Genomic DNA, 115343 nt, shown 5'->3' on the forward strand with positions numbered 1-115343 from the left:
GAGTACATTACTTCGGGGGCAGGTGGGTACCAGTTTCAAACTGAAGATACAACGCCCCGGTGTGAAAGAGCCGTTGGAATTTACAATTGTACGCCGTTCTATTCAGATGCCTACCATTCCTTATTATGGAATAATGGAGGGCCAGGTTGGTTATATAAACCTTAGTAGCTTTTCGGGAAGTCCTTCCAAAGATTTTAAAAAGGCTTTCCTGGATTTGAAAAAACAAGGTGCTACGTCGCTGGTAATAGACTTGCGCAATAATGGTGGTGGACTACTTGACCAAGCTGTGGAAATAGTGAACTTCTTTGTGCCACGGGGCAAGACGATTGTAACAACGAAAGGTAAGATAAAGCAGGCCAGTAATACTTACAAAACCCTGCGTGAACCATTGGATACGGATATTCCGATTGCTGTGTTGGTAAATAGTGGTACGGCTTCTTCGTCGGAGATTCTTTCCGGGTCATTGCAAGATCTTGATCGGGCTGTGATTGTAGGTAACCGTACTTATGGAAAAGGCTTGGTGCAAGTACCCCGTTCTTTACCTTATGGAGGTAATTTGAAGATTACTACCTCTAAATACTACATTCCAAGTGGACGTTGTGTACAGGCTATTGATTATGCGCATCGTAATGAAGATGGTAGTGTGGCACGTATTCCTGATAGTTTGACAACTGTTTTCCATACCGCCGCCGGACGTGAAGTTCGTGATGGGGGTGGTGTTTCTCCCGATATCGAAGTAAAGCAGGAACGGTTGCCCAATATTCTATACTATTTGGTTCGTGATAATTTGATATTTGATTATGCAACAGACTACTGTTTGAAACACCCTGTTGTTGCTTCGGCAGAAAAGTTTGAATTGACAGATGCTGACTATACAGATTTCAAGAATAAAGTGAAGGGTGCAGATTTCAAGTATGACCAACAGAGTGAGAAGATATTAAAGACTCTGAAAGAGGCTGCCGAGTTTGAAGGATACATGAAAGAGGCTTCCGATGAATTTAAAGCATTGGAAAATAAGTTGACTCATAACCTGGATCGTGATCTTGATTATTTCTCTAAAGACATTAAGGCAATGATTGCTGAGGAAATTATTAAGCGTTATTATTATCAGCGTGGTGCGATTATCCAGCAGTTGAAAGGCGATAATGAATTGGATGAGGCTGTGAAGATTTTAACGAATCCGGAGCGTTATCAACAGATATTGAGTGTGACAACGACTGAGAATAAGTAGATTTATATTTTATCATATTGAGAGGGGAACGCAGGTCATGTGTTCCCTTTTTTGTAGAGAGTGGTGCTTATAAATGAGATTGTTTGATAAATAGAATGTATCTTTATATTTTAAAGAATAATGGTGTAAATAGGATATGAAAAAGATTATTAGTTTTTGTTTATTGTTTCTATTGACTATTTCTGTTTCTGCGCAGGAGGTTTATCAGAAAGAAGTGTTTATCTCTTCCCGGGGTGATTCATTAAAATACCGTTTACTTCGTCCGGAAAAAGAGAAAACAGGAAAGAAGTATCCACTTGTTCTTTTTTTACATGGTGCAGGAGAACGGGGCGGTGATAATGAAAAGCAATTGGTTCATGGAGGCCAGATGTTTCTTAATCCGGTAAATCGTGAGAAGTATCCGGCTTTTGTGTTAATCCCTCAGTGTCCGATAGATGCTTACTGGGCATATACTTCTCGTCCTGTCTCGTTCGTTCCGTCGGATATGCCTGTCGGACAAGAGATATCTCCTGTTTTTAGCTCGTTAAAGGAACTGTTGGATGTCTATCTTGGTATGCCGCAGATAGATACGAATCGTGTTTATATTATTGGCCTTTCAATGGGGGGAATGGGTACCTATGATATGATTATCCGTTTTCCGGAACTTTTTGCAGCAGCAATTCCTATTTGTGGAACAGTGAATCCATCCCGGTTAGCAGATGTTAAGGGAGTAAAGTTTCGTATTTTTCATGGAGATGCGGATAATGTAGTGACGGTAGAAGGATCACGTGTGGCCTATAGGGCATTGAAAGCGGCAGGGGTTGATGTAGAATACATTGAGTTTCCCGGCTGTGATCACGGTAGTTGGAATCCGGCATTCAATTATCCGGAATTTATGGACTGGTTATTTAGGCAGAAGAAAAAAAGATAATATATCGATGGAATGAATAATGAATCTATTTACGATTAGACGATTTACGATTGAAGTTACTCTTTAAAAGCCTGTTTCAGCAATGTTAGAGACAGAGTGGTCCCAATCATACATCGTAAATCGTCTAATCGTAAATAGATTTATTTTTGCTCAGTATAATCTCCGTTCGCCTTAATTAGTTCAATCAACTTCTCTACAGCTTCTTCTTCCGGAATATTTTTTTCTATACATTCCTTCTGTTTGTAGAGGCTGACTTTGCCACGTCCGGCACCTACATATCCATAGTCAGCATCTGCCATTTCTCCGGGGCCATTCACAATGCATCCCATAATACCTATTTTCAATCCTTTCAAGTGAGAAGTCGCTTCTTTGATACGGGCAATAGTGCTTTGTAGGTTGAACAACGTTCGTCCACAACCCGGACAAGAAATATATTCGGTTTTGGAGGTACGGATACGTCCGGCTTGCAGAATGCCGAAAGCGGTAGCATCTACGATGGCATGAGAAAGTAATCCCTGATTGAACAGAAAGATACCATCACACAAGCCATCAAATATCAATGCCCCCATATCAGCAGCAGCTTTGATTTGCAAATCTTCCGCATCCTCTTCCTGGTAATGCTGAAAGAAGATAACCGGGTTCTTCAATCCTTCAGACATCAACTGGTGTACCAAAGCACGGTGCTCTCCAATACGATTCGGATGATTGCTTTGAGAAATAATAACCACTTCCGGGTGTGTTTTGAGACAGGCAATCACCTCATCTGTCTGTGCTATATACGGCATGAATAAGAATTTTAGTTCTGCCTGGCACATGCCCATCAGTGGAAGCTGAGAGTAATTGAATGCCGGCCATGTGCCTTTTTCTCCTGCCCATACATCGGCATCAAGGATATATTCAACATTGGCTTCCCGTATGGCGGGAAGTTCTCTTCCTGCATAAATATAATCGGGTATAAATTGCGGATTGACCTCTGTCTTTCCGTCCATGCGGTCGGCAAGGACAACAGGAAGATTGTTTCCACCAATATTTCGGATGGCATTCGTTTTCCGGCGGGTAGGAGAGAGGTAATTGAATTCAGGTGTTTCTATTCCGGGGATATAAGGATGGTCTTGGCGGGTAAGGATGTAATCTACTAACTTACGTGCTACAGGAATTTCTGCTTCTGGTTCTTCACTTAAAGAGACACGGATGGTATCTCCCAATCCATCTGCCAGCAATGCTCCTATTCCCAATGCCGATTTGATACGTCCGTCTTCTCCGTCTCCGGCTTCCGTAACTCCCAGATGCAGAGGAAATTCCATCCCTTCCTTTTCCATTACGGCTACCAACAGACGAACTGTTTTTACCATTACAACCGTGTTGGAGGCTTTGATTGAAATTACTACATCCTTAAATTTTTCGTCTATGCAGATACGCAGGAACTCCATACATGATTCCACCATCCCTTCGGGAGTGTCACCGTAGCGAGACATGATACGGTCGGATAATGAACCGTGATTTACTCCGATACGGATTGCAGTGTGGTTCTCTTTGCAGATATTCAGAAAAGGAATGAAGCGGTCACGAATTTTTTGTAATTCTTGCGCGTATTCCTCATCCGTATATTCCAATTGCTTGAAGGTACGTCCCGGATCTACATAGTTTCCCGGATTAATACGTACTTTTTCGGCATATTGTGCTGCCACATCAGCCACTTTGGGATTGAAGTGTACATCGGCAACAAGTGGTACCATATATCCCTGGCTACGTAGGCCGATGTTGATATTCATCAGGTTCTCAGCCTCCTTGATACCCTGTGTTGTAAGGCGTACATACTCGCCACCTGCATCTACAATACGTTTCGCCTGTTCTACACAAGCTTCTGTATCCTGAGTTGATGTATTAGTCATCGACTGGATACGGATAGGGTTAAGGCCGCCCAATGGAACAGCCCCAATATTTACTTCTGATGTTTCTCTCCGGGAGTAATTGAATAAATCCACGATTTTATTTACGATTAGACGATTTACGATTAGACGATTTACAATTTACGATTGAAGATACTTCTGCTGATTAGACGAAGCGTTAATCATCTTGTTAGCATCTTCAATCGTAAATCGTCCAATCGTAAATCTAATTGGTTTTATATTCAAACTTAACCTCTTTAAGCTCCTCGTTAGCTTTTACAATTTTTTTCTTCAAACCTTCTTTGTAAGCTGCAAATGTATCAGCCAGTTCAGTATTGCTCAATGCCAGCATTTGTATTGCCAGGATAGCGGCATTCATTGCTCCGTTGATAGCTACTGTAGCTACAGGTATCCCGGGAGGCATCTGGATGATAGAATACAAGGCATCAACACCGTCCAGAACAGAACCTTTAATGGGTACTCCGATTACAGGTAGGGTAGTGTTGGCAGCGATTACACCTGGTAGGGCAGCAGCCATACCGGCAGCAGCAATAATAACTTTAATACCGCGTGAACGGGCATTTTTAGCAAACTCCTCTACTGCTTCCGGAGTGCGGTGAGCAGAAAGAGCGTTTATTTCGAATGGTACGTGCAAATCATTGAGTAACTGTGCTGCCTTTTCCATTACAGGAAGGTCAGAAGTGCTACCCATGATGATACTTACAATTGGGGTCATGATTTTATTTACAATTTACTATTTACTATTTAGTGGTACGATGATCACTAATCACTATTCACTAATCGTTAATCACTGCTTTATATGCTTCAGCATCGAGCAGGTTTTCAATATCTTTTAGATTGGCAGGTTTCATCTTGATAAGCCATCCTTCACCATATGGATCTTTATTGACCAGTTCAGGATTTTCTTCAAGGCTCTCATTCTGTTCTATTACTTCACCTGCTACCGGCAGAAAGAGGTCAGAGATGGTTTTCACCACTTCAATCGTTCCGAAAGTTTCATTTGCTTCCAGTGATTCACCTACTGTGGGGATATCGACAAATACAATATCACCCAATTGTTCCTGAGCATAATCAGTGATACCTACATAAGCCATATCTCCTTCTACACGAATCCATTCGTGCTCATTGGTGTACTTCAAATTTTGTGGGAAGTTCATAATAATTAGTTTTTAGGGGTTTATATTCATGTTAAAATAAAAATATACGGAATAATACATTACTTAATGGATGTAGTACCAATAGTGCACAGATGAAACCTACACCAAAACCGGAAAGCACTTCACCCAGAGAATGATGTCTCAGAATAATTCGTGCCGAACCTAATACACCGGCTACCAGAATAAACAGGCATAGCCACCAGACAGGATTATAGCCAAACAATTCACTGAATGAAATCAATCCGCCGATAATACCTCCTATGCCAGCCATGTGTTCACTGAGTTTCCATTTCAGATTTACAATGATACAGATGATCTGAACCACCAGTGCAGACAGTATAATACCGGTCATATACCAGGGAATATTCAGCTTGTGCATCATGAGCAGACAAAATACATAAGAGATAATGGTAAGTGTAAAAGGAATATATCGTTTTTTTCGTTCACTCAATTCCTGTAGGGCAAAACCATTGATTTTGCGAAACAGGAAAATGGTGATGGTTGGCATCAGTATAGTGAAACAATATACGATTCCCAATACAATGAGTTTGTACTGCAAGGGCATGATACGAAGGTAAGAGAATAAGAACAATACCAGAAAAGCCAGAAAAGGGATAGAAAACGGAGTTAGTATCCACGATGTAATCTGTGCCGTTCTGATAAGCGTTTTATCTGCAATGATATGTTGCTCTACGTTTGCTTCTCCCATAATGGAGCCCTTTTGTTATTTATTATTAATCACTTTAATTACTTTCTTAATCTGGCCACTGGTATATTCAGTTGCTGACGATATTTGGCTACGGTGCGCCGTGCAATAGGATATCCTTTTTCTTTTAGGATCTCAGCCAGTTCATCGTCAGTCAGTGGTTTCTTTTTATCTTCGTTGTCAATACATTCTTTTAGTATTTTACGTATTTCACGTACTGACATTTCTTCACCGTCTTCGGTGGTATATCCGTCACTGAAGAAGAACTTCAGCGGATAGATTCCAAAGTTTGTTTGCACATACTTACTATTGCTAACACGTGATATGGTCGAAATATCCAGGCCCGTACGTTCGGCTACGTCTTTCAGGATCATAGGGCGAAGCAATGATTCGTCTCCTTCAAGAAAGAAAGGACGTTGCAGATCGATAATAGCCTGCATGGTAGTCATTAATGTATTCTGACGCTGCTTTACTGCATCGATAAATCCCTGAGCTGCATCCATTTTCTGTTTCAGGAACATCATTGCTTCTTTGGATTCTTTGGATTGATTGGCTCTGTTCTTCGTATGTTCTTCTACCATTTCGGTGAAGTCGCGACTCATACGAAGTTCCGGTATATTCCGGTTGTTAAGGTTGACACTGATAGAGCCATCATCATAGGTGTCTACAATGAAGTCGGGAACAATTTGCTGCATGTTACGCCCGATGGCTTCTCCTAATGAAGCTCCCGGACGAGGATTTAACTTTGTGATTTCAGAAATAGCAGTGTTGAAAAGCTCTTCTTCGCAGCCCAATTTCTTTATTATCTTATCCCAGTGTTTACGTGTAAACTCTTCGTAACATTCGTTGATAATTCTCTGTTCCAGCATAAGGGCCTTATCCGGCTTACCTTTTTCCAGCTTTCGTTGGAGTTGTATAAGCAGGCATTCCTGGAGGTTACGTGCACCAAGTCCGGCCGGGTCGAAGTCCTGTATGATGCATAAAGCCTCTTCCAATTCCTCTTCGGTGGCGTTAATGCCTGCATAGATAGCCAGCTCATCGCTGATACTTTCAAGTGATTTACGGAGCAGGCCGTCATCATCCAGTGACCCGATAAGGTATTCTGCCAATTCACGCTGATGTTCTGTGAGGTTACGCTCACTCAACTGTTCTCTCAATATTTCATAGAAGGAAGTAGCGTCAGAAAAAGGAATTTCCTCTACCTGTTCGCTTTTGGAACGGTTGTTTTCCTGTAATTTATAATCAGGGATGTCATCTTCGTTTAGATAGTCGCCCAGGGAGTCATATTCATTGGCATCACTTTCTGCTTCCGGATCGTTACTATTGCTTTCATCCGGATCATCAGTAGCCGCTTCTTCTCTACCTTCTTCAAGAGCTGGGTTTTCCAATAATTCGGCATGTACTCGGTCTTCCAGTTCTACGGCGGGAAGCTCCAATAGCTTTACTACCAGAATCTGCTGCGGAGAGAGCGTTTGTATCTGCTGCTGCGCCTGGGATTGTATTTGACGGGAACCTTGTGCCATAAATATTTTATTTTCTACATTCGGTTATATCTCGCTACAAAAGTAACTTTTTCACCACAGATTACACAGATTAGAGGGATTATTTTTCTTTCTATAACGCTAAATTCTCTATCTTTGTTGCACTAACTTAAAAAATAGAACATTATGTTTGGTAAAGAAACGTATGTGCAGCGCCGGGCCCTGCTGAAAAAGAAATTAGGCTCCGGAGTGTTGTTGTTTTTGGGGAACGACGAGTGTGGACTGAATTATGAGAGTAATACCTTCCGTTATCGTCAGGATTCTACTTTTCTTTATTATTTCGGTCTTCCGTTTGCAGGACTTTCTGCCATTATTGATATTGACGATGAAAAAGAAATTATATTCGGTGATGAACTGACGATTGATGATATTGTATGGATGGGGATCCAGCCTACCTTGAAAGAAAAAAGCGAACGTGTAGGGGTGACACGTACTTTACCATCCGCTGAAATTGTAAACTATCTGCATCAGTGTGTACAGAAGGGAAAATCAATTCATTATCTTCCCCCTTATCGTGCCGAACATAAACTGAAACTGATGGATTGGCTGGGTATCCCTCCTGTGCGTCAGGAAGGTTCGGTGCCTTTTATTCGTGCGGTAGTTGAACAACGTAACCATAAATCAGCTGAAGAAATTGTAGAAATAGAGAAGGCTTGCGATGTGACCGCAGATATGCATATTACTGCAATGAAGGTACTTCGGCCGGGTATGAAAGAGTTTGAAGTAGTAGCTGCTATGGAGGCAGTTGCTGCCGCTGCAGGCTGTGAACTTTCTTTTGCAACCATTGCCACCATCAATGGGCAGACTTTACACAACCATTATCATGGTAATACCGTAAAGTCCGGAGACTTGTTTCTGATTGATGCAGGAGCTGAAACAGAAATGGGATATGCCGGAGATATGTCGTCTACTATACCTGCTGATAAGAAATTTACTACCCGCCAGCGCGAAGTCTATGAGATTCAAAATGCAATGCATCTGGAATCAGTAAAAGCGCTTCGTCCGGGTATTCCTTATATGGATGTGTACGACTTGTCAGCCCGTGTGATGGTAGAGGGGCTGAAAGGACTTGGTTTGATGAAAGGTAATGCCGAAGATGCTGTACGTGAGGGAGCACATGCTTTGTTTTATCCACATGGGTTAGGACATATGATGGGACTGGATGTACACGATATGGAGAATCTGGGTGAACTTTGGGTAGGATATAATGGTGAACCGAAGAGTACTCAGTTCGGTCGTAAATCGCAACGTTTGGCTATTCCTTTGGAACCGGGCTTTGTACATACTGTAGAGCCGGGTATTTACTTTATCCCCGAGCTTATCGATATGTGGAAAGCCGATAAAAAGTTTACTGATTTTATCAATTATGATAAAGTAGAGACTTATAAGAACTTTGGAGGGATTCGTAATGAAGAGGATTATCTGATAACTGAGACCGGTGCCCGTCGTTTAGGTAAGAAAATTCCGTTGACTCCTGAAGAGGTGGAAGAGATTAGATAGAATGGAGAGGGGAGAATGGAGAAGGGAGAAGTACTATGCAGCATGATAGCGCAGCTTACTTCTCCCTTCTCCATTCTCCCCTCTCCATTCTATTAAGCGTGTAGCTCTAATATAAACCGGCTCCCCTTCGTATAGCTTGTATCCAAAGTCAGGCTCCCATTCATTTTTGTGGCAATAAGTGAACATATAGGCAATCCCAGGCCATCTCCTTGTGTGAGGTCTTTCACTTCGGTAAAAGGTTTAAAGATCGTTTCCTGTTGTTCAGTGGGAATACCAGTACCGGTATCAGTTACAATAAACTGATGAGTATGCGCTCCACGTTTTTTGAAGTCAAGGCTGATGCGTCCTTCTTGTGTGTAATAAGCAGCATTTTGCAGTAAATGAAGAAGTATACGCTCCAATTGTTCTTTATTGGTTTTCACTTGTAGTTTGGGAGCATTTACAGAAGTAGTAACTTCGGCTTTTATATTACTTTTCACTTTCTCCATTACTTCTTCGCAAAAAATACTGGCGTTGATATCGCTCATTTCGTAGGGAGTGGTCAACGAATTTTCCAGCGAAGAGAGTTCCTGTATATCATCGCTAAACTTTTTCAATGCACCTACTTGCGTCTGCATCTGTTGTGATTGTTGCGGCGCTTTGTCTGAGAGTTCACTTGCTGAGGCCGCCAATGTGTCCAGAGTCGGTTCCATCTGTGAAGATATATTTTGAATGAATTTGGTTTTCAATTCATTGTGTTCGTTGGCTATTTGTATGCTTTTCTTGAGCTTACGGTTTCCTGCCATAAAACGTAATAATACGACTGCAAGAAGCACCAATGCTGCAATAAGAATAACAACCAGTGTGCAAAGTCCGATGATAATATACTGTTTGGCGGAAAGTGTGTCGTCTTTTTCTTGTATCGTCAACTGACTTTCGTCATATTTCCTTTTCAATACATTCAATTCATCCTGTGCGGTGAGTGCTTTTACAGAGTCGGTCCATACGATATAATTTTCATAAGTACGTCCCATCAGTGCGGCATTATTCGCTTTGCGGGCAATGGATATCAGATTTTTGTAGCACTCTTCTACTTTCTCGTAATTCTTTTTTTCTTTGTATTGATTGATGAGTTTGCGGAAGCAAGCATCTCCTTGTGCATTGAGGCCGAAGGTGTAATAATAATTGGCCTTGGTATAGAGTAAATTCTCACTTATTGAGTCGTTTTTAGCAAGATTAGCTGTTTCTTCCAGTTTGTCCAATTGTAATTTAGCTTGTGCTGCATTTTTTAGTGCAATATACATTTGCAGGCGTTCTTTGGTAATTAGAAACCGTAGATCGTGAAGAGTTTTCTTGGTTTTCTGTTCACCTGCCCACACCAGTTGATCCATGTCACGGCAAAGTTCGAAACCTTCTTTATAAAAGTTTTCACGTACATAAAGCCCATTGGCCTGAATGCCGCATTCAACAGCCTGCGGATAGTCTTCGCGGGTAGCGAATGCTTCGTACGCTTTCTTAAAAAGATAACGTGCCTTGATATAATCTTTTTGGCTCAGACTGTTTTGAGCTTGTTCCTTTAATTCCTGTGCTCTGTTTTTTGTATTCTGTGCATGACTTAATGTACTAAAACAGAGCATGATCACAATGATAGCTACGGGTGTTTTCATCTTTATTGCTTGTTTAATTGACACAAATTTAAAATAAATTCGGGACTTAAAACAAAAAATAGGTATAAAAAGGCAGGATTATCTGCAATGGCAGATAATCCTGTGATATGGTTAATACTTAAAACTACTTCCTCCCAGAAACTCTCTTAACAGTGAGGTCGGTGGAATTTCTTTGTCCTGAACAGGGATAAAGTATTTGATAAACTTCAACAGGCGGTATGCTTCACAATATTCCGGGCAATTGCGGGGCACTCCCGTTAGAATCGGTTCGGCGTGAAGGCGCAATACTGCAAATTCAAAGAGCAGGGCGGAGTTAAACATCACATCTGCATTTTCCTGATAAGGGAATATCCATTTATCCTCTCCGGCACGTACGCTGGGCCATCTTGAAATGGTTTCTTGTGCCGAATATCCGCGGTAGTTAAAGTCACGAATAATGCGGCGAAGCAAACGGTTGTCTGTGGTAGGAATCCAGTTATGATCGTCCAGTGAGATGGTAGTTAGTGCCGAAACGTAGATTTTGAACTTGTTCTCTTCCGGGATATGTGGAGTCAACTCAGGATTCAGAGCATGAATACCTTCCAATATTAAGATGGTGTGTTTATCTATTTTTAGTTTGTCTCCTTTATATTCTTTCTTACCGATACTAAAATTAAAGCGGGGAAGTTCTACTTCCTCTCCGCGAAGCAAGGCTTGAAGCTGTTGATTAAACAAGTCCAGATCCAAAGCATATAATGATTCATAATCATAGTTACCATTCTCATCAAGAGGAGTTTCTTCACGGTCCACGAAGTAGTTATCCAATGAGATGGGATAGGGCTTTAATCCGTTTGTCATCAACTGAATAGAAAGGCGTTTACTGAAGGTCGTTTTTCCCGATGAAGACGGACCGGATATTAATACCAGTTTTACGCGGTTTCCATTTTCTCCGCGATGAAAGATCGTGTCGGCTATCTGGGCTATTTTCTTTTCCTGCAATGCTTCGGCTACATTAATCAGATCGGTGGCATGTCCCTCTTCACAGGCCAGGTTAAAATCGCCTGCATTAGTTATTCCCATGATATTGCTCCAGTTCAGGTATTCTTTGAATACATCGAGCATTTTCTCTTGTTTCACCACTTCTTCAAGTACATCCGGATTTTCTTTATTGGGGATACGCAACAATAATCCGTCGTAGTACTTCACCAGATCAAATAGTTTGATGAATCCGGTGCTGGGTAACAGATTACCATAATAATAGTCAATGGTATCTCCCAGCGTATAATAATAGGTATAAAGTGAGCCGGAGGTTTCCAGTAGCTTTACTTTATCGTTCATTCCGTGTTCATTGAAAATACGTACAGCTTCCGTTGTATGACATTCAATTCTGTGATAAGGAACGTTTTCAGCTATAATCTCCTGCATTCTTTTTTTGATGAGTGATACATCTTCTAATGTAATAGGACGTCCGATGCGCAGATTACAGAAATAACCTTTTGATACGGGGTGTTCTACGAAAAGTTTTCCTTCCGGGAATAATTCGCTGACAGCTTTATATAGCACAAAGCAAAGTGAACGCACATACGTACGCATTCCGGAGGAATCTCTTACGTCCAGAAATTCTACATCTTTATTATTATATACTCTGAAATTAAGACCTTCGGAACGATTATTTACCTTGGCGCTAACTACTTGATAGGGAAAATTAAGATTAAAACCGTAATAAATATCCAAAAGTGAACTACCAATAGGGAATTCTTTATAAATATTATTATTTTTGCAACATATTTGTAACATCTGTTTCATTTTGGCTTTTAAAGAAGTAAATAGAATCGGATAAATATATGATATAATCAATTAGAGAACAAACAACTATTAAAATAATTATAGATGGAATATTCTTTTTATGATTTTTTAAAGCTCATCGGTTCATTAGGACTTTTCCTGTATGGGATGAAGATAATGAGCGAGGGCTTACAAAAAGTCGCAGGTGACAGATTGCGAAGCATTCTGACAGCAATGACCACCAATCGGGTAACAGGGGTTTTAACAGGAGTGTTGATAACTGCCCTTATTCAGTCCTCTTCGGCAACAACAGTGATGGTGGTTAGTTTCGTTAATGCCGGATTGCTGACATTGACAGAATCTATTAGTGTTATCATGGGGGCTAATATTGGTACAACGGTCACTGCATGGATTATATCTATTTTCGGGTTTAAGGTCGATATGTCAGCGTATGCTCTTCCTTTGCTGGCCGTCGCTTTACCGTTTATCTTCTCTGGTAAAAGCAACCGTAAGTCTGTCGGTGAATTTATTTTTGGCTTTTCTTTTTTATTTATGGGGTTGGCTTTTCTGCAACAAAACGCGCCCGACCTGGGTAGGAACCCCGATATGCTGGCTTTTGTACAGAACTATACGGATATGGGATTCTTTTCCGTCCTGTTGTTTCTCTTGATTGGTACTATTCTGACTATGATTGTGCAGGCTTCCGCTGCTACAATGGCCATTACACTTATTATGTGTGCTAATGGCTGGATTGGTTTTGAGTTGGGAGCAGCATTGGTGTTAGGTGAAAATATCGGAACTACTATTACCGCCAACCTGGCTGCACTTACGGCCAATACACAGGCAAAGCGGGCGGCATTGGCACACTTTGTATTCAATGTGTTTGGCGTTATCTGGGTATTAATTATTTTCCATCCGTTTACTACATTTGTATCCTGGATTGTGGATAACTATTTCCATCCGGGAGATGCCGCAGTTGCTGTTTCTTATAAATTATCCGCTTTCCACTCTATCTTTAATATATGTAATGTGTGTTTATTGATATGGGGTGTGAAACTGATAGAGCGTACTGTTTGTGCAATCATTCATCCGAAAGAAGAAGACGAAGAGCCTCGTTTGAGATTTATTACTGGCGGTATGTTGTCTACGGCAGAACTTTCTATTCTTCAGGCTCGTAAAGAAATCCATTTGTTTGCTGAGCGTACGCACCGTATGTTTGGTATGGTGCAAGACTTATTGCATACAGACAAAGACGATGATTTTAATAAAGTATTCAGCCGCGTAGAAAAATATGAGAACATTAGTGATAACATGGAACTGGAAATCGCTAACTATCTGAATCAGGTTTCCGAAGGTCGTTTAAGTTCGGAAAGTAAGTTACAGATACGTGCTATGCTACGCGAAGTGACAGAGATTGAGAGTATCGGAGATAGCTGTTATAATCTGGCACGGACCATTAACCGTAAACGTCAGACCAATCAGGACTTCACGGAGAAACAGTATGAGCACATCCACTTTATGATGAAGCTCACCAATGATGCTTTGGAGCAAATGATTGTAGTGGTGGAGAAACCCGAACATCATAGTATTGATGTAAACAAGTCATTTAATATTGAGAACGAGATTAATAACTACCGTAACCAACTGAAAAATCAGAATATTCTGGACGTGAACAATAAAGAATATGATTATCAGATGGGAGTTTACTATATGGATATTATTGCCGAATGTGAGAAGTTGGGCGATTATGTAGTCAATGTAGTGGAAGCGAGTAGTGATGTAAAAGAGAAGAAACTGACATAGGAGTGATAAGCGGATTAGTGATTAGTGATGAACGGGTTAGTGATTAGTGATTAGTTCACTGCGTTGTAACCGCATGGCACTAATCACTAATCACTAACCCGTTCATCACTATTCATTGTACTCTTCAAAGTCTTCTTTCCCCACTCCGCAAAGAGGACATACCCAATCATCCGGGATGTCTTCAAAAGCTGTACCTGGTTCAATACCACTCTCCGGGTCACCCATTTCCGGGTCGTAAATGTAATCACATACTGTGCAAATATACTTCTTCATATTCCTTTTTTAAAGTTTACTACAAATATAACATAAAAAATATACGGATTGTTCATTGTTCTTTCTTTTTTTACCATAGAAAAGAGGTATCTTTGTGGTATCTATTTGGATAATAAGTAACCGGTTAATAAAAGAAATATGAGAATGGAAATAGGTCTAATTATTTTATGTTCAGTTCTTTTAGTTACCTTTCTTTGGGAAAGAAGAAAAGTAATACAGGTGCGCCGGGCATTAAAAAAAGAGGCGGATGAACTGAGAAAGACAAGTTATATTGCAGGGGCGATATTACAGAGTGTACATGCTTTTGTTTTACTGATAGATTCAGGTTTCATTGTGTTGAAAACGAATTATTACAGACGTACAGGCATTAAAAAGGGAGCAGCAGAAAAGAAAGTCGGAGATCTGTTGCAGTGCCGTAATGCTATGTCTGCATCGGGTGGGTGTGGCACACACGAGCTTTGTGGCTCTTGTCCGGTACGTCGTGCTATACAGGAGGCTTTTGATGAAAAGAAGAGTTTTACGGATTTGGAAGCTACTCTGAATGTGTGTACCTCTGGTTATGAGTCCGTAGAATGCGATGCTGTTATTTCCGGAACCTATCTTTTATTAAACGGTGAAGACCGGATGGTGATCACAGTTCATGATATCACTCGACAAAAGCAAGCAGAGCGTGCATTAGCAGAGACTAAAATGCACGGAAATGTTACTCCTTAAAAAAAATTAATAAACATTCTATGCCGATTTAATGTTGTATTTTTGCAACCTAAATTTAACGCATGTATCTGAATGACTGCAAAAAACAATGACTATTATCATTTAGGCCTTACAGATAGTGAGGTCTTGGAAAGTCGGGAAAAAAATGGTGTAAATCTATTAACACCTCCTAAACGTCCTTCTCTTTGGAAACTTTATCTGGAAAAGTTTGAAGACCCTGTTGTACGCGTACTGCTCGTTGCTGCTGTTTTCTCTCTGATTATTTCGATTATAGAGAATGAGTATGCTGAGACTATCGGTATCATAGTTGCTATTTTGCTGGCTACTGGTATCGGTTTCTTTTTTGAGTATGATGCAAGCAAAAAATTTGATTTGCTAAATGCTGTCAACGAAGAAACACTTGTAAAAGTGATTCGTAACGGACGAATTCAGGAAATCCCCCGAAAAGACATTGTAGTAGGAGATATTGTAGTGCTTGAGACCGGTGAGGAGATTCCTGCCGATGGTGAGTTGGTCGAAGCTATCTCTCTTCAGGTCAATGAATCCAATCTGACGGGTGAGCCGGTTATCAATAAGACGATTGTCGAAGCTGACTTTGACGACGAAGCGACTTATGCCTCCAATATGGTGATGCGGGGTACGACGGTAGTTGATGGTCACGGTATGATGAAGGTGCTTCGTGTTGGTGATGCTACGGAAATCGGAAAGGTAGCCCGCCAAAGTACGGAACAGAGTGGTGAACCTACTCCGCTGAACATACAACTTACCAAACTGGCCAAACTGATAGGTAAGATTGGCTTTACTGTAGCAGGAGCTACTTTTATCATCTTTGTTTCAAAAGACTTATATCACTATATTTCGGCCAATGAAATCGTAGGCTGGCATAACTATATGGCCATTGCCCAGATAGTGCTGAAGTACTTCATGATGGCTGTTACATTGATTGTAGTTGCGGTACCCGAAGGCTTGCCGATGAGTGTGACGCTCAGTCTGGCTCTGAATATGCGTCGCATGCTTTCTACCAACAACCTTGTGCGTAAAATGCATGCTTGTGAAACGATGGGAGCTATTACCGTTATCTGTACGGATAAGACTGGTACGCTGACTCAGAACCTGATGCAGGTACACGAACCGAATTTCTATGGATTAAAAGATGGAGGTGTACTTGCCGGTGATGATATCAGCAAATTGGTGATAGAAGGTATCAGTGCTAATTCTACCGCTTTTCTTGAAGAAACCGGTGAAGGTGAAAAACCAAAAGGTGTGGGAAATCCTACGGAAGTAGCATTGCTTTTGTGGCTCAACGCTCAACATCAGAACTATCTGGAGTTTCGTGAACAGGCTAATGTACTGGATCAGCTGACTTTTTCTACCGAGCGTAAGTTTATGGCTACTTTGGTACAGTCTCCCCTTATCGGTAAAAAAGTGCTATATATAAAAGGTGCTCCCGAAATTGTACTTGGAAAATGTAAGGAGGTAATCCTCGACGGCAAGCGGGTGGATACGGTTGAATATCGTTCTACGGTAGAAGAGCAGTTGTTAGGTTATCAGAATATGGCAATGCGTACGTTAGGATTTGCCTTTAAAATAGTAGATGATAATGCACCTGATGATTGTGTAGAGTTGGTTGCTGCCAATGATCTTAACTTCTTAGGCGTTGTTGCTATCTCCGATCCGATTCGTCCTGATGTTCCGGCTGCTGTGGAAAAATGCCAGTCAGCAGGTATTGGCATTAAAATTGTAACGGGCGATACTCCGGGTACGGCTACTGAAATAGCCCGTCAGATAGGACTTTGGAATTCCGAAGATACGGAACGTAACCGGATTACTGGTACTGCCTTTGCCGAGTTGACCGATGAGGAGGCTTTGGACAGGGTAATGGATTTGAAGATAATGTCTCGCGCCCGTCCTACTGATAAACAACGTCTGGTGCAGTTGTTGCAACAGAAAGGGGCTGTAGTTGCTGTAACCGGTGACGGAACCAATGATGCTCCCGCATTGAACCATGCACAAGTAGGACTTTCAATGGGTACGGGAACTTCCGTAGCCAAGGAAGCCAGTGATATTACTTTGCTTGACGATTCGTTCAACAGTATCGGTACGGCTGTGATGTGGGGACGTTCGCTTTATAAAAATATCCAGCGATTTATCGTATTCCAGCTTACAATCAACTTTGTAGCACTGCTTATCGTATTGCTTGGTTCATTTATGGGCACAGATTTGCCTCTGACCGTGACTCAGATGTTGTGGGTAAACTTGATTATGGATACATTTGCTGCCTTAGCATTGGCCTCTATTCCGCCAAGTGAAACTGTGATGAATGAAAAGCCCCGTCGCAGCACTGATTTTATTATCAGTAAAGCAATGCAATACAATATATTCGGTGTCGGTGCCGTTTTCCTGATAGTGTTGCTGGGTATGATTTACTATTATACGAATGCTGAAGGTGGAATGACCGTGCACCGTCTTACAATCTTCTTCACTTTCTTTGTTATGCTACAATTCTGGAACCTGTTCAATGCCCGTGTGTTTGGAACAAACGATTCGGCATTTAAGGGGCTTTCCAAATCTTATGGCATGGAGTTGATTGTGATTGCTATTCTTGGCGGACAGATTCTGATTGTACAGTTCGGTGGGGCTGTATTTCGTACTGAACCGCTTGACTGGCAGACGTGGCTGATACTAATAGGTACCTCATCGCTCGTTCTGTGGGTGGGAGAACTAATCCGCTTCGTTCAGCGTTTAATACATAAATAAAAGATGAAAAGAAAAGGAATAAAAAACCTTCTTATTGATTTTGGGGGCGTTCTGATAAACCTCGACCGCCCGCGTTGTATTGAGAATTTTAAAAAGTTAGGATTGCAAAATGTAGATGAACTGTTGAATGTTTATCATCAGCAAGGTATCTTTATGCAGCAGGAGAAGGGGTTGATAACTCCTGCTGAATTCCGTGATGGTATCCGTGAAATGGTAGGGAAGCCATTAACGGATCAGCAGATAGATGATGCCTGGAATTCTTTCCTGGTGGATATCCCTACTTACAAACTTGATTTATTGCTGAAACTTCGCGAAAAGTATGTGGTTTATCTGTTGAGTAATACCAACGATATTCATTGGAAGTGGTCCTGTGAGAATGTTTTTCCTTATCGTGGTTTCCAGGTGGAAGATTATTTTGAAAAGATATATCTTTCGTTTGAGATGAAGATGGTGAAGCCCGATGCCGAGATATTTGAAACAGTACTTGCAGATGCCAATATCGACCCGAAAGAGACTTTTTTTATTGATGATTCGGAGGCGAACTGTCTGGCAGCGCAGGTATTGGGTATTTCTACTTATACACCGCAGGCAAAGGAAGACTGGAGTCATATTTTTAACTAAACCGATTTTACTGACTGATGCAGATTATTCGTAATATACCGGGTACATTACTCGAGCCATGTGTGGCTACCATTGGTTTTTTCGATGGGGTACATACTGGTCACCGTTTCCTCATTGAACAAGTGAAGGAGGTAGCTGCTACCCGTGGGTTACGTTCGGCTTTGATTACTTTTCCTGTTCATCCCCGTAAGGTGATGAAAGCCGATTATCATCCGGAGTTACTCACTACGCAGGACGAAAAGATTGCATTACTGGCTGAAACCGGAGTAGATTATTGCATTATGCTCGATTTTACTCCGGAGATATCCTGGTTTACTGCCCGGGATTTTATGACTACCATTTTGCAGGAACGTTACCAGGTACAATCGCTTGTAATTGGTTACGATCACCGCTTTGGTCATAATCGTAGTGAGAGCTTTGAAGATTATTGCCGTTATGGTGAAGAAATCGGTATGCAGATAGTTCTTGCGCGCGCGTATATATATAAGGAGATCCATATCAGTTCTTCCGTGATTCGTGACTATCTTCATCAGGGAGATGTTAAGATGGCTGCACATTGCCTTGGGTATGATTATTTTCTGGATGGGACGGTAGTTAGTGGTTATCAGGTTGGACGCAAAATAGGCTTTCCAACAGCTAATCTCAGTGTAGACGATCCTGATAAGCTTGTCCCTGCGGATGGAGTATATGCTGTGCTAGTCAGTTTTGATGGATGTACCTATGCCGGTATGTTGAATATAGGTCATCGCCCTACACTTAATAATGGGGTGAATCGAAGTATTGAAGTGCATATCCTTCATTTCCATTCAGATATCTATGATAAATTTATTCGTATCTCTTTTGTGCAATACATCCGTCCTGAGATGAAGTTTGACGGGATAGAGGGACTTATTGCACAACTTCATAAAGATGCAGTAGCAGTAGAAACTCTGTTGCTGTAAACTTATTGATAATCAGTGCTTAAAAGAATGTACACTTTTGCATTGTAAGAGTGTACATTTTTGATACATAAGAATGTACATTCTTGTTATAGAGAAGTGTACCTCTTGCAATTCTTTATTATCGTATTCATTTTCTTGAATAAATATTCTCTTAAAGGAAACGTTTCACTACTCTTTCTCTGCATCGATATAGGCGGATCAGTTCTGTAACGGTACATATATAATGCTCTTGTTCGATAGAAAATAGAATACTGTCGAGTAGACACAGGCAGCATAGTAATTCTTGTTTGGGCAGCGCTTCAATGTATCCGGGAGATTCAATACCGGGGTAATACTCTTTAAGAAAGGAGATCTTATCAACCGATTGCTCCAGATCGGTTTTCATAAGACAAGGGCAGGAATAATCGTTCATATATTTGTGTGTTTTAACCGATTGAAAGGCTTCCGTGCATGTATAAAAAGGCGTGGAAGCTATATACTATAATTATCCTATTGAGGCTCTGGTAAGGCCGTTCCCGAATAATAAGCAATAGCTCCACGCCCAGATGATATATAACAAAGTTATATGTACCTTGGACGTGGAGAACCTCACCTATTATCTGCGAGAATAAAATTTACCAGATTTCAATAGCAGATAACAATAAGATTTCTCCGTCGTTTAACAAAAAAACGGTGCACCCATTTCTTGGTTGCATTGCAAAGATAGGAATAATTTGACAATCCGGTAGTTTTCCTTGATAAAAATAATTGTCTGCTTAATTATTCAGGGCTGAATACTAATGAGTTAAAAACTAAATTATTCAATATCTCTATCTTTACGCTTTTGTGTTTCTTGTTTCTTAATTCGTTTCCTGAATTAAAATATATCATATCGGGAATTATAATCAAAATACGGAACTGTACATAAGAAGATAAAATAACACCTTTATTAATAATTCCAAACTCTACTTATTGGGTAAATTTAGGCACTTTTTAATTATAAGGTATTGGATCTTCAATCTCATTTTTTAATCTTAAGATACAAATCTGCTGCATTCCTTCTGAATTATAGTACTGTGATTTTCGGCCATCCCAAATAGGAGCTTCCTTTAATGCATAGTCTACCTCTCTATTTCCATTAGGGATTATCCCATACTCTTCTTCATTACCGCTCAAATGTTCGATCAACTGTGAATCGGAAAAGTTGGTATAGGACTTCAGGACCATCAAAGCTATTTTACCTTCGGGAGAAAAATAACTTTTACGACCCAAGGGAGAGGACTTCAAATGCATTTGTCGGGCCAGTTCCGAGAAAGGGAATAGAGACGACCTAATTCACTCGTTGCAAAACTTTGACGATATTTTTTTAAGTATATCGAACTCAGTAAAACCTAAACAAGGTTCGATTTCGGAGATTTTTTGTATCTTTACCATGCGTTTTTATTTTTAATTACCCCCGTTTTGGCCGTCAAACCGTTTTTGGGGGGTATGCTTAAAGATACAAAAAAACAACTAGCTCGCAATGAGTTAGTTGCCTTAAATTTTGTTGTTTTAGGAATATCCCTATTTAAGGTACTAATATTTGATATATTTTATAAAAGTACGAAAAAACCAAGGGTGTTATTATTTATTTTGTAACTTTTTTAAACTGGTTAAATCAGCAAAACAATTTATACAAGTTTTTCCTGTTAGAATTATATTTCATACTGCTTCAGAATTAATTCTATATTTTTTTCATTTGACAAATCTGAATACCACCATTTACTATATTGATTTTTCTCTTTTTCAAGTCTCCTTTGGTAGGCGACTTTAAATAGATTTAGGAAAAGAACTAATGATTTTGATCGTTCAGAATAAGGCAAATCTGCGATTTTTTTTAAGTTATTATATTTAAGACCATTACGTAGTAATAATACACATGGAGTATATTTTGAACGTAATAGGCTATATTTTATAGCAATTTCAATATCACTCTCCTCTGGTTTGGACTGTAATATTAGTTCGATGAGATTTGATAAGTATTCTTTTTGTTGAATATCTGTCAAATTTCCAAAATAAATAGAAATTACGTTTTCATCCACCAAAGATTGCCCATATTGATTTATTAATATTTCTTCTTTGATCTGCATGAGTTATAACTTTTGAGGTACAGCGTAGGTTTGGATCTCTATTTTGGATAGATTCCTGTAGTTAATGTCCTCTAAGTTTAAATTCTCCGCGCTCAAAATGTTCAATCACAGTAGGCGTTGTATAACTGATACCAAAATTATCCGGTCCAAAGTCATATTTTACTAAGAAATGTTTTTTGAAATCCCGATAGATTTTCATAGCCCACTTTACATACTCTTCATCTTTCTTGATAAAATTCCAAGCAGGTCTATCAAAATATTGTTTGGTAAAATAAAAGCGAGATGGAGGGAGTAATTGGTCTTTTGTGATTTTCCTAAAATCAAATTGAATTATAAGTTCTTTATCACAGTTTGCATAGTATGTAAGTTCACCTGCAGAATCTAAATGGCCATTATATTCAAATAGTCCAACCCATTTAGGTAAGGTTAAAAAGACTTGGCCATGGTTTGATATATATTCAGCATTAAGCTTCACTATGATATGATCTAAATCAGAACTATATGCTTTTACACATACAATATCACGTTCTTCTAACCATTGCTGTATACCAGATAATTCTTCTGGTAATACATAAAAATTAATTTGTGATGATAACATGTTATATTTTTTATTATGAATATTATTTTAATTATAAGGAATAAATATAGGCCGTTGCTCCGTTGCCTTTTCAATATCATCAAGGGCTCTCTTTTCTCGCGCAACCGGAGTACCGTTTTTGTTCTGGCGCCCTACTTGTATATCTTTAACCTCACCAGTAGTAGGATTTATACCTCTTACATCCACAGCACGTCTACTTTTCTCTCCACCCGGAGTTTTAATAGTCTGTTCGGTTAAAATCTCTTTAAAACCATCACTACTCAATTGTTTTATTGCTTCTGCAACTTTATCTTGATGTGCCTGACCTCCTTTTCTTCCAAATGGATTCGGAACAAATTTACCGACTTTTTCTCTGACTTCTGAGGTAACGGTTTTACGAACAATCTTTTCTACTGGCTCTTGTATAAAAACACGGGTAGAAACTGCTTCTATTTTTGCTCCGGGGATAAAATTAGAAAGCACACCTTCATTATAACTATTCCAGGCTGCCTCCATATTACGGGCATTACTTACCCTATTTAAGGTGGGAGCATTCACTGGTTGCGATTCAAATAGCAAGCTAAGAAAAATAGGAATGGCTGGCCAAGGGAACTTACCATCTGGATCGATATGTCCCAACGGATTATTCAAACAATATGCGTATGGACTGATTGAATAATATTTCTCACATAACGGGTCTACAGACATGAAGCGATCCAAAGCCGGGTCATAAAAGCGGGCATGAGAATCATACAGATTCAATCTCATCAATGTCTCAAATTCTTTCCCTCCAAATCTGTATCTCTGCGGGGTTTCCTCCCATTTGCTATCTTTTATGGGCATTCCAAAAGGAAAATAGTCGTCCATCGCTTTCACCTGACCGGTTGAATTAGTAGTAGCGCGGTTATTTCCTATATGGTCTTTGATATAAAAATAGTAATTCCCATCTTTGATATATCCATTGTCAATGAGTATTCTATCAAGACATATTGCTCCATCAATAATCTTATATATGATGTTCCCGCAATAATATGTCGATTCTAATCTATCCGTAGACTCATCCGTTGATGTGCCTCCGGCTATTTCGGATGGATTCAGTGAATGTCTTAAAGATACAGAACTTGTGGATGCTAATTTCTTCCCTGTTGCTAAATATAGGTATTCGATTGACCCGGATACCAAAGGGTTGTCAACCACTATTCGCTGAGGCAGATTGAGGTAATTATTTTCAATGGTCGCGCATCTATAAGGGTCTTTGGTAACTGCCCCATTTAGATCATATTCATAAGATTGAAGTTTACCGACTCCTGCCATATCTCTGAAATCATATGAATTGTATTTATTTGATTCATATGAGTTATTATCTATCACTGTCTGTACTTGATTACCCAAATGGGCTATCGACAGCATATCATAAGTTTCAGTTGGGCTTTTTCTGAGTAAGGTTTTAATATTTCCATGCTTATCATACATAAATCGAGTATCCGGTGCTCCAGATTCCCCACCCTTATTTGCATACTCGGTTATTCGTGAAAGGGCATCATACCGTATCGATGCATCCCACTTACTTGAACCACTCCTTGAGGTATTATAATCACTAATGGATGTAATATTTCCAATCTTGTCATATCCAAGCTGTTCTTTGTATATGCTATTACTTATATCCGTTTTCCAAGACCGGATGTTGTATGAATAATTGGTATTTAAAGCACCCTGATTATTTACTTGTGTTGATATTAATTGTCCCAACTCATTATATGTATTTTGGACTATAACAATTTCACTTCCTCCATTCAGCTTATGTTTTGTTGCTATTAAACGCCCCGCATGGTCGTAGTCATGGCTGTATATTTCATTAGTTTGATTTAAGGTAAGTATAGAATGCTCGTGCAGTTTTTTTATGGGTTTTCCTTGAAAATTATAAGCAATGTATTCATTATCAAACCCAAGCTCCTGTAACCAACACTTCTTTGTTTGGATAAGACGACCACGGTCATCGTAATATAAAGCGGAATATTCGTCGAATATATCTTCATAACCTGAGATTGACGTGTTTACATAGGTACCTGTCAATAGTCCTTTCGCGGAATAACTATCAATATTATATTGTTTACCATATCCTTGGCGTTCCTCGTATTCAAGCATAGTACGCCTTTCCTGCTTCATGTCCAGAAGAAAGTCATAATTATCGTAATAATTTATGGTAAGTACTCTTGCATCTTCAGGGCTAAAGTTTGAAAAGGAGTAACCGGAGTTACCTTCATAAGTTCCGACAACCAGCTTGTCCTTATAATTATCATTTGATATGTTTGTGTTATGGCAGATACCGGTTTGTACAATACGTCCGAATTCATCAGGAACAGAGTATAGCCATTCACTGTTTTTACGTTGTTCTCCATTCTGGGTGAAGATTAATCGGTCGGCTTTATCATACACATAGTAAATCCATTCACATCCGGGTAGACGTTTTTTTACACATCGGTTTCGCTCGTCATACTTATAAATATATGCGTATTGTCTTATTTCCAGGCTGTTGTCTGTTGTTGACTTATTTTCTTTAAGAATTTTATCCGCCAATATGGGAGGAATGACATAGGATAAATTGCCAAAGTCATCATATACATAATAAGTATCGTATGCTTCGTTGAAATCCATTTGCCGGGTAAGAATTACTTGCCCTTGTTGGTTCTTGAATTCATAAGAAATACTGCCTGCTTCATTTTGTGTTTGAGTCACGTATAATACCCCTGGTTTAAATACTTCTGATTTTGCAAGCGAGGTATTCAAACCACTACCGTTAATTTTAAAATACATGCAAGCCAAATTACCAGTACTTTCATTGGTTAGATAACCTGTTTTAATTGAAGAGTTGCTGTTGTGCCAATTGGCTCCCGGACCATATTGTTCCAAAATTCTGTTTAATGGAGAAGCTTCGTAGATTGTTTTTGAATAGGGTTTGGAGTCATTTATGTTAGAAGCGATTGCTGCTGATTTCACTTCAGGACTTCCTATGAAAGCACCATCTTTTCCTGAAATTACCGCAGGAAGCCAAGTCGCAACATTTCTTCCGCACGCATCATATTCTTGTAGGGTCACCAAACTATTGTGCTCGGGGGTGATACCGACTTGGACTGTTTGTACAGGACGTCCCAATCCATCGAAATATTGTATACTTTCTATAAATTTAGTTGGATCTGTCTCATCTGTCATCGTTTTGGTTCTTATATAATTTTGATCCTGACTTTGAGACATTACACAGACGCAGTATACTATATAAGCTATAAATAATATAGAGTGTTTCATGGGAGTTATTTTTTCAAGACAATATTAGACACGGATTCATTTCTGACATCGAACTTAATAATGTATGCACCGGGGAAGAGAACGGAACAGTCTATTGCTTCCTTATACAACCCTTTCTCTCTATGTTTTGGAGCGATTACTTTCACAACTCCATATACAGAACTATATAAGGTAATGGCTACTATGGCTTCATCTTCCAATTTGTATTCTATGTTAAGTGTGGTAGATACAGGATTGGGCCAATGGTTATAAGAAAAGTTTCTGCTAATCCAACTTGTATTTGTATCTGTTTTATTGTTATTTAAACTATCCAAAACTGCCAGATTTTCAGGATCATCGTTAAGGTAATAATGGTCTATCGGTGGATAAAAATAGGCGGTTGTAAAAGTTTCGTTTTTGAGGCTATCTACCACTTCGAATGCTTGAACAGTTTCAAAGATAGGGTAACGATAACCTTTGGCATACCAACTATATGTGTTTGCTTCTATCTGCTTGTGGCATTTGACTGGATTTTGCTTTTGTTGCCTGCTAAGTAATATTTTAGCTATGTCACCAGGGCTGGGTTTGTTTTTTTTGATGTTAGAAGTATCATTTATAATTTGTACAGTTTTAATTCGGAGAATATTATTTAGTGTATCACCCGAAGGTAATATCATTTTCCCATAAGCGTCTGATTCAACGCTTATATTTCCATAAGTATTGGTTCTTTTTAATGAAGTATGCAATCCTTCTGATTCAAATTTTTGTTCTATTTTTCGTTTGTAATTAAAGGGAAAAACCATCAATGGAAGTGGAATCTTATGATGCATAAGCGTTACAGGATTTTCATGCCCCAAACAAAACATCGTGTCTCCTTTTATCTGATAATAATACATCGTGGAGTGTTCCTCACCAATGATCAAATGATTTATATCGGAGTCTTTTTTGAGTAGTGTATCTCGTCCCATGATATAAATGCTGTCATTGATAAGTTCCGGAGCACGAAAAGTCAATTTGTATTTGGGGTTGACAGCTTTCAGCATACTGAAATCCCATATTACATTTTCACCGGCTCTTCCCGGATCTTTATATTGCATCTGTTGTTTTATGATTTCGTCTCCATTACGGACGGAATTATTTTCACGGGTTATCTGTCCGGAGATTGATAAACAAAAAGAACCTGATAATAATAGCAGTAGTGTTTTTTTCATAGTGATTGTATTTGACTATAAGTTGATATGTTTAGTTGACTGTGTTTTTAGGTGTATCAGCAAATTTATATATTATTTAGTACTATTCCAAAGATAATGGTTCAATATTTCTTTTTTGTGAAAAATACTTTCTTAAAAAGTGTTTTAGAATCATTCAATCTGTATAATTTACCTATTTATACATTTAATATGTTTTTATATAAGCTTTAAATGTTTGAGATATCTATGAAAATATCAATGAATTTTTTGGTCCTCTAATAAAAATGATTGTTTTTTCTCGATCATATTGTAATGATAGACATGATTTTATTTGAAGTTTCCTTCTGATAAAACAGCTATTGATTTTTTATTTACACTTGAACAGAAAAGAATAAAATTCATCGCAACATAACACAGAGTATTGCGTTTTTTATTCTTGACAATAAACTCTGTGTTGTTGTGAGACCTATCTGTAACTACGTATAAATAAACCTTTTACGGCAACAGATATATTAAGCATATCTGTTACTGTAATTGTATAAAACAATTGATGTTCATTTATAACTCTAATTTCAATGTAACCTGCCCATAAGGTTTCATAACCAGATCTCCGCTAACCTCTTCACTGGCTATCTCTTCCAGATCGCAAAGAGAAACTCGTTTAGGACTTTTCTGAGGGAATGATAATTTCACACTCTCTTCTTTATCCGATAAAGAACGAAGGCGGACAACCATCATCTGATCTTTATCCAAAGACTTGAGGATTGTCGGATAGATTTTTGGATTGTCAATTGCAATCAGTGGTTTCACTTCCGGATCTTTATCTGCCGTTACATAAACCAATGGCTGAGACTGTTCCAATCCAAATCGGTTTGCTTCGACTACATCATATTTGCCGTGGGGCAGAATGCGGTACCGGAATGTAACAGATCCATCCTGTGTTAATGGGAAATTTGTATGCCAATGATTATTCATCACCCACGAATAGATTGTAGAACTGGGTTCCAGCTTAGCGACCCAATTGCCTCTTCCTCCCCATCCCATTGAAATGTTGGCATATCTGTCACCATATTCAAACAGAGGAGCATCCAAAGAACACCAGGTGATACCATGTGTCTCGTTGGAAACATCCAGCCATCTTTGCAATGCAAGCCAATTCCGGTTTCCCTGTGGCCATTGGTCTTTTTCTACTTCCATAATCCCCCAAGGAATATCGACACGGGTTTTAGAATCGGGGATATTGAAATCGAAACCAAAATGTATACCGTCTTTCTCCGTTAATGGTAATTTATCGACCACATTCGTTATTTCTGCCCAGGGCTGGTCGGCCAATAAACGGATGGAGCGGGATATGCTGCGGCATCCTTTTGCTTGGGATGTTATGCATATCTCGACAGCCAATGGTCCTTTTTCTGTGACAGTAATAGAAGTCACCGTATCTGCCAAAGGGCGATTTTCATTTGCAGGAAGCCAGGCGAAAGTATTGGCTCCCTCATTTTTTACATAATCATAGCCGGATTTCTTATTGATAAAACGGACTATATTACCGGTTGCAGAATCTATCCGAAGCTTTAAAAAGTCATTCTCCAGGTTTGTTCCGTCCGTCTTGCATCCTCCGTCCAAGGTGCAATTACCTTCAACCACCCGATAGTGGCAGGAACTTAGAGCCGGAACCTCTGCCGCAACAAATAATAACTCACCGGTAGATAGCCGTTGGGAAAGAACCTCTTTTCCATCGGGACCTATAACTTTATTTCCTTTCAGGCTTTCTGCTTCTGACAAAGTGATGATGCCGGTATGGGGCCATGTGTGTGTATTAATAACAGCAATGCCACCATTAGAGGGACCTTCTTTGGGGCCTAACGCTCCATTGGATTTATCTGTAATCGGAGCCAGAGACTCAGCCAACATGTCTATTGACCGGTTCTCGGCTTCATGAAAATAAGATTGTTTGACTTTCCATATGGCATCTTGAAAATAAGGCTCAGTAGGATTCTCAAAGCACCAGGTGTGTTCCGAGCCTAAAAGAATATATCTCCATCCTTCGTCGAAATCTGCCCGGGGAGCTTTCTTTCCTTCTCCTAACAGTGACCAGATGGTTTCCGCCTGCACTAATCTCTCTTTGGCATTTCGGTTTTTCGATGTTAATCCTGCTGCTGTTCCTATACCATCTGTCCAGTATTCCGTATAATCTCCGGTTACTACAGGCAGTTGTTTACCGTATTTCTCTTCAATCATTGACATGATCTCATGTCCTCCGCTGATAATGATTTTAGGATAAGCATACTTCTCATTCCAGGCTTTCACAGCGAAGGGTATGTCGGCATCTAACGGGCTATTATCCCACAAAGTCCAGGAAAGAACGGTAAAGTCATAGGGATAATTATTGTTTTCCAGTTCAATCAGTTTATTTGTAAAATCTACATTTGCACTTCCGGTTCTGATTTCCAAAGGAACTTTTTTCGGATCACGTTGTCCAAACCAGGGACGTCCCGTAGTGGCTCCCTTCTGCATACTCCCACTATTGGCATATTTTCCTGGCTGCAGGAATAATACTTTGGACTTTCCATCCGGACCAATCCACCAGAAAGGTTTACCGTCCATACCATGTGTATGTGCGTTTCCGGCACGGTCTGTATTGGGCCATGACATTACATACTTAATGCCTTCTTGTGCCATGACTGGAATAAGCCCCCAGGAAATGCCCGGTATATCGAATTGCTGAAAAACATCAGACGGTTGTCCGCTCAGTTTTTGTATGTTTCGTGTGAATTTGAACACATGAAATAATTCTTCATCAGAACAAATACTTGTATTCAGATTCAGGTAACTGGCGTCTACACTTAGCTGTCCTTTTTTTATGGCATTGATAAGGTCTTCTCTTTTTTCCGGATTAGATTGCCACAGGCGTTCCAATGGCCAGCTAACCTCCGGGTTCCATACATATTGTGCTCCTTGCCGGAAATCTTTTGTCTCTTCCGCCAACTTGATACCCTCTATTATGTTGTTCTTATGAAGCTGCTCTACGTTTTTATGGGTATTCGTATAACCTACATCTACATGGGAGTGGTTGTATAAATAAACATTCCAGTGTCGCATGGGGCTTATACTTAGCTTTTTCTTATACTTTTCTCCTGCATAAGTAAGAGTTACAGTTACTTCTGATTTTTTCCCGACAGGAAGTGTTGAAGGTAACAGAAGTTCTATATGCGTGGAGTCTTTCGCGTTCAGTGCAAAACTGTTTTTTTCTTTGCAGCCTTTTGCTACTACGTCAATCAGGCAGTCACCTTGCAACTTCTCGCCTTTCAATTTGATTTCTACAATACGTCCGGGCGTTCCATCTGCCCTGTATCCGTAAACAGGCTGGATGTTATAATCAACAGTGATCAGGCCATCTGCCTGGGCATAGGATGAAAACACCAAAAAACAAGAATATAAAACTACTTTTTTCCACATAATGTAATAGATTAAGCTTATTCCACTAACAAATAAAGAACTGCCGGATACAAATCATAGGTAAACAACTATTTTATTATTCATCGGGATTATAGCGGGAGAATAGATCATTTTGTCTGTCTTATCAGTTTGACTGGTAAACGGTCGCAATTTATAGAAAATATTCCGGATAGCAAAGGTTGTAAATGGAAATATTTATTTACGGTATGTATATTGTATTTCTGCCAGTAAAATTAATATTTTCCGGTACGGTTATCAATTAAATGATCATATGATTGATGATGATTATTTTATTACAATATGGAAACTGATTATTTCTTCTTCTTTTATTTTTTGTAATGTCTTATAAATTTTCTGCTTGTTGGTCATAGAGAATCGAAGCGTTCTTCGTATACTTTATTAAAACCAACTATTTATAAAGAATACATCTTTAATAAAAGTTAATCAATAAAAATTCCATCTCTTTACTCTATTTTCTGTTTTCATGACAATTGATAATTATTTTCGTTTTCATGTTTATGCAAGTTGTTGTATCTTATGAATATTCAGTTTGTTCCTCGGTGAGAAACGACCCGTTTCTCGTAGAGTTTCGACCCGATCCTCGTAGAGAAATAAGGCGATTCTCGTAGAGGAAAAAATAGCTTATATAATATCTTGATTTACAGTGAATTGTAAATTCTTGAAATGTTGTGTATTTTTAATAGCCAAATGATCTCTTTATCTGTTTATTTAGCATTTGTATGTATCTGAAATCACAACACGTATCGGGTCTTTTTGTATATAATCCCTGTCATAAGTATGCGATAAACAAAGTGGGGAGATGACACGGCATCTTTTTCTTTTAGACTCAACAGTGGATGTGGGAAGTAGCAATGTACAGGTAATTGGGAATACGAATAAGATAGTTGTTGCCTGGCCGGTTGCTCGTTTAAAAAATATGATAGATGTATCTTTAGAGCATTCCTCCCAAAATAAGCTCAAAATGGAATTTATAAATAAATTGAATGCCATGGATGATGAAAATAATCCTATTCTGTTTATCTATGAGCTTTAGTTCGTGTTTCTAAAAATGATAGTGTGTAGTTTTTTGTGTTGATACTATTGGGAGCATTAAATGTTGATTGGAATTATATAGAGGTAGAAAAGAAGAAATAGATCATGCTCAGTAATTGAGCAAATAAGCCGTAAAAAAACTTTTTTATTGTTTATCGATAAATTTTTATCGTTTTTCTTTGGTGGATGAAAAATAATGTTTTCCTTTGCATATCGAAAAACGATAAATAATCATTGAATAACAATTAAAAATACATAGTCTTATGAAAAAGTCATTTATGAGTATCTCGATGCTGGTTGTATCTATCTCAATGTTAGCCTTATTTTTGTGTAGTTCTGCAGTTAGTGCACAGACTTCTTCTAAATTCGTTTATAATAAGAGCGAGAATGCTGAAACGGTATACTCTCTTGATAAAAGCGGAAAGTATCTTACTCCGAAACTGAAATATGAATATAGCAAAGACGCTCAGGGGAAGGGCGGAGTAAAGAAAGCCTATCGTTGGAGCGAGGGAGAACAGAAATGGGTACCTTATTATTTGATCAGCATGTCCGAATCCGGAAATAATTCAATAGTAGAGTATGCTGCATGGGATAGCAAAACGCAAGACTTCTCACTGAATCCGCAAAAGGCTGTTTATAGCAAAGGACTTGAAAATGAAATTCTGTCATACGTGCTTTATAAATGGAATCAGAACGAAGAAAGTTGGGAAGCAAACCAGTATTTACTGTGCGGGGATTATCTCGCAATGGAGGCCGATAGTCTGAATTAAAACAATTATCTTTGCATCCCTTTAATATAAAAATGAAATGAAAACTGCGATAAAACTGGTTCTTATTTACTTTGCAATTTTACAGATTCTGTCACCTATTCTGATAACAGTTCCCTGTGCTATTTATTTGTTTGCCACTACCGGTGGGATAGACAAAGAGGCGCTGATGCAGATGATAATGATTCCGGCACAGATGACCGGTATCCTGTTAATGCTTTTCTACCTTTGGAAAGCAGGTTATATCAGTAATGAAAAAGTAACCTGGTCTACACTATCCCCTTCTTATCTGGTGCTGAGTGTGGTTAGTCTTCTCTCTTGTTCGTGGCTGGCTTCTACATTGATATCTCACATGAAGTGGTTACCCAATATAATGGAACAGGCTTTCGATATTTTGCAATCCGGTTGGGGAGGAATTGTTGCCATAGCTGTTGTGGGGCCTATCCTTGAAGAGTTGTTATTCCGTGGCGCTATCACCAAGGCTTTGTTGAAACAATATAATCCTGCAAAAGCTATTTTTATTTCGGCTTTGATATTTGGGATATTCCATATTAATCCGGTGCAGGTGGTGCCCGCATTTCTTATCGGCCTTCTTTTAGCATGGGTTTATTACAAAACAGCGAGTCTGATACCTTGTATTCTGATGCACATATTAAATAATAGCATATCGGTTTATATTAATATAAAATATCCTGGTGTGGAGGATATGGATGCTCTTGTTGGTGGTACGGCCAATCTGATAATCACTTGTGTGGCAGCTGTATTGCTGGTAGGGTGTTATTGGTTGATGAAACGAACGACAGTAGCTTATCCCTGGAAAAAAGATAATAACATAGAAATATTGACTGAAAACAATTGATTGTCATGAAAAGGAGATTGAATATACTTTGTTTATTGGTAATGCTGGTATTTTGTTACTCGGTGTTTGAGTCTGCTTACTATTTTAGTAATGCATTTATGGCCGGTTTCCGGGTGGGAATGAATGCAGAGCATGATAAAGAACAATTGAAGCGAACACACGATATGAAATCCATCTCTTTGTTTCCGGATGATTTTGTTGATCTGAAAGATTCAGTGTATAATGAGAAATCGGGAAAATTTGTTCCGGCTATTTATGGCAAATTGATAGTGAGTGTGAATACACCGATTAATCTGTGGTTTAAGTTTACCTCAATGTTGTGCAATTTTATTGGCATTTTCACCATGATCTTCTCTGTGGTCTTCTTCTTTAAATTGATAGTAGCTATTAATAAATCGAATATTTTCAGTTGGAAGAATGTCCGCCGCCTTCGCTGGTTGGGAGCTATTCTCATTCTTAATTTTATTTGCGATGCTCTTCCTGCTTATATTTCGGCTTATGAACTATCGGATGCATTCTCAATACCGGGATATTCTTTGAATTTATCTGGTCTTGTATCCAAGTTGACTTTAACCTTAGGGTTGGTAGCCTTGATTGTAGGTGAGATTTTTGCCATCGGATTAAGAATGAAAGAAGAGCAGGATTTAACTATTTAAGAAAGGAAACAAGTATGAAAAGTTTGTTTAGCAAAGATCCGAAACAAGAGTTGGAAGTGGTGATGACATGCTTGATGTTTATCTGTTTCTGCTGCTTGCTGATTAGCTTTATTCAAAATGCGATGTTGTGTTTTGATTTAGGGAAAGATGACACCGACGATTTCTTGTGGATTATGCTTCCTCAAAGTGTTACTCTATTGGCAATGGCTGTATGTAGTATTCTTATCTTCTGCCTGCTTCGTAATGTGAAACGTAAAGAGGTATTTACGAAGGAGAACTCTACTCTGATTGTGGCTATTGGAGGAATTGTCGAACTGAATGGGTTACTGCAAGGCTTTTTCGGAACTTTTGTCTCTGTGAGCAATCTCCGGCAGACTTATCTGATTTATATTTTGCTTGGAGTATTTATTTTATTTATCGGATGTGTATTCAAGATTGGTGTCCGTATGAAAGAGGAGCAGGAACTCACTATTTAATAATTTGTGTCTGAAAGGATATTTATGGGAAAGATGAAAGCTGTAAAAATATTGGGGATATTGGTTTTTGTTATGTTTATGGTAACTGCATTGAAAGATGCTGTGCCAGGTTTTATAGATGGCTGGAATGAAGCAGGTGATTCGAGAGAGTATATTGGTGAGAAAGGTACATATATTACCGATTTCTCTGTGAAGGCAAAGCCGGTTGCTGAAGACTCGTTGTTGAACAAAACTTTTGATAAAAAGGTGCCTTACTCCGTTGCTCGTATACGCACCGTTGTGAAAACTCCTTCCTGGTATACGATGTATCAGTGTTGTACTGTACCATTTATTATTTTATGTATATACGGTATTTATTGTCTGGTCCGGGTTGTCTTTTCTGCTATTCGTGGTGATGTATTTACACGGAAAAATGTGAAGCGTATGCGTTACTTTATTTACTCTGTCATTCTGTTGGGAGTTTGTATGGAGGGCGGAAATTACTTCTTGTATAGTGACTGGACTTCGCAAATACTTCTGGAAGGGTATGAAGTGGAAAGTTACTCTATAAAATATCCATGGATGATGTTCTCTATTCTTGCTTTGTTTATTGAGATTTTTGCAGTAGGAGTGAAATTAAAAGAAGAACAGGAACTTACCATTTGACCTAAACTGAAAAAAGAGAAATTATGGCTATAATAGTAAACCTTGATATAATGATGGCCCGGAGGAAAATATCTTTGGGAGAATTGGCAGAAAAAATAGATATTACGCCGGCCAATCTGTCTATATTGAAAACCGGAAAGGCAAAAGCAATCCGGTTCTCAACACTTGAAGCGATTTGTAAAGAGCTGGATTGTCAGCCGGGAGATATTCTGGAATATAGAGAAGGAGAGGAGTAGTTGCTATGAGATTGTTATGGGAGCTTTATCCTTTCTTTTTAGGTATATTTTTGCAGTCTTCTCAATGATTTTGCATGCCTCGTCTATACCCAAAATGCTGGTGTTGAGACACAAATCGTAATTTTTAGAGTCATTCCACGTACGGCCGGTGTAGGCTTTGTAGTGGTTGGCTCTTGCTTTGTTTATGCGTCTCAGTTTACTTTCTGCCTTGTCTGCAGGCTCTCCGTATTCATTAATAATTCTTTTGAGTTTGCTGTCCCAATCTGCATGTAGAAATATATTAAAGCATCGTTCATAATCCTGTAAGACGTAATTAGCGCATCGGCCTACTATTACACAAGAATGCTGGCTTGCTACCTTGCGGATTACTTTGCTTTGGGCAACAAACAGAGCATCGTCAGAAGAGAGACTTTTCTCAATGGGTACAGTGAAATCCTGCATGATGAATTCGTAGAGTAGTTGGCTTGAAATATTCTGCTCATGTTGTTCTACATATCCTGGTGCGAGATTATTTTCGGTTGCTACCATATTAATCAGTTCCTCATCATAAAATGCAATACCTAAGTCACTGGCTATTTTTCGTCCTATTTCTCGTCCACCACTACCAAACTCACGTGCTATGGTGATGACGAATTGTGTTCTACGAGGAACTTCGACAGTGACAGGAACTGTCCGGTCACTGAGCATTGTATTCAGGAAAATCAACCGATGATTGAAAAAGCGTGCGAATACCCCGACAAGTAATGCCGCAATAATAGTTCCTTCGCGTACGCCTGCAATCTCTCCGAATAGTATCAGAGATAAGGTACAGGCCAAAATCATCAATGTACAATCAAAGCCTATTTTCACCCAGCCAAACTCTTTTTTCTTCTTTTGTGAGATGGCATGTACGAATGCTTCTCCCGATAGCATAACTACATTGGCTATTACTTCCAGGCTGACTCCCAGCCCGAGAATCATGCAACCCAGGAGTAAAGTAACAATTTTCCAGGGGTAGAATTCCGGCATTACCCAAGCCAGCATCAACATGGAGAGGTCTATGAAAAAACCGAAAAGGATGGAGACGGGGAGTTGTAACCATTGGATCTTCTTAAAATCCTTTTTTAGTAACACAATCTGTCCTGCTATGAGAAGAAGGTTCAAAATAAAAGTCAGTGTCCCCAAAGTGACAGGAAATCCGAGACTGATAGTGTAAGGAAGGCTGGATATAGGGGATGAACCAAGTCCTGCCTTGATAATCAGACTGATTCCTATTGCGTTGATAAATAAACCGGTGATAAATAAAATGTATCTTCTTGTCGTTTCTTTTTTTGACATACTTCTTTGTTTTATTTCAGGTTGCAAAATTAAGCGGTTTAATCTTATCGGACTTGTCGCTAAGTTGCAAAATTAGTTGTCTGTAAGAGTCATGTTGATTATCTTTGCCGCTATGAATCATCAACGTGAGTTTCGGAAATCCGAAGAGCCTTTTTATTTTGTGTGCTATGATAAACCGGCACAGAAGGAATTGTATGAGCGTAATTATAAACTGATAAAAGTGGCGGAGGGAATGATTGCGTTGTCTAGTTCCGGAGAACATATTACAGCGAGATCAGGTGATTACTTCTTTGTCAACCGTGGTGGGTTCTCGAAGATAAAGATAACACCTGGTAAGAATGGATATTGCCGTTTACTTTGTCTGAACCTTACGGAGAAGTTTTTAAAGTCTTATGCACAGAATAATCTGGTACCGGTGTGTACGAGCTATACTTCATTCTATTTTAAGAAGATAAACGAGAATACATTTTTGAAAGCTTTGTTTGCTTCGCTTGCTGTTTATTCGGATGAGGGAGCTTATCCGGATAGAAGATTGATTGAACTTAAATTGGAAGAATGCCTTCATTTGCTGACTTTAACAGATAAGGAAATTGTTGCTTCTTTGTTTAGTAACCCATTGGTTCAGAAGGATCTGGTTGAGTTTATGAATGCCAACTATATGTTTAATGCCCCTTTGGAGCATTTTGCAGAGTTTTCGGGCAGGAGCCTTTCTACGTTTCGCCGGGAGTTTATCCGACTATTTGGCACGACGCCTAATAAGTGGTTGATTGACAAACGTCTGGAGGTTGCTTATCATAAGATAGCAGAAGAGCGTCAGAGGCCTTCGGATATTTACTGGGAGTTGGGGTTTGAAACTCTGGCACACTTCTCCCGGAAGTTTAAGGAGAAGTATCATATGGCACCGTCACAGTTAAAGGGGGATGACTTAGATGCAGATGTCCCGGCTTTATAAAAAAAGGGGGGTAAAAGTAAAATCAGCCATTATTAAAACGCAGATTAACGCAAATTAGCGCAAATATTAAATTGTATTTGCGCTAATTTGCGTTAATCTGCGTTTCTAAAGTTACATATTGATAGCTTTATCTGCTTTTGACACACCCTCTCTTTTCATATGGTATGAATCTTATTTGATTTCCAGCAAATCCTGAGCTTTCATTTCAACAGTGATTAATCCCTTGCTATCGGTTTTGGCCGAGACTTCTTTTCCGTTCAAGGTTACCGTATACTTCTTTTCGGTAGGAAGTTTTACAGTAAATGTGTTGTCGGCCGTAGCTTTTAGCGATGCATGTTGGATCACAGCATTTTCCCATTGTGCCGAAACCTCAGCTCCTCCACGAATACATAAACCTTTGAATTGACCATCCTTCCATGCTGCTGGTAAGCAAGGCAAGAATTCAACATACCCTTCGTGGTTTTGTATTAACATCTCCGCCATTCCGGCAGCTCCTGCGGGATTTCCGTCGAATGAATAAATGTCATTCGGGGCTCCGGCTATGCCGCCTGGTGAAACGGTTAACAGGTTTTCGCGTGATAACATTCCCTGGAGGGTCTTTACGCTTTTATAAGCTTCTTCCGCATCCTTCAGGCGGGCATAAAAGCAGATCATGTTGGCACGACTCCATTCGGTATCTTCCCAGTTTTCTGCAGCAAGACGTGCTTCTATCGTTTTACGGGCTGCTGCTGCGAGTTCGGGTGTTTTCTCTAAAGTGATTTGTGAGAAAGGATATAAAGCCAATAAGTGCGAGGTATGACGATGGTTCGGGTGTGCTTCTTCATAATCTTCAAACCACTCGCGGATGGCTCCGTTCACACGCAGTTGTATAGGAGGAAGTTTGCTTAAAGCCGTTTGCAGATTATCACTGAATGCTTTGTCAATGCCTAAAATATCAGCAGCCTGGATACAAGAAGTAAAGATCTCGCAAACCAGTTCACGGTCGCAGGTAGGCATCATAGAAGCTACCATTTCCTGTCCGTCTGCTGTTTTGAACCAGTTTTCCGGTGAGATACTTGGACCTGTCATCAAATAACCATTAGCAGGATTTTCTGCCATGTAGTCAAGTATGAATTCGGCATTACCTTTCAGCAAAGGATAAGCTACTTCTGCCAGATACTTTTTATCCTGTGTATATTCATACTGCGTCCATAAATGCGTAGCTATCCATGAACCGGCAAGGGGAAATAGTCCCCAGATGACACTTCCGGATGCCGGGGTATACCCCCAGATATTGGCAGTTGTATTGGCTGTCCAACCTTTGCAGCCATATACAACTTCAGCAGTTTTGGCTCCATGTACGGATAAATCTTTGATGTAATTGAAGAGCGGAGTATTACACTCTGCCAAATTTCCGACATTGGATACCCAGTAGTTTTGTTGCGTGTTTATATCAAGATGATAGTCGTTTGTCCATCCCATGTTACAAGCCTGATTATCATTAAAGAAACCTTGTAAAGCAATTGGCAACGGGGAATTCTCACGTGAGCTGGCAATTGTCAGGTAGCGTCCGTACTGAAAGTACAAAGCATCGAAACTTGTATCTGTTTTTCCTGATCGTATTTGTTTCCAGCGGATATCTGTAGGTATGGTGTCGTTGGAATCTTTACCTAAGCTCAGTTCTACCCGGTTGAATAAATCTGAATAATCTTTTATATGCGTCAGTTTCAGTGCTTCGTAGGGTTTCATACCGGCCTCCTCAACTGTTGTTGCGCACAAAGCTTTATAATCCGGATTTTTATAATCGGTACGTACGTCTACGATCATTGTCACCGCATCAGCATTGCTTACACTGATACCCGCTTTATCCATTTTTACTTCGCCATTATCGGCCAATACGGCTATTCTTCCTTCAAAATTCACACCACCCGGACCGTGTAACGGAAAGTCTACTTTACCAGTAAAGATCAACTGATTATCTTCGACGGTAAATTCTGACTGACGCATTAGATCCAGAGCCATATCCATGGTAACAGACTTTGGCTTATCTGCTGATAAGCGAAGGACAAGTACATTATCGGGATTCGTAGCAAAATATTCACGTTTATAATTTACCCCACCTGCACTAAAAGAAACACTGCTGATCGCTTCGTTTAAACTTAGTGAACGGCGATAATTTGTAATATCTCCTTCGGGATAAGTAAACTTCATTTTCAGATCGCCTATAGGAAGATGGGTGCCAAAAGACGTTTGCACACCATTCAGGTTATCACCGGCTATATGATTTCCTTCCCACAATTTTCCTTCGAAAAATAACTTTCTTAAATTATCGAGCTTAGCACGACCAAAAGGCTTATTCTGATTCTCATTGAACTGCCCCGACCACATGGAAGATTCATTCAAGGCCAGTGTTTCTTCTTCGATTCCACCATAAGTCATGGCACCCAACCGCCCATTACCGATAGGTAGGGATTCCATCCATTCTTTTGCTGGTTGGGCATACCACAACTCTGCGGTTTCACCAGCATTATTTGCACTTTGACATCCTGTAAGCGCCAAGGTTACTACTGCTAAATAAGTTTTTAAATGTGTCATATTTTTCATGATTAATAGTACTACTTAATTAAAATCCTGAGGAACGTTGGTAAAATTGATTATCCCGAACGTTTACCTTTTCGCATTGCTCAATGATAACAACAGATTTCTTCTTGTTTTCGTCCGGCAGTCCAATCAGGTTGCCGGCAATTGTTACCCCATCAGTACAACGTGCTTTGACGGCTGTTTCTCCTTTTAATTGGAAATGATTCTCGGTAACAGATATATTGTGATGTACTGCACCTGCATATACATTGTTCTCGGGTGCTACATTGATTACGGGTTCTCCGCATTCTATAAATTTGTTTCTACGGATAGTTACATCAGTCACCGGACCGGATTCGAACCAGCTGCGGGCATCATCAGCTATCAGTATTGCACTCATTTGCATACGGTAGAAGGTATTGTCTTCGATGACGACCTTTTTTCGCGTAGTGACTAATATTCCTCGTGTTGGTATTCTGGAGAAATAATTATTACGAATAACGACTTCAGGGGTCCAGGTTAAATTTTCTACTGCTACCAGTTCTGTACTTCTGACTGTTTCAGGGAGTTGACGGTCAATTTCTATAATAACATGGCGGTCATCTACGCGTGTCACCTTTTTTACTTTTGCTTCAACAACCGGTAAAAGTGTATTTGAATTAATAAAAGCTACTTCATCACCGGGAAAGAAAGCGTGGAAACCGAAAGTCTGAGGATGCATAAAGCCCAGTTTGACTTTTCTGTCAGAAAGATACTCTATGACTTGCAGGTGAGTACCGTGCACGTTGATCGGATCATCATGTGCACCGGTAAAACGGCAATTCTGAATCTGTACTTTTCCTTTACATCCCGAAACTTGTAGAAAATCGGCAAAGCCGGTATTGGTTCTACCGCTACCCGGTTCGGGTTCAAAATACAATTGTTCAAATGCCAGGTTTTCACTATACTGGCTTACAATACCAAAGTTACCGGCATAATAAATACGAATATTCTCCAAACGAATATCGCGGCTATATTGTATTAGTCCGCATACCTCATCACGGATGGCATCCCTCATTTGAAATACCATTCCCGGAGGTGTATCCGGCTTTTCCTGATAATTCATCCAAAGCAAACCGGGTTGTAACTCTACAGTACTCTTTAATCCGTCCAGTGGACACCAGCTTCTCCAGGTGACATCCTCTTTACGGTCATAAGTCTGTGCTATTCCCTCAGAAAAGGACCATCCATTACCTTGCCATATCAGCTTTTCATTTTCTATTTTGTAATGAGAGGTCGGATGTACTTTTGCCAGAAGATGATTCTTCCCTTGTTCTATTATTTCAATTTCAGTCTGGGTAGGAGCTACAAAATCGAGATGGAAATTTTTTAACGTAATATTACGACAGGAGTCTATAATGAAAGAGGTCATTTCTCCATCCATCAGTAGAGTTGATCCATCACCATCTATGGTAATATTTTTCAAGCCTTTCAGTTGCAAGGCGATATGTTTTACCTGATCCGGATCTTCGTTTTCAGAAGCGGTATTGGAGATTAAGTATCTTTGGTGAATGGATTCGTCACGTCCGAAAACATAGCGCCCCAATTGTAGTTGAATCGTAGTAGGGTGTCCTTTCGCTTTGGCTGCCTCTTCAAATGCCTTGAGAATAACAGCATTACAATATCCTTTGTCCGGTGGGGTTACAAGAATAACCTTTCCCTGTTTATGCCCGGATTTACCGGTCTTATCAATTGTTACTGCTTTCTGAGCCAAAGTGTTTATAACATTTGGACTCAGAAATAGCAGAAATATGAATAACAGTCTTTTCATGAACATCCGGATTATTTCTTTTGTGGTGTAGTACTCATCACAAATTCCAGGGTACCACCATTTAATATATCCTGATGTGTGATATAATTTTTTGTATGCTTCTTACTATTTAGCTTTATGGAGCGGATATAAATCTCATTTCCTTTTTTGCGGGGAGCTTTTATTGCAAAAGTCTTTCCGTCGGGCAGATGTATAGTAGCTTCTTCCAGCATCGGAGTACCGATTATATATTCACCACTCGCCGGGTTGACCGGGTAGAAACCAAGTGCTCCGAAAATGTACCAGGCAGACATCTCACCACAATCATCGTTTCCGGCATATCCCGAAGAAGTATCATTGTACAGGTTATTCATGATGTGCGCTACATACTTCTGTGTTTTCCAGGGTTCTCCTGCACAGGTATACAGGTAAGCTACGTGATGGCTGGGTTCATTTCCATGGGCATATTGGCCAACAAAGCCGGAGGCATTATCGTTTAGTTCACCGCTTTGATGATTGACGGTGAAGAAAGTATCCAGTTTTGCTGTGAAAGCTTTATTTCCTCCTGTCAATGTAATGAGGTCGGGTATGTTTTGCGGTACATACCAAAAGTATTGCCAGGCATTTCCTTCTGTGAAAGGATAACCACCATTGGCTCCGTATTTATAAGGATCAAATGGTTCTATCCATTCGCCCTTATCATTTTTCGATTGAAAGAATCCGGTCTCCGGATTGAATAAATTACGATAGAAAGCCGAGCGTTTCATAAAACGTTCGTAGTCATCGTTCTTTCCTAATTTTTTTGCTAACTGTGCTACACACCAGTCATCAAAAGCTTGCTCCAGAGTAATGGAAACTGATTGAGTCTGTATATTTTCGGGCATATATCCATATTTTTCCCATACCTCAAAAGGTGAGTTGGGATGAGAAATTACCGAACTGTTGTATACGGCTTCATAAGCTTTTTCTATATCGATTCCGGGTATTCCTTTCAGGATAGCATCTACAATGACGGGAATAGAGTGGTTACCTATCATACAGTAATTGTCTTGTCCCCATAATTGCCAGACAGGCAGATAGCCATAATACTCATATTGCCGTATCATGCTTTTTACGAAATCTGTGACACGATCCGCGTTGAGTAATGTATAAAGCGGATGAGCACCTCTGAATGTATCCCAAAGAGAGAACGTAGTGTAGTGTGTTTCGTTTGCAGACAGCTGCCGGGTGGTGTAATCGGCTGCCATATATTCTCCGTTTACATCACTTATTGTATTGGGTTGTATCAGGGTGTGGTATAAGGCCGTATAGAATATTGTTTTTTGCAAATCGGTACCTTGGATATTGATTTTTTCCAGTTCTTTCTCCCATAATCGGTCGGCATCAGTGGTGTACTGGTTAAAGTCCCAGTGTGAGGCTTCCTGCTTTAGATTTAACCGGGCATTATCCGTAGATACCGGAGATAAAGCTACTTTGCAAATCAACGGTTTTTCATTAAGTTTTCCAAAACGCAACATGGCATGCAGATTACTGCCATTGATGACGGGTGTGTTTTCATATCGGCGGTCACCGTCTCTCAACGACGAGGAGAGAATAGGGTTGGAAAACTCTATGTAGAAATATACTTTTCGTAGTTTGGCCCAACCTGTAATGATGCGGTATCCTTCGATAGCATGATCATTAACGATACGGATCTGAGAATTTATAATACGGCGGTTCCAGCTTCCTTTATTGGCTGAATGATCTAAGTCAATGATGAGTTGTGCTTCTTTTCCGTTAGGGTAGCTATACCGGTGGATTCCTGTTCGTGTGGTTGCCGTCAATTCAGCATTGATTCCTTCGTCTGCCAACATCACCTGGTAGTATCCGGGCTGAGCCTTTTCTGCTGTGTGGGAGAAATTCGAAGAAGTACGCCCCTCGCTTGTCGGTAAAAGTAAGAGGTCTATCAAGTCTGACGCTCCTGTTCCGCTGAGGCGGGTGTGACTGAATCCATAGATGGTCTGGTCATTGTAATCATATCCCGATGCTTGTGCCCAGTCGGGAGCTTCGCGGGTATCGGGGCTTAACTGTATCATTCCGAAAGGAACGGTGGCACCCGGGTAGTTGTTACCGGACAAGCTGCCGTGCACGGCTCCTGTTCCGATAAAAGGGTTTACGTATTGTGTGTGTTCACCGGCTTTTATAGTACCGGTAATCAGCATAAATGTAAAGATGCTGCTTAATAGTATTCGATTCATTGTGTTATGGTATAAAGAGGAGATGGAATCTCTTTCCATCTCCTCGTGATTCTGTTCTTACTGTGCTATGATTTCAATAATGCGGCTGTTTAATTTATAACCAGTGAAGAGGTCAAGGCCTACATTCATCAGATATTCACCCGAGAAAGTCTGTCCGTTTCCGTTTACTGAAGAAGAAGCACCTGGCATCAGATTAATTTCTTTCACCTGATACATTTTGTTGGCTTCCAATCCTTGTAAACGTACAGGCAGGATATGTTCGCCGTAGCGTGGGTAAACATCAAATGCGAATACGATGGCTTGATTCTTATCCTTGTTCACATACATACTTGAAGTATGGTTACTTCCGTAAGGCGAAACAAGACGATAGAGATCACCTTCCAGTATAACCGGTTTCAAGCGGTTGTATTCTGTTACAGCCTGACGACAATACACTTGTTCGTTTGGGGTAAGATCACTCATCTTGATATCAAATCCCAGTTTGCACATCATTGCTACATCCGTACGGAACTTGATGCTGGCATCTTTGTTCCAGGTAGTAACGTGGGCACACAAAGTCTTACTGGGGAATACTTGTGAGAATCCCCATTGGATAAACAGACGTTCGATAGGATCTGTGTTATCGCTGGGCCAGAATTCAGTGAAGTATTTCAATGCTTCATAATCAGAGCGTCCGCTGCCACCGGCGCATAACATCATAGGCAGATTCGGGTATTTGGCTTTTATGCGGTCGAGCACTTTGTATAAGCCTTTTACGTAGTCAATATATAGATGTGTTTGTTTTCCTTTCAAGTATGGCGAATAGATATTAGTGATAGGGCTGTTACAATCCCATTTGAAGAAAGCAAGATCCGGGTATTTAGTCATTAACTGATCCACAACACCGAATACATGATCCTGTACGGCCGGATTACTAAGATCTAATACCATTTGGTTACGGAAATAATATTCTTCACGGTTAGGCAGATGAATTACCCAATCTTTGTGTTTCTCGTAAAGTTCACTTTTGGGATTTACCATTTCAGGTTCGATCCAGATACCAAACTTAATACCGTGTTTTTTTGCTTCTGCTGTCAGACGTCCTATGCCATTAGGCAATTTATCAGCTGTTTCTATCCAGTCACCCAGTCCTTGATGGTCACTGCTGCGGGGGTACTTGTTAGCAAACCAGCCGTCGTCCAGCAGGAACATGTCCACACCTAATTTCTTGGCTTCATCCATCAAACCGATCAGTTTCTCTTCGTCGAAATCAAAATAAGTAGCTTCCCAGTTGTTTAGTAGGGTCATGCGGGTTTGGTCACCGTCTTTTACCTGATAGCGACGTGCCCAATCATGGAAATTGCGGCTGGCTTGTCCTTTTCCGTTCATACTATATGTGAAGTAGAAATCCGGTGTACGGAATATCTCGCCGGAAGGAAGGCTATACTCTGATGCGTAAGGATTGATACCGCTGATGATGCGCAACTGGTTCTTGTTGTCTACTTCAAAGGTGAAGTTGAAATTGCCTGTCCATCCCAATGTACCTACTAATACTTCGCCTGCATTCTCTTCGGAGGGTTGGTCTATGGCCAACTGGAAGAAAGGAGAAACAAACATATTGGCACGTGCTCCCAATTTGGTATCAATGACTTTTTTTCCGAAAGCCAGTTCTCGTTCCATGACGTTAGCTTCGTGTGACCAATCTCCGGCAAACTCTGTGAGGAAGTATTTGTCATGATTGAGGTGCAACAGTGAAGAAGCATACTTATGAAGCATTACCGGCTTCTTTTCACGGTGACTGATTTCGGTAAATGTTTTGATAATGTCTTCATTAGCATAAGCCACGTAGTGTAACTTCACAGTTACCGGATATTGGTCGTCAGCTAATGTAATGACAGTTTCGTTTACACCATCTGAGAGGTTCCGACTGTCGTGTGATACATATTTTAATAAGGTAGAAGGATTGCCGTCATTGTGTACAATGTGTAGTGCTGGTTCAAAGTAGTCTTCCATACCGTGGGTGAGATAGGCTTCGGTTCCTTGCGGCAGATGGTTAATGTCTGCTTCATGGTTGAGCCGTTTACCCAAATATGACTGGTAAAGACGTCCATTGTCACCTACACGGTAGATGAGGCTGGTGTTTCCGGTCTCAATTTTTATTACCGGTTTTTCGATGGCGTGGGCTATGCCTGCAAGACATAATAAACCTGCCAATAGGGTCGTTTTTAAATTCATGGTACTAAGTAGTCTTTAAATTTATGAATGAATTACGAATTAGTCTCGTCTGCAAAGTAACCCGGATTTATCCTGTTAAGGAATAGATAAAATTACTTAGAATATGGATAATCTTACTTTTGTGCCTTTTCGCATGTTCCTTTGTCCGTTCGGAAGGGTGGAACCGGGAGGTTGGAGTTGGCACTGTAAAGATTACCATCCGGACAATCGGCCCAGTTATAGCGGGCAGCTATAGGGATTGCCACATCCGGAGATTCAAGTACGATGTTTGTTTTTCCTGTTAAGGTTGCCGTTGCCGGATGGAACACTCCATCCGGTCCGGCCAGGATAAATCCTTTTATTATTTTTTCTTGTGCTTGTATTTCTGTGTTGAATGTTAGTGTTAATTTCTTTCCGGAGATGTTATAAGACTGGCAGGCTGGCATTTTGTATTCTCCCTGATGGTAAGTATTTGCCAGTGCTAAAGTAGCAAAGCGTTTAGCCACTTCTTGTTTGTTTTTAGGGTGAATGTCGTAGGATACTCCCAGATCTATGGCTACTACCATTCCCGTATTATCTACATGCAGGGCTTCTGCCTGTGCTTCCCGGAGAGCGGCCCATTGAGAGTCTGGCTGAACTTCTTGTGGTTTCAGAAAGTTTGCCAGTTGAACAAAATAGAATGGAAAGTCCGTATTCCATTGTTTTCTCCAATCGGCAATCAGTGACTGGAATAGGGGAGTATATTGTTTATCTCTTCCTACATTAGCTTCTCCCTGATACCAGATAACTCCTTTGATTGGGAATATAGTAAACGGGTGTACCATAGCATTGTACAAGACAGAAGGATAACTTGAACTTTCTAATGACATCGGTGCCGGAGGGAGATCTCCCAGAGCTATACCTATCCGGTAATTCCATATTCCTTCCAGCTTGATTTTCTGCCCGTTGGCTTCTGCAAACATATCTTTTCCTTCTCCGTGTATACCGCCTTCTCCGCCAGAGTCGGACACTCGTATAGTGATGACTCCTTTTCCTGCTTTAACCAGTTCTGCCGGGACGGTATAGTGGCGAGGAGTTGAGTATCCATATCCTTTGGCTATTTCTTTTCCATTATAATAAGTGACGTCTTCGTCGTCTATCATGCCGAGATTTAATGTTATTTCCTTGCCTTCCCAGCTTGAAGGAATCTCTATTTCCCGTTGGAACCATACTATGCCGTCTACTCCGTCTAGTCCTTTCTGTTCCCAATATCCCGGAAGTTCCATAGTCTTCCATGCCGGATCGGTCTGAAGAGAGGAGATCCACATTGGAATTCCTTTATTGAGGCCGGCATCCTTGGTTACTAATAGCTTCTGCCACTCTTTTATCTCTTGCTGATAAGCTGCGATGGCCTCTGAGTTTTCTATTTTACTTGCTTGTATCTCGAAACCTGGCACTTGTTTTAGGGAACCGATACTTGTCCATGCTTCGGCGGGAGTTCCCCCCCAGGTACAATCAATCACACCAATGGGTACATTCAGTTCTTTCCATAGTTCGCGTGCATAGAAATATGCTATGGCCGAGAATTCCGGAATGGTAGAAGAATTGCATTCCTGCCAACCTCCCATGTTCATCTCTACATTTTCTGCAGGAGTCACTGAAGTTGTTTTTTTAACTTGCAGTAAACGGATAGAAGGGTATTTTGCTTCTGCTACTTCCTGTTCATAGTTCATCACCTTTCCCCATCCGGCTACAGGCATTTCCATGTTAGATTGTCCTGAACAGAACCACACTTCTCCCGCCAGTACATTTTTTAATGTCAGGGTTTCTCCGTCAGAGATTGTTATGGTATAAGGTCCTCCTGCAGCAGGAGTGGGTATTTCTATTCTGAAAGAACCGTCAGTAGTTGCTTTTGTCGTGAACTTATTGTCATTCCAGCTGGCTTTTACTGTAACATTCTTGCCCGCTTTGGCTTTACCTGGAAGCGTTAATGTGCTGTTTTGCTGTACCACCATATTGTCGGTGAAGAATGCTGGTAATGTAACTTTTGCTTGTGCAAAACCAGTCATGCTCAAGGCCAATAAAATCAGTTTATATTTGTTCATCTCTACTTTGAGTTTTAATCGTTTGCTCAAAAGTAGGCAAAGGCAGACTATTAATAGTAGACAAACAAACCAAAAAATGAAACATTTACGGCATAGAGTACTTTTTGAGTGGTTTCGTATACATTTCTACTGTTTTTGGCTTCATTTGTGATAGTTTTAGAGGCCTTTGGGGATTATCCGGATGTTTGTTCTATCTCTTTTTACCGAAATATTTAAGGGAAAAAACAGATGTTCCTGTTTCTACAATGTTTTCAATAATTCAATTTCTTCCTCTTTTCCATAGCGTTTCAAAAGAGAGATAAACTTCTCGTCATTCTTGAATTTTGAATAAACACGAGGTACAGTCGATATTGCATTCTTTATATCAGCCCCTTTACTTAATGCCATATCTATATTCATATAAAATAGAGGAATATCGTTCTGATTTGCTTTTATTTCAGCTAAAGTAGTATAAAACACAGGCCTGTTTTTGTCTTGTTCGATGGCACTGTATATTGCTTTTTCAGCTTCTTTATAATTTCCAATTTCGTTTTGATAACAAGCAATCAGGTTATCCACTTCCGGAGATAAATAGTTCATCTCTTTCAATTCATTCAAATCCTGTAAAACTTCATTTTCTGAAAAACCGCCTATAGTAACTTTCGCTAAACAATATTGATAAAAAGCTTGAGGTGAAATATGTCTTATTGGCAATATTACTTTATAAGCCTCTTCTTGCTCTCCTTTATTGTAGAGTAACCCTGCTTTTAGTATCAGATAATAGGGTAAAGGAAGTAGTTTGATAGCTTGATTTATAGCTCTAATCCCTTTCTCTTCCATCTCGGCTTTCAAGCATTTAAGAGCAAGTAAATAATAAAACTGATCTGCTTTCGGATATTTTTTTATTGCTTCTTCTGCCAGTTGTACGCCTTCTATGGCATTTTCTGTCTGACTTATTTTATTATAAAGTCGGGCTATTTCTTTCTCATTATCAAACTTCTCTATTTCCTCTTTTGTTAAATCACCTGCTGTAATTCGGGCAAATAAATCCAGATATTCGTTTGCAATGATTTCTGATGGGCCTTTTGTTTCTTTTTCAAAACCAATTTTAAAAGTTTCGCTACACTCCAGATCTCTGTCTGAATGAATCACTACCGGAGTACTGTTCAGTTCCTTGCCGGAAGCGTAAGTCAATCCCTCAAAGTGTTTTTTAAAGTTGGCGATTAAACTCTCTTCCCGCAGGCATTCTGTAGGAGTAGAAGGATAAGGTATTCTCGTAAGAGTCAAAATAATCTCTTTTTCCTTTTTCAACATATTATTTTTTTGATTCAATACGCTGCGTACAATTCGTTGGCAACCTTCGAGATTTTCTTGATTATTGGCAGATAGAATAACTAACCGGTCAGCAAGTAAAGAGATCGTGAGGCTGGATATATCAGTTATTCCTGTACGTGTATCAATCAAAAAGTAGTCTGGCCTATATTTTTTCTCTATTTTTACCTTTAGATCCAGGAAGAAAGCGATACCTGTTGCATGCTCGCCATAAAGCAATTCATACCAGTTAATGGCAGATAGTTTTCGCCAGTACTCCGAAGATTTGGGATTGCCAGCCGGAATTAAATCTAACGAGGAAGACAAATCTTCCAAGTGATATGCATACGGTGTTATTTTTGCCGGAATTTTGTGATTAACTGCATATTCGTAGATATAATCTACAATGCCACTCTCAACCTTTCTGTCCCATTGAAAATTAGAGAACTTGGTATGTAGCCCCGGAGCTTCAAGATCGAGGTCAAGCATGATCACTTTTTTTCCAAAATCGGCGAGCCTCCTTGCTATATTCGAAAGAGCTAATGTTCTGCCAACCCCTCCTTTATACGAGTAAAACGCGATTGTTTTCATAATTATTCTTCTCCTGCTATTTGCAATATACTTCCTCTTTTCCGTATCTCATCACTTAGTTCCCACACATTCGCAGGAGTTGTCTTAAAAGCGTCCTTTTTAAAATCTTTTCGCAGTATCATACGTATCTCCAGTGCTTCCAGCAGCTGTAGAATACGCTCAAAACTGGCGCTTAAGTAGTCTGATTGTTCATAACGCTGTATTTGCTGCTCCTGGATAAACATTTCTGACGCTAACTTTTTCTGACTGATATCTGAGGCGATACGAAAACTTATGATAGCTTTGTTCATGTCATCCTTAAAAGAGTCAAATTCCAGCCATGACAAAGATTTAGAAGTTAGCTTTTCATACTCCTCCAGTTCTTTTTGTAATTTAACTAATCCTCTTTCAAAAGTGCCTAATTGCAGACGAAGTGGTATGTTATTCTCTTTTTGCAATATCTCTTTTATGTCCCATATGTTTGTGAGCAACTCTTCCAGTTGCTTCTTCATCATTGTGTATTGCTTCTTGTTTTTAATCATAATGCTTACAATTTAATCATTACAATACCCTTATCTTCATATTGCTTTGTTTTCTGGAAGTATTCTAGAATAGTTAATTCGGGCAATAAAATAGCTTTTGAGAAAGCTGAATATATTTCTCCGCCGAAATACTCTTTCTGTACCTCCGAATTACTTTCTAACAAAGACTCCAAGACATTGTTCAGAACCTGTTCCCGGTTCTCTGCTGTTGTATCCCAGCAGGCATCGTAATCGCTTGGATTTAACTTTTTAGTAACAAAACTTCCATCTAAATACAGAATATCACAATGTAGTATTCTACATTGCTCCAGTAAGAAAGACATTCCCTGCAACAATTTCTGTCGCTTCCTACTAAATCCAAACCTGTTCTTTACCTCCTCAAAAGAGGCCTCATATATACCTGGTGGCAAATAACCGTCTTCATTAAACTCTGGAATCATTCTTTTTCAGTTGAGTTACTGCAAATATACAACAAATTTGTTTGGTATCATGCATTTGAATATTTATTTTTCATAAACTATACCTGTTAATAAAACCATGACTCTCAATAAAATTACTCAGAAAATAGGCGTGGTAGGGAGTCGCTTTGGAATGAGGTAATGTATAACTACTTTAATTGTTGAATTATTTTTGATCTGATTTTCATTTCAAATGGGCAGAGATTATATGAATCCGAATAAAAGATTCTTTTTAAAACTGATTTATTAAAAGAGTGTAAGCGTTATATTATCTACTTTTTAGGAACTATGGACATTAGAACTAGTAAATGGTTTATTTACGACTGGTCTTTTCTTAGAGGTATGCTATATTTGCCGGAAACTTTGATAACTTAAAATGTTTTTATTATGATTCGATTAATGACAAAGTATGGTATGCTGGCGATAATCCTTCTGTCGGCTAGTGCTTTCCGGCAGCCTCAGAAACAAGAACTCTCTTTTATGACTTCTGACTCCCGTTTACAACAGACATTTGACTGGGCAAAAAAGATGGCTCTTGGTTATGTGGGAGCGTCGACCGACCCTGTGGGCCCCTGGTATGAAGCATCATTACCTCAGCGTGAGGCATTTTGTATGCGTGATGTATCACATCAGTGTGGTGGAGCTGAGGTGTTAGGATTAACCAAAGAAAACTTCAATATGCTGGCCAAATTTGCGCAAAACATATCAGAATCAAAAGATTGGTGTACCTATTGGGAAATTAATCGTTATGACAAACCGGCCCCGATAGATTATCGTAATGATGAAGAATTCTGGTATAACCTGAATGCTAATTTTGATGTACTGGACGCTTGTTATCGTACCTATTTATGGACGGGTGATTCGCGCTATATTAATGATAAGGCATTCCTGACATTTTATGAGAAAACTATGACTGCTTACATGGAAAGATGGCAGTTACAGGCAGATAAAATTATGGACCGTCCCCGGTTCATGAATTCTCCGGTGCCGTTTAATGCCGAAGATAACTATCATAAATGTAGAGGATTGGCATCTTATGTGGAGAATTTTGAGGGGTTGACTGTGAGTGCTGATTTACTGGCTGCAATTTATCGCGGATGTGTTTCGTATTCGAAGTTATTAAAACTGAAAGGCGATGTGAAAGCCAGTAAACGATATGCTATAATGGCTGAGGATTATGTTACATTGCTTGAAAATAAGTGGTGGGACGATTCCTGCAATTTATACAATACCTTCTTTACCGGGCTGAAAGAATTTCATAAAGGTGAAGGTGAGACGTTTATTTTATGGTTTGATATTGCTAAAGATGCAGCACGTATTCGGGCTACATTGACACATTTATTGTCGAAAGAGTGGAATGTTGAGAATTTATCTTATTTTTCTAAAATACTCTATTCTTATGCTTATAACAAGGAAGCATACAGCCAGATTACTGCGTTACCGACTATGGAACGAAGTGATTATCCGGAAGTATCTTATGGTGTAATGGAGGGTATCGTTTCCGGTATGGCAGGAATACAGGCTGATGCAAGTAAACAGCAGATACGTACATTGCCCCGGTTGACAACTGAAACAGAATGGATGCATCTGCAATATTTACCTGTTTTGGGAGGAAGCATCTCGGTACGGCATGATCATACGAATAAAACGACATTTAAGAGCCATATTGCTCAACCTGTCACTTGGAAGGCGGTTTTCCCAGGATCTTATACCAGCATTTCCTGTAATGGAAAAAGGCGGCCGGCAACTATGGAAACAGATGTATTAGGAAATGTATACTCATACGTTACGTTAGAGGTAAAACCGGAAACACAAGTTGTAGCTATCTGTGAAAAATAGAAATATCTTTTATTTCTTCTTTTTCTCAAGGCAATATACCCTTACGTCACCGGCGGGAATCTCACATTTCAATTCATTTCCTGTGGGGCTTACAGAAGTGTTGGTCCATAATTCCTTGATGCGTTTTACGTTGGCCACATTGACTCCCAGTCTGGTTAGGCTGATTGTCTCTGTGGCTTCTTTCGATGCATTATAATTGAATACAGCAAGGTAAAGCGCATTTTCTGTGTCAAGCATAAAGAACTTCTCTACACCATAAGTGCCGCTTCCCGTACTAAAGTTAACAGGCATATTACCTTCTACCGGACGAAATGAACGTCCTAATTGTGCTAATGCATTGATGCCGGCATTAAGCACTACCTTTTCCGCCTGGTCACGAACCGTCTGATTGCCTGGATAGGAGCCTTTCAAACTAAAATTGTCACCTAATAACATGGTTCCTGTCATAGCTCCTGTAGTGACGCGAATACGGCTGGCTCCTTCAGAATTACCATTCAGTACCAAATGATCGGGGTCATTGTATGGATATACACGATCCAGCCACCAACCAAACGAAAGGCTATTGAGCATATACTGGCTGTTGTCTATACTTCCCCAGGCATCGCATGAAATGCGGCGGGCGTGACCATATTGCGACGGAAATACGGGAGCAATAGAGAGATCAATAAAGAGATCATTACCACAAGCTTTGGCGAAGTAATTCATGCCATAGTTGTAGGCTTGTATGCCGGTGGTAATGTCCGGATTATAAAACTTATCGGCTTCCAATGCTGCGTTGTTGATAAAGTCTATTTTTACGTACTTGTAGCCCCAGTCTTTGAAACGTTTTATTTGCCAGTCTATACGGGCCAGCGTACCGGGATGCGTGGGGTCAAGTGCATAAGATTCTATTTTGCGACGTTTGCCGCTGGCAGTAATGATGATATCGCCATATTTGTATTTACCGTTTGTGCCTTCCACATCCCAGTTGTCTTTCTCACCTCCCCAAAAGGAGAAGGGTGTCCAGTAAATACCCGGAATCTGCCCGTTGGCTTTGCAATGAGATACGAAGTCTTTGAGCTGTTGTTCATTAAAGTTATCCCAAAAGGAGTCGAGTATCATATATACCTCTCCGTTTTCATTATGAAATCCGGCAGGTTGCAATTTATTTCTGAAATAATCTGAGATATCAATAGCACCGGTATAATTCACTTTATCGGCCATGCCTCCCCAACTTTGCCAGGCAAAAATTGTCCCTTCCTGCCAGGGTAGTGGTGGAGTGATAAGAGCTGTAGCTTCACCGATGCTCTCCATACCGGTACGCCAGTCTTTGAAAAAGCCAATGAGGATTTTGGGTGATTTGATGCGTGTACCATACAATTTTCCATGTTTATGGATAGCAGGCCCTTTTTCCGGGCGAATGTCATTAGTGCGGGCATCTGCCAGTCCGCCAAATACGGAGAGACTTTGCAGGCGGTTATTGTCCGAACTACTGTAGGTTATGCCGGTTTTCCAGTTGTCATGCTCTATCGAACCCAGGCAGAGTCCCTGGCGGCTGGTGGCATCATAGAGGGCTGTTACTTCACAAGAAACAGAACTGGTGTTCCAGGGATTGGCGGAGTAACCACGGAAACTATCATTGTCGAAGGGGACATCCAACAGCCGATTGTCACCATCGGCAGGCAGGAATGTGCTACTGGTATTACTCATAATCGGAGCTATCCAGTTACAGCTTGTTCGTTGATCTGATGTGAGATAGGCTTCTGTCAACAGATAATTGCGTGTGGGATAAAAGTAGAACACTTGTTCCAGGTTTTCTTTACCAGGCCGGCCGGAATAGACATATGTATATTTTTTGCCTTTACCGAATGTGTCCGAGATATTCTCCCGTTTCAAAGTAGCAATGGGATAATCGGAACTTTTCAAGACCTCTCCACTGGCATTGATTGCCTGTACGAAGGCCTCCTTTAGCAGTGTTGTTTCCTGGTAGAGATAATCTACTGTTTGTGTGTGTTTATTGAATGTAATTCTCCACTTTCCGTTCTTGATATCAAGATTTCCTGCAAGCAAAGTTTGTGCCATAAGGCACAAGCTGCTTGCAAGTAGAAAGCATTTAAATCCGCAGATTTTCATTTTGATTCTTATTTTTTACTCTCGTCTTTGGCTTTAAATGCCAATGCATAAAGCCGCATTTGCTTTACCATTGAGAGTAAACCGTTGCTACGAGTGGGCGATAGATGTTCTTTTAAGCCTATTTTATCGATAAAATAAAGGTCTGCATTTAAAATTTCATCCGGTGTATGTCCCGAAAGAACTTTTATAAGCAGAGCAATGATACCTTTTACAATCAGCGCGTCACTTTCCGCTTTGAATATCATTTTACCATTTACTTCATCAGCTTGTAGCCATACGCGGCTTTGGCAACCTTCAATCAGATTCTGTTCCGTTTTGTATTTCTCTTCAAGCGGTTCTTGTTCATTTCCTAAATCGATAAGCAACTGGTAACGATCCATCCAGTCATCGAAGTCGCTGAATTCAGCTATCACTTCGTCTTGTAATTCATTAATTGACATGAGTATATCTATTTACATGGCACGTTGTGCACATATTATTTTTCGTTATAAATTACTTCCATCACTGTTTGCCCTACGGCTTTGAGAGTGTTACGGTTGATGTTGTCCATGTCATCTTTCAATGTGTGCCACGTCGGGTCAAAAGAGTATTCTCCTTCCGGGTCACAGGGAACGATGTCAATTGTTTTGATTCCTGCTATTTTATTGATAAACAGATGATCGTCCGTTGCTCCACCGTTAACTTCATTGATAAAAAACTTTCCATATCCCAGTGCATTGGCTTTTTTCCATACTTTCTGATTAATGTCTTTGGCGTATTTTTCAGAATAAGCTTCGCGGTAGAAAGTGGGTTGTTGTCCGCCTACCATGTCAAGTAGAATTCCGAAACGGGCGTTGTAACCCTGTACGTGAGGATTGTGTGCCCAATATTGTGCACCCAGGCACCAGGCATCTTCTTTGTGGGCGCCCGTATAAGATTGATGTGTACCGTAGTCTTCAGCATCAAGGAAGATAATGTCGACTCCCAGTTCCGGCTGTTGTTTCTGCATCTGACGGGCTATTTCGAGTAATACTCCTACACCGCTGGCACCATCGTTTGCTCCCAGAATGGGGGTGTGATGATTCTTGGGGTCCGGGTCATTGTCAGCCCAGGGACGGCTGTCCCAATGTGCAAAGAGAGCTATACGTTTTTTACTTTCCGGTTTGTAGGCCCCAATGATATTACGGGCTTTTAGCAATGTACCGTCATAGGCGATAAGATCGGCATATTGGCTGGTTACTTTGGCTCCGAATTTTTCCAGTTGTGATGCAAGGTAGTTACCGCAGGCAACGTGTTCTTTACTGTTGGGCACACGTGGTCCGAAGTCAACCTGTGATTTTACGTATTGATAGGCGCTGTCTGCATCAAACTGAGGCGTCTGGACTGCTGCAACTTCCTCAACCGTTTCACTTGCCTTATTCTTGTTTCCGCAAGAAGAAAGAGAAAGAGTGGAAAAGAGTAATAGACCGGCCAGTAACATGGTATAATTCCTTTTCATTTTAGATAACTGTTTTTATTGTACAGGCAAAAGTAATGATTTTCACTATAGCTTGCTCCGGAAGCCATGGTTTATTAACAAATGAACTTCAATTCAACTGATTTTTTACCTACTGTAAACTCTACTTCTGCCCCATTGATCAGTGGCAGGTTATTGGTAACATGCCCCACCGGGAAATTGAAACAGACCGGGTAGTCATATTCCTGTACGAGATCGGCCAGCGCGGCATATAGTACTTTTCCCAGTGAACGGTCTTCTTCATATTCGGTGAATTGTCCGATAATAAGTCCGGAAAGTTTTTCGAGCACTCCGCCCAACTTCAGATTGTACATCATACGCTCTATGGCATGAGGACGTTCGCTGACATCTTCAATAAAAAGAATTGTTCCTTCTGCCGGTATATCATAAGGTGTACCCCGTAAACCATGAAAAACAGCCATATTGCCCCCACGGAGAACACCGCGTGCTGTTCCTAACTTATTCAGTATATGCCTTCTGTTGCAATATTCAGGTAGTTTGCCGCTAAGAATATTTTTCAGATGTAATGTGCAGGGATCATCCTCCGGTTCTACAGTAAGATGACGTGCCATCGGCGCGTGCAAAGAAGCAAAACCATTGAATTGTATAAGATTGTGGAGTGCAGTAATGTCACTGAACCCTATTACCCATTTGGGATGTTCACGAAAAAGAGTAAAGTCGAGTTTCTCAATGAGATGTATAGCCCCGTATCCACCCCGACTGCAAAAAATAGCTTTTATTTCCGGATTGTCTATCGATTCCTGAAAATCTTTTAATCGTTGTTTGATGGTTCCTGCGTATCTACCCGACGAAGCCCCTGCATATTTACCTGTTACAACTTTTAATCCCCAGGATTCCAACCGTTTTTTGGCTCCTTTAAGGAACGACTTATCTATTTTACTTGATGGAGATACGATGGCGACTTTGTCACCTTCACTTAAATAAGGAGGTAGAATCAGGCTATTCATACGCATTTGTTGTTTTTTGCAAATGTACATATTCAACACATTGTAGCATAAAGTTTAACGAATTTTATTCCCTGCGTGACAAAATGTTACGCGTATACGTTATTTTTATACTTTACTATGCTGTATTTTTCAATCATTTTTCTGATATTTGCTAAAAATCTAACGTTATGGAACCTATTAGAAATTTCGATCAGCTGACATCTCATTTGAAAACGTTGAATAGACGGAAGAGGATTGCAGTAGTTTGTGCCAATGATGCCAATACAGAATATGCTATAGCCCGTGCTCTTGAAGAAGGAATTGCTGAATTTCTGATGATCGGAGATTCGGCGATACTTGAGAAGTATCCTACTTTAAAGAAATATCCCGAATTGGTAAAAACCATCCATGTTGAAAATTCGGATGAGGCTGCCCGTGAGGCTGTACGTATTGTTCGTGAAGGTGGAGCAGATATTCTGATGAAAGGGATTATTAATACGGATAACCTACTTCATGCCATTCTCGACAAGGAAAAAGGACTGTTGCCTAAAGGGAAAGTATTGACTCATCTTGCTGTGATGCAGATTCCGACCTATAATAAATTACTGTTTTTTTCTGATGCGGCCGTTATTCCCCGTCCTACTTTGCAACAACGTATTGAAATGATCTGGTATGCCATTCATACTTGTCATTCTTTTGGGATTGAACAGCCACGTATCTCTCTTATCCATTGTACGGAGAAAGTCAGTGCCAAGTTTCCCCATTCGTTAGATTATGTGAATATTGTGGAGTTGGCAGAGGCCGGTGAGTTCGGTAATGTTATTATTGATGGTCCGTTGGATGTCCGTACTTCCTGTGAACAGGCAAGTGGTAATATAAAGGGGATTGTTTCACCTATCAACGGGCAGGCAGATGTTTTGATATTCCCTAATATTGAGTCTGGTAATACTTTTTATAAGTCAGTGTCTCTTTTTGCCAATGCAGATATGGCAGGTTTGCTGCAAGGTCCTGTTTGTCCGGTGGTATTGCCTTCACGCAGTGATTCCGGTTTGTCAAAATATTATAGCATGGCTATGGCATGCCTTACTTGTAAATAAGATGTATTATGAAGATACTCGCCATTAATCCCGGTTCTACTTCGACGAAAATTGCCGTTTTTGAGGATGAAACTCCGTTGTTGGTTCGTAACATTCGTCATACGGTAGACGAGTTGGCTACCTTTCCACAGGTGACCGATCAGTTTGATTTTCGTAAATCTCTTGTACTTACGGAACTGGAGAAGGAAGGAATTCCTTTCCAGTTTGATGCCATTATCGGCCGTGGAGGACTGGTAAAACCAATTCCCGGAGGTGTATACGAAGTTAATGAGGCTATGCGGCTTGATACTCTTCATGCTATGCGTACGCATGCCTGCAACCTGGGATGTCTTATTGCGGCAGAGTTGGCTTCTATGCTTCCCGGTTGTCGTGCTTTCATTGCTGATCCCGGTGTGGTGGACGAAATGGATGAAATACCTCATATCACAGGATCGCCTCTTATGCCTCGTGTTACGATCTGGCATGCATTGAACCAGCGTGCTATTGCCCGTCGCTATGCCCGCGAACACGATACGAGATACGAAAATCTGAATCTTGTTATTTGTCATCTGGGCGGAGGTATTTCTATTGGTGCCCACGATCATGGGCGTGCTATAGACGTAAATAATGCGCTTGATGGTGAAGGACCGTTTTCGCCTGAGCGTGCAGGAACTCTTCCGGCCGGGCAATTGATAGACTTATGTTATAGTGGACGTTTTACGAAAGATGAATTAAAAAAACGTATCTCCGGTCGTGCCGGTCTGACAGCACATTTGGGTACGACGGATGTTCCTGCTATTGTAGCTTCTATAGAGAATGGAGATAAGAAGGCGGAGTTGATATTGAATGCAATGATTTATCAGGTGGCCAAGAGTATTGGTGCGGCTGCCGTAGCTCTTTATGGTAAAGTAGATGCAATACTATTGACGGGAGGGATTGCCCATTCCGATTATGTCGTTTCCCGTTTGAAAGAACGTATCTCTTTTCTTGCTCCAGTGTATGTCTATCCGGGTGAAGATGAACTGGAAGCTCTGGCGCAGAATGCATTAGGAGCTTTGCGAGGAGAATTGCCTATTGCTGAATATAAATGATACAGGTTGGGCGTATAGAGAACAGCGATATTTTATTGTAATAATAGTATAGAATACTTTGCTTAAGATGTGAAGTTTGCTATGAAAACATCCGGATGTTGTGCATCACAACATCCGGATGTTTTATATAAGAACATGGGGATGTTTTTGTTGTAAAAGTGTACTTTTATCTACAATAAGAAAGTACGGTAATGATTAGAAGTATTACCGTGGTTTGTTCTATTGATCCGTAGTATAACTTGTAGGCTAAGCCTATGAGAAGTACTCTAACTTATTATAGAATAAGGAGCAAAGTATTCCCAGCTTTACTCTCTGTAATCTTCTTTTTTCAATTTAAGCTAATTAGTATAGCTTTGGGAGGCTTCGATATTGTTTTATTATTAGCATCAACCGTTATGGTGTGTCTGAGACTTACGTATTCTTATTATAAATAAACAGGAATTCGGCCTGTGATTCTACTTCTGAGAATAATAGGCTCATTATCAGATTATAACAAGGAATACTAACATTGTACGTTGTGATTAGTTATTTTCGCTGTAAACTTGAAATATAATGAACAAAAGAAGGAAAAGAGTAATCTTTATAGTAGGTAATATTTGCTTGAATGCTAAACTTTTTAGGCATAAATATCCTTTCAAAGAAATTTTTCTCATATCTTTGTAATGTGTTAAGTTAATAAATTGATTAAGGTCGATTTTTGACTGTTTCGAATCGGAAAGTATGGGGGTACTTTCCGATTCTCTTTTTCAGAGAGAATCGGACTTTCTATAATATTTCATGTACGCTCTGATTGTTGATTTGATAAGTAAGCCAGTAGTTTTTCTGAATGATTTATTAATGGAAATGCCGGAATTTTCGGTTATTATTCTTTGGGAAGTGTTTTTAGAGAAAAACAAACTTATTAATAAAAAAAATGGCTGAACTACAATAAGTTCAGCCATTTTTTATCTTATAAAAAGCAATGCTTTGTTATTTCTTTTCCGGTTTTGGAAGTAATACTTTTCTGGACAGCTTAAATTTGCCAGTTTTAGGATCAACATCCATTAGTTTCACTTCAATCTCGTCACCTTCTTTGATTCCGGCTTCTTCTACTGTTTCCAGACGTTTCCAGTCGATTTCAGAGATGTGGAGCAATCCGTCTTTACCCGGTAGGAATTCAACGAATGCACCATAAGGCATAATAGAACGAACTTTACCTTTGTATACTTCACCAACTTCGGGTACAGCAACGATGCCTTTGATGATACGCATAGCGTCGTCAATGCTTTTCTTGTTTGTTCCGGCTATTTCGATACGGCCTACTCCGTCTGTTTCTTCGATGGTGATAGTAGCACCTGTATCTTCCTGCATACCCTGAATGATCTTTCCGCCCGGGCCAATGATAGCTCCGATGAATTCTTTCGGAATAGTCATTGTTTCAATACGTGGAGCATGGTCTTTCAGCTCAGTGCGAGGTTCGTTAATAGTCTCAAGCATTTTGCCGAGGATATGCATACGTCCTTCTTTTGCCTGATTCAATGCACGTTCAAGGATATCAAATGACAAACCGTCTACTTTAATATCCATCTGCGTAGCAGTGATACCGTTTTCAGTTCCGGTTACTTTGAAGTCCATATCTCCCAAGTGGTCTTCATCACCAAGGATATCCGAAAGTACTGCATATTTGTCTTCACCTGCATTCTTGATTAATCCCATAGCGATACCAGATACCGGTTTTTTGATCTTTACACCAGCGTCCATCAGTGCCAATGTTCCGGCACAAACAGTAGCCATGGAAGAAGAACCGTTGGATTCGAGGATATCAGAAACGACACGAACTACGTAAGGATAATCTGTAGGGATCATACCTTTTAATGCACGCCATGCCAAGTGTCCGTGACCAATTTCACGACGTCCTACACCACGCTGTGCTTTTGCTTCTCCTGTAGAGAAAGGAGGGAAATTATAATGCAATAAGAAACGCTCTTTTCCGTGAACCAGTACATCGTCTATAGTTTTTTCATCGAGTTTGGTTCCAAGTGTAACAGATGTCAGTGACTGAGTTTCTCCACGAGTAAAGATAGCTGATCCGTGAGGTCCCGGCAATGGATTGACTTCGCTCCAGATAGGGCGAATCTCGTTTGTCTTACGTCCGTCCAGACGTTTACCTTCGTCCAGAATGCAACGACGCATAGCTTCTTTTTCTACATCATGGTAGTAACGGTCGATCAATGCACTTTTCTCAGCCAGTTCTTCTTCAGTAAACTGAGCTTTGAATTCGTCACGGATAGCATCGAAAGCTTCCTGACGTTCGTGCTTGTTTCTGTTTCCGGAAGCTGCAATAGCATATGATTTGTCATAGCAAGCCTCGCGAACAGCCTTACGAAGTTCTTCATCGTTTTCTTCGTGTGAGTATTCACGTTTTACAGTTTTACCAACTTCCTGAGTTAGTTCCATCTGTGCTTTACAATGAATCTTAATAGCTTCGTGAGCTACTTTCATTGCTTCCAGCAGTTCAGCTTCTGATACTTCGTGCATTTCGCCTTCTACCATCATGATGTTTTCATAAGTAGCGGCAACCATGAGGTCCATATCTGCTTGTTCAAGCTGGTCGAAAGTAGGATTGATAACGAACTTACCATCAATACGTGCTACACGTACTTCTGAAATCGGTCCGTTGAATGGAATATCTGATACAGCAAGTGCTGCTGAAGCGGCAAGTCCTGCCAATGCATCGGGCATGTCAACACCATCTGCTGAGAACAGGATAATATTTACATAAACTTCTGCGTGATAATTATCGGGGAATAGGGGGCGGAGAGCACGGTCTACTAAGCGGCAAGTAAGAATCTCATAATCGGAAGCTCTTCCTTCTCTTTTTGTAAAACCACCAGGAAAGCGGCCAAATGCTGCAAATTTTTCTTTGTACTCTACCTGAAGCGGCATAAAATCTGTTCCGGGAACTGCATCTTTAGCGGCACAAACAGTAGCAAGTAACATGGTGTTACCCATGCGAAGCATTACAGAACCGTCTGCCTGTTTTGCCAGCTTTCCCGTTTCGAGCGTGATGGTTCTGCCATCTCCCAGCTCGATCGTCTTAACAATTGGGTTGATCATAAAAATTGTTTTATCTATATTTTCTTTCAAAATTCCTGCAAAGATATATATTTATCGTTCTAATATCGTGGGAATGAGATAAAAAGTTATTGCTTATTTGGTTTTTTTTCAAAAAAAGGGTGAAGAACAGAACAAAATGCTTTGACGAGTCTCGAAAAGAACTATATTTGCAGTTCGAAAAATAACATGCATAGATATGAAAAAAATAACTTTTGTAGCACTTGCTGCCTTAGCTTTGAGCTCTTGTAATTCCGGCCCCCAGTTTAAAGTGAATGGGGTGGTTTCGGATGCCAATGGTAAAATGCTTTATCTGGAATCATCAGCTCTTGAGGGTATTATACCTTTGGATTCAGTGAAGTTGAAGGGGAATGGTTCGTTCAGTTTTCGGCAAGCTCGTCCGGAATCTCCTGAGTTTTACCGGTTGCGTGTAGACGACAAAGTTATTAATTTTTCAGTTGATTCAACAGAGACCATTGAGATAAAGGCGCCTTATGTTGATTTTGCTGCTTCCTATACGGTAGAAGGCTCTGAAAACAGTCAGAAAATTAAAGAGTTAAGTTTGAAGCAGGCTCATTTGCAGAATCAAGTGAATGTGTTACTGGCAGCTGCCCGTTCCAATAAATTGGGGCATGATGTTTTTGAAGATAGTTTGTCTGTGTTGCTCAAGAATTATAAGGACGACGTGAAAGTAAACTATATTTTTGCTGCTCCCAATACAGCTGCTGCTTATTTTGCATTGTTTCAGAAGTTGAATGACTATCTTATTTTCGATCCATTGAATAGTAAAGACGATATTAAGTGTTTTGCGGCGGTGGCTACCAGTTTGAATAATTCCTATCCTCATGCTATCCGTTCCAAGAATCTGTATAACATTGTTATAAAGGGCATGAAGAATACGCGTGCTCCTAAGCAGAAAACGATTGAAATACCTGAGGATAAGATAGCCGAAACCGGCGTAATTGATATTAGTTTGCGGGATATAAAAGGAAATGTTCGTAAACTCAGCGAACTAAAGGGGAAGGTTGTCTTGCTGGATTTTTCTGTTTATCAGACTCAGGCAGGTGCTCCCCACAATCTGATGTTGCGTGAGCTTTATAATAAATATGCAAATCAGGGATTTGAAATTTATCAGGTGTCTTTGGATGCAGATGAGCATTTCTGGAAAACATCAGCCGACAATCTGCCTTGGGTTTGTGTGCGTGACGGTAATGGAATATATTCCAGTGTTGCTGCGTTATACAATGTTCGTCAGGTGCCTGCTCTCTTTCTTGTGAACCGGAATAATGAACTGAGTGCACGTGGTGAAGATGTAAAAGACCTGGATAGTGCGATCAAATCATTGCTTTAAGTTGTTATAAATTAGAAGATTTCATTTAAATATGTTACATAGCATTGGTTTTTGCTTGACGCGTATCATTTAAAAGCCTATCTTTGCAAAAGAAATAATGAAAAGAGGGTTCCAGCATGGCTCATGTTGGAATTCTTTTTTGTTTTATATGACCGTTTAAATTAAAGGAGGAAAAACATCATGGCTTATATGTCAGAAGAAGGTTACAAGAAATTAATGGCAGAACTAAAAGAGCTGGAAACAGTAGAGCGCCCTAAGATTTCTGCGGCAATAGCCGAAGCACGTGATAAAGGTGACTTGTCAGAAAATGCAGAGTATGATGCTGCAAAAGAGGCGCAAGGTATGCTTGAGATGAAAATCAATAAGCTGAAGGCAATTATTGCAGACGCGAAGATTATTGATGAGTCAAAACTGAAAACAGATTCAGTACAGATTTTGAATAAAGTAGAACTGAAGAATACAAAGAATGGTATGAAGATGACTTATACCATTGTATCCGAAAGTGAAGCTAACCTGAAAGAAGGAAAGATTTCCGTAAGTACCCCAATTGCTCAGGGACTACTTGGCAAGAAAGTGGGGGATGTTGCTGAGATTCAGGTGCCACAAGGTAAAATCAGTCTGGAGGTAGTAAACATTTCATTTTAACACTAAGGCAGGTCCGTTATAAGGGCTTGCCTTATTTTATATATTTAGGTTATGGCAACAATATTCAGTAGAATTATCGCAGGTGAAATTCCCTGTTATAAGGTGGCAGAAGATGAACGTTTTTTTGCTTTCCTTGATATCAATCCGCTGGTGAAAGGGCATACGTTGGTTATCCCCAAGCAAGAGATTGATTATATTTTCGATTTGAGTGATGATGACCTGGCAGCCATGCATGTCTTTGCCAAATCGGTAGCTCGTGCTATAGAGAAAGCTGTTCCTTGTAAACGTGTGGGGGTAGCTGTTATGGGTTTGGAGGTTCCTCATGCTCATATTCATCTTATTCCTATCAATAAGGAATCGGATATGATAATCTCCAATCCGAAACTAAAATTATCTGATGAAGAGTTTAAGGAAATAGCCGGAAGCATTCATCAGGCATGGGTGAAATAAATACCTTCTTCTTCTAAATAATGGAAAAGCGCATTGTCCGGGTGGATAGTGCGCTTTGTTGTTTTTATATCTTTATCCATGTACCTTTGCGCCATAAAAACTCAAGTGGTCCTTGTTTATGGTGTTCCAGCCAGTAGCGACTGAACATCAGCTGGATCGTAAATATGAATAATCCGATGAATAGCGTTGCGGTTGCTCCGGTAGATGCATAAAGTCCTAATCCAAAACCATAATAAATACAAACGCCTATGATGGACTGTGAGATATAGTTAGTCAGGCTCATTCGTCCATAGGGAATAACTATCTGCTGCCATTTATATCCGTCGCCTTTCTTAAACCATAACAATGTAAATGCAGAGATTAAAATAAGCATGAAAGTAAAATTTGCCAGCGATGGAATGGCTATGTTGAAGGGCGTTAGTACAGACTGATTATGGATGTATGCCGGAGCAAAAACACGAAGGATATGTAGTGGAATAAAAGTGATGATAGATAGTTTGAGTATATGCTTCCAGGTACGGATTGTAGATGTACTTTTGATAAAGTATTTCCTGCGTCCCAGTAACATCCCGAACATAAATAAAGCGGCTGTTTGGAATAGACGTCCATTTTCTACCTGCCAGATATTACTGTATAATTGTCCGTTCCATATATTATTGTTTAAAACCTCAAGAAAAGTTCCGTGACTGGTAGCCTCTTTGGCAAGTAGGGCATAAGGCATGAACTTATCTGCGCTTATTATGTAATCGGGGTTTAATAGTGCATAGATCATTCGTCCCCATTCAAAAGGTTGGAGTAGCAGAATCAGTGCAATCCAGAAGACCGTTTTATCTTTTAGTCTGCAAACGGGAATCAATGTGAGTCCAACGATGGAGTAAAGCAATAAGATGTCGCCATTATAAAATAGTGCATGCAATTGTGAAAACAAGAATAGCAAGATCATGCGCCAGGCAAAACGTCCACGGAAATCTATTCCCCGCTTTTCGGCATTGTGGTATTGAATGTAGAAACTAAATCCAAAAAGGAGTGAGAATGTTGCATAGGCTTTTCCTGCAAATATGAAGAACAGAGTATTCCATATCCCTTTGTCCAGCGTTTGTAGCCAGTCGGGTTGAACTTCGGGAATAAAATAAATATTGTAATGCTCTAAGTTGTGCAATAATACAATAGCCAATAAGGCAAAACCACGTAGTGCATCTACTACATTGAGTCTGTGAGAGTTTTGAAGAGTTTTGTCCATTTCTCAGTTGGTGTTATTCTATAAACCGGACATATCCGGAATGGTAAGAGATTTTTCGACAAAGATAAAGGAATAGTTGTTAATATCTATATATCTTTTGCCAAAACTGAGATAGAGTATATACTTGATAAAAAAAAGGGGCTTTTTAGCCCCTTCCTTTATTTAGATATAGTCATCTCCCATTTTTATCTGGGCGTCATTGACATATTTTCGTATAGCATGTTCTTCGTCTTTTTTGCAGATGAGCAATACGTTTTCTGATTCAGCAACCAGGAAACCTTCAAGTCCTTCAATGACTGCCAGTTTTCCTTCAGGCAAGACAACTATATTGTTTTTGCTGTTATATATTAATGATTCGCTTTTCAAAGTGACATTGTTGTTCTCGTCTTTCGGAGAGAGGTCATACAATGATCCCCATGTTCCTAAATCCGACCAACCAAAGTCCCCAAGTGACACATAAACATTATCTGCTTTTTCCATTACCCCAAAGTCAATAGATACATTGGGACAAGCAGGGAAGTTCTCTTCAATAAAAGAAGTTTCTTCGGGAGTTCCGTAGAAATCTTTTCCTGCTCCCAGCTTTGATGCTAATTCGGGTAATAATATTTCGCTGGCTTTGATAATGGTATTAACGTTCCACATGAATAATCCGGAGTTCCAATAAAACTCACCACTTTCTACAAAAACTTTAGCCAGTTCGAGTTCTGGTTTTTCTGTAAAAGTTTTTACTTTGTAGAAATTCTCTCCATCCTGTTCGGCTATCTGAATATATCCGTAACCTGTTTCCGGTCGGTTCGGTTTAATGCCTAATGTGAGTAGTTTGTCTGAATGTGCTACAAAGTCGAGTCCTTTTTCAATTGCTTCCAGAAACTCACCTTCTTTTAGTATCAAATGGTCTGAAGGAGCTACTACTATGTTAGCATTTGGGTTTAATGCACGAATATGATAGGAAGCCCACGCGATACAGGGAGCGGTATTTCTTCTTGCCGGTTCAAGTAAAATTTGATCCGGATTCAATTCAGGAAGCTGTTCTTTCACCAGGTCCGCATACATTGCATTGGTTACGATGAGTATATTTTCCGTGGGGATTACTTTGTTAAAGCGGTCAAAAGTTTGTTGTAACAAAGAGCGTCCGGTACCAAAGAAATCCAAAAATTGTTTAGGCAGAGTTTTGCGACTAAATGGCCAGAAGCGGCTGCCAATGCCACCTCCCATAATTACACAATAATTATCTTTACCTGTCATGATATTGACTGTTTTTAAAAGTTTCTGCTAATTTACGGTTTATTCTTTGAACAGAGAAGTGTTTAAGGGATGTTTTATAATTTTTTCCTCCTTTTTTTATCAAAAAGCTTGTAGGTTTAGAAAAAAGACGTATCTTTGCACCGCAATTGAAACCAAATGCCCAGATGGCGGAATCGGTAGACGCGCTGGTCTCAAACACCAGTGGATTCACTTCCATCCCGGTTCGACCCCGGGTCTGGGTACTTAAAAGCCCTGATAATCATCTGATTATCAGGGCTTTTTCTTTCTATGAAGTGTACTAAATGTGTACTGATTGACGAAAACAAAGAAAGAGTGTACTTTTATTGTATCATAAGTCTCATTTTTATAATTTGTTAAACCTTTAGTTAATTAGATTACTCTTTTTCTACTTTTCTTTTCTTAAAAACTTTCTTCTTCATCCATCCGGCTATCTTTGTTCTAAAACAGAGTATATGGATTTGATTTTTGTTTCAATAGCTACATTGCTGACGTTAATTGGACTATATGTTATGCAAACTGTTCATACGGACCCTCTATATAAGTTATTGTTGAAAATTAACTTTAGGTATAATGAAGAAGTTGTGAGTGGAGAAAAATCTTATATACGTTTTGTGAGGGACTTTTGTTATGAGTGCAGGTTCATAGATATTAGCAGGAATGTATCCATAAAAGAAGTGAATAGACAGAATCGGGATATTCAGTTTGTTTGTGAATTGTTACAGACCCGTCAAGATTTAGTTGAAAAATACTTTAGAGAAAAATATCTTGCTATGGAGAACTATCGTCAACTTACTATGGAATTTAATGTCGGCATTTCTGTGGAATCTATTAATGTTATGGAAGGTACTTCTGATATTTCTAGACCTCAGGAGAAATTACTAGCTTCGATAAATGAAAAAGCAACAGTATTATCCGTGACTTCCACCTCTTCTCCTAAAAAGCAGAAATCGTTTAGGCATAAGTTCACTTCTCCTCAAATAGAATTGCTAGTTGCATGCATCAATGAGATAAGTTTATTTGAATCAAAAGTGTCAATAGCAGAACTAACATCTTTGTTTGACTGTACATCAGTTTCTACTTTGAAATTAACTAATAATGAAATGCTATGTTATCTCTTTAATCAGCTTTCGTTGAATGAGTATATATTCAGACAGTGGCAAGCTGTGATAGAACAGAAACAAATCTTTTATTCTTCAGGTCGTAATGAATATGTAACGGCCAGTGATTTATCAAGCGCATTGCGGAATGTTAATCGGAAAAAGCATTCTCAACTAGGGAAAGAATATCAGATTATTGATAATTGCGTTAAGAATCTGAAGAATTCTTGAGAATAGGTTGAGAATCTCAATTTGCTGTCAATCTTTTCTCTTTATTCCTTTGTCTTCTATCCCTACTTTTGTTCCCGTTAACATGAAATATTGGGGTGCGCACCTCATTTGTCAAATCAATAAATAGAGGAACAAATGGAAAATCAATTAGAAGAAAGAATTGCCGCTTTAGAAAAGCAGGTTTTTATGTGTAAGAATATACTGACTTTTGACGAAGCAAGTAAATTCCTTAATCTTTCAAAGAGTTATCTTTATAAACTAACATCTGCTGGGCGTATCCCTTTTTATCGTCCTCAAGGGAAACTAGTTTATTTTGAACGTACTGAATTGGAAATTTGGTTACGGCAGAATCCGGTGAAGACACGAGAGCAGATAGAGTTTGAAGCACAACGGTATATTCAAATGAATAAACTTTTGAAGAAATAAGTTGTATGGCAAGAGTGAAGAAAAAAGTAGGAGGGGATGAAAAATATATTAGAGTTGCTACCACTTTATATAAAATAGTTCAGCAACCAGATGTTAATGGTGGATTTATGGAAAGACGTATGGTTTGGACTTATGAAACGTTTAAACAGGACAATGGTAGTGGTGCTTTAGCCGAAATACCTAAGTATGATGGTTTTTGTTGTATTCCTGAACACCTACATTATCAACCGGTGGTTGGTAATTTCTTAAATTTGTATGATCCAATCCTTTATAGGCCAAAGCAAGGAGAGTGTCCGCTTTCCTTATCTCTCATCCAACATATATTTGGAGAACAGTATGAATTAGGATTAGATTATATTCAATTGTTATATATGTATCCAATTCAAAAGCTTCCAATTTTATTGCTTGTTTCTAAAGAAAGGAATACAGGTAAGAGTACATTTTTGAATTTTCTAAAAGTAATATTTCAAGGGAATATGACTTTTAATACGAATGAGGCTTTCCGTAGCCAATTTAATTCGGATTGGGCAGGGAAATTGATTATTGCAGTTGATGAGGTTTTATTAGATCGCAGGGATGATTCTGAACGATTGAAGAACTTAAGTACTGCACTAACTTATAAAATAGAGGCTAAGGGGAAAGATCGATATGAGATTCCTTTTTTTGCTAAATTTATTTTGTGTTCTAATAATGAAAGTTTGCCAGTGCTTATTGATGTAGGAGAAATACGTTATTGGGTGCGTAAGATTTCAGTACTTGAGCATGATGATACTGGCTTTCTTGAAAAACTAAAAGCGGAAATACCTTCTTTCTTATATTTTATTCAGAATCGTGAATTATCTACTCAACGAGATAGTAGGATGTGGTTTACTTCTAAGCTCATTCATACAGTAGCATTACAGAAAATTATTCGTAATGGTAGGAATCAATTGGAACAAGAACTATCAGAATTATTTTTGGAGATTATGGATACTTTCAGAATAGATAAGATATCTTTCTGTTGCAAGGATGTTTTGGCTTGGTTGGAGCATGCGAGAATAAAGGCGAATAATAGTTTAATTCGGAAAATTCTACAGGAAGAATGGGGACTAGAGCCAGTTTGTAATACTTTAACATATACAATGTATAAGTGTGATTGTAAATCTCCCAAACGATATTCTACCCAAAAAGCTACAGGTCGTTTTTATACAGTAACAAGAGATATATTAACTCGTTCTGATGAAATGATGAAATAATATACTATGTTATTGATTATTAGCTCAATTTATCCTCATCAAAGTTCATCGGTAGAATATTATTGATGAAATAATAGATGAATATATTTGATGAGGATGTTTGATGAATACAGATGAAAATGTAAGTTGTTTATTTCTAGTGTAATATGACTTTTGCTTCATCATTTCATCATCTTGGAAGCTTTTCATATCTATGGAATACTGCTCTTATTAGATTGTACAATTGAAATGTATACCACGATGTACAACAAATTAAATACTTTAGTGTACTATAAAGTACTAGTTTTTTCTTGCATGGTCTTGGCTATGATGTACAGTGAATCTTCTTGTAGTCATATGTTTTAGAGAGTTTTGATATTGATGTATAGGTGTACATCTGATTTGGAAAATTAGTGTGCTATAAATTTTTATGGTATACTATGCAAGAGATTTTAATTTAGTGTATAGTATCTTGTTAAGACTACTTGGATAAAGTATAATATAAAATATTATATGAAATAACGGTGAATGAAAAGTACTAGATATAAATGCAATCAAATTATTAATAATTAGATGATTTATAGTCTATCATTTTTTGTATCTTCGCTAGAAAATTGGCGATAATGGAAAAATTAATAATCAAAAAACAGATATATACGCTATCGTTAAAATGTGTCGCGATAGGCTATAGTGTGATCTATTATTGTAATAATCTACATCAACTAAAAAATGTAATGATATGAAAGAATCTATTCAAATTTCTTTCCAAAATAATGAAGAAGAACTGAAGCAAATCATGGGCGGAAGTGCTAGAAAAGATGATTGTAATGGTAAGGACAAGGATGCTTGCTTTGGCACTTATTCAGTGGAAGTTTCAGGGACGATAAAATAAGGGAAATGTGAATGGAATACATTCCCTCATCCTCTTGGTTCTGACTGCTTTTGTACAATTAGTTAGAGTAGTTTTTAGGTCTAATTTTTCCAATAGCCTTAATGACTATCGGATTTTTATAAATTCTAATATGAAAAATAGTATTATAATATTGTTGTTTGCAAATATTGTTTTGCTTCCTCTTTATTCTACAAATAGAGTGATTTCTTTGACCTTGGATAACGGTAATATTTTTGACTCTTTATCAGTTCAGTTAAATACAAGTGACAATAGTTATAAATTCATTGGAGATAAATCGGACAAAAAATGGCTATTTTCTATTCCAGATAGCATTATCCAACAGTATTATGGGATTACTTTTCATCCTAGCCAGATCAAAGATTCTGTCTCTATTGATTTAGGGTTTGCAGCTGTTAGCGAAAACGATACGACTTTATATGTATCTGGCACACTGTATTGGAACAATACTGATACAATAGAATTGTCAGGAAAATTTATAGAAGAAGTGCTATATACTTATCCTACATTGATGAATAGAAAAATAAAAACATACAAGTATATCATATCTTCAGATGATCCGGAAGTAGCCTTGTCAATAAATGTTGCTTGTAATTATTTTGGCCGATTTAGTAGTAGAAGTGATATTGACTATAGCTATAGCCAGTACCTCCAAAATTACATTACTGAAATAAAGAAATATCCAGACTCAAAGAGCTTGATGTATGGAATCTATTCTGGAATACGATTTTATAAAAATATTGCGGATTTGGAAAAAGTCTTTAATTGTTTTTCAGAATTTAATAGGCAATCTTATTACGGAAAGGAAGTTGGCGATTATATACGTTTATTTAATTCTGATTTCGAAAATATGTTTTTGTACAATAGTATTACAAACATGCAAGAACCTGTAATATTAAAACCCAATAAGCCAACAATCATTATCTTTTCTGCTTCCTGGTGTAAACCATGTCATAAGCTGATTCCGATATTGAAAAATATATATCGAAAGACTTCTGCTAAGATAGATATGGTATACATATCGATTGATGAAGATAAAACAGAACAGGCTTGGATTGATTTTCTGAAGAAAGAGGATATACCTTGGAGAGCCTTATCGTCAAAAGAAAAGATAAAAGATGTAAAACATGCGTATGGTATTTCCACTATTCCACAAGTTCTGTTTGTAGATAAAGAAGATAAGGTGAAAAAACTTCAATTGACAGAATCCAAGGATGTCAATATGATATATGATTATTTTGAACAGCTAAATTGAATATTATGTTGAATCATAAGGCTATTCTCTTACACGAAGAAATGCGTTACAATAAATTTGTGTTATTGGCAATATTTGAAAATATTGCCAATGATTATTATTATAAGATATCGCAATTTACGATATGAAGACTAATATATATTATTGAATTAAATAATGCCACTGCACAAGGTCGATTGACTTAATAATGCCCTAGGGAACGCCTGCTTTTAAACGCTATCGTCAATAAATCCTTGTAATGAAAATATATTTAATATGAATAAAAGGCTAAGTATCTTTCCTCATTACATACAAATGGATTCTATAGATTGCGGTCCTACATGTCTACGAATCATAGCTACAGATTTAAAATCTCTGATCCGGACAGGGGGAAGTATACAATTGACCAAAGTGGCTTTTTAAAGTGCTGGACAAGTACAAAGCAAAATGAAGAAAATATGGGAGTGGCTTTAATTATAAGTCCTACCCCTGCTTTTTACGAACAGGCGAATGAAATGCAGAAGCAAACGTCAAATATGAAATTCTTCCTGAATTATTTATTCCCATATAAATCACAGTTGATTTAATTGGCTATTGGATTGTTTTTAGGAAGCATATTTTCCATGATATTACCATTCTTGACACAAGCAATTCTTGACCAAAGGGTTGTGATAGCAATTTAAGTTTTATTACTTTGGTCCTTGTTGCTCAGTTAATCCTGTCTATCACTCAAATGGGAATAACATTTATACAAAACTGGATAGCATTGCATATGAATACTCGTATAAGTATAACGTTAATCTTGGATTTTTTAGCTAAATTAATGAAACTTCCATTGTGTTTTTTGATTCTAAAAATATTGGAGATATAATGCAAAGGATTGATGATTATAGCGTATTCAGTCATTTATGACAAGTACCAGCCTTACCACTGTTTTTTCTTTATTCAATTTTATAGACTTTACTTTTATTCTAGCTCACTACAATCTACAGATATTGTGTGTATTTGTGTTTGCCAATGTATTGTATATTACTTGGATTTTGCTATTTCTACGTTACCGGCGTAAACTGGATAATAGCAGGTTTACCCAATCGGCAGCCAACCAAGGAAGTATCGTGCAATTAATTACGGGAATGCAAGAAATAAAATTCAATAATAGTGAAAAGCAGTAACGTTGGAAATGGGAGGCCATTAAGGTGCGTCTATTTAAGATAAGTATAAAAGGTACTACGTTGGAATAATATCAATAAATAGGATCTGTTTTTTAGCCAGACAACAACTCTGTTTATTTCTTACCTTTCGGCAAAAGCAGTCATTGACGGGCAGATTACCTTGGGCATGATGATGTAGTTATATCATAGGTCAATAAACAGCACCAATTAGACAAATAATAACTTTTTAAATCGTTTCAGGATGCAAAGATAAGTCTGGAAAGATTAAATGAGATACATAATAAGTAGGATGAAGAGCTATATTTAGTTAAGCAATGTGTAATGATACCTTTTGAAGTGATGATTTCTTTAATAGATTAATTTAGTGATGGCAGATTGCAGTTAGATATTCTTATAGATAACTATATTTTAGAGTGTGGAAAGTCAGGACAAAACAAACTTTTTCCTTTTAATATATACATAATGAGGCAAGCATGGAAGCTTGGATATGAAAACAAAATGAGTACAAGATTTGAAAAGGTTTCAGATTTAATGATAGAAAAGAATACGTCAAAATGAAATTGTTATTAAAGTGTAGCTATTGAAGTTTCGTGTCTTTTCAATCGTAAAGAATTTGATAGTTAATTCAATGTGAATGAGAATATAGATATCACGAGATTGGATATTTTTTATTTTACGCACTATCTGAGTGTGAAATAATAATTTATTTAGCATGTTTAGTAGCCTAATTTTCATAAAGTACTTTATGAAAATTCTGTTGTACACTTCTTTTGTGTATTTTCTTTCCCTATTGTCTTTTGTTGGGCTTGCCCAATCTTTCCTTAATACAAGGGGAGCCTAATACCCCCTTTCCTGAAAAATGCTGTACACAGCATTGGAAAGGGTATAGCAAGCTGTCTGATTTGGTTGTACATTGACTGATTGTTTAGGAATGGTATATTCTCTTCTAATGGATTCCAATTCACGAGTATTGATACAACAAAACATCAGTTTTCAATATAGCATAACAGTTAAATTCAAGTATCGCATTTTCGGGGAATTTAGTATGGGTAAGAATAAGTCGCTTATATTGCTTCACAGTAACACTAGTATATATCTTACCAAGAGTTTTTATAATATGATCAATAAGGTGCAAATAAAAATAAATGTGAATGAACTATTAGCTTAATGTTATAAAAATGTTGGGAATAGCTTAATACTTAGGTATAAGAGCCGAATTTTAATAAAATAGTTTGCCTCAATTAAAATTCCGATAATAATAGTAACTTTGCACAAAGTGTGATACTATGAATGGCAGAAAACTCTTAAAGATGTTGCATCTGCTCCTAAAGATTCGGCATATGCTGACTACCGAATGATAGGGTGCTGAAAAGAAGCTCAAACAAAATCGGAATTAGTGACAAATGGATTTCTCATATATAGATTATATTAGTGAATGAGGATCGATAATAGGGTGATTGCCAGGTGGATATGTTTTGTCGATCCTTTATTTTCTAAATTCAGATTTAATCAATCGTTCTTCATCCGACACGATTCGTATTGAATTCTTAGTAATAAATCCTATAATTATCCATAGTAGAATTACTGTGATGAAGACAGTAATAGTTACTATAATTGTTTTCTTGATTAGTTCGAAATATTTCATGTTACATGTTTTTGATTCGTTCTTTGTTGTATATGAATTTCTTAAATACTCCCAAGTCTTCTTCATTATAGTCAACTCCATTGCAAGTGGTAAACACATATAGTGAAAGAGAAGCAGCTTCTTGGTATTTCTCTTTTTCAATGGCTATATGCTTACTATTCTTTTAATCATCCAATAGTTTGTCAAACATAGCTTATTTGCCTTCCGCTTTTGTTCTTTTACTACAGTGTAGCCTTTTCGCTCAAAAAAAGGCTTTGCTGTGATGCAGACTTCCGATGTTATTGTTTTCATTTGACTTTCTATTGCATATTCTTCTGCTTTTGATAACAGAAAACTGGCAACTCCTTTGCGTTGATAGTCTTTGTGTACAAACATAGAGTGCAAATAGCCGTCTTTCTGTATAGATGTAAATCCAATAATCTGATTGGCCTCATTCAATGCAACTATAAAATATAGATTGGTGATTAAATCTGCTAAATGTGCTGTATCGTCCCCACAAGAAGCCCAATCCTCTATTTCTTCTAATGTGTAATCTGCTATGTTAATTGTGCGCAAAGTTGCTTTGTACATTTCCTTTAGTTCGGGAATGTCTTTAAGAGTAGCCTCCCTCAATTTATAGCTTCTATGTTTCATGATTCTTATTTATTAGGTATTATCTCATAAAATCCATTTTCGTCTTTTGCAATTTTACATCGTCCATCAGCTACCCAACGGTTCCAGTCTTCAAATAAACGACAAATATATTGATGAATATCCTCTGAAATGTTGATTTCATTTCCTGATTTAAGTAGATAGATGAATTTATTGTCTTTCACTGAAAGATGCCGTTTGGCTCTTTCCAATGCTTTCAAATACACCACTTGGTTGTAAGCATAGTCCTTATTCCATCCTCCTGATACCAATAGGTCAATAGCTTTGTCGGACATAATTCCTTTGGTTTTTAAGAATGTGCTGTCTGTGATTGTAGCTCGGTATTGATAGGCTTCTTCTCTTAATAATTTACTATCCGGTTGATTAAGGCTAACAGATATACTATCTGTAGAGTTCTCTTTTTTATTTTTTTCCTCGTTTATTAATAGCCTGATGAACTTCTGATATTTCAATACGGCAGTTGTTTCACTGTCTTTATGGTTCGCTTTTGTTGCCATTATCCAAATGCTGGGAGCTTCGGGATAGCGGTATTTTACAATATCGTCAATCAAGTGTCCATATAAGCCCTTGACCGATTCTTGGAATAAAAAACTTTGGAACATTAAATTGATATACTCTGGGTGTTTACAAATATATGATTTATACTTTTTATAGGCATCCGATCTCATATAGTCTATGGCACGACTGCTGAAATTGGGCTTTTGTAGTTCTTCTTTAAGGTTTTCTTCCATTATTTTATATTCTGCTGTGTCTAATCTTTGCTCATGGAAGCAATGTGCCGATAAACTCTCGATAAAATTTTCTTTTTCTTTCAATAGCTGTAGATAAATTCTTTTCAGATCATGACCATGTGGAGTGGATATTTGAAAATAGCCGCTGTCTATTCTTGCATTGACTTGTGGGGCAGTTATAACTGTATCATTAAAAACAAACCCGATGCGTTTTCCTATGCTCTTTTCAGTGGCATCAGCCCATTTGCTTAGTTTGGATCTGCTGACCTTTCCGGAAATAACTGATTTATCAAAAGAGTCATAAATCAAACTTAAATCAGCGAAATCTGCTACTGTAACGATTGGTTCACAAGAAATGCTATCTTGCTGTCCATCTATAATATGATACCATCCGTTTTCTTTTTTGGGTGTATATACTTGGCTGTATGATATTAAAGAGAGCGATAATCCTACTAGCGATAAATAGATGATTTTCATTTTATTCCATATTTAGTCTATCACAAAGAAACTAAATTAAATTGGATATGCAGCAATTCTGTTTGAAAGTCTAAACATAGGTTTATAAATTACTCCGAAAATGTTATATTTCGTCTGATTCGGCTCATGTGTATAGGGGTAATTCTCAAGTAGGAAGCAATATCCTTGAGCGAAATCATTTGCAAAATGTCCGGACATCTTTTCAATAGTTCCTTGTATCGTTCTTCAGGACTAAGTCGGTATATATCCAAATAACGTGAGTAGGTTTGTTGAAACAGTTGTTCTGCATTTATTCGGGCTTTTCTTTGCCCCTCAATATCATGCTCATATTGTGCACATATTTCATTGGAATGACAAATATACACTTTGCATATAGTTATTGCCTGAATGTTTGTTGTTGAGGGACTATTATATAGACAAACCGGATAGTCTGCCACAAATTCATTTGGAAATGCAAACCCTGTATTGTAATTCTTGTTCTCGGCTATGTTTGTACAAGTGTATTTAAGAACTCCTGTATCAACAAAACCAATATAGGGAAATATTTCTTTCTCTTTTACGAAGAAATCATTCCTGCAAAGTTGAACTACTTTACCTTTTCTGATACATATTTCTTTTATAAACTCTGTATCTATGTTGTTTATATATGAATTGAACTTGTTTGCCATTAATGGAAGTTCTACATAATCTCTTTTGAAATGAATCTTTTGATTTCTTCTTCGCTAGGTAACTGAACCATATATTTCTGTACAAAAATATTAGGGTCTAATCCTGCTGTAGCGTATTTGACTAAAGTATCTCCTTTTTCAGAACAAAGTAAAATTCCGATTGGTGGATTATCATCGGGCTGCATTACTTCTGCTTTGAAATAGTTCAGATACATATTTAGTTGGGATACATATTCATGGTGGAACTTGTCTATTTTTAACTCCACGATGACATGGCATTTCAATATACGATGGTAGAATACAAGGTCAGCAAAAAAGTAATCTTCATCTATTAGTATCCGCTTTTGACGTGCTTCGAAGCAAAAACCGTGTCCCATTTCAATAAGGAAGTTTTGCAGATTGTCAAGAATAGATTGCTCTAAGTCGTCTTCTGTAACTAAAGCACGCTCGTTTAGTCCTAAGAACTCTAATGTTACAGGGGTATTTATTACATCTGTAGGCTGTAGCTGAACTGCCTGTTGTTGTACTAATGCAGAAAGAGCTTTTTTGTTTTTGGATAAGCCGCTACGTTCAAAATATAAGGAACTTATCTGACGTTCCAGTTCTTTTACTGACCAGCATCCCCTAATCGTTTCCATTTCATAAAAGGCACGTTTAATAGGATTGTCAATAGCAGATATTGCATTCAAATGCGTAGAAGATAATCTGTTAAATAGCTTTTCAGCAGCCAATTTCCAGTCATTATTTGCTATTTCTGAAATCATTTGCAATTCGGCGGTTACTGACCGCCGAATCTCTGTTTCAAATTCGGCGGTCGGCAACCGCCGAATTCCTGAACCTGACATAACATAGCTTAAAACCTCTTCTTTTATTTGTGGATAAACAAGATACAAGCGTCTGAACTCCCGGAATCGACGTTCATTCAGTCCTTTGGTATTCAGTCGTTTTTCCAACTTCTTCAAGAGTTGCTCACCATAGGCAGCACGGTCTTCTCCGTTTTGCTCAAATTCCACGATATAGCAGCCCATAAGCCAGTTACGGGAAGTTAGTGCAAGGTTTACAGAATGTGCTGCCTGTGCTTGCAGCGTGTCCTGAATGGCACTGATATGATTTACTAACGATTCAAAGTTCATATTTTGATACTTTGTGCAAAGTTACTATTTTTATTATCAAAGTTTTAATTCGGGTAGACTATTAATTGCTTCTTCTTTTAGCTTGTCTACTGCACGGGTGTATTTCTCAGTATGTTTCAGCCCGCTATGTCCGAGTAAGCTGGCTACCGTTTTAATATTAGCACCATTGTTAAGGATATTCACTGCAAATGAATGACGGGCACAATGCCAACTTATGTGCTTGTCTATTCCGGCTCTTTTCACCCAACGCTTCACTGATTTACAGCAGCTTTCATAGGATGGCAGATTAAAAATAAGCACATCTTTGATACCATCCGCAGGAGGTTCGCCAATGATAGAGAACAAACCGTCATTCAAAGGAATGACTACCCCACTGGCAGAAGAATGACCTTTGGTCTTATTCTGTTCAAACTTTAATAGTTTGTTTGAGTAGTCTACATTCTTATAAGTAAGGTCTTTCACATCGCAGAAGCGTAAACCGCAATATAGGCAGAAGATAAAGGCATGTTTTACTATTGGGTTTTCATTCTCATAGTGACAGTTGATAAGAGCCTGAATTTCTTCCAGTGAAAGCACATCTTTCCGTAACATTTGGTCGTCTACCTTGCAAATTACTTCTTTGCAAGGGTCTTTCAGTATAACATCGTGCTCGATGGCATAGCGTATCACTTTCTTGAAACGCTGATAGATACTTTTCGCTCCTTCGCCAACACTACGGGATTGCAGGTAGTCTACAAACAGAACCATCATATCCTTAGTAATGAGTTCGGGCTTGATGTTACACTCATAAAGAGGGTACTGTTCTTTCAAAAAGTCCTTAAAACGGCTGAAAGCAATTTGTACCATGCGCAGGTCTTTCTTAGTGTAGCTGTCAATATAAGATTGGAAGTAATCAAGAAAGTTGATGCTACGGTCTTTCTTTAGGCGATAACCTAACATACTTTCCTTGAACTCCTGTTCACGTTCGGTGCGTATCTTGATGGCAAGCTCCAATGTCTCCTTATTTTGTTGCCGTTCGGCAGGAGTACGGGGCTTATCTATAAGGTATAGGTTCAGATTCTCTTTTCGCCTGTTATGCTTCACTGAGAACTTGGGTTTGCCTTGCATCTTGCCATCTTCGTAATATACCTGCTTGCCGTTTTCATCCAATACAGGCTTTTCCTCTCTACCTAAATAGTACTCTAAATAGAGGCTTATTCTTCCGTCCGAGAGCTTATTTTGCTCCAATTTCGGGTTTTCTTTCGTTTTGTTTTCTATCTTTGCCATACTTTACTGGTTTTATCCCGATTCGGGTACATAATCGGTAAAATCTGTTAAGTGATTGATTTTCTTTTGTTTTCTGATATTGCAAAGGTACGAAAGAAAATGAGAATTCAAAGTGTACTAAAAGTGTACTAAGTAACAAAATAAGGGTATAAAATGGCAAAAATAGAGAATAAAGGAAAATGTAAATCGTTTGATAATCAAATGATTGTTTTCTCTTGTTTGTCGATGATTTCGGTGCTTTGTACCGGGTCTGGGTACTGAAGCGGAGAAAGTTGAAAAACTTTCTCCGCTTTTCTTTTCTACCCCTTCGTAATATTTAGTGCTTTTAGAAGTGGAAATAAAACATAAGATACAATTTGGTGGTAATACAGATGAATTAGCAGGAAAGGTATTGTCAGGAGAAAAAATTGCTACCTCGTCTTTATATGCTTATTACCGTATGAATTTAAAGGAAATGAGCAAAGTGGGTGACTATGTTTCCATATTAGATTCATCTGGGAATGAAGAATGTGTTGTGAGGATAGAGAGAATGGAAATAGTACAATTTCAAAATATAACGGAAGCATTTGCTATTGAAGAGGGGGACAGTAGTTTGTGCAATTGGTTGACTATTCACACCGAATATTATTCTACACAATCTGAGAAGCTTGGTGAAAAGTTTACGGGAGAAACCGAATTGGTATGTGAGTGGTTCAGGGTAGTTTAAAAGAAGCACAAGGATTTTTTCCTTTAAATTATGGAATAATCCTTGATGCTATTTTACGGTTTAATCCTGTTTAGATGTCTTTCTCTAGCGTGAAACAATCTATATCCGGTGCCCAGCAGTAGGGACTGCACATACGTATTACATTATTTCCGGCTTTTAATTCTACAGGTAATGTGATGATTGCCATACCTTTTGACTCATCGGTTTGTAGATCCTTTAGCATCGTTTTTTTGCCATTTACTTCGACTTCCAGTTTGCGGTCTGTACCCGGGACATAAGAAATATGTAATTTATACCGGCCACCTTTTTCACTGTATACTTCGTTCCATTCGGCATAATTCTCTGCCTGTCCGCCCAGATAACGTACAATCATACCTCCTGATGCTTCTTTGAATGGTGCATATAGGATGTTCCTTGGATGCGTTGCCAGATCGTTATAGCATGGCAGATATGCCCATTCCGCCTCATAACGGGTGGGTTCCAGGCGTTGTTCGGCTTCCAGACGAAGTATTTTCACACTATGAGGAGGCAGCTCGTATATCAACTTATTGGTAATGGTACCGGCTGATTGACATTTTATTAAATCACGTACTTTTATTTTTCCGCCCAATTCGAGCAATGCCGTCGGTATCGAGAAAGAGCAAATTGTGTCAGAAGGATTATAGAATGCTACTGCACGTACCTTGCCCCGCTTTTGTTCAATATCTTTCGTCAGTATATACCCCCCATTCTGATGCTGCACTACATAGGCTTGCAAACCTAACGGATCCTGATTGAGTGCAATGAGTTCTCTGTTTTTCAATAATTCCAGAGAAGATTCGGGGATTGTTGTTAGGTCACAACCGATAAGTAGCGGTGAACTCATGATACACCACATACCGAAGTGTACCTCCTCCTCTTCCGGTTTCAGTCCGCGACCAATTTCCAGCATATCCATATCGTTGTAATGTCCGCCTCCGGCATACGCAGATAAATACAGGTTTTTGCCGATAATATATTTGATGGATTCCCATTTGGGATTGATATCTGCACTGATACGCCACGAGCGGGCAAGGTCTTTGGCCCATGTACCGGGAAATGCCCAGCGACAGATGTTTAATGAAATATTCCGGTTGCAAACCGCATCAATAGCCTGCCGAATTTCGGTATAGCGCTTCTGTTCTTCCAGTGCCAACGACTGTCCTGCACCACAGTAGTCTATTTTAATAAAATCGAAACCCCATTCGTTGAAGAACAGGTCAGCATCCTGTTTTTCGTGTCCATACAATCCTACACCAACACCATTGGGGTCTTTGTCCCAAATAGAACCACAGGTATTGCTTCCGGCATCGGAATAAATGCCCGCCTTTAAACCTTTGGCGTGAATATAGTCGGCTACACACTTTAAGCCATTGGGGAAACGTTCGGGATGTGTTTGTAACTTTCCGTTTTCATCACGCCAGCCAAAGAAACCATCGTCTACATTTACATACAGATAGCCGGCTTCTTTCAGGCCTTGGCTGACCATTGCATCGGCCTGTTTCTTGATCAACGCTTCGTTGATATGAATACGATAGGTGTTCCATGAACTCCAACCCATAACTGGTGGATCCAATTGGTTGATCTGGGCCATAGCCCCCATCGTTATGGTACTTAGCAAGAAGAGTGATAAACTACTGATGTGTAGGAATTTCATAGATACATTCATTTATTATTGCCAATGCTTACATTATCTGCAAAGTTACTATTTTTTTGTTTTGTCATTGTTGAACTGCTATTTTCTTTTTAATGTCATTTTTTAAGTTTCGTCTTTTTTTGTACCTTTGCACCCGGATGGGATATAAAGTTCCACGTAATAAATGAAACAGCAATTTAAAACGCCGCATTCATCTTTTCTTAATGATGTATTAATCAAGCTTGCACTTTTCCACAAGTGGGGAAGAGAAAATTCCGATTAAGTAATCCCTTTACTTAATTTCCCTTTTTTTTTATTTTTCATATTTTAAATTCATAAGTAATACACGTATGAGCAAATTTTCTTTGTTCATAATGGCGTTATGTACGCCGTTATGTTCTATGGGTACGTATGCCCAGGAAGAGGTCAGGCAGGTGATATCCATTGATGAAATGTTTTCACTGGCCGACCAGAATAGTAAATCGTTGCGTCCGTATGCCACCGGAATAAATGAGGCACGTGAAGGGGTTCGAGTCGCAAAAAATGCCCGTCTACCGGAGATTGACGCCTCTTTATCTTTTAGTTATCTGGGTGATGGGCGTATGATGGACCGTGATTTCTCTAACGGTTTTAATGCACCAATGCCACATTATGGTAATAACTTTGCAATCGAAGCTTCCCAAGCTATTTATACGGGTGGTGCCATCTCCAATGGGATAGCTATTGCACGTTTGCAGGAAGAAAATGCTAATTTGAGTCTGGAATCCAATCGTAATAACGTTCACTTTTTGTTGGTGGGATATTATCTGGACTTGTTTAAGCAACAAAATATGTTGCAGGTATATGAAAAGAATATAGAACAGACCAAGCAGGTACTTAAAGATCTCCATGTGAAAGAGAGTGAGGGAATTGTCCTGAAAAATGATATAACGCGGTATGAATTGTTATTGTCCAATCTGCAACTTACCCATACACAAATTCAGAATATAATAACAATTTTGAATAATAACCTGACTACGACTTTGGGCTTACCCTCTGCTATCAGAGTAAGTCCGGATACTACTATTTTATCGCGTGTACTTCCGGTGGAGAGTACAGAGAGCTGGACTGCTACTGCCTGTGTTAATTCTCCCACGTTGAAACAAATGTCACTTGCCATGCAGATAACCCAACGTCAGGATAAAATAATAAGATCTGAGCGAATTCCCAAAATCGCTTTGTTTGCCGGCAATCGTTTTGATGGACCTATCATCATTGAAGTACCACCTATCAATAAGAACTTCAATTATTGGTACGTGGGGGTAGGAGTGAAGTATAACTTTGCTTCTCTATATAAAACGAATAAATCGGTATCCCGTAGTAAATATTCTGTTCAGCGCGTTCGTGAGCAATACGAAGATGCCAAAGAACAAACCGAGTTGGCGGTAAAGGCTGATCATGTCAAGTATCTGGAGTCTTATGTAGAGCTGAATACTCAGCAAAAGAGCGTAGAACTGGCCCTCCAGAATTATGCGGTAGTCAGTAACCGATACAAAAATGATATGGCACTCATTACCGATATGCTGGATGCCAGTAATGCAAAACTGGCGGCTGAATTACAGCTGGTGAATGCTCAGATTAATATCGTTTTCAACTATTACAAACTTCTTTATATTTCCGGAACTCTCTAAAAAATGTGATTATGAATAAGAAAACTAAAAAGCTGACTTTTAATGTTGTTGTTATCGTTCTGTTAATAATCGGGCTTGTATGGGTTTGTGCCCGTTTTGTACATCTGGGTAATGTAGAATTTACCGATAATGCCCAAGTGCGTCAACACATTGTACCGGTCAATAGCCGGGTGCAGGGGTTTATTAAGAAAATCTATTTCACAGAATACCAGACCGTGCACAAAGGTGATACATTGGTTGTGATTGAAGATTCTGAATTCCGTTTCAGACTGGCACAGGCAGAAGCCGATTACCAGAATGCTTTATCCGGAAAGACGGTAGTGACTTCGACTATACATACTACTCAGAATAATATTGCTGTATCCGACGCCAGTGTTCAGGAAGCTAAAATACGGTTGGACAACGCCGGGCGGGAATACAATCGTTATAAGAATTTGCTGGCGCAGGATGCTGTAACCCGTCAGCAGTATGATGCCATTCAGACAGAATATGCAGCCTCAAAGGCGCGTTATGAACTTTTGCTCCGTCAGAAACAATCTACTGCACTTGTTAATCAGGAACAAACCCGTCGTTTGGAGCAGACCGATGCCGGTATTAAAGTAGCAGAAGCTGCCTTGAATCTGGCCCGGCTGAATCTTTCATATACTGTGATTCTGGCACCTTGTGACGGGACAACCGGGCGGAAGGAGATACAGGAAGGACAATTGGTACAGCCGGGACAAACGCTGGTAGATCTGGTAGATGAAAAGGACAAATGGGTGGTAGCAAATTATAAAGAAACACAGACAGCACATATTAACGAAGGATACAAAGTCGATATTGAAGTAGATGCCATACCGGGCATTGTATTCAAAGGTTTGGTGAAATCTGTTTCACAGGCTACTGGAGCCAGTTTTTCTCTTATTCCGCAAGACAACTCAGCCGGTAATTTTGTAAAAGTAGAACAACGGATTCCGGTTCGTATCGAATTTTCCAAAGACAACAGGCCGGAGGATATGAAGCGTCTACGCGCTGGTATGAATGTAGAATGTATTGTTAACTATTAATCTATGCACGAAACAGGTCCTTTTTCTATTCCGGCTATTCGTGACTTCGTTCCGGAGAAGCTGAAACCGTGGATTATTATTGTTTTCGTTATCATCTTCCAGTTTTCCGGTGGAGTTTATCTGGCAGCTGTTAGCGAGATGGTCGGTTCTACGGCTTTGATGCAACAAGATATAATGATGGCAGGATATGCTTCTTTGGTGGGGATGGGATTGACATTCAACATCATGTTCCGGCTGAAATTTCGTTTTCCTTCTAAAACGGCTTTTCTTACCTGTTGCATTGTTATCATTATCTGCAATTTGATATGTATGCATACACATAGTGTTCCATTGCTTGTTTTTGTCTGTTTCATTGCGGGTATATTCAGAATGTGGGCAACGTTTGAGTGTAACTCTACCATCCAGCTTTGGCTTACCCCTAAGCGTGATCTTTCTGTCTTTTTCTGTTTTATCTATCTGTTGGTACAAGGATGCATGCAACTCTCGGGGTTGTTAACTGTTTATACAGCATTCTGGGCTAAGTGGGAGTATATGCATTGGGTGGTGATCGCACTACTTTTGTTGATAATGTTAATAACCATGGTTATCTTTCGCAATTTTCGTTCCATGCCTAAACTTCCTCTTTATGGCATCGACTGGCTGGGTGCTATTATGTGGGGGAGCATTGTGCTGTGTATCATTTTTGTATGTGTGTATGGTGAGTATTATGATTGGTATGAATCCGTTTATATACGGGCAGCTACAGGGGCAGGTGTTGTGCTTTTGCTGTTAAATCTGTTTCGTGCTTCTTTCATACGTCATCCGTTCATTGCTCTGGCAACCTGGCGATATAAAGTTGTGTATATGACTTTTCTGTTTTATATCATTGTTGATGTATTGCTGGCACCCTCTCATCTATTTGAGCATATTTATATGGAAGCGGTACTTGGTTATGACTCGTTAAATGTTATTTCACTCAACTGGGTGCTTCTTTTGGGAACTGTTGCAGGCAGTGTATTTACTTTTTACACCTTTTCGCGTAACAAATGGTGTTATAGGACGATGACGGTCATTGCCTTTATGGCTATTACCGGTTATTTGATGATTTTATATTTTACGATTGATTATAATCTGCCTAAAGAGGCTCTGATAATGCCTTTGTTTTTGCGTAGTTTCGGCTACGTTATTATAGCCATATGTTTTCTTACTGCCTTGTCTCGCGTACCTTTTCAGAACTTCTTTCAGGCAATTACGATACAGAGTTTTGTCAGTGCGGGGTTTGGCGGAGTGTTGGGTACGGCTATCCTTGGGCACGCTTTGAATGTGGTATTGAAAAAAAATGCAATGTTACTGGGGACTACCTTAGACCGTGTCAACCCTTTAGCCAATCAGTTACCGGCAGGTGAACTTTATGGAGCATTACAGCAACAGGCGTTAATGGTTTCAATGAAAGAACTATATGGATGGCTTACGATGATAAGCTTGCTTTGCCTCTTTCTTTTCTGGATCAGTGAGAATTCTGTTCGTCCGCTTCATGTGTTGCATCCGCGCTATCGGGTTATCCGTAGATTCATAAAACATGAGCTGAGAACGAGTGGAATGTGGAGGTAATGTATTGTGACAAATTGTAATAAAATGAGCGGTTTTGTAACAGGTTGATATATAGCGTATTATTAGCTCTTATTTTTCTCCGTAGAGAAACAGGTCGTTTCTCTACGGAGATCGCCTCGTTTCTCGTAGAGAAACGACCTGTTCTTCTACGAGGAACGAGACGATCTGTAATTTCCTATTCTTAAATCAGGACAAATTGTCTTTTTCCCGGATCTTTTTATTTCATCGTTAGTAGTGCCTCCTCCCAACTGAGTGTAGCATGTTCTACTACCAGATCCCATTCGTTCTGCCGCTCATTCCATGCATAACTCTGATAGTTTTCGGCCATTCCCATTCCATTTCCACGATATACGGCTTTTTCTTTAATATTTGAATAGGTTTTTGTTCCGGCATTCCAGGAGGCATATTCAACGGCTGTCTCATCAGTGCCGTATGTTATGGTCAGGCAGCGGTCTTTATCATATTTTTGCGCTTGCTTATTCCATTTCAGCACTTCTTTTTGTATGAGGCGATTCTGCTCGTCATACGTATAGTTATACTTTAGATGAGGTTGCAGATACTTCTGGTTTTGTACTTCGTATACAGTTTGCGATTCTACTTTGCCATTATTAATTTCACTGTTGTAGGCGAAGTTTGATACTGAAGCTACTGATGTGGCCATTGCCATTACTGCTGAAAGAATAACTGTTGCGTTCATACTATTTATTTTTTTAAGTTTTTGTTCCTTTTGATGTTGCAAAGGTAGGGCGCTCAAACTTATTAGTATGTTATCGCATTGTTATCGTTACGTTATCTTTTTGTTAATGGCGGGCAAGTGTGGGACGAAAAGGGATATAAAGTACATAGTTACATGCCACCGGACTGCCTTCAGACATAGCTGGAACCGCTTTAGGCATACTCTTGACAATTCTCAGTGCTTCGTTTGCAAACTCAGAATGGGAGTATTTCAATATGTGTGCATTAATGACCTCTCCTTCTCTGCTGATTGTAAATTGACATAAGGCGTATCCTTTTGCCGCTTTAGCCAATAGGGCAGGGGGATATATCAGATGTTTTGCTGTATAACTCTCGGGTGTATAATCAGGAAACTCAGGAACAGATTCCAGCTCTCTGCCCGATTCTATGCTTTGCCACAGGCCGGTTGGAAAGATACCGGCATATTTGGGTTGCTTATATTCGTCAGGAAAGGCTTTATTTCTCTCCTGTAAATCTTTTAGTAAGATCCAGGCATCGCTTATAATAAGGCTTTCCGGGATAGCTTTCCCTGTCGACAGTGCATAGACTGATTCATAGATCTGTACCAGGCGCCCCATTAATGTGGCTCTGTCCGGCGACCATTTTTTCCCGGTCAGTACCTCTCCCTTGTTATTGGTAGTACTAAAATAATAAGTCGTTCCATCCAGTCCTGTTGTTGAACCGTCCATGTCCTGAATTTGATGGGTAGTCATCTGCAGGAGTTCGCCTAATGCCTGATAGAGTGTTTTGCTTATTTCCGTAGATTTTGTATTTACTTTTATTGTACTTTTTTCAGCCTGCCAGCTATTTTGAGACAATGTATTTGAAATCAGATAATACTTACCATTTTGGGTTTCTGCTGATACTGCATATTCCGGCGAAAAGGAGGGGATTACTGCATAACAGGCATAGGGCTTTTTACTCAGTCCTGTACTCAGCAGTGAGAGTACATTGCTATAATATCCGCTTAATTCACTCTTATACTTAGAGTAGTCTTTGATCGGTTCCAGGTAGTCAATTTGTCCCGTCATACGGAGTGAGAGTAACAGGAGCAAGAGTGTCGTGATTGTTTTTTTCATATCTGCTATTCGTTGAGGCGTTTTCAGGTAAGTCGTTGTTCTGCTATGTACTTCCAAAGCGGTGCTGCATGCAATGATTGAATTATTTCGTTGTCCAGTAACAATTGTTTCACCTCTTCCAGTGTGAACAGATGCACTGTCAGATCTTCGGTATCTTCGAGATGCTGCGATGAAATGAGCTCCACGTCTGTGGCCAGAAAGCAATATGTGACATTGGTATGTGTACTGGGATTCGGAGAAATTACCATATATTCCTGCCAGTTTCCATTACCGTATCCTGTCTCTTCCAGCAGTTCACGTTGTGCCGAAATGAGTGGAGAGGCATCTTCTTTCTCACATACTCCTGCGCAGAGTTCATAACATGTTCGCGCAATTCCGGGTCTGTATTGTCGTACAAAAACAAAGCGCCCGTCGCGGGTGATCGCAATCATATTTACCCAATCCGGATATTCCAGAATATAATACTCCGGAATACGATTACCAGTGGGTAACAGAAACTCATCCTGGCGTACGGTAAGCCAGGGACGACGGAAGATATATTCACTGCTGAGGGTTTTCCAGGCTTTGTTTTTTGTCTCCATAAAATCAAAAGTTTATATTCTCTGAGGCAAAGATACTGTTTTTAGCTTAATTTTAAGAAAATAACGCACTTATTTCTTAAATAATCATTTGACAATGAACACCCTATCGGTAAAAATGCTATATTCACAACAAATAAAAAAGCGCGTTAAGTAATCTGAGCAAGAGATAGTATATACTATATATATTTTCTATTATTAATTACTTAAATTCATTTTTTATGGAAGTAAAGAAATCCAAAAGAGCAGCGATTGAGAGCCAACGCGGCACTTGGTTGCTTGTGGGTTTTGTTGTAGTGCTTGCTTTCATGTTCGTTACGTTCGAATGGACACAACATGACATCAAAGTTGCTACCGGCTCGCTCGCCGATGACCCCGTTTTCGTTGAGACACTTCTCCCTATTACGTATCCTGAAGAGAAGCTGGAACCGCCTCCACCACCCGCTATGAAAGTGGCAGAATTGCTCGAAATAGTTGATGATACCGATTTGGAAGCAGATGCAGTGATTATAGGCTCTGAGGATCTAAGGGACCCGGTTGTGATAAAATACAACCCGGTTGTGGTAGAACCAGAAAACGAGCCAGTCGAGAATGAAATTTTTGTTCTTGTTGAAAAGATGCCGGCGTTTCCGGGTGGAGACGGAGCATTGTTCCAATACCTGAACAAAAACATTAAGTATCCTGTGGTCCCTCAGGAACAAGGGATTCAGGGAAAAGTAATTATCCAGTTTGTTGTTGACAGAGATGGAACAATTACCGACCCTGTAGTAGTACGCAGTGTAGATCCTTATCTGGATAAAGAAGCGCTTCGTGTTATTAAAGCTATGCCGAAATGGACTCCCGGAATGCAGAGAAACCAAGCGGTCAGAGTGAAATACACAGTGCCTGTGACATTCAGATTACAGTAGGATTTTCCAATTGATTTAATAAATGAGTCGGCCCGGTTGCAAACGAGCCGGCTCATTTTTTTGCTTAGAGTCTATTGGGGGGCAGGCTGGTTGATAAACGAAAAAACTATATCTTTGCATGAAAATTCCAATATAGCAAACGATGAATCTTATACTGACTTTGAAACGTCCTTTTATCTGGCTTTCCCGCATTCGCCACCGCTGTGGATACGGAGTACATTCCCCCTTTGCTTTTGAGCTGATTACTTGCCTTATTTATGAGAAAGCTCCTTACTATGCTTATAAAGAACTGGAAGCAGAAGAAAAGAAGCAGAAACGGAATCACGATAAGGGTTGGAAAAGTGAACCCCGGAAAGTGAAGCGGCTGTTGTTCCGCCTGGTCAACAGGGTACAGCCTGATACAATTGTAGACGCAGGTGTGCCTTCTTCCTCCTCGCTCTATCTGCAATCCGGAAAAACAACGGCCGATTATACATTTGCTTCGGAACTTTCCGAGTTATTTCTGGAGGCAGGAGTACCGGTTGATTTCCTCTATATCCATAAGGTGAAGGAGCCATCTTTTGTAGAAGAGGTATTTCGCATTTGTGCGGCCCGTTCTACGCAGCAAAGTGTTTTTGTCATCGGTGGCATACATTATTCCGGAACGATGAAACAACTTTGGAAACGCTTGAAAGCTGATGATAAAGTAGGCATTACATTTGACCTTTATGATGTGGGAATTCTTTTCTTTGATAAAACAAAGATAAAACAGCACTATGTAGTCAACTTCTGATTATCTTTGTGTGTTAACCATAGAAAAGAATCACTCATAAAATAAAGATTATGAAAAAGAGCCTTGTATATACAAAGACCGGTGATCTGGGTACTACCGGATTGATTGGTGGCACACGTGTTCCGAAGACTCATATCCGTCTGGAAGCTTATGGCACAATAGACGAATTGAATTCAAATATTGGATTGTTGATAACGTACCTGAATGCTGAACGTGACAGGACGTTTCTACAGAAAGTTCAAAATAAATTGTTTGCTGTCGGTTCTCATTTGGCTACCGATCAGGAAAAAGTTCAACTAAATAGAGTTAGTGTCATCACTCCTGATGATGTAGAGCAGATTGAGCATGAGATAGATGCTGCAGACGAAATTCTTCCCCCTCTGCACTCTTTTGTGTTGCCAGGAGGTGCTACTGGTGCTGCTGTTGCTCATATTTGCCGTACGGTTTGCCGTCGTGCAGAGCGTCGGATACTTGCTTTATCCGAAACCTGTACAATTTCTTCTGATTTGTTAGCTTATGTAAACAGATTATCAGATTATTTCTTCGTTTTATCACGAAAAATCAATTTTAACGAAGGAAAAGAAGAAATATTTTGGAATAATAGTTGCAAGTGAAATATTTTGTTATACTTTTGCCGAAAAATGAGAATCTAAGATTAATATTCACAATTTAAATACTTATAGCTTATGTATTGGACATTGGAATTAGCATCAAAACTGGAAGATGCTCCTTGGCCGGCAACTAAGGATGAACTAATTGATTATGCCATGCGTTCGGGAGCTCCTCTTGAAGTGATAGAAAATTTGCAAGAAATGGAAGATGAGGGCGAAATCTATGAGAGTATAGAAGATATTTGGCCGGATTATCCAAGTAAAGAAGATTTCTTTTTCAACGAAGAGGAATATTGATATAGAATGACATTAAATATTCAGGTCCTGTGATCAGGTCGAAATGGATACATGGAATGGGTAATTGAAAAATTACTCATTTTTTGTGCTGCATATGACAAGGGTTGGTTCTTTGTAAATACCAATCCTAAGGTTTTTTTGTGTGCTTTTGGGAACTATAGATACAATAACTATATCAAATTTCTATTTATTGATAGCATAATAATCTTTTATGATCTAGCCCAATAGTATATTCAGACATCTAAAAGGAACTCTCAGATGTGTGAGCCGAAGTTGGCTTACTATCAGGTATTATTTTTACAGACCAATGCCATATTCTTTCTTCGCAATATTGATGATTTTAACCAGCCTAAAATTGTATCATTTAAGAGGTAAAGGATAAGCATATTCATTCTCAAATCTCAAAATACAGATATCCCATTCACTCTTGTCTGAATTATAATAAGTTGATTTCTTAGCGTTCCAAGTTGGAGTTTCTTTTAAATCATAAACGACCTCCCTTTTTTCGTTTGGGATTGCTCCATACTCTTCTTCATTCGAAGAAGAACCGTCTATTAATTCTATTGTTACAGTGCCTAACAAAGTTGTAACCTGTTCAATATCTGAAATTGAATATTTCAAGAGCTTGACCGGACAAGTGAAAGAATCAATAATTTCTTCATCGGCTTCTAACATAATGAATCCCGTTCCATTTTTACGCAAATAGGATCGTAAATGGATATCGACAACATGTATTTTTGAAAATCTTGCTTTGAGAGTAAGGCTGGGGTCATTGGGTACAATTGTGACTTTTGTCTGTCCGTCAAACCAGCCCTCAAAATTATATTCGTATACAGTTGCAGGAGGGGGAAGTGCCGTTCCAACTTCAAGAGGATTTGTTACTTTTGTTCCATCACCACCTAACGCAGTATTATCTAAAGTTACATTACAATAATATTTAGTATTCGGAGTACTTTTGGAAACATTATATTCATGAACTTCAATAATTTTCTTAACATTATTTTCCATTAGATAAACCTGAGCCAATCTTCCTGATGAATCGTAATTATAATACGTGATTATGCCTTGAGGATTAGTGGAAGTCAACATTCCAACTAAAGGCTGAAAAGTATAAGTACTTACTGATGCATTAGGTAGTTTAATGCGCAATGAATTTATTAACTCCATATTAGGAATACTTTCTTTTGATAATACCTCAGGATCCATACAGAGAGCTGCTTTTACCTGATCATAAGTCGCTCCTTTGATTTCTGCTACAGGATATTGACCATTATATGACCAGAGGTATACGGATTTTTCAAGACTATTTTTTACAAAGCTAATTATATTTCCATAATTATCATATTTAAGATATTCTTCTTTCTTTTTAAAATTACTGTTTATCAAAGAATAGTCAAAACTTATAGATTCTTTAAGAGTCAACTCTGACAGGCTTTTTTTTAATATTTGATTATTGAATTTTCCGTAGTTATATTTAATACCTGATAATACCTGTGTACCTTTACTGCTATTTTTTCGTATAGATTTAATAAGGAGAGCAGGTTCATTAATAATGTTAAGTTGAATTAAGTCGCTTACATTATCAACCCCATCTATTATACTTGAGCTATCAAAGGGATAGAAATATGATAAAACCAATGTGTCCAAATTACTTTTTACGGTCTTTTTTTCTGCAATTAAATTCTTTTCGTTATATAAATAATTTTTTGTGATTAGCACTTGATTTTCATCTAATTGTGATTCTTCCACAAGGCGGCATGGGGTAGTATATATTCGATTTGCAGCAAGGCCTATAGACGTAGATAATATGGAAACTTCATAGTTGTCCACAGCTTCGTTAGTGTTGTATATATATGATTCTGTGGATAGTTTTTTTCTGGAGCCAGAATAGGTTGTTTTGGTTATTAACTTACCTCTATATCCAGATAAGTCATTAGAGTTATATAGACCAAATTTATCTAATAATTGGAATTTATTGAAGGATCTACTAATTGATTCACTTTGAACAATCTTACCATTTATACTTTCATCATCTGGCATATCTATCATTGATGAAAAGTGATAATAAATTTTACTGTTATCATTAAAAGATTCTGAGACATCACTGTATCCAATATGGAATTCAGCGACATTATGTACCTTTCCTATAGTATTACTACTAATAGACCACACATCTTCAGTTATTTTATCGATATAATTAGGTCCCATTCTTTGGTATACTAAAGTTTCTACCGGAATGTTATATTTGGGTAAATCCCCAATAATACCACTACCTGCACCTTTGTCTGGAGTGATATAGCTAAATGTGCGAATTATTTCTTTTTTGCTCCATGGATCATAATTGGTTATACTTTTTACTCGTACACCACCGCAAGGAATACTACTTTGGCTAAAGTTTACTTTCCATGAAATGTTGTCGTCACATTTAACTTTCCAATAATTATATCGGTTGTATTCATATGTTATTTTAGTCTCTCCTTTAGTTGGATGTGTGATTTTGTTTAACATTGCAATGTCGCAAATTTTAGTGTTTACATGTTTCCTGTCATTTATGTTATTTAAGTATTCTCTGGCATCTTCATTGGTCGCATAACTACCATTCCAAAATCCCCAATGATCAATACCTATCGTTAATGGGTCAGGTAAATTCGTGTTAAGATTATAATCAAAAGAATAAACGTCAGGAAGTGTGTTTTGACTGTTTATTTTTAATTCTTTCATAAAGAAGTATTTTCCACTTCTTAGATAATCGAAAGTTATAGACTTTATCAATGTAATGTTATATCCTAATTGTATCTCTTCCAAATATATTAAATCCTCAACATTGTTTTCTCCCCAAAATGAGATAGGTGGTCTTCCTGTTCTAAATGTGATATGTGTTTTATCAATGGTTATTTCTTTGATTATTGGAGTAATTAATTTATCTTCAATTAAAATACATTTTTTATTTATATCACTTACAAAAGGTGGGTAATATCCGGAAGCGCCTCCTAGCCAAATACGTTGAGTTACTTGATTATATGCATTTAGAAGAAATAGGTTATATTTGTTTTTTTGCTCATATTGCTTATATTTAAACTGTACCTTTCTTTGGCTATTGACATTACAAATTGTTTTTAGATGCCAAGATATAATGTGGACTGGAGAAATTTTAGTTCCTTTAGGATTATTGGGTATATTATACTCCAAATAAGATACATCTCCACCAAATTCATAAATATATCCATCAGGAGTAGTGATTTTAATAGTAGAGTTAGTTGGAGGAACTGATGTAGAATATTCTTGGATTGACAAACTGCTTATATCTATTTTGTAACCATCTCCTAACGATGATATGACCTTACCATTATTATTAATAAAGAAATAACCTCTATGTTCTCCAAATGAAAAATTAAAAATATCGGGTGCGTAATCGTATTCAAGATCTCCGGAAACGTATGGGGTTCCTTGTGTTGTTGTTGCTATATTTAGGTTATATAAATCTGCTTTGCTATAATGTCTACATCTATTATCTCTTATTGCGACCAGAAGGCCATCCAACATGTATTTACCTGTTGTCGAACTCTCTTTAAATCCTTTTACATCATCTGGACTACCACAAATATTTCTTGTTATTACTCCTCCAACTTTCAAGCCCCAGTTATTACCGACTAAAGTTGGACTTCTACCTGGCTTAAATCCATCTGATAGATATTCTAAGTCAATAGTGATATTAAAAGTGTTATCTTTAAAATCTAAAAGTGGAATCTTTAGATCAAGTAGTCCATTGTAATAATTAATATTCGCATTATTATATTTGGTAAATTCAGCTGTCTGGGGTGTTGAAAATCCCAAGTTTTTAGGTGAAAAGTAATAATTAATAAAATTATTTGGAATAAAATCTTGTGCAAATAATAAATTAAAGCTATTACTGACAATAATTAGCCATGATAAAACGATTACATAACGGATTATATGATGATTTTTTATATTCATTTTACATTAGATTATGTTAATGACACTCTACTTTTAAACTTACTTGAAGTGTGCTCTCTTTTTATAAAAAGTTACTTCATTCTTACAATGAGCAAAGTCTACCCTTTTATAATTATTTTAGGTATACCGAGGAAATGTTTGTTACAAATCAATTGTTTAAATGGGTAACGGGCCGTTTTATTGTTACAATATGGTTTTAATTGCAAATCCATTTTTATTATTAATAGTAAAATCTGTTTTGGATAGATTCCTCATAGTTTAATATCCTCTAAGCTTAAATTCTCCGCGCTCAAAATGTTCAATCACAGTAGGCGTTGTATAATTGATACCAAAATTATCCGGTCCAAAGTCGTATTTTACTAAGAAACGTTTTTTGAAATCCCGATAGATTTTCATAGCCCACTTTACATACTCTTCGTCTTTCTTAATAAACTCTTGTGTGGGTCTGTCAAAATATTGTTTGGTAAAATAAAAACTAGATGGAGGAAGTAATTGGTCTTTTGTGATTTTTTCAAAATCAAATTGAATTATAAGTTCTTTATCACAATTTGCATAATATGTAAGTTTACCTGACGGTGGTAAGTAGCTTTTATATTCAAATAGTTCAACCCATTTTGGCAAGGTTAAATAGACTTGACCATGATTTGATGTATATTCAGCATTAAGCTTCACTATGATATGATTCAAATCAGAGCTATATGTTTTTACACACATAATATCGCGCTCTTCTAACCATTGCTGTATACCAGATAATTCTTCTGGCAATACATAAAAATTAATTTGTGATGATAACATATTATATTTTATTATGAATATTATTCTAATTATAAGGAATAAATATAGGCCGTTGTCCCGTTGCCTTTTCAATATCATCAAGTGCTCTCCTTTCTCGCGCAACTGGAGTCTCGTTCTTGTTTTGACGCCCTACTTGTACATACTTAACCTCACCAGTAGTCGGATTTATACCTCTTACATCCACAGCACGTCTAGTTTTTTCACCATTTGGGGTATAAATAGTTCGCTCTGTTCTTATATCTTCAAAACCATTACTTTTCAACTGTTCCATTGCTTCTGCAACTTTATCTTGATGCGCCTGGCCTCCTCTTTTTCCAAATGGATTTGGAACAAATTTACCGATTTCTTCTCTGACTTCTGAGGTAACGGTTTTACGAACAATCTTTTCTACTGGCTCTTGTATAAAAACACGGGTAGAAACTGCTTCCATTTTTGCTCCGGGGATAAAATTAGAAAGCACACCTTCATTATAACTATTCCAGGCTACCTCCATATTACGGGCATTACTTACCCTATTTAAGGTGGGAGCATTCACTGGTTGCGATTCAAATAGCAAGCTAAGAAAAATAGGAATGGCTGGCCAAGGGAACTTGCCATCTGGATCGATATGTCCCAACGGATTATTCAAACAATATGCATATGGACTGATTGAATAATATTTCTCACATAACGGGTCTACAGACATGAAGCGATCCAAAGCCGGGTCATAAAAGCGGGCATGAGAATCATACAGATTCAATCTCATCAATGTCTCAAATTCTTTCCCTCCAAATCTGTATCTCTGCGGGGGTTCCTCCCATTTGCTATCTTTTATGGGCATTCCAAAAGGAAAATAGTCGTCCATCGCTTTCACCTGACCGGTTGAATTAGTAGTAGCGCGGTTATTTCCTATATGGTCTTTGATATAAAAATAGTAATTCCCATCTTTGATATATCCATTGTCAATGAGTATTCTATCAAGACATATTGCTCCATCAATAATCTTATATATGATGTTCCCGCAATAATATGTCGATTCTAATCTATCCGTAGACTCATCCATTGATGCGCCTCCGGCTATTTCGGATGGATTCAGTGAATGTCTTAAAGATACAGAACTTGTGGATGCTAATTTCTTTCCTGTTGCTAAATATAGGTATTCGATTGACCCGGATACCAAAGGGTTGTCAACCACTATTCGCTGAGGCAGATTGAGATAATTATTTTCAATGGTCGCGCACCTATAAGGGTCTTTGGTAACTGCACCATTTAGATCATATTCATAAGATTGAAGTTTACCGACTCCTGCCATATCTCTGAAATCATATGAGTTGTATTCCTGTGAATCTTCAGCAGAATCTTCTACCGTCTGAATTTGATTGCCTAAATAGGATATTGTCATGAAATCAGGAAATATAGTGCCGGTACTTGTATTCATACTTCTGTATATATTTTTTACATTTCCATTTTTATCATATATAAATCGGGCATTTGGTGTTCCAAATCCACCATCTTTATTCATATATTCGATCATTCTTGAAAGCCCATCATACATCATGGATATATTCCATTTGCTTGAGCCACTTCTTGATTCTCTGTAATCATTTATAGAAGTTATATTTCCAATCTTGTCATATTCAAGTTTTTCCTTGTATATACTATTATTTGAATCGGCCAACCAGGATCGGATATTATATTTATAATTCGTTTTTAAAGCATCTTGATTGTTCGTTTGCGTTGATGACAGTTGTCCCAACTCATTATATGTATTTTGAACTATAACAATTTCACTTCCTCCATTCAGCTTATGTTTTGTTGCTATTAAACGCCCCGCATGGTCGTAGTCATGGCTGTATATTTCATTAGTTTGATTTAAGGTTAGTATAGAATGTTCGTGCAGCTTTTTTATGGGTTTTCCTTGAAAATTATAAGCAATGTATTCATTGTCAACCCCAAGCTCCTGTAACCAACACTTCTTTGTTTGGATAAGACGACCACGGTCATCGTAATATAAAGCGGAATATTCGTCGAATATATCTTCATAACCTGAGATTGCCGTGTTTACATAAGTGCCTGTCAATAGCCCTTTCGCAGAATAACTATTAACATTATATCGTTTGCCATATCCTTGACGTTCCTCGTATTCAAGCATGGTACGCCTTTCCTGCTTTATGTCCAGAAGAAAGTCATAATTATCGTAATAGTTTATGGTAAGTACTCTTACATATTCAGGGCTAAAATTTGAAAAGGAATAACCGGATCTACCTTCATAAGTCCCGACAACCAGTTTGTCCTTATAATTATCATTTGATATGTTGGCGTTATAACAGATACCGGTTTGTACAATACGTCCGAATGCATCAGGAACAGAGTATAACCATTCACCTGTTTTACGTTGTTCTGCATTCTGGGTAAAAATCAATCGGTCTCCCCTATCGTATACATAATAAATCCAATCACATCCGGGCAGACGTTTTCTGATACATCGATTGCGCTCATCATATTTATAAAGATAAGCATATTGTTTTACTTCTAGGCTATTATCCGTTATTTGTTTATTCTCTTTGATAAGCTTATCTGCAAGCATGGGAGGAATGACATAAGATAAATTATCAAAATCGTCATATACATAGTATGTATCATGTGCTGTACCACTATTCAACTGACGCGTAAGGATTACTTGTCCTTTTTTATTCTTGAATTCATAAGAACTATAACCTTCTTCATTTTTTACTTCAGTCACATAGAGTTCCCCTGAGGCAAATGGTACTGGTTTTACAAGAGAAGTATTCAAGTTACTGCCCGTTATAGTAAAACACATACAAGATAGCTTACCATTAGCTTCATTTGTTAAATAGTTTGTTTTAATTGAATAGTTCCAGCTATGCCACTTGGAACCCGGACCATATTGTTCCAAAATTCTGTTTAATGGAGAAGCTTCGTAGATTGTTTTTGAATAGGGTTTGGAGTCATTTATGTTAGAAGCTATTGCTGCTGATTTCACTTCAGGACTTCCTGTGAAAGCACCATCTTTTCCTGAAATTACCGCAGGAAGCCAAGTCGCAACATTTCTTCCGCATGCATCATATTCTTGTAGGGTCACCAAACTATTGTGCTCGGGGGTGATACCGACTTGAACTGTTTGTACAGGACGTCCTAATCCATCGAAATATTGTATGCTTTCTATAAATTTAGTTGGATCTGTCTCATCTGTCATCGTTTTGGTTCTTATATAATTTTGATCCTGACTTTGAGACATGGCACAGACGCAGTATACTATATAAGCTATAAATAATATAGAGTGTTTCATGGGAGTTATTTTTTCAAGACAATATTAGACACGGATTCATTTCTGACATCGAACTTAATAATGTATGCACCGGGGAAGAGAACGGAACAGTCTATTGTTTCCTTAAACAACCCTTTCTCTCTATGTTTTGAAGTGATTGCTTTCACAACTCCATATACTGAACTATATAAGGTAATGGCTACTATGGCTTCATCTTCCAATTTGTATTCTATGTTAAGTGTGGTAGATACAGGATTGGGCCAATGGTTATAAGAAAAGTTTTTGCTAATCCAACTTGTATTTGTTTTATTGTTATTTAAACTATCCAAAACTGCCAGATTTTCAGGATCATCGTTAAGGTAATAATGGTCTATCGGTGGATAAAAATAGGCGGTTGTAAAAGTTTCGTTTTTGAGGCTATCTACCACTTCGAATGCTTGAACAGTTTCAAAGATAGGGTAACGATAACCTTTGGCATACCAACTATATGTGTTTGCTTCTATCTGCTTGTGGCATTTGACTGGATTCTGTTTTTGCTGCCTGCTAAGTAATATTTTAGCTATGTCACCAGGGCTGGGTTTGTTTTTTTTTATGTTAGAAGTATCATTTATAATTTGTACAGTTTTAATTCGGAGAATATTATTTAGTGTATCACCCGAAGGTAATATCATTTTCCCATAAGCATCTGATTCAACGCTTATATTTCCATAAGTATTGGTTCTTTTTAATGAAGTATGCAATCCTTCTGATTCAAATTTTTGTTCTATTTTTCGTTTGTAATTAAAGGGAAAAACCATCAATGGAAGTGGCATCTTATGATGCATAAGCGTTACAGGATTTTCATGGCCCAAACAAAACATCGTGTCTCCTTTTATCTGATAATAATACATCGTGGAGTGTTCCTCACCAATGATCAAATGATTTATATCGGAGTCTTTTTTGAGTAGTGTATCTCGTCCCATGATATAAATACTGTCATTGATAAGTTCCGGAGCACGAAAAGTCAATTTGTATTTAGGGTTGACAGCTTTCAGCATACTGAAATCCCATATTACATTTTCACCAGCTCTTCCCGGATCTTTATATTGCATCTGTTGTTTTATGATTTCGTCTCCATTACGGACGGAATTATTTTCACGGGTTATCTGTCCGGAGATTGATAAACAAAAAGAACCTGATAATAATAGCAGTAGTGTTTTTTTCATAGTGATTGTATTTAATTATAAGTTGGTATATTGAATAGTTAAGTAGTTGGTTTAGGAATGTCTGCAAAATTACATATTATTTAATGCTATTCCAATATTATGGTTCAATATTTTTCTTTTTTGTGCAAAACGCTTCTTTCTTAAAAAAAAACTAAGATCATCCAGTTGTATAATTTACTTGTTTGTGTATGTATCCTGACTTATATTTAATACGAATTTCAACTATTTGAAACAAATTAGTTCATAACAGAATACACAAATGTACAGAGTTATTGTAGGAGTTGATTTTAAAAATTAAAACTTTGTGCTTTGTTACTTTGTGGTGTGGTGTATTCAAAATCGTACAACAATGAGCTAAACTTATCACAATTACACTGGCTCCCAAATCACTTTTCATTTAACCATAATTTGAGAATTTCACTCTTAGTAAAAACCGAAAGTGGAACTTGAAAGGAATTATATATTTCTCAATTTTAATGAGCACGGTGTATGCAGCAATTATTAGGTGACTAAGTAATGTTTTCGATATATTTGGCGCCTGTTTAATCATGATATATCACAGTGGGAATAAATGGAAAGGTGGAATAAAATGAAACACAAATTACACAAATTTTAAATTCTAATTTGTGTAATTTGTGTTTTACCTGTTCATAACTTATGAATAAATTGAAAATAGTTTTTTAAAATACCGGCATCTGCCAGATAAATCCTACGGATACACGGTTGGTGCTGTAATCTTCTTGTCCCAGTACTTTGGCACGGGAAGTGAAATTATAAGTTCGTCCCACATAGGTGAGGAAGAAGTGCAGATTGGTTTTCATCGGATAATACTCTATACCGGTGAGGTACCCCCAGGAAGTGCGATAATTACCTCTGGCTATTCCTTCCGTACTTTTGGTGACAGAGGCTGTTTCATACATACCTTTTACAAACGCATTCCATTTGGGGCAGAATCGATAGTTCAGTTTGGTTACAATAGAGAGGTATCCGGCATCAAAAGCATTATGACCGTCCGGACGTCCTACTATTCCGGTGATTGTACCATTCCGGTCTATATCTTCGTGAGAATACATAAAGTCGAGGAACATATTAAACTTATCCAGGTTTAGCTCATTACCCAGTGCATAATAATACATATTCTTACTTTTAGCTTCACTCAGGACGGAGGCCGACCAGCGGGTCTTGAATACATCATTGAAATTACCATTCCAGTTCAATGTGTACACCAGTGGCAATTTACCGGAGCGTAGATCAGGCCGTTGCCCCTCTTCATTTTCTGTGATACCATAGGTACTGTCGAATGAACCGTTGCGGCTGTTCAATATCTGCAGATTGAGTTGTTGGGTCGAAGTAAGATTATAACCGATGTTCAATCCCGTCATGAAATTACTCATATTTTCAATCATGTCACTGTACTCGTAGATGTCTATCGGATTCAAGTCGAATTCAATACCCCCATAAGCAGCACACTGTTTACCGGCAAAGAGATTGAACTGATCATTCAGCTTGATACCTATTCCGGCGTAGTCTATAGAGGTAGGTATATTGTCAATCATACCACCTCCTTCGTTGGAGCGGTTCAGTCGCTGGCGATAGCGATACGAGAGCCAGTCATTGATATTTCCTTTCATCTCGATACGGAGCTGGCGCATTTTGAAAGCACCTTCTTCAAATCCGTCCCGGAAGTTCGCATCGAAGCTTCCCTGCATATTGAGGTAAAGGTTGAACTTATCCGATTTCTTTTTGACATCCGTCAGTTCTTCGAATAGTGTTTTATCAACCATAAATTTCTTACTCTTCTCTGTCTTTTGGGCATATATCCCCTGGATACTGCCCATGATGAGCAGTATAAACATTATTTTTTTCATAATCGGATCGGTGAATTAGCGGTTAGTGATTAGTGATAAGTGATTAGTGCCATGCGGCGTAAAAGCGCAGCTGCTTATCACTTATCACTAATCATTAATCACTCATTTTTTAGTATTCATTAAAGTATTTCTGAATCTGTTTCCAGTCGTTCGTTTTTGTCAATGCAAGCATCAACAATACACGTGCCTTTTGTGGATTCAGCTCCTGAGAAGCAACAAATTGATATTGAGCATCATCTACCTCTGCGTCCAGAGTAGTCGGGCCGGTAGGTACTCTGGAAGAGCGGACTACCAGAATTCCCTTTTTGCGGGCTTCCGTCAGTATCGGAAAGATATTTTTGTGGATATTTCCGTTACCTACACCGGCATGAATAATACCTTTGTATCCGTTGTTCAGTAAAGGAGTCACCATATCAGCTTCTATATTCGAATAACTATAAACGATCCCTACTTTGGGAAGTGACTCCAGGTAAGTCACATCAAAAACGGACTGCATCGTATGTTTTTTCAGAGGTGACTGGTTGTAGAATACTTTTCCATTGAAGATGTATCCCAGCGCACCGGAGTTAGGAGCCTGGAAAGTCTGTACATCAATGGTGTTCATCTTTTGTACACTTTCTGCTCCGAGGATAAGGCCATTCATTGCAACCAATACTCCCTTGCCACTTGATTCTTTGGCACCGGCAGTAACTACGGCATTGTATATATTCAACGGACCATCAGCACTCAATGCAGTGGAAGGACGCATGGCGCCTACCAGTACAACAGGTTTAAAGCTTTTCACCGTCAGGTTAAGGAAATAGGCAGTTTCTTCCATTGTGTCCGTTCCGTGAGTGATGACGATACCGTCTATATCCGGACGTCTCAGCAATTCGTTTATTTTTTTTGCAAGTGTTAACCACACAGCATCATTCATATCCTGCGAACCGATTTTTACGATCTGTTCGCCGGTAACATTGGCTATGTCGTTCAACCCGGGTACTGCATCCAGCAGAGTACTGATTGCTACTTGCCCGGCGGTGTAGTTGGTTGAAGTAGCCGATGTCCCTGTTCCGGCAATGGTTCCGCCTGTGGCAAGAATATGGATATTAGGTTTTCCCGCAGCAAAAGCCAGGGTGACGGAGAATAGTAACGAGACTACTACCAGACTCAGTTTTTTTAATTCTTTCATGACTAAATGGTTGTTTAGGTTAATAATATATCGGTTTAATAAATTTGTATGAACAAGAGTCCCAATACGATTGCTACCACTGTAGATACAATGCCGGGCATCATAAAGGAATGATTCAACACATATTTACCTATTTTTGTTGTGCCCGTGCGGTCAAAATTGATAGCTGCTACCACAGTAGGGTAATTCGGAATGAAGAAATATCCATTCACCGCCGGGAACATGGCTATCAGCATATAGGGCGAGATACCCAGTGCAATACCCAGTGGCATCAGTGCACGTACAGTGGCAGCCTGGCTGTAAAGCAGAATAGACATGACGAATAGTGCGATACCAAATAACCAGGGCATTTCGCGCACAACTCCTTCGATGGATTGGGTTAGTTCGCCCATATTCCCCTGGAGGAATGTATCACCCATCCATGCTATTCCGAAGATAGCGATTACCGCTTGCATTCCTGCCGGGAAAACAGAACCTTGTGTAGCTTTGAGGCCGTCAGTCTTGGTAAACAAAAGAATAAGGGCAGCTGCCGAGAGCATGACAATCTCTATGATGGAAGACATACCTAATGTGACGATTTCTCCGTCGATAAGGAATGAAGGGCGCATTCCTTCAAATGAGCCGAAGAATACAATAAACACGGTGGCTAATATGAAAATGAGTACCGAAACCAGCGCATGGCGTTTGTTCTGTACATCTTTGATTTCCACTTTGTGCTCTTTTATCAGTCCTTCTGCAACACGCTTTTGGTAGTCCGGATCGTCTATCAGTTCTTTACCTACCCGCATGGAGAAAAAAGCGCCTACCAGTACACCTATGATTGTAGCCGGGATTGTTATTTTCAGAATATCAAACAGAGTGATATCAAATCCGGCCAATAGTCCCAACAGAGCAACTGTAGCAGCAGAAATAGGACTTGCCGTAATAGCCTGTTGCGATGCAATGACAGCTATACCGAGTGGTCTTTCCGGGCGTATCTTGGTTTCAGTGGCAACCTCTGCAATAACCGGCAGGACCGAATAGGCTACGTGTCCTGTTCCTGCAACGAAAGTGAACAGATACGTCACAATCGGGCTGAGGATCGTGACATGCGAAGGGTTTTTGCGTAGCAACTTTTCGGCTAATTTTACCATGTAGTCGAGTCCTCCGGCTGCTTGCATACAGGAGGCTGCCGAAATAACAGCAGCAATCATCAACATCACATCAATAGGAGGCGCAGTCGGTTGCAGACCGAATACGAAAGTAAGTATCGCTAATCCGACACCTCCCATTACTCCTAATCCGATGCCGCCCAGGCGAGCTCCGATAATAATAGCTGTTAGTACAAATGCTAATTGTAAAATCATATCTTTCTTTTTTAAGGTCGGGTAAAGATAACAGAAATCTGCTAATATGATAAAACAACAAAAAATAAGTTGAATAGTTTTCGCATATTTATTAAAACAATAAGAGCCGGGTTTGGTTATTATAGCAGAAACTAATAAAACGTCATTGTTAAAAAAGAGATATTATGGAACAGAATTTATCAAAAGAAACCCGTACTGAAAGTGATTTGATAGGAAGTCGTGAAGTACCGGAGAGTGCTTTGTATGGTGTACAGACATTAAGAGGCATTGAGAATTTTCAGATCAGCAAATTTCATCTCAATGAATATCCTTTGTTCATAAATGCGCTTGCTATAACTAAAATGGGAGCAGCGGTTGCCAACTATGAACTTCATCTGCTGACCAAAGAACAAACAGATGTTATCCTGAAAGCATGTAAAGAAATTCTTGAAGGTAAGCATCACGAGCAGTTTCCGGTAGATATGATTCAGGGAGGTGCCGGAACTACTACCAATATGAATGCCAATGAGGTGATTGCCAACCGTGCCCTTGAGTTGATGGGGCATAAGCGGGGAGAGTATCAGTATTGCTCGCCCAATGATCATGTCAACCGTTCGCAATCTACCAATGATGCTTATCCTACAGCTATTCATATTGGTCTGTATTATACTCATCTCAAACTAATGAAACATTTTAATGAACTTATTGAAGCTTTCCAAAAGAAAGCCGGAGAGTTTGCACATATCATTAAAATGGGACGTACCCAGCTGGAAGATGCCGTACCGATGACTTTAGGGCAGACCTTCAATGGTTTTGCAAGTATTCTTCGGGATGAAATTAAAAATCTGGATTTTGCGGCTCAGGATTTCCTGACGGTAAATATGGGAGCTACTGCTATCGGAACCGGCATAACGGCTGAGCCTGGATATGCAGAAAAATGCATTGAAGCCTTGCGGAAAATAACCGGACTGGATATAAAACTGGCCGATGATCTGGTAGGGGCTACTTCGGATACTTCCTCTATGGTAGGGTATTCGTCAGCAATGCGACGTGTTGCCGTCAAAATGAATAAGATTTGTAATGACCTGCGTTTATTGGCTTCCGGTCCGCGTTGCGGATTGGGTGAGATTAACCTTCCCGCCATGCAACCCGGTTCGTCTATTATGCCGGGTAAGGTAAATCCGGTGATTCCTGAAGTAATGAATCAGGTAGCTTATAAAGTAATAGGTAATGATCTTTGTGTAGCCATGAGTGGTGAAGCTGCACAAATGGAGCTCAATGCTATGGAGCCAGTCATGGCACAGTGTTGCTTTGAATCAGCCGATCTGTTGATGAATGGATTTGATACTTTGCGTACTTTGTGCGTTAATGGTATCACGGCCAATGAAGAAACCTGCCGTCGTCATGTACACGATAGTATTGGTGTGGTTACTGCACTTAATCCGGTGATTGGTTACAAGAATTCTACGAAGATTGCCAAAGAGGCTCTTGAAACCGGAAAAGGTGTTTATGAACTGGTGTTGGAGCATGATATTCTCTCTAAGAAAGACCTCGATACTATTTTGAAACCGGAAAATATGATTAAACCGGTAAAGCTGGATATAAAGCCGAATAAATAAGGCTTTATACAGTAAACGAGAGTGTAGGTTATTCCATGTATAAGCAATAAGCTTTTCTGCAAATATGTAATAGCTTTTAAGGAGGTGGAGTAACTGATTTGAATAAGCAAAACATGGGGATGTTCTTCTATAAAACATCCCCATGTTGTTGTATAAAACATCCGGATGTTTTGATGAAGAACATCCGGGCGTTTTTGTAATAGGGTAGTACTGTTTATTGGTGCAGGAATAAGATATACAGTACATTATATCGGTATATATTTGAACAGAAAAAGTATATAGTCTATATGTATACATCTAAAAGAAGAGTCAACTGTTAATTTTCAAGACATTGCCATCACATCACATTATCAAATGATTTACTCCTTTCACACAATTTTTTTTCGGTTTTATAGTTCTTTATACTGATGAACCGGTTTCTTTTTATATGTATCCTCACTACCCTGGCTTTGTTCTCTTCTTTGAAAGTCAAGGCGCAGTTTGATGTGCACTTCACTCAATACTGGGATTTGAAGGGCTTTTATAACCCTGCGTGGGCAGGACAGACTGATAAACTCAATATTTCCGGTACATACTCTATGCAAATGATGAACTTCACCCATGCTCCGCGTAGTATGTATTTTGGTGCTGACATGCCTTTTTCGCTGTTCAATAAAAAGCATGGAGTAGGAGCGGGTTTTTTCAATGAGGGTATCGGACTCTTTAGAAATCAACGTGTCTGGCTGCAGTATTCTTATAAGCACCAAATACGGAAAGGAAGGTTGGGCATTGGTTTACAGGTGGGCTTTATCAATGTCTCCTTTGATCCTGCAAATATTTATCTCGGAGAAGACCAACAGGATGATCCGGCTTTTCCTACCCAGCAACAAAGTGGTATGGGGCTTGATTTGGGGATAGGTGGATTTTATTCGCATCCGAAATTTTATGTCGGTTTCTCTGGGCAACATTTAACCTCACCAACCGTAGAATTCGGGACACAAGAGAGCGGTACGACCAATGAATTTAAGGTTGATCCAATGCTTTATTTCACGGGAGGATACAATATTCAGACTCGTAATCCGTTAGTTTCCATACAACCATCGCTCTTATTACAGAGTAATTTAACTTCGGTAAGACTCGATATGACAGGTCGTGTATTATACACTTTTAACGAAAGAGTATTTGTTGGTGGGCTCACCTATTCGCCGGGAGTTTCTGTTACAATCAGTCTGGGAGCTACGATTCGTGGAGTAACAGTAGGATATGCTTACGAAGCTTATACCTCGAAGATTGGGATCGGAAACGGGAGCCATGATCTGGTAGTAAGTTATGCGATGGATATCAATTTATTTAAGAAAAGTAAGAATAAACATAAGAGTATACGAATCTTATAATTGTGAAGAAAAGAATGAGAAGTAAAAACTGTATAGCAGTGACGTTGCTGGTCGCTTTGCTTTCTTCGTGTATGGGACGCATGGTAGGAGGAGGCTCCGGCGCACCTGGCGGAGAGGTGACAGGTGTCAGTACTACGGCATGGAACGAACCCGCCCCTTATGGCATGGTGCTGATAAAACGAGGTTCTCTGAAGATGGGTCCCGAAGAACAGGATTCGCTTTGGGGTGCTCCCGTACCGACAAAAGAAATATCGGTGGAGTCTTTCTGGATGGATGAGACGGAGGTTTCCGTGGCCAAATACAAACAGTTTGTATACTGGGTGCGCGATTCTATTATTCGTGAACGTCTTGCTGATCCGGCATACGGAGGCAATGAACTTTATAAAATAGAAGAAGACCGGGAAGGCAATCCTATCAAACCTTATCTTAACTGGTCGAAACCTATTCCATGGAGAAAAGCCACAGAAGATGAGCAGATGGCTATCCAGAGTGTCTATAGGAAACATCCGGTGGATGGGACGATGATGCTGGACGCTTCACAAATGAACTATTACTATGAAGTTTATGACTATGTGGAGGCTGCTAAGCGCCGTAACCGTCTGAATCCTACGGAACGCAATAAGAATACAGATATTCCTGCCAATCCGGATGAGGTGATTATGATTTCTAAGGATACGGCTTACATTGATGATGACGGTCGTATTGTGAATCGTACGATTACGCGTCCGCTCTCCAGCGAATGGGATTTTCTGAACAGTTACATCATTAATATCTATCCCGATACAACGTGCTGGGTAAATGACTTCCCGAATGCGAACCATGAGTCATATATGCGTTTGTATTTCAATCATCCAAGTTATAATGACAATCCGATTGTGGGTATCAGCTGGGAACAGGCAAATGCTTTCTGTGTGTGGCGTACCAATTATTTGCTTGCCGGACTCAAGGGACAAGCCCGGTTCATACAGCGTTATCGCCTCCCGACAGAGGCCGAATGGGAATTTGCAGCACGCGGACGTGATGGCAATAAATACCCGTGGTCTGACGAAGAGACGAAAGATGAGAAGGGATGCTACAAAGCTAACTATAAACCCGGTAAGGGAGACTATACGAAAGACGGTAACCTGATTACTACCCGGGTAGGGGCATATTCACCCAATGTGAACGGACTTTATGATATGGCAGGTAATGTCTCTGAATGGACATCGACAGTATATACAGAGTCGGGCGTGATGTCAATGAGCGATGTCAATCCGGATTTGCGGTACAATGCTGCTATAGAAGATCCCTACAGGATGAAGAAGAAAGTGGTTCGTGGTGGTTCATGGAAAGATGTCAATGCATTTATCCGTTCGGATGCCCGAACTTCAGAATATCAAAACGAACAGCGTTCCTATATCGGTTTCCGATGCGTACGTACACAGGTTGGTTATAATAAGAAAGGAAGATAATTATGGCAAATAGAGATAATAAGAGAAGTCTGCGGCAGAAAATACAGGATTTTATGTCTACTCCCAAGGGACAGACAATCATGAACTACGCTTACAACTGGGGAGCATCGGTAGTAATCATGGGTACGCTCTTTAAATTAACTCACTTGCCGGGGGCCAACTTTATGTTGTTTGCCGGGATGGGTACTGAGGTATTGATATTCTTCCTTTCTGCTTTCGATCTTTCGGGTGTGAAGCGGAAAGAAGAGGATGCCGGAGAACCCATGGTAGTGGGTGCTATGCCTGCTGGTGCAGTGGTTACCGGTGATACTTTACCCCAACAGGGAGTAATGCCGATGAATGCCGGTGCTATGGCCGGAGGGAATGTAGCTGCAGCCGGAGGAAGTCCTTCGATAGTAGTGGTACAAGGTGGTGCGCCTGTACAGGCAGGTGCTCCGGTGTCACCTGTTCAGTCTGTTGCTGATCCGGTGAATAATGCACCTGTTACTCCGGAGATGGAAGAAGCTACTACTGCTTATCTGGAGCAGTTGAAGGCGATGACTGAAATGCTTTCCCGTTGTACGGAACAGGCACAGACTATTTCTCAGGATACGGAACAAATGAATCTGTTGAGTAAAAACCTTGCAGGTATCAATGCTATTTACGAAATGCAGTTGCGTAGTGTAAGTACACAGATAGGAACCATTGACCAGGTACATGAACAAACTCGCAGAATGGCCCGTCAGATTGAAGAACTCAACGAAGTGTATGCCCGTATGTTGCAGGCTATGACTTCAAAATAAAAAAGAATAATTATGAGCTTTGGATCACAGACACCGCGCCAGAAGATGATAAACCTTATGTATATCGTTCTTATGGCATTGCTGGCACTCAACGTCTCCTCGGATGTGTTGCGTGGCTTTACCCTTGTGGATGAAAGTCTGACGCGTACTACATCCAATTCCTCCGAACAGAACCGTTCACTGTACAATGCATTGGCGGAGTCTATGGAGAAAAACCCTGAAAAGGTGGGGCCGTGGTATGATAAAGCAATGCATGTAAAGCGGATGTCCGACTCACTCTATGTTTTCGTGGGAGACCTGAAAGCGAAGATTAATGAATCAAGTCAGGAAGACCTGGAAGCAGCTTCTTATGTGATGTTTTCCCCCCGTACGGGTAAAGGAAAAGAATTGGCTTCGTGGATCAGTAAATATAAAACCGAAATTCTGGCACAGATAGAAGATCCGGTACAGAAGAAAATCATCAGCGATAACCTTACGCTGAACATTCCCCGTCTTTTTGAAGGTACTCCGGTGGCTGCTGCAGCTACTCTGCTTACAAAATTGCAGAGCGATATACGTTATGCTGAAGGTGAAGTATTACATACGCTGACAAAAGACATTGATGTACATGATGTGCGTGTGAATCAGATTAATGCTTACGTGATTCCCAGTTCGCAGAATGTGGTGCGTGGTGGCAAATTGAGTGCACAGATTATTCTGGCAGCAGTAGACTCTACCCAACGTCCTGCTATCTACATTGGTGACAAACAATTGCCCGAAGATGCTCATGGATTTTATGAGACGGTTTGTAATACTACCGGTGAGTTTACTCTTCAGGGATATATGGAATTGAACCGGGGGAATGGCGATATATTGCGTCGTGATTTCTCTCAGAAATATAATGTGGTAGAACCTTCTGCTACTGTTTCTGCTACTTTGATGAATGTGTTGTATGCCGGATATGACAACCCGATCAGTATTTCTGTACCGGGGGTTCCCAGCGGACAGGTACAGGCGAGTATTGCAAACGGCAATGGAACACTGCAACGGGTAGGCGGTGGCTATGTGGCACGCCCTACAGCTATCGGAAAAGAGGCCGTGATACGTGTTACGGCAACAGTAGATGGACGTACACAGGTTATGGGCGATTATTCGTACCGGGTGCGCCAATTGCCCGATCCTTCTCCGTTTATAGAGTATAAGGATGCCAATGGTAATATGAAACGTTATCGCGGCGGAAGTGGTTTGCCAAAAGCTGTGCTGATGAATACGGACGGTATTATTGCTGCCATTGATGATGGATTGCTGAATATTAATTTCCAGGTATTAGGCTTCGAAACTACTTTCTTTGATAATATGGGTAATGCTGTACCGGAAGTTTCATCCGGTGCCAGTTTCTCGTCCCGGCAGAAAGATATGTTCCGTCGCTTGTCACGTGGAAAACGCTTTTATATCTCACGGGTACGTGCTAAAGGGCCGGACGGTGTAGAACGTTCATTGCCAACGACACTGGAAGTGATAGTGAATTAATAACGAATTACAAATTACGAGTTACGAATGATGAAACGTAAAATTATTATAGCTGTTGGAGTTACCATGTTGTTAGGGATACTTCCCACATGGGCACAACCGAAGGCCCGCGCTGCTCAGGAAGAGAATAAGAGTGCCAACGAACTCTCTGTCCGTGCTCAGACCAGATATCCTGGTTCCAAATCACTTCCGCAAGATGTGGTATGGACACGTGAGATTTATCGTACATTGGATATGACGAAAGAAGAGAACGGAGCACTTTATTATCCGGTAGAACCAATGGGAGACAGAATGAATCTTTTCTCGTTGATCTTTAAATTGTTGGGGCAAAAGAAGATTCCGGCGTATGAATATACGTTGGATGGCACAGAGCGATTGACAGCTGATAATGAGATCAAGTTCAAGGATGTGCTTGACCGTTTCAGCATCTATTACGAACAGAGAAAACTGAAAGATCGTCGGGATAGCGTATTGGTTATAGAAAACAGTGATATACCTTCTGGTGATATATTGAGTTATTTTGTGAAGGAAGTGTGGTATTTTGACCAGCGTTCTTCTACTTACGGTTCGGTGATAACAGCTCTTTGTCCGGTATATCATCGCTCAGAAGATTTTAGTTCGGAACGGGTAAAATTACCTATGTTCTGGGTGAACTATAAAGATATTGCTCCTTATTTGAATGGAGCTATGGTGATGGCCAGCAACTTTAATAATGTGGCCAACCGTAGTATGGATGATTTCTTTGTTACCCGTCAATATAACGGGGAGATCTATAAAACTACCAATTTACAGAATCGTCCTTTGGCCGAATATTGTAAGACCGATAGTGCAATGATGAAGGAGCAGAAGAGGATAGAAACAGAACTGGCCAGTTTTGAAAAACATTTGTATGGATCGGATACACTTTCTACAGTTGCCAAACCAGCTATCAAAGAAAAAGTTTCTGCGAAGAAAACTGCAAAAGCGGCTGCCGAAGAGGCAGCAGTGGAGCAGGAAGCTACTGCTCAACCTGAGGAAACTGTAAAAACGAATTCAAAAAAGAAAGGGCGTGAAAAAACGACAAGCACTTCCAGCGCTCGTCAAGGCTCTAAACGTGAGGCGGCTGCTCCTAAAGCTTCGGTTCGCAGACAAAGACGATGAACAAAATAGTCCTAATTTGTGTTTTTTAATTTTAAATACATATCTTTGTCCCGAATTTTAAACACAATTTGATTATGAAAAGAATTATAAGTGTATTATTGGTAGCTGTATGTATAGGTATGGCTATGCCTGCCCAGGCACAACTTAAGTGGGGTGTTAAAGGTGGTGTGAATGTTGCAAAAGTGACTTTTGATGATAAACTTCTGAAATCAGATAATATGGCAGGTTTCTTTATCGGTCCCATGGCTGAATTTACAATTCCTGTTGTAGGACTGGGAATCGACGGTTCGCTGTTGTTCTCTCAGAAAGGTATTAAGGCTGATAACGACGCTGTAAAGCAATATGGATTGGATATTCCTGTGAATCTGAAGTATAATATAGGTTTGGGAAGTTTGCTGGGAATTTATCTCGCTGCAGGTCCTGATTTTTATTTTGATTTCAAAGGCAATGAAAATGGTTATGACAAGAGACGTGCAATGGTAGGTGTCAATGTAGGTGCCGGCTTGAAGTTAATTAAGCATTTGCAGATAGGTTTTAACTATAACATTCCTTTAGGAAAATCAGGTGATGTAACATGGAAAGATGGTTTTGATAGTGTCTTTAAAGCAGATAGTTATAAAACCAAGACTTGGCAGATTTCTGCTGCTTATCTTTTCTAAAATAGCTATTATTATATAACGCGGATTAACGCAAATTTACGCAGATAGTATGTTTAATCTGTGTAAATTTGCGTTAATCCGCGTTTTTGTTTAAAGTAGTCAATTGAGCCCTTTAACTCACTTTTCATACGTTTCTCTGCTTTGTATCTCTGCTCCAAAGCGGAGATAAACTGCATCTTGGCATAAAAAAGGAACGGGTTCATTTTATTCTGCTCCCGGTTTGCATTATCTTTGTCCTCGTAATGAAAAAATATGTTGATGTCATATTGCCACTGCCGCTTCCCCGGAGCTTTACGTATTCTCTCCCCGATGAGGGTGCGGAAAATATTCAGCCGGGGTGTCGGGTTGTGGTTCCTTTCGGACGGAAGAAGTTTTATACAGCTATTGTTTGTAATGTACATTTTTATGCCCCCGTTGAGTATGAAGTAAAAGAAATATCTGCTATACTTGATACTGATCCTGTTTTACTGCCGGTACAGTTTAAATTTTGGGAATGGTTGGCGGATTACTATCTCTGTACACAGGGAGATGTGTACAAAGCTGCTCTGCCCTCAGGGCTTAAACTCGAGAGTGAGACGATTGTAGAGTATAATCCGGATTTTGAGGCAGAAGGACGTTTGTCTGAGAAAGAACAACTCATCCTTGATTTATTGTCTAAAGAACCAGAGCAATGCGTCACCAAGCTGGAGAAGGAGAGTGGTATTAAAAACATTCTTACTGTTATTAAATCCTTGCTTGATAAAGAGGCTCTTTTTGTGAAGGAGGAACTTCGGCGAACCTATAAACCCAAAATCGAGGTTCGTGTTCGTCTGGCAGGTGTTCCCGATGAAAGACGCCTGCATATTCTGTTTGACATTCTCTCCCGGGCGCCCAAGCAGTTGGCTTTGTTGATGAAATATGTAGAACTTTCGGGGGTGTTAGGCAATACCCCTGTGAGGGAGGTGTCTAAGAAAGAATTGCTGGAACGTGCCGGTGTTTCTCCCGCTGTGTTGAATGGATTGGTGGAGAAGAAGATTTTTGAGGTGTATTCTTGTGAAATCGGGCGTTTAAATGTTCAGGTCAACAATGTGGTATCTCTCAATCCGTTGAATGAACACCAACAGCGTGCACATGATGAGATAACAGAGCAGTTTCGTGATAAGAATGTCTGTTTGCTGCATGGTGTTACTTCCAGTGGAAAGACAGAAGTATATATTCATTTGATTAATGAAATGATCCGGCAGGGAAAACAGGTTCTTTATCTGTTGCCGGAAATAGCACTTACTACTCAGATTACCGAACGCTTGAAACGGGTATTTGGTGCTCGTTTGGGGATTTACCATTCAAA

Annotated in this window: 90 protein-coding genes, 1 tRNA gene and 2 pseudogenes (2 of these 93 cut by a window edge); 45 read left to right on the forward strand and 48 right to left on the reverse strand. The window is 39.1% G+C overall.

The window, feature by feature from the left end; all coding sequences use genetic code 11:
- Together VCM39_RS01680 and VCM39_RS01685 are read left to right on the forward strand one after the other, a co-directional pair.
- A protein-coding gene (locus tag VCM39_RS01680; RefSeq protein WP_221649151.1) for a S41 family peptidase crosses the window boundary here: on the forward strand, positions 1-1231 show its 3' portion. It extends 446 nt beyond the left edge of the window; 1231 of the gene's 1677 nt are visible here — the last part of the coding sequence; its start codon lies beyond the left edge, outside the window; it ends in the stop codon at positions 1229-1231.
- Positions 1232-1367: 136 nt separating this feature from the next.
- On the forward strand, positions 1368-2141 hold the full coding sequence (locus VCM39_RS01685; RefSeq protein WP_289291748.1) for a dienelactone hydrolase family protein: 774 nt from the start codon (positions 1368-1370) through the stop codon (positions 2139-2141).
- Between the two features lie 140 nt (positions 2142-2281).
- Here the strand turns inward: VCM39_RS01685 and VCM39_RS01690 are convergent, their stop codons facing one another.
- From VCM39_RS01690 to rpoN, 5 genes are all read right to left on the reverse strand, one after another.
- The gene (locus VCM39_RS01690; RefSeq protein ID WP_322932464.1) at positions 2282-4126 is read right to left on the reverse strand and encodes a 4-hydroxy-3-methylbut-2-en-1-yl diphosphate synthase; all 1845 of its coding nucleotides are present in this window, start codon (positions 4124-4126) and stop codon (positions 2282-2284) included.
- 130 nt (positions 4127-4256) lie between these two features.
- Entirely contained in the window at positions 4257-4766 is a 510-nt protein-coding gene (purE, locus tag VCM39_RS01695; RefSeq protein ID WP_221649154.1) for a 5-(carboxyamino)imidazole ribonucleotide mutase, read from the reverse strand.
- Between the two features lie 61 nt (positions 4767-4827).
- Complete coding sequence (gene gcvH, locus VCM39_RS01700; protein WP_221649155.1) at positions 4828-5208, reverse strand: glycine cleavage system protein GcvH; 381 nt, start codon at positions 5206-5208, stop codon at positions 4828-4830.
- A gap of 31 nt (positions 5209-5239) precedes the next feature.
- On the reverse strand, positions 5240-5917 hold the full coding sequence (locus tag VCM39_RS01705; RefSeq protein ID WP_221649156.1) for a hypothetical protein: 678 nt from the start codon (positions 5915-5917) through the stop codon (positions 5240-5242).
- A gap of 38 nt (positions 5918-5955) precedes the next feature.
- Entirely contained in the window at positions 5956-7437 is a 1482-nt protein-coding gene (gene rpoN, locus VCM39_RS01710) for an RNA polymerase factor sigma-54 (RefSeq protein WP_322932465.1), read from the reverse strand.
- Between the two features lie 144 nt (positions 7438-7581).
- Here rpoN and VCM39_RS01715 point away from each other — a divergent pair, with 144 nt between their 5' ends.
- Positions 7582-8955: an aminopeptidase P family protein gene (locus VCM39_RS01715; protein ID WP_289291752.1), complete on the forward strand. Its 1374-nt coding sequence runs from the start codon at positions 7582-7584 to the stop codon at positions 8953-8955.
- Positions 8956-9047: 92 nt separating this feature from the next.
- Here the strand turns inward: VCM39_RS01715 and VCM39_RS01720 are convergent, their stop codons facing one another.
- Together VCM39_RS01720 and VCM39_RS01725 are read right to left on the reverse strand one after the other, a co-directional pair.
- The gene (locus VCM39_RS01720; protein WP_407934693.1) at positions 9048-10571 is read right to left on the reverse strand and encodes a sensor histidine kinase; all 1524 of its coding nucleotides are present in this window, start codon (positions 10569-10571) and stop codon (positions 9048-9050) included.
- 141 nt (positions 10572-10712) lie between these two features.
- Positions 10713-12386, reverse strand: coding sequence for a nucleoside kinase (locus tag VCM39_RS01725; RefSeq protein ID WP_221649160.1), 1674 nt, complete (start codon positions 12384-12386; stop codon positions 10713-10715).
- A gap of 84 nt (positions 12387-12470) precedes the next feature.
- Here VCM39_RS01725 and VCM39_RS01730 point away from each other — a divergent pair, with 84 nt between their 5' ends.
- On the forward strand, positions 12471-14168 hold the full coding sequence (locus tag VCM39_RS01730) for a Na/Pi cotransporter family protein (protein ID WP_221649161.1): 1698 nt from the start codon (positions 12471-12473) through the stop codon (positions 14166-14168).
- Positions 14169-14276: 108 nt separating this feature from the next.
- Here VCM39_RS01730 and rd read toward each other — a convergent pair whose 3' ends face one another.
- Positions 14277-14441: a rubredoxin gene (gene rd / locus VCM39_RS01735; RefSeq protein WP_221649162.1), complete on the reverse strand. Its 165-nt coding sequence runs from the start codon at positions 14439-14441 to the stop codon at positions 14277-14279.
- Positions 14442-14585: 144 nt separating this feature from the next.
- Between rd and VCM39_RS01740 the strand changes: the two genes are divergently transcribed.
- The 4 genes from VCM39_RS01740 to VCM39_RS01755 all read left to right on the forward strand — a co-directional run bounded on the left by VCM39_RS01740 (position 14586) and on the right by VCM39_RS01755 (position 19474).
- Positions 14586-15155 carry a hypothetical protein gene (locus VCM39_RS01740; protein ID WP_322932467.1) on the forward strand — a complete coding sequence of 190 codons (570 nt, stop codon included), beginning with the start codon at positions 14586-14588 and terminating at the stop codon, positions 15153-15155.
- Positions 15156-15227: 72 nt separating this feature from the next.
- Complete coding sequence (locus VCM39_RS01745; RefSeq protein WP_322932468.1) at positions 15228-17912, forward strand: calcium-translocating P-type ATPase, PMCA-type; 2685 nt, start codon at positions 15228-15230, stop codon at positions 17910-17912.
- Between the two features lie 3 nt (positions 17913-17915).
- A complete protein-coding gene (locus tag VCM39_RS01750; protein ID WP_289291761.1) occupies positions 17916-18533 on the forward strand; it encodes an HAD family hydrolase in 618 nt (205 codons plus the stop codon).
- Between the two features lie 17 nt (positions 18534-18550).
- Positions 18551-19474, forward strand: coding sequence for a bifunctional riboflavin kinase/FAD synthetase (locus VCM39_RS01755; protein WP_322932469.1), 924 nt, complete (start codon positions 18551-18553; stop codon positions 19472-19474).
- 151 nt (positions 19475-19625) lie between these two features.
- On the opposite strand, the gene VCM39_RS01760 is transcribed toward VCM39_RS01755, so the two are convergent.
- From VCM39_RS01760 to VCM39_RS01790, 7 genes and pseudogenes are all read right to left on the reverse strand, one after another.
- A complete protein-coding gene (locus VCM39_RS01760; protein ID WP_289290728.1) occupies positions 19626-19886 on the reverse strand; it encodes a hypothetical protein in 261 nt (86 codons plus the stop codon).
- A 731-nt stretch (positions 19887-20617) separates the two neighbouring features.
- A pseudogene (locus VCM39_RS01765) lies at positions 20618-20887 on the reverse strand (DDE transposase); the annotation flags it as partial.
- 260 nt (positions 20888-21147) lie between these two features.
- Complete coding sequence (locus tag VCM39_RS01770; RefSeq protein ID WP_289290732.1) at positions 21148-21582, reverse strand: DUF5958 family protein; 435 nt, start codon at positions 21580-21582, stop codon at positions 21148-21150.
- Positions 21583-21643: 61 nt separating this feature from the next.
- Positions 21644-22180, reverse strand: coding sequence for a hypothetical protein (locus VCM39_RS01775; RefSeq protein ID WP_289290734.1), 537 nt, complete (start codon positions 22178-22180; stop codon positions 21644-21646).
- Positions 22181-22207: 27 nt separating this feature from the next.
- A complete protein-coding gene (locus tag VCM39_RS01780; RefSeq protein WP_322932471.1) occupies positions 22208-25369 on the reverse strand; it encodes a DUF6443 domain-containing protein in 3162 nt (1053 codons plus the stop codon).
- A gap of 98 nt (positions 25370-25467) precedes the next feature.
- Entirely contained in the window at positions 25468-26652 is a 1185-nt protein-coding gene (locus tag VCM39_RS01785; RefSeq protein WP_413544819.1) for a T9SS C-terminal target domain-containing protein, read from the reverse strand.
- 537 nt (positions 26653-27189) lie between these two features.
- Positions 27190-30087 (reverse strand): glycoside hydrolase family 38 C-terminal domain-containing protein, encoded by a 2898-nt coding sequence (locus VCM39_RS01790; RefSeq protein WP_322934015.1) that lies wholly within the window; start codon positions 30085-30087, stop codon positions 27190-27192.
- 820 nt (positions 30088-30907) lie between these two features.
- Here VCM39_RS01790 and VCM39_RS01795 point away from each other — a divergent pair.
- The 7 genes from VCM39_RS01795 (at position 30908) to VCM39_RS01825 (ending at position 34779) form a co-directional block, all read left to right on the forward strand.
- Positions 30908-31141 carry a hypothetical protein gene (locus tag VCM39_RS01795; protein WP_322934016.1) on the forward strand — a complete coding sequence of 78 codons (234 nt, stop codon included), beginning with the start codon at positions 30908-30910 and terminating at the stop codon, positions 31139-31141.
- A 262-nt stretch (positions 31142-31403) separates the two neighbouring features.
- Complete coding sequence (locus VCM39_RS01800; RefSeq protein ID WP_002558178.1) at positions 31404-31910, forward strand: DUF3836 domain-containing protein; 507 nt, start codon at positions 31404-31406, stop codon at positions 31908-31910.
- 37 nt (positions 31911-31947) lie between these two features.
- Positions 31948-32766, forward strand: a complete 819-nt coding sequence (locus VCM39_RS01805; protein WP_322934017.1) for a CPBP family intramembrane glutamic endopeptidase — start codon at positions 31948-31950, stop codon at positions 32764-32766.
- A gap of 5 nt (positions 32767-32771) precedes the next feature.
- Complete coding sequence (locus VCM39_RS01810; RefSeq protein WP_322934018.1) at positions 32772-33422, forward strand: DUF2975 domain-containing protein; 651 nt, start codon at positions 32772-32774, stop codon at positions 33420-33422.
- 14 nt (positions 33423-33436) lie between these two features.
- Complete coding sequence (locus tag VCM39_RS01815; RefSeq protein WP_002558175.1) at positions 33437-33898, forward strand: DUF2975 domain-containing protein; 462 nt, start codon at positions 33437-33439, stop codon at positions 33896-33898.
- A 24-nt stretch (positions 33899-33922) separates the two neighbouring features.
- The gene (locus tag VCM39_RS01820) at positions 33923-34543 is read left to right on the forward strand and encodes a DUF2975 domain-containing protein (protein ID WP_322934019.1); all 621 of its coding nucleotides are present in this window, start codon (positions 33923-33925) and stop codon (positions 34541-34543) included.
- Between the two features lie 23 nt (positions 34544-34566).
- The gene (locus VCM39_RS01825) at positions 34567-34779 is read left to right on the forward strand and encodes a helix-turn-helix domain-containing protein (RefSeq protein ID WP_002558173.1); all 213 of its coding nucleotides are present in this window, start codon (positions 34567-34569) and stop codon (positions 34777-34779) included.
- Between the two features lie 3 nt (positions 34780-34782).
- Here the strand turns inward: VCM39_RS01825 and VCM39_RS01830 are convergent, their stop codons facing one another.
- Entirely contained in the window at positions 34783-36096 is a 1314-nt protein-coding gene (locus VCM39_RS01830; RefSeq protein ID WP_322934020.1) for a cytidylate kinase family protein, read from the reverse strand.
- Between the two features lie 91 nt (positions 36097-36187).
- Between VCM39_RS01830 and VCM39_RS01835 the strand changes: the two genes are divergently transcribed.
- Complete coding sequence (locus VCM39_RS01835) at positions 36188-37048, forward strand: AraC family transcriptional regulator (protein WP_322934021.1); 861 nt, start codon at positions 36188-36190, stop codon at positions 37046-37048.
- 171 nt (positions 37049-37219) lie between these two features.
- On the opposite strand, the gene VCM39_RS01840 is transcribed toward VCM39_RS01835, so the two are convergent.
- From VCM39_RS01840 to VCM39_RS01875, 8 genes are all read right to left on the reverse strand, one after another.
- Positions 37220-39622 (reverse strand): glycoside hydrolase family 95 protein, encoded by a 2403-nt coding sequence (locus tag VCM39_RS01840; RefSeq protein ID WP_322934022.1) that lies wholly within the window; start codon positions 39620-39622, stop codon positions 37220-37222.
- 28 nt (positions 39623-39650) lie between these two features.
- Entirely contained in the window at positions 39651-41417 is a 1767-nt protein-coding gene (locus tag VCM39_RS01845; RefSeq protein WP_002558169.1) for a right-handed parallel beta-helix repeat-containing protein, read from the reverse strand.
- An 11-nt stretch (positions 41418-41428) separates the two neighbouring features.
- On the reverse strand, positions 41429-43633 hold the full coding sequence (locus VCM39_RS01850) for a GH92 family glycosyl hydrolase (protein WP_322934023.1): 2205 nt from the start codon (positions 43631-43633) through the stop codon (positions 41429-41431).
- Positions 43634-43690: 57 nt separating this feature from the next.
- Positions 43691-45847: an alpha-galactosidase gene (locus tag VCM39_RS01855; RefSeq protein ID WP_289290757.1), complete on the reverse strand. Its 2157-nt coding sequence runs from the start codon at positions 45845-45847 to the stop codon at positions 43691-43693.
- 113 nt (positions 45848-45960) lie between these two features.
- Positions 45961-47910 (reverse strand): sialate O-acetylesterase, encoded by a 1950-nt coding sequence (locus VCM39_RS01860; protein ID WP_322934024.1) that lies wholly within the window; start codon positions 47908-47910, stop codon positions 45961-45963.
- 240 nt (positions 47911-48150) lie between these two features.
- The gene (locus tag VCM39_RS01865; RefSeq protein ID WP_322934025.1) at positions 48151-49791 is read right to left on the reverse strand and encodes a KGGVGR-motif variant AAA ATPase; all 1641 of its coding nucleotides are present in this window, start codon (positions 49789-49791) and stop codon (positions 48151-48153) included.
- Between the two features lie 2 nt (positions 49792-49793).
- Positions 49794-50312 carry a helix-turn-helix domain-containing protein gene (locus VCM39_RS01870; RefSeq protein WP_221649179.1) on the reverse strand — a complete coding sequence of 173 codons (519 nt, stop codon included), beginning with the start codon at positions 50310-50312 and terminating at the stop codon, positions 49794-49796.
- A 5-nt stretch (positions 50313-50317) separates the two neighbouring features.
- A complete protein-coding gene (locus VCM39_RS01875; protein ID WP_122201767.1) occupies positions 50318-50752 on the reverse strand; it encodes a DUF6932 family protein in 435 nt (144 codons plus the stop codon).
- Between the two features lie 405 nt (positions 50753-51157).
- Here VCM39_RS01875 and VCM39_RS01880 point away from each other — a divergent pair, with 405 nt between their 5' ends.
- Positions 51158-52609 (forward strand): hypothetical protein, encoded by a 1452-nt coding sequence (locus VCM39_RS01880; protein WP_221649180.1) that lies wholly within the window; start codon positions 51158-51160, stop codon positions 52607-52609.
- 9 nt (positions 52610-52618) lie between these two features.
- Here the strand turns inward: VCM39_RS01880 and VCM39_RS01885 are convergent, their stop codons facing one another.
- The 4 genes from VCM39_RS01885 to VCM39_RS01900 form a co-directional block, all read right to left on the reverse strand.
- Complete coding sequence (locus VCM39_RS01885; RefSeq protein WP_322934026.1) at positions 52619-54670, reverse strand: hypothetical protein; 2052 nt, start codon at positions 54668-54670, stop codon at positions 52619-52621.
- A 59-nt stretch (positions 54671-54729) separates the two neighbouring features.
- Positions 54730-55161, reverse strand: coding sequence for a SufE family protein (locus tag VCM39_RS01890; RefSeq protein WP_221649182.1), 432 nt, complete (start codon positions 55159-55161; stop codon positions 54730-54732).
- A gap of 35 nt (positions 55162-55196) precedes the next feature.
- A complete protein-coding gene (locus VCM39_RS01895) occupies positions 55197-56198 on the reverse strand; it encodes a M20 family metallopeptidase (RefSeq protein ID WP_221649183.1) in 1002 nt (333 codons plus the stop codon).
- A gap of 74 nt (positions 56199-56272) precedes the next feature.
- On the reverse strand, positions 56273-57184 hold the full coding sequence (locus tag VCM39_RS01900) for an LD-carboxypeptidase (RefSeq protein WP_322934027.1): 912 nt from the start codon (positions 57182-57184) through the stop codon (positions 56273-56275).
- A 167-nt stretch (positions 57185-57351) separates the two neighbouring features.
- Between VCM39_RS01900 and VCM39_RS01905 the strand changes: the two genes are divergently transcribed.
- Complete coding sequence (locus tag VCM39_RS01905; protein ID WP_221649185.1) at positions 57352-58260, forward strand: phosphate acyltransferase; 909 nt, start codon at positions 57352-57354, stop codon at positions 58258-58260.
- Between the two features lie 8 nt (positions 58261-58268).
- Complete coding sequence (gene buk / locus VCM39_RS01910; protein WP_221649186.1) at positions 58269-59330, forward strand: butyrate kinase; 1062 nt, start codon at positions 58269-58271, stop codon at positions 59328-59330.
- Positions 59331-60299: 969 nt separating this feature from the next.
- Here the strand turns inward: buk and pnp are convergent.
- Positions 60300-62426, reverse strand: a complete 2127-nt coding sequence (gene pnp / locus VCM39_RS01915; protein WP_221649187.1) for a polyribonucleotide nucleotidyltransferase — start codon at positions 62424-62426, stop codon at positions 60300-60302.
- Positions 62427-62622: 196 nt separating this feature from the next.
- Between pnp and VCM39_RS01920 the strand changes: the two genes are divergently transcribed.
- From VCM39_RS01920 to VCM39_RS01930, 3 genes are all read left to right on the forward strand, one after another.
- The gene (locus tag VCM39_RS01920) at positions 62623-63774 is read left to right on the forward strand and encodes a thioredoxin-like domain-containing protein (protein ID WP_221649188.1); all 1152 of its coding nucleotides are present in this window, start codon (positions 62623-62625) and stop codon (positions 63772-63774) included.
- A gap of 180 nt (positions 63775-63954) precedes the next feature.
- Positions 63955-64419 carry a transcription elongation factor GreA gene (greA, locus tag VCM39_RS01925; RefSeq protein WP_007487469.1) on the forward strand — a complete coding sequence of 155 codons (465 nt, stop codon included), beginning with the start codon at positions 63955-63957 and terminating at the stop codon, positions 64417-64419.
- Between the two features lie 51 nt (positions 64420-64470).
- Positions 64471-64869, forward strand: a complete 399-nt coding sequence (locus tag VCM39_RS01930; protein WP_221649189.1) for an HIT family protein — start codon at positions 64471-64473, stop codon at positions 64867-64869.
- A 64-nt stretch (positions 64870-64933) separates the two neighbouring features.
- On the opposite strand, the gene VCM39_RS01935 is transcribed toward VCM39_RS01930, so the two are convergent.
- A complete protein-coding gene (locus VCM39_RS01935) occupies positions 64934-66109 on the reverse strand; it encodes a DUF418 domain-containing protein (protein ID WP_221649190.1) in 1176 nt (391 codons plus the stop codon).
- 162 nt (positions 66110-66271) lie between these two features.
- The gene (locus VCM39_RS01940; protein ID WP_025868293.1) at positions 66272-67354 is read right to left on the reverse strand and encodes a mannose-1-phosphate guanylyltransferase; all 1083 of its coding nucleotides are present in this window, start codon (positions 67352-67354) and stop codon (positions 66272-66274) included.
- A gap of 158 nt (positions 67355-67512) precedes the next feature.
- Between VCM39_RS01940 and VCM39_RS01945 the strand changes: the two genes are divergently transcribed.
- The 7 genes from VCM39_RS01945 (at position 67513) to VCM39_RS01975 (ending at position 73074) form a co-directional block, all read left to right on the forward strand.
- Positions 67513-67596 (forward strand) — tRNA-Leu (locus VCM39_RS01945).
- Positions 67597-67827: 231 nt separating this feature from the next.
- Positions 67828-68703, forward strand: coding sequence for a hypothetical protein (locus tag VCM39_RS01950; protein ID WP_322934028.1), 876 nt, complete (start codon positions 67828-67830; stop codon positions 68701-68703).
- Positions 68704-68838: 135 nt separating this feature from the next.
- On the forward strand, positions 68839-69129 hold the full coding sequence (locus VCM39_RS01955) for an excisionase family DNA-binding protein (RefSeq protein ID WP_322934029.1): 291 nt from the start codon (positions 68839-68841) through the stop codon (positions 69127-69129).
- A gap of 5 nt (positions 69130-69134) precedes the next feature.
- Complete coding sequence (locus VCM39_RS01960; RefSeq protein WP_322934030.1) at positions 69135-70364, forward strand: primase-helicase family protein; 1230 nt, start codon at positions 69135-69137, stop codon at positions 70362-70364.
- Between the two features lie 718 nt (positions 70365-71082).
- On the forward strand, positions 71083-71235 hold the full coding sequence (locus VCM39_RS01965; protein ID WP_322934031.1) for a hypothetical protein: 153 nt from the start codon (positions 71083-71085) through the stop codon (positions 71233-71235).
- Between the two features lie 130 nt (positions 71236-71365).
- Complete coding sequence (locus VCM39_RS01970; protein WP_322934032.1) at positions 71366-72508, forward strand: thioredoxin family protein; 1143 nt, start codon at positions 71366-71368, stop codon at positions 72506-72508.
- 320 nt (positions 72509-72828) lie between these two features.
- Positions 72829-73074, forward strand: coding sequence for a hypothetical protein (locus VCM39_RS01975; protein WP_322934033.1), 246 nt, complete (start codon positions 72829-72831; stop codon positions 73072-73074).
- A 2374-nt stretch (positions 73075-75448) separates the two neighbouring features.
- Here the strand turns inward: VCM39_RS01975 and VCM39_RS01980 are convergent.
- From VCM39_RS01980 to VCM39_RS02005, 6 genes and pseudogenes are all read right to left on the reverse strand, one after another.
- Positions 75449-75937, reverse strand: a complete 489-nt coding sequence (locus VCM39_RS01980; RefSeq protein WP_322934034.1) for a GNAT family N-acetyltransferase — start codon at positions 75935-75937, stop codon at positions 75449-75451.
- Positions 75938-75942: 5 nt separating this feature from the next.
- Entirely contained in the window at positions 75943-77163 is a 1221-nt protein-coding gene (locus tag VCM39_RS01985) for a SecDF P1 head subdomain-containing protein (protein WP_322934035.1), read from the reverse strand.
- Positions 77164-77252: 89 nt separating this feature from the next.
- Positions 77253-77831, reverse strand: a complete 579-nt coding sequence (locus tag VCM39_RS01990; RefSeq protein WP_322934036.1) for a hypothetical protein — start codon at positions 77829-77831, stop codon at positions 77253-77255.
- Positions 77832-77842: 11 nt separating this feature from the next.
- On the reverse strand, positions 77843-78964 hold the full coding sequence (locus VCM39_RS01995) for a PDDEXK nuclease domain-containing protein (RefSeq protein WP_322934037.1): 1122 nt from the start codon (positions 78962-78964) through the stop codon (positions 77843-77845).
- Positions 78965-79000: 36 nt separating this feature from the next.
- The gene (locus VCM39_RS02000) at positions 79001-80230 is read right to left on the reverse strand and encodes a site-specific integrase (RefSeq protein WP_322934038.1); all 1230 of its coding nucleotides are present in this window, start codon (positions 80228-80230) and stop codon (positions 79001-79003) included.
- A 117-nt stretch (positions 80231-80347) separates the two neighbouring features.
- A pseudogene (locus VCM39_RS02005) lies at positions 80348-80542 on the reverse strand (hypothetical protein); the annotation flags it as partial.
- Between the two features lie 19 nt (positions 80543-80561).
- Between VCM39_RS02005 and VCM39_RS02010 the strand changes: the two are divergent.
- A complete protein-coding gene (locus tag VCM39_RS02010) occupies positions 80562-80936 on the forward strand; it encodes an ASCH domain-containing protein (protein ID WP_322934039.1) in 375 nt (124 codons plus the stop codon).
- A gap of 70 nt (positions 80937-81006) precedes the next feature.
- Here the strand turns inward: VCM39_RS02010 and VCM39_RS02015 are convergent, their stop codons facing one another.
- Complete coding sequence (locus VCM39_RS02015) at positions 81007-82557, reverse strand: alpha-galactosidase (protein WP_255585459.1); 1551 nt, start codon at positions 82555-82557, stop codon at positions 81007-81009.
- A gap of 383 nt (positions 82558-82940) precedes the next feature.
- Here VCM39_RS02015 and VCM39_RS02020 point away from each other — a divergent pair, with 383 nt between their 5' ends.
- Genes VCM39_RS02020 through VCM39_RS02030 form a run of 3 tightly spaced genes read left to right on the forward strand, consistent with a single transcriptional unit; the run spans position 82941 to position 86896 of the window.
- Entirely contained in the window at positions 82941-84260 is a 1320-nt protein-coding gene (locus VCM39_RS02020; protein WP_322934040.1) for a TolC family protein, read from the forward strand.
- A gap of 11 nt (positions 84261-84271) precedes the next feature.
- Complete coding sequence (locus tag VCM39_RS02025) at positions 84272-85306, forward strand: HlyD family secretion protein (protein ID WP_221649194.1); 1035 nt, start codon at positions 84272-84274, stop codon at positions 85304-85306.
- Positions 85307-85309: 3 nt separating this feature from the next.
- Entirely contained in the window at positions 85310-86896 is a 1587-nt protein-coding gene (locus VCM39_RS02030; RefSeq protein WP_289290782.1) for a hypothetical protein, read from the forward strand.
- A 217-nt stretch (positions 86897-87113) separates the two neighbouring features.
- Here the strand turns inward: VCM39_RS02030 and VCM39_RS02035 are convergent, their stop codons facing one another.
- From VCM39_RS02035 to VCM39_RS02045, 3 genes are all read right to left on the reverse strand, one after another.
- Positions 87114-87593, reverse strand: coding sequence for a DUF3836 domain-containing protein (locus VCM39_RS02035; protein WP_322934041.1), 480 nt, complete (start codon positions 87591-87593; stop codon positions 87114-87116).
- 103 nt (positions 87594-87696) lie between these two features.
- The gene (locus tag VCM39_RS02040; RefSeq protein WP_322934042.1) at positions 87697-88710 is read right to left on the reverse strand and encodes an energy transducer TonB; all 1014 of its coding nucleotides are present in this window, start codon (positions 88708-88710) and stop codon (positions 87697-87699) included.
- Between the two features lie 23 nt (positions 88711-88733).
- Positions 88734-89291, reverse strand: coding sequence for an NUDIX hydrolase (locus tag VCM39_RS02045; RefSeq protein WP_322934043.1), 558 nt, complete (start codon positions 89289-89291; stop codon positions 88734-88736).
- Positions 89292-89509: 218 nt separating this feature from the next.
- Here VCM39_RS02045 and VCM39_RS02050 point away from each other — a divergent pair, with 218 nt between their 5' ends.
- The 4 genes from VCM39_RS02050 (at position 89510) to VCM39_RS02065 (ending at position 91876) form a co-directional block, all read left to right on the forward strand.
- The gene (locus VCM39_RS02050) at positions 89510-90196 is read left to right on the forward strand and encodes an energy transducer TonB (protein WP_322934044.1); all 687 of its coding nucleotides are present in this window, start codon (positions 89510-89512) and stop codon (positions 90194-90196) included.
- A gap of 142 nt (positions 90197-90338) precedes the next feature.
- Positions 90339-90968, forward strand: a complete 630-nt coding sequence (locus tag VCM39_RS02055) for a hypothetical protein (protein ID WP_322934045.1) — start codon at positions 90339-90341, stop codon at positions 90966-90968.
- Positions 90969-91018: 50 nt separating this feature from the next.
- Entirely contained in the window at positions 91019-91582 is a 564-nt protein-coding gene (locus tag VCM39_RS02060) for a cob(I)yrinic acid a,c-diamide adenosyltransferase (protein WP_221649201.1), read from the forward strand.
- Positions 91583-91654: 72 nt separating this feature from the next.
- Positions 91655-91876 carry a DUF2795 domain-containing protein gene (locus VCM39_RS02065; RefSeq protein WP_002558131.1) on the forward strand — a complete coding sequence of 74 codons (222 nt, stop codon included), beginning with the start codon at positions 91655-91657 and terminating at the stop codon, positions 91874-91876.
- 360 nt (positions 91877-92236) lie between these two features.
- Here VCM39_RS02065 and VCM39_RS02070 read toward each other — a convergent pair whose 3' ends face one another.
- The 7 genes from VCM39_RS02070 to VCM39_RS02100 all read right to left on the reverse strand — a co-directional run bounded on the left by VCM39_RS02070 (position 92237) and on the right by VCM39_RS02100 (position 105504).
- Positions 92237-95851 (reverse strand): hypothetical protein, encoded by a 3615-nt coding sequence (locus tag VCM39_RS02070; RefSeq protein WP_322934046.1) that lies wholly within the window; start codon positions 95849-95851, stop codon positions 92237-92239.
- 258 nt (positions 95852-96109) lie between these two features.
- Positions 96110-96646 (reverse strand): hypothetical protein, encoded by a 537-nt coding sequence (locus VCM39_RS02075; protein WP_122201749.1) that lies wholly within the window; start codon positions 96644-96646, stop codon positions 96110-96112.
- 25 nt (positions 96647-96671) lie between these two features.
- The gene (locus VCM39_RS02080; protein WP_322934047.1) at positions 96672-99935 is read right to left on the reverse strand and encodes a DUF6443 domain-containing protein; all 3264 of its coding nucleotides are present in this window, start codon (positions 99933-99935) and stop codon (positions 96672-96674) included.
- Positions 99936-99940: 5 nt separating this feature from the next.
- Positions 99941-101119, reverse strand: a complete 1179-nt coding sequence (locus VCM39_RS02085; RefSeq protein WP_413544820.1) for a T9SS type A sorting domain-containing protein — start codon at positions 101117-101119, stop codon at positions 99941-99943.
- 680 nt (positions 101120-101799) lie between these two features.
- The gene (locus VCM39_RS02090; protein WP_322933505.1) at positions 101800-102987 is read right to left on the reverse strand and encodes a porin; all 1188 of its coding nucleotides are present in this window, start codon (positions 102985-102987) and stop codon (positions 101800-101802) included.
- Positions 102988-103096: 109 nt separating this feature from the next.
- Positions 103097-104158 carry an L-asparaginase 2 gene (gene ansB / locus VCM39_RS02095; protein WP_221649203.1) on the reverse strand — a complete coding sequence of 354 codons (1062 nt, stop codon included), beginning with the start codon at positions 104156-104158 and terminating at the stop codon, positions 103097-103099.
- Positions 104159-104193: 35 nt separating this feature from the next.
- Positions 104194-105504 carry an anaerobic C4-dicarboxylate transporter gene (locus VCM39_RS02100; RefSeq protein ID WP_322933506.1) on the reverse strand — a complete coding sequence of 437 codons (1311 nt, stop codon included), beginning with the start codon at positions 105502-105504 and terminating at the stop codon, positions 104194-104196.
- Between the two features lie 164 nt (positions 105505-105668).
- Between VCM39_RS02100 and VCM39_RS02105 the strand changes: the two genes are divergently transcribed.
- From VCM39_RS02105 to priA, 8 genes are all read left to right on the forward strand, one after another.
- Complete coding sequence (locus VCM39_RS02105) at positions 105669-107102, forward strand: aspartate ammonia-lyase (RefSeq protein ID WP_322933507.1); 1434 nt, start codon at positions 105669-105671, stop codon at positions 107100-107102.
- 407 nt (positions 107103-107509) lie between these two features.
- Positions 107510-108475, forward strand: a complete 966-nt coding sequence (locus VCM39_RS02110) for a PorP/SprF family type IX secretion system membrane protein (protein ID WP_002558117.1) — start codon at positions 107510-107512, stop codon at positions 108473-108475.
- Positions 108476-108489: 14 nt separating this feature from the next.
- Positions 108490-109926, forward strand: a complete 1437-nt coding sequence (locus VCM39_RS02115) for a formylglycine-generating enzyme family protein (protein ID WP_002558116.1) — start codon at positions 108490-108492, stop codon at positions 109924-109926.
- A gap of 2 nt (positions 109927-109928) precedes the next feature.
- Complete coding sequence (gldL, locus tag VCM39_RS02120; protein WP_195349594.1) at positions 109929-110708, forward strand: gliding motility protein GldL; 780 nt, start codon at positions 109929-109931, stop codon at positions 110706-110708.
- Between the two features lie 12 nt (positions 110709-110720).
- Entirely contained in the window at positions 110721-112217 is a 1497-nt protein-coding gene (gldM, locus tag VCM39_RS02125) for a gliding motility protein GldM (RefSeq protein ID WP_221649206.1), read from the forward strand.
- 27 nt (positions 112218-112244) lie between these two features.
- Positions 112245-113357 (forward strand): gliding motility protein GldN, encoded by a 1113-nt coding sequence (gldN, locus tag VCM39_RS02130; protein WP_322933508.1) that lies wholly within the window; start codon positions 112245-112247, stop codon positions 113355-113357.
- Between the two features lie 74 nt (positions 113358-113431).
- Positions 113432-114016: a porin family protein gene (locus tag VCM39_RS02135; RefSeq protein ID WP_221649208.1), complete on the forward strand. Its 585-nt coding sequence runs from the start codon at positions 113432-113434 to the stop codon at positions 114014-114016.
- A 242-nt stretch (positions 114017-114258) separates the two neighbouring features.
- Positions 114259-115343 carry the beginning of a primosomal protein N' gene (gene priA, locus VCM39_RS02140; protein ID WP_322933509.1) on the forward strand. Its footprint extends 1372 nt past the window's final position, so 1085 of the gene's 2457 nt are visible here — the first part of the coding sequence; it begins with the start codon at positions 114259-114261; the stop codon falls past the right edge of the window.

The organism is Bacteroides mucinivorans (assembly GCF_034654355.2).
Classification (GTDB): Bacteria; Bacteroidota; Bacteroidia; order Bacteroidales; family Bacteroidaceae; genus Bacteroides; species Bacteroides nordii.

Excerpts from the sequence above, each read along its gene's own strand:
- VCM39_RS01755 (WP_322932469.1), top strand. The coding sequence starts at position 18,551 with ATGCAGATTATTCGTAATATACCGGGTACATTACTCGAGCCATGTGTG.
- VCM39_RS02040 (WP_322934042.1), bottom strand. The coding sequence starts at position 88,710 with ATGAAAAAAACAATCACGACACTCTTGCTCCTGTTACTCTCACTCCGT.
- VCM39_RS02115 (WP_002558116.1), top strand. The coding sequence starts at position 108,490 with ATGAGAAGTAAAAACTGTATAGCAGTGACGTTGCTGGTCGCTTTGCTT.
- VCM39_RS01995 (WP_322934037.1), bottom strand. The coding sequence starts at position 78,964 with ATGAACTTTGAATCGTTAGTAAATCATATCAGTGCCATTCAGGACACG.
- VCM39_RS01775 (WP_289290734.1), bottom strand. The coding sequence starts at position 22,180 with ATGTTATCATCACAAATTAATTTTTATGTATTACCAGAAGAATTATCT.
- VCM39_RS02015 (WP_255585459.1), bottom strand. The coding sequence starts at position 82,557 with ATGGGGGCTATGGCCCAGATCAACCAATTGGATCCACCAGTTATGGGT.
- VCM39_RS02085 (WP_413544820.1), bottom strand. The coding sequence starts at position 101,119 with ATGAAAAAAACACTACTGCTATTATTATCAGGTTCTTTTTGTTTATCA.
- VCM39_RS02135 (WP_221649208.1), top strand. The coding sequence starts at position 113,432 with ATGAAAAGAATTATAAGTGTATTATTGGTAGCTGTATGTATAGGTATG.
- VCM39_RS02090 (WP_322933505.1), bottom strand. The coding sequence starts at position 102,987 with ATGAAAAAAATAATGTTTATACTGCTCATCATGGGCAGTATCCAGGGG.
- VCM39_RS01795 (WP_322934016.1), top strand. The coding sequence starts at position 30,908 with ATGACACGGCATCTTTTTCTTTTAGACTCAACAGTGGATGTGGGAAGT.
- VCM39_RS01770 (WP_289290732.1), bottom strand. The coding sequence starts at position 21,582 with ATGCAGATCAAAGAAGAAATATTAATAAATCAATATGGGCAATCTTTG.
- VCM39_RS01870 (WP_221649179.1), bottom strand. The coding sequence starts at position 50,312 with ATGATTAAAAACAAGAAGCAATACACAATGATGAAGAAGCAACTGGAA.
- VCM39_RS01965 (WP_322934031.1), top strand. The coding sequence starts at position 71,083 with ATGAAAGAATCTATTCAAATTTCTTTCCAAAATAATGAAGAAGAACTG.
- VCM39_RS01730 (WP_221649161.1), top strand. The coding sequence starts at position 12,471 with ATGGAATATTCTTTTTATGATTTTTTAAAGCTCATCGGTTCATTAGGA.
- VCM39_RS02055 (WP_322934045.1), top strand. The coding sequence starts at position 90,339 with ATGAATCTTATACTGACTTTGAAACGTCCTTTTATCTGGCTTTCCCGC.
- VCM39_RS01875 (WP_122201767.1), bottom strand. The coding sequence starts at position 50,752 with ATGATTCCAGAGTTTAATGAAGACGGTTATTTGCCACCAGGTATATAT.
- VCM39_RS01990 (WP_322934036.1), bottom strand. The coding sequence starts at position 77,831 with ATGGCAAACAAGTTCAATTCATATATAAACAACATAGATACAGAGTTT.
- VCM39_RS01685 (WP_289291748.1), top strand. The coding sequence starts at position 1,368 with ATGAAAAAGATTATTAGTTTTTGTTTATTGTTTCTATTGACTATTTCT.
- rpoN (WP_322932465.1), bottom strand. The coding sequence starts at position 7,437 with ATGGCACAAGGTTCCCGTCAAATACAATCCCAGGCGCAGCAGCAGATA.
- VCM39_RS01855 (WP_289290757.1), bottom strand. The coding sequence starts at position 45,847 with ATGAATTTAAAAACGACCCTATTGGCAGGTTTATTATGTCTTGCAGGC.
- VCM39_RS02065 (WP_002558131.1), top strand. The coding sequence starts at position 91,655 with ATGTATTGGACATTGGAATTAGCATCAAAACTGGAAGATGCTCCTTGG.
- VCM39_RS01905 (WP_221649185.1), top strand. The coding sequence starts at position 57,352 with ATGGAACCTATTAGAAATTTCGATCAGCTGACATCTCATTTGAAAACG.
- VCM39_RS01940 (WP_025868293.1), bottom strand. The coding sequence starts at position 67,354 with ATGACAGGTAAAGATAATTATTGTGTAATTATGGGAGGTGGCATTGGC.
- VCM39_RS01725 (WP_221649160.1), bottom strand. The coding sequence starts at position 12,386 with ATGAAACAGATGTTACAAATATGTTGCAAAAATAATAATATTTATAAA.
- VCM39_RS01820 (WP_322934019.1), top strand. The coding sequence starts at position 33,923 with ATGGGAAAGATGAAAGCTGTAAAAATATTGGGGATATTGGTTTTTGTT.
- VCM39_RS01850 (WP_322934023.1), bottom strand. The coding sequence starts at position 43,633 with ATGAATCGAATACTATTAAGCAGCATCTTTACATTTATGCTGATTACC.
- VCM39_RS01865 (WP_322934025.1), bottom strand. The coding sequence starts at position 49,791 with ATGAAAACAATCGCGTTTTACTCGTATAAAGGAGGGGTTGGCAGAACA.
- VCM39_RS02045 (WP_322934043.1), bottom strand. The coding sequence starts at position 89,291 with ATGGAGACAAAAAACAAAGCCTGGAAAACCCTCAGCAGTGAATATATC.
- gcvH (WP_221649155.1), bottom strand. The coding sequence starts at position 5,208 with ATGAACTTCCCACAAAATTTGAAGTACACCAATGAGCACGAATGGATT.
- VCM39_RS01860 (WP_322934024.1), bottom strand. The coding sequence starts at position 47,910 with ATGAACAAATATAAACTGATTTTATTGGCCTTGAGCATGACTGGTTTT.
- VCM39_RS01750 (WP_289291761.1), top strand. The coding sequence starts at position 17,916 with ATGAAAAGAAAAGGAATAAAAAACCTTCTTATTGATTTTGGGGGCGTT.
- gldL (WP_195349594.1), top strand. The coding sequence starts at position 109,929 with ATGGCAAATAGAGATAATAAGAGAAGTCTGCGGCAGAAAATACAGGAT.
- VCM39_RS01785 (WP_413544819.1), bottom strand. The coding sequence starts at position 26,652 with ATGAAAAAAACACTACTGCTATTATTATCAGGTTCTTTTTGTTTATCA.
- VCM39_RS01835 (WP_322934021.1), top strand. The coding sequence starts at position 36,188 with ATGTTGATTATCTTTGCCGCTATGAATCATCAACGTGAGTTTCGGAAA.
- VCM39_RS02100 (WP_322933506.1), bottom strand. The coding sequence starts at position 105,504 with ATGATTTTACAATTAGCATTTGTACTAACAGCTATTATTATCGGAGCT.
- VCM39_RS01805 (WP_322934017.1), top strand. The coding sequence starts at position 31,948 with ATGAAAACTGCGATAAAACTGGTTCTTATTTACTTTGCAATTTTACAG.
- VCM39_RS01830 (WP_322934020.1), bottom strand. The coding sequence starts at position 36,096 with ATGTCAAAAAAAGAAACGACAAGAAGATACATTTTATTTATCACCGGT.
- VCM39_RS01715 (WP_289291752.1), top strand. The coding sequence starts at position 7,582 with ATGTTTGGTAAAGAAACGTATGTGCAGCGCCGGGCCCTGCTGAAAAAG.
- VCM39_RS01920 (WP_221649188.1), top strand. The coding sequence starts at position 62,623 with ATGAAAAAAATAACTTTTGTAGCACTTGCTGCCTTAGCTTTGAGCTCT.
- VCM39_RS01970 (WP_322934032.1), top strand. The coding sequence starts at position 71,366 with ATGAAAAATAGTATTATAATATTGTTGTTTGCAAATATTGTTTTGCTT.
- VCM39_RS02105 (WP_322933507.1), top strand. The coding sequence starts at position 105,669 with ATGGAACAGAATTTATCAAAAGAAACCCGTACTGAAAGTGATTTGATA.
- VCM39_RS01960 (WP_322934030.1), top strand. The coding sequence starts at position 69,135 with ATGGCAAGAGTGAAGAAAAAAGTAGGAGGGGATGAAAAATATATTAGA.
- VCM39_RS01780 (WP_322932471.1), bottom strand. The coding sequence starts at position 25,369 with ATGACAGATGAGACAGATCCAACTAAATTTATAGAAAGTATACAATAT.
- VCM39_RS01760 (WP_289290728.1), bottom strand. The coding sequence starts at position 19,886 with ATGAACGATTATTCCTGCCCTTGTCTTATGAAAACCGATCTGGAGCAA.
- VCM39_RS02075 (WP_122201749.1), bottom strand. The coding sequence starts at position 96,646 with ATGTTATCATCACAAATTAATTTTTATGTATTGCCAGAAGAATTATCT.
- VCM39_RS01740 (WP_322932467.1), top strand. The coding sequence starts at position 14,586 with ATGGAAATAGGTCTAATTATTTTATGTTCAGTTCTTTTAGTTACCTTT.
- VCM39_RS01890 (WP_221649182.1), bottom strand. The coding sequence starts at position 55,161 with ATGTCAATTAATGAATTACAAGACGAAGTGATAGCTGAATTCAGCGAC.
- VCM39_RS01840 (WP_322934022.1), bottom strand. The coding sequence starts at position 39,622 with ATGACACATTTAAAAACTTATTTAGCAGTAGTAACCTTGGCGCTTACA.
- VCM39_RS02050 (WP_322934044.1), top strand. The coding sequence starts at position 89,510 with ATGGAAGTAAAGAAATCCAAAAGAGCAGCGATTGAGAGCCAACGCGGC.
- VCM39_RS01980 (WP_322934034.1), bottom strand. The coding sequence starts at position 75,937 with ATGAAACATAGAAGCTATAAATTGAGGGAGGCTACTCTTAAAGACATT.
- VCM39_RS01845 (WP_002558169.1), bottom strand. The coding sequence starts at position 41,417 with ATGAAAAGACTGTTATTCATATTTCTGCTATTTCTGAGTCCAAATGTT.
- VCM39_RS01985 (WP_322934035.1), bottom strand. The coding sequence starts at position 77,163 with ATGAAAATCATCTATTTATCGCTAGTAGGATTATCGCTCTCTTTAATA.
- VCM39_RS02030 (WP_289290782.1), top strand. The coding sequence starts at position 85,310 with ATGCACGAAACAGGTCCTTTTTCTATTCCGGCTATTCGTGACTTCGTT.
- VCM39_RS01930 (WP_221649189.1), top strand. The coding sequence starts at position 64,471 with ATGGCAACAATATTCAGTAGAATTATCGCAGGTGAAATTCCCTGTTAT.
- buk (WP_221649186.1), top strand. The coding sequence starts at position 58,269 with ATGAAGATACTCGCCATTAATCCCGGTTCTACTTCGACGAAAATTGCC.
- VCM39_RS01880 (WP_221649180.1), top strand. The coding sequence starts at position 51,158 with ATGATTCGATTAATGACAAAGTATGGTATGCTGGCGATAATCCTTCTG.
- VCM39_RS01895 (WP_221649183.1), bottom strand. The coding sequence starts at position 56,198 with ATGAAAAGGAATTATACCATGTTACTGGCCGGTCTATTACTCTTTTCC.
- VCM39_RS01815 (WP_002558175.1), top strand. The coding sequence starts at position 33,437 with ATGAAAAGTTTGTTTAGCAAAGATCCGAAACAAGAGTTGGAAGTGGTG.
- VCM39_RS01705 (WP_221649156.1), bottom strand. The coding sequence starts at position 5,917 with ATGGGAGAAGCAAACGTAGAGCAACATATCATTGCAGATAAAACGCTT.
- VCM39_RS01950 (WP_322934028.1), top strand. The coding sequence starts at position 67,828 with ATGGATTTGATTTTTGTTTCAATAGCTACATTGCTGACGTTAATTGGA.
- VCM39_RS02000 (WP_322934038.1), bottom strand. The coding sequence starts at position 80,230 with ATGGCAAAGATAGAAAACAAAACGAAAGAAAACCCGAAATTGGAGCAA.
- VCM39_RS02110 (WP_002558117.1), top strand. The coding sequence starts at position 107,510 with ATGAACCGGTTTCTTTTTATATGTATCCTCACTACCCTGGCTTTGTTC.
- VCM39_RS01825 (WP_002558173.1), top strand. The coding sequence starts at position 34,567 with ATGGCTATAATAGTAAACCTTGATATAATGATGGCCCGGAGGAAAATA.
- VCM39_RS01720 (WP_407934693.1), bottom strand. The coding sequence starts at position 10,571 with ATGCTCTGTTTTAGTACATTAAGTCATGCACAGAATACAAAAAACAGA.
- VCM39_RS02020 (WP_322934040.1), top strand. The coding sequence starts at position 82,941 with ATGAGCAAATTTTCTTTGTTCATAATGGCGTTATGTACGCCGTTATGT.
- purE (WP_221649154.1), bottom strand. The coding sequence starts at position 4,766 with ATGACCCCAATTGTAAGTATCATCATGGGTAGCACTTCTGACCTTCCT.
- ansB (WP_221649203.1), bottom strand. The coding sequence starts at position 104,158 with ATGAAAGAATTAAAAAAACTGAGTCTGGTAGTAGTCTCGTTACTATTC.
- gldM (WP_221649206.1), top strand. The coding sequence starts at position 110,721 with ATGAGCTTTGGATCACAGACACCGCGCCAGAAGATGATAAACCTTATG.
- VCM39_RS01885 (WP_322934026.1), bottom strand. The coding sequence starts at position 54,670 with ATGGCACAAACTTTGCTTGCAGGAAATCTTGATATCAAGAACGGAAAG.
- rd (WP_221649162.1), bottom strand. The coding sequence starts at position 14,441 with ATGAAGAAGTATATTTGCACAGTATGTGATTACATTTACGACCCGGAA.
- VCM39_RS01975 (WP_322934033.1), top strand. The coding sequence starts at position 72,829 with ATGTCTACGAATCATAGCTACAGATTTAAAATCTCTGATCCGGACAGG.
- gldN (WP_322933508.1), top strand. The coding sequence starts at position 112,245 with ATGATGAAACGTAAAATTATTATAGCTGTTGGAGTTACCATGTTGTTA.
- VCM39_RS01745 (WP_322932468.1), top strand. The coding sequence starts at position 15,228 with ATGACTGCAAAAAACAATGACTATTATCATTTAGGCCTTACAGATAGT.
- pnp (WP_221649187.1), bottom strand. The coding sequence starts at position 62,426 with ATGATCAACCCAATTGTTAAGACGATCGAGCTGGGAGATGGCAGAACC.
- VCM39_RS02060 (WP_221649201.1), top strand. The coding sequence starts at position 91,019 with ATGAAAAAGAGCCTTGTATATACAAAGACCGGTGATCTGGGTACTACC.
- VCM39_RS01790 (WP_322934015.1), bottom strand. The coding sequence starts at position 30,087 with ATGTGGAAAAAAGTAGTTTTATATTCTTGTTTTTTGGTGTTTTCATCC.
- VCM39_RS01955 (WP_322934029.1), top strand. The coding sequence starts at position 68,839 with ATGGAAAATCAATTAGAAGAAAGAATTGCCGCTTTAGAAAAGCAGGTT.
- greA (WP_007487469.1), top strand. The coding sequence starts at position 63,955 with ATGGCTTATATGTCAGAAGAAGGTTACAAGAAATTAATGGCAGAACTA.
- VCM39_RS02070 (WP_322934046.1), bottom strand. The coding sequence starts at position 95,851 with ATGAATATAAAAAATCATCATATAATCCGTTATGTAATCGTTTTATCA.
- VCM39_RS02025 (WP_221649194.1), top strand. The coding sequence starts at position 84,272 with ATGAATAAGAAAACTAAAAAGCTGACTTTTAATGTTGTTGTTATCGTT.
- VCM39_RS02035 (WP_322934041.1), bottom strand. The coding sequence starts at position 87,593 with ATGAACGCAACAGTTATTCTTTCAGCAGTAATGGCAATGGCCACATCA.
- VCM39_RS01810 (WP_322934018.1), top strand. The coding sequence starts at position 32,772 with ATGAAAAGGAGATTGAATATACTTTGTTTATTGGTAATGCTGGTATTT.
- VCM39_RS01900 (WP_322934027.1), bottom strand. The coding sequence starts at position 57,184 with ATGAATAGCCTGATTCTACCTCCTTATTTAAGTGAAGGTGACAAAGTC.
- VCM39_RS01800 (WP_002558178.1), top strand. The coding sequence starts at position 31,404 with ATGAAAAAGTCATTTATGAGTATCTCGATGCTGGTTGTATCTATCTCA.
- VCM39_RS02080 (WP_322934047.1), bottom strand. The coding sequence starts at position 99,935 with ATGAAACACTCTATATTATTTATAGCTTATATAGTATACTGCGTCTGT.
- VCM39_RS01935 (WP_221649190.1), bottom strand. The coding sequence starts at position 66,109 with ATGGACAAAACTCTTCAAAACTCTCACAGACTCAATGTAGTAGATGCA.